This is a genomic window from Methylocaldum sp. MU1018, from assembly GCF_053646775.1.
This window is the reverse complement of sequence record NZ_CM132195.1, coordinates 727,645-841,790: the sequence shown is the minus strand read 5'-3', so window position 1 is coordinate 841,790 and position 114,146 is coordinate 727,645. Positions and strand designations below refer to the sequence as shown.

Annotated in this window: 104 protein-coding genes, 2 tRNA genes and 1 riboswitch (2 of these 107 only partly in view); of the genes, 43 read left to right on the top strand and 63 right to left on the bottom strand. The window is 61.7% G+C overall.

What is annotated here, in order from left to right; translation table 11 throughout:
• A protein-coding gene (locus ACWJKU_RS03930; protein ID WP_454145971.1) for an NUDIX hydrolase crosses the window boundary here: on the bottom strand, positions 1 to 27 show its 5' end (the start). It extends 453 nt beyond the left edge of the window; only the first 27 of its 480 coding nucleotides appear in the window; the start codon lies at positions 25 to 27; the stop codon falls past the left edge of the window.
• Between the two features lie 142 nt (positions 28 to 169).
• On the opposite strand from ACWJKU_RS03930, the gene ACWJKU_RS03925 reads away from it, so the two are divergent.
• The 3 genes from ACWJKU_RS03925 (at position 170) to clpA (ending at position 3,647) form a co-directional block, all read left to right on the top strand.
• Complete coding sequence (locus tag ACWJKU_RS03925) at positions 170 to 922, top strand: elongation factor-1 alpha (RefSeq protein WP_454145969.1); 753 nt, start codon at positions 170 to 172, stop codon at positions 920 to 922.
• 118 nt (positions 923 to 1,040) lie between these two features.
• Positions 1,041 to 1,361 (top strand): ATP-dependent Clp protease adapter ClpS, encoded by a 321-nt coding sequence (gene clpS / locus ACWJKU_RS03920; protein ID WP_077728044.1) that lies wholly within the window; start codon positions 1,041 to 1,043, stop codon positions 1,359 to 1,361.
• A gap of 15 nt (positions 1,362 to 1,376) precedes the next feature.
• The gene (gene clpA, locus ACWJKU_RS03915) at positions 1,377 to 3,647 is read left to right on the top strand and encodes an ATP-dependent Clp protease ATP-binding subunit ClpA (protein WP_454145967.1); all 2,271 of its coding nucleotides are present in this window, start codon (positions 1,377 to 1,379) and stop codon (positions 3,645 to 3,647) included.
• A gap of 3 nt (positions 3,648 to 3,650) precedes the next feature.
• Here clpA and infA read toward each other — a convergent pair whose 3' ends face one another.
• From infA to ACWJKU_RS03895, 4 genes are read right to left on the bottom strand one after another with little or no spacing between them, the layout of a single operon-like run.
• Positions 3,651 to 3,869, bottom strand: a complete 219-nt coding sequence (gene infA, locus ACWJKU_RS03910) for a translation initiation factor IF-1 (RefSeq protein ID WP_026609371.1) — start codon at positions 3,867 to 3,869, stop codon at positions 3,651 to 3,653.
• A 57-nt stretch (positions 3,870 to 3,926) separates the two neighbouring features.
• Positions 3,927 to 4,652, bottom strand: a complete 726-nt coding sequence (locus ACWJKU_RS03905) for an arginyltransferase (RefSeq protein ID WP_454145965.1) — start codon at positions 4,650 to 4,652, stop codon at positions 3,927 to 3,929.
• On the bottom strand, positions 4,649 to 5,356 hold the full coding sequence (aat, locus tag ACWJKU_RS03900; protein WP_454145963.1) for a leucyl/phenylalanyl-tRNA--protein transferase: 708 nt from the start codon (positions 5,354 to 5,356) through the stop codon (positions 4,649 to 4,651). The genes ACWJKU_RS03905 and aat overlap by 4 nt, the downstream gene beginning before the upstream one ends.
• Positions 5,331 to 6,521 carry a GNAT family N-acetyltransferase gene (locus ACWJKU_RS03895; protein WP_454145961.1) on the bottom strand — a complete coding sequence of 397 codons (1,191 nt, stop codon included), beginning with the start codon at positions 6,519 to 6,521 and terminating at the stop codon, positions 5,331 to 5,333. Before ACWJKU_RS03895 ends, aat begins: the two co-directional genes overlap by 26 nt.
• Positions 6,522 to 6,614: 93 nt before the next feature.
• Between ACWJKU_RS03895 and ettA the strand changes: the two genes are divergently transcribed.
• The 3 genes from ettA (at position 6,615) to ACWJKU_RS03880 (ending at position 11,458) form a co-directional block, all read left to right on the top strand.
• Positions 6,615 to 8,282 carry an energy-dependent translational throttle protein EttA gene (ettA, locus tag ACWJKU_RS03890; RefSeq protein ID WP_454145959.1) on the top strand — a complete coding sequence of 556 codons (1,668 nt, stop codon included), beginning with the start codon at positions 6,615 to 6,617 and terminating at the stop codon, positions 8,280 to 8,282.
• Positions 8,283 to 8,809: 527 nt separating this feature from the next.
• On the top strand, positions 8,810 to 10,558 hold the full coding sequence (locus tag ACWJKU_RS03885; protein WP_454145957.1) for a DEAD/DEAH box helicase: 1,749 nt from the start codon (positions 8,810 to 8,812) through the stop codon (positions 10,556 to 10,558).
• A gap of 15 nt (positions 10,559 to 10,573) precedes the next feature.
• Complete coding sequence (locus ACWJKU_RS03880; RefSeq protein ID WP_454145955.1) at positions 10,574 to 11,458, top strand: ATP-binding protein; 885 nt, start codon at positions 10,574 to 10,576, stop codon at positions 11,456 to 11,458.
• A gap of 45 nt (positions 11,459 to 11,503) precedes the next feature.
• Here ACWJKU_RS03880 and ACWJKU_RS03875 read toward each other — a convergent pair whose 3' ends face one another.
• From ACWJKU_RS03875 to queA, 6 genes are all read right to left on the bottom strand, one after another.
• Positions 11,504 to 12,637: a polysaccharide pyruvyl transferase family protein gene (locus tag ACWJKU_RS03875; RefSeq protein ID WP_454145953.1), complete on the bottom strand. Its 1,134-nt coding sequence runs from the start codon at positions 12,635 to 12,637 to the stop codon at positions 11,504 to 11,506.
• Between the two features lie 32 nt (positions 12,638 to 12,669).
• The gene (locus ACWJKU_RS03870; protein ID WP_454145951.1) at positions 12,670 to 14,238 is read right to left on the bottom strand and encodes an FAD-dependent oxidoreductase; all 1,569 of its coding nucleotides are present in this window, start codon (positions 14,236 to 14,238) and stop codon (positions 12,670 to 12,672) included.
• 181 nt (positions 14,239 to 14,419) lie between these two features.
• Complete coding sequence (locus ACWJKU_RS03865; RefSeq protein ID WP_454145949.1) at positions 14,420 to 14,674, bottom strand: YkgJ family cysteine cluster protein; 255 nt, start codon at positions 14,672 to 14,674, stop codon at positions 14,420 to 14,422.
• 4 nt (positions 14,675 to 14,678) lie between these two features.
• A complete protein-coding gene (locus ACWJKU_RS03860) occupies positions 14,679 to 15,101 on the bottom strand; it encodes an HIT domain-containing protein (protein ID WP_454145947.1) in 423 nt (140 codons plus the stop codon).
• A 7-nt stretch (positions 15,102 to 15,108) separates the two neighbouring features.
• On the bottom strand, positions 15,109 to 16,215 hold the full coding sequence (locus tag ACWJKU_RS03855) for a lysylphosphatidylglycerol synthase transmembrane domain-containing protein (RefSeq protein ID WP_454145945.1): 1,107 nt from the start codon (positions 16,213 to 16,215) through the stop codon (positions 15,109 to 15,111).
• Between the two features lie 40 nt (positions 16,216 to 16,255).
• Complete coding sequence (gene queA / locus ACWJKU_RS03850) at positions 16,256 to 17,290, bottom strand: tRNA preQ1(34) S-adenosylmethionine ribosyltransferase-isomerase QueA (protein ID WP_454145943.1); 1,035 nt, start codon at positions 17,288 to 17,290, stop codon at positions 16,256 to 16,258.
• An 82-nt stretch (positions 17,291 to 17,372) separates the two neighbouring features.
• Between queA and ACWJKU_RS03845 the strand changes: the two genes are divergently transcribed.
• Positions 17,373 to 17,459: transfer RNA gene (locus ACWJKU_RS03845), tRNA-Leu, on the top strand.
• A 305-nt stretch (positions 17,460 to 17,764) separates the two neighbouring features.
• Positions 17,765 to 18,142: a YceK/YidQ family lipoprotein gene (locus ACWJKU_RS03840; RefSeq protein WP_454145941.1), complete on the top strand. Its 378-nt coding sequence runs from the start codon at positions 17,765 to 17,767 to the stop codon at positions 18,140 to 18,142.
• Positions 18,143 to 18,555: 413 nt separating this feature from the next.
• Here the strand turns inward: ACWJKU_RS03840 and ACWJKU_RS03835 are convergent, their stop codons facing one another.
• From ACWJKU_RS03835 to ACWJKU_RS03730, 22 genes are all read right to left on the bottom strand, one after another.
• The gene (locus ACWJKU_RS03835; RefSeq protein ID WP_454145939.1) at positions 18,556 to 18,756 is read right to left on the bottom strand and encodes a hypothetical protein; all 201 of its coding nucleotides are present in this window, start codon (positions 18,754 to 18,756) and stop codon (positions 18,556 to 18,558) included.
• A 265-nt stretch (positions 18,757 to 19,021) separates the two neighbouring features.
• Positions 19,022 to 19,729, bottom strand: a complete 708-nt coding sequence (locus tag ACWJKU_RS03830; RefSeq protein WP_454145937.1) for a DUF429 domain-containing protein — start codon at positions 19,727 to 19,729, stop codon at positions 19,022 to 19,024.
• Between the two features lie 65 nt (positions 19,730 to 19,794).
• On the bottom strand, positions 19,795 to 20,541 hold the full coding sequence (locus tag ACWJKU_RS03825) for an adenosylcobinamide-GDP ribazoletransferase (RefSeq protein ID WP_454145935.1): 747 nt from the start codon (positions 20,539 to 20,541) through the stop codon (positions 19,795 to 19,797).
• A complete protein-coding gene (locus tag ACWJKU_RS03820) occupies positions 20,538 to 21,116 on the bottom strand; it encodes a histidine phosphatase family protein (protein WP_454145933.1) in 579 nt (192 codons plus the stop codon). Before ACWJKU_RS03820 ends, ACWJKU_RS03825 begins: the two co-directional genes overlap by 4 nt.
• A 297-nt stretch (positions 21,117 to 21,413) precedes the next feature.
• Positions 21,414 to 22,475, bottom strand: coding sequence for a nicotinate-nucleotide--dimethylbenzimidazole phosphoribosyltransferase (gene cobT / locus ACWJKU_RS03815; protein ID WP_454145931.1), 1,062 nt, complete (start codon positions 22,473 to 22,475; stop codon positions 21,414 to 21,416).
• Positions 22,472 to 22,993 (bottom strand): bifunctional adenosylcobinamide kinase/adenosylcobinamide-phosphate guanylyltransferase, encoded by a 522-nt coding sequence (gene cobU, locus ACWJKU_RS03810; protein ID WP_454145929.1) that lies wholly within the window; start codon positions 22,991 to 22,993, stop codon positions 22,472 to 22,474. Before cobU ends, cobT begins: the two co-directional genes overlap by 4 nt.
• Positions 22,990 to 24,465 carry a cobyric acid synthase gene (locus ACWJKU_RS03805; protein ID WP_454145927.1) on the bottom strand — a complete coding sequence of 492 codons (1,476 nt, stop codon included), beginning with the start codon at positions 24,463 to 24,465 and terminating at the stop codon, positions 22,990 to 22,992. Before ACWJKU_RS03805 ends, cobU begins: the two co-directional genes overlap by 4 nt.
• On the bottom strand, positions 24,462 to 25,454 hold the full coding sequence (cobD, locus tag ACWJKU_RS03800) for a threonine-phosphate decarboxylase CobD (RefSeq protein ID WP_454145925.1): 993 nt from the start codon (positions 25,452 to 25,454) through the stop codon (positions 24,462 to 24,464). The genes ACWJKU_RS03805 and cobD overlap by 4 nt, the downstream gene beginning before the upstream one ends.
• On the bottom strand, positions 25,447 to 26,370 hold the full coding sequence (gene cbiB, locus ACWJKU_RS03795) for an adenosylcobinamide-phosphate synthase CbiB (RefSeq protein ID WP_454145923.1): 924 nt from the start codon (positions 26,368 to 26,370) through the stop codon (positions 25,447 to 25,449). Before cbiB ends, cobD begins: the two co-directional genes overlap by 8 nt.
• A 28-nt stretch (positions 26,371 to 26,398) precedes the next feature.
• The gene (locus tag ACWJKU_RS03790) at positions 26,399 to 27,685 is read right to left on the bottom strand and encodes a cobyrinate a,c-diamide synthase (RefSeq protein WP_454145921.1); all 1,287 of its coding nucleotides are present in this window, start codon (positions 27,683 to 27,685) and stop codon (positions 26,399 to 26,401) included.
• On the bottom strand, positions 27,682 to 28,347 hold the full coding sequence (gene bluB / locus ACWJKU_RS03785; RefSeq protein ID WP_454145919.1) for a 5,6-dimethylbenzimidazole synthase: 666 nt from the start codon (positions 28,345 to 28,347) through the stop codon (positions 27,682 to 27,684). Before bluB ends, ACWJKU_RS03790 begins: the two co-directional genes overlap by 4 nt.
• Positions 28,347 to 28,952 (bottom strand): cob(I)yrinic acid a,c-diamide adenosyltransferase, encoded by a 606-nt coding sequence (cobO, locus tag ACWJKU_RS03780; RefSeq protein ID WP_454145917.1) that lies wholly within the window; start codon positions 28,950 to 28,952, stop codon positions 28,347 to 28,349. The genes bluB and cobO overlap by 1 nt, the downstream gene beginning before the upstream one ends.
• A 12-nt stretch (positions 28,953 to 28,964) precedes the next feature.
• Positions 28,965 to 29,552, bottom strand: coding sequence for a hypothetical protein (locus ACWJKU_RS03775; protein ID WP_454145915.1), 588 nt, complete (start codon positions 29,550 to 29,552; stop codon positions 28,965 to 28,967).
• Between the two features lie 98 nt (positions 29,553 to 29,650).
• On the bottom strand, positions 29,651 to 31,510 hold the full coding sequence (btuB, locus tag ACWJKU_RS03770) for a TonB-dependent vitamin B12 receptor (RefSeq protein WP_454145913.1): 1,860 nt from the start codon (positions 31,508 to 31,510) through the stop codon (positions 29,651 to 29,653).
• A 161-nt stretch (positions 31,511 to 31,671) separates the two neighbouring features.
• Positions 31,672 to 31,897: riboswitch (cobalamin riboswitch) on the bottom strand.
• A gap of 45 nt (positions 31,898 to 31,942) precedes the next feature.
• Complete coding sequence (locus ACWJKU_RS03765; RefSeq protein WP_454145911.1) at positions 31,943 to 32,698, bottom strand: DODA-type extradiol aromatic ring-opening family dioxygenase; 756 nt, start codon at positions 32,696 to 32,698, stop codon at positions 31,943 to 31,945.
• 97 nt (positions 32,699 to 32,795) lie between these two features.
• Positions 32,796 to 33,488: a type 1 glutamine amidotransferase domain-containing protein gene (locus tag ACWJKU_RS03760; protein ID WP_454145909.1), complete on the bottom strand. Its 693-nt coding sequence runs from the start codon at positions 33,486 to 33,488 to the stop codon at positions 32,796 to 32,798.
• Positions 33,489 to 33,490: 2 nt separating this feature from the next.
• The gene (locus tag ACWJKU_RS03755; protein WP_454145907.1) at positions 33,491 to 34,513 is read right to left on the bottom strand and encodes a zinc-dependent alcohol dehydrogenase family protein; all 1,023 of its coding nucleotides are present in this window, start codon (positions 34,511 to 34,513) and stop codon (positions 33,491 to 33,493) included.
• A gap of 389 nt (positions 34,514 to 34,902) precedes the next feature.
• Positions 34,903 to 35,295, bottom strand: coding sequence for a hypothetical protein (locus ACWJKU_RS03750; protein ID WP_454145905.1), 393 nt, complete (start codon positions 35,293 to 35,295; stop codon positions 34,903 to 34,905).
• 692 nt (positions 35,296 to 35,987) lie between these two features.
• Complete coding sequence (locus ACWJKU_RS03745; protein WP_454145903.1) at positions 35,988 to 36,158, bottom strand: rubredoxin; 171 nt, start codon at positions 36,156 to 36,158, stop codon at positions 35,988 to 35,990.
• Between the two features lie 85 nt (positions 36,159 to 36,243).
• Positions 36,244 to 36,492: a WGR domain-containing protein gene (locus ACWJKU_RS03740; protein ID WP_454145901.1), complete on the bottom strand. Its 249-nt coding sequence runs from the start codon at positions 36,490 to 36,492 to the stop codon at positions 36,244 to 36,246.
• Positions 36,493 to 37,280: 788 nt separating this feature from the next.
• Positions 37,281 to 37,553, bottom strand: a complete 273-nt coding sequence (locus tag ACWJKU_RS03735) for a hypothetical protein (RefSeq protein ID WP_454145899.1) — start codon at positions 37,551 to 37,553, stop codon at positions 37,281 to 37,283.
• Between the two features lie 201 nt (positions 37,554 to 37,754).
• Positions 37,755 to 37,830 (bottom strand) — tRNA-Lys (locus ACWJKU_RS03730).
• 18 nt (positions 37,831 to 37,848) lie between these two features.
• On the opposite strand from ACWJKU_RS03730, the gene ACWJKU_RS03725 reads away from it, so the two are divergent.
• Both ACWJKU_RS03725 and ACWJKU_RS03720 read left to right on the top strand, forming a co-directional pair.
• Positions 37,849 to 38,052, top strand: coding sequence for a hypothetical protein (locus ACWJKU_RS03725; RefSeq protein WP_454145897.1), 204 nt, complete (start codon positions 37,849 to 37,851; stop codon positions 38,050 to 38,052).
• 78 nt (positions 38,053 to 38,130) lie between these two features.
• Positions 38,131 to 38,883: a hypothetical protein gene (locus ACWJKU_RS03720; protein WP_454145895.1), complete on the top strand. Its 753-nt coding sequence runs from the start codon at positions 38,131 to 38,133 to the stop codon at positions 38,881 to 38,883.
• Between the two features lie 102 nt (positions 38,884 to 38,985).
• Here the strand turns inward: ACWJKU_RS03720 and ACWJKU_RS03715 are convergent, their stop codons facing one another.
• The 8 genes from ACWJKU_RS03715 to ACWJKU_RS03680 form a co-directional block, all read right to left on the bottom strand.
• On the bottom strand, positions 38,986 to 40,257 hold the full coding sequence (locus ACWJKU_RS03715) for an NAD(P)/FAD-dependent oxidoreductase (protein WP_454145893.1): 1,272 nt from the start codon (positions 40,255 to 40,257) through the stop codon (positions 38,986 to 38,988).
• A gap of 30 nt (positions 40,258 to 40,287) precedes the next feature.
• Entirely contained in the window at positions 40,288 to 40,419 is a 132-nt protein-coding gene (gene cydX, locus ACWJKU_RS03710; protein WP_454145891.1) for a cytochrome bd-I oxidase subunit CydX, read from the bottom strand.
• 9 nt (positions 40,420 to 40,428) lie between these two features.
• Positions 40,429 to 41,565 (bottom strand): cytochrome d ubiquinol oxidase subunit II, encoded by a 1,137-nt coding sequence (gene cydB, locus ACWJKU_RS03705; protein ID WP_454145889.1) that lies wholly within the window; start codon positions 41,563 to 41,565, stop codon positions 40,429 to 40,431.
• Between the two features lie 17 nt (positions 41,566 to 41,582).
• Positions 41,583 to 43,151, bottom strand: coding sequence for a cytochrome ubiquinol oxidase subunit I (locus ACWJKU_RS03700; RefSeq protein ID WP_454148028.1), 1,569 nt, complete (start codon positions 43,149 to 43,151; stop codon positions 41,583 to 41,585).
• Positions 43,151 to 43,354, bottom strand: coding sequence for a cytochrome oxidase putative small subunit CydP (gene cydP, locus ACWJKU_RS03695; protein ID WP_454145887.1), 204 nt, complete (start codon positions 43,352 to 43,354; stop codon positions 43,151 to 43,153). Before cydP ends, ACWJKU_RS03700 begins: the two co-directional genes overlap by 1 nt.
• A gap of 703 nt (positions 43,355 to 44,057) precedes the next feature.
• Entirely contained in the window at positions 44,058 to 44,789 is a 732-nt protein-coding gene (locus tag ACWJKU_RS03690) for a DUF2182 domain-containing protein (RefSeq protein ID WP_454145885.1), read from the bottom strand.
• A 45-nt stretch (positions 44,790 to 44,834) separates the two neighbouring features.
• The gene (locus ACWJKU_RS03685; protein ID WP_454145883.1) at positions 44,835 to 45,443 is read right to left on the bottom strand and encodes a DUF1326 domain-containing protein; all 609 of its coding nucleotides are present in this window, start codon (positions 45,441 to 45,443) and stop codon (positions 44,835 to 44,837) included.
• 54 nt (positions 45,444 to 45,497) lie between these two features.
• A complete protein-coding gene (locus ACWJKU_RS03680) occupies positions 45,498 to 47,102 on the bottom strand; it encodes a sigma 54-interacting transcriptional regulator (RefSeq protein ID WP_454145881.1) in 1,605 nt (534 codons plus the stop codon).
• Positions 47,103 to 47,332: 230 nt separating this feature from the next.
• Between ACWJKU_RS03680 and ACWJKU_RS03675 the strand changes: the two genes are divergently transcribed.
• The 4 genes from ACWJKU_RS03675 to ubiA all read left to right on the top strand — a co-directional run bounded on the left by ACWJKU_RS03675 (position 47,333) and on the right by ubiA (position 50,740).
• Entirely contained in the window at positions 47,333 to 47,983 is a 651-nt protein-coding gene (locus ACWJKU_RS03675; protein WP_454145879.1) for a DUF938 domain-containing protein, read from the top strand.
• A gap of 21 nt (positions 47,984 to 48,004) precedes the next feature.
• Positions 48,005 to 48,736, top strand: coding sequence for an SDR family NAD(P)-dependent oxidoreductase (locus tag ACWJKU_RS03670; RefSeq protein ID WP_454145877.1), 732 nt, complete (start codon positions 48,005 to 48,007; stop codon positions 48,734 to 48,736).
• A 538-nt stretch (positions 48,737 to 49,274) separates the two neighbouring features.
• Complete coding sequence (locus ACWJKU_RS03665; RefSeq protein WP_454145875.1) at positions 49,275 to 49,856, top strand: chorismate--pyruvate lyase family protein; 582 nt, start codon at positions 49,275 to 49,277, stop codon at positions 49,854 to 49,856.
• Entirely contained in the window at positions 49,853 to 50,740 is an 888-nt protein-coding gene (gene ubiA, locus ACWJKU_RS03660) for a 4-hydroxybenzoate octaprenyltransferase (RefSeq protein WP_454145873.1), read from the top strand. The genes ACWJKU_RS03665 and ubiA overlap by 4 nt, the downstream gene beginning before the upstream one ends.
• Positions 50,741 to 50,757: 17 nt before the next feature.
• Here ubiA and ACWJKU_RS03655 read toward each other — a convergent pair whose 3' ends face one another.
• The 7 genes from ACWJKU_RS03655 to ACWJKU_RS03625 form a co-directional block, all read right to left on the bottom strand.
• Positions 50,758 to 51,870 (bottom strand): nucleotidyltransferase domain-containing protein, encoded by a 1,113-nt coding sequence (locus ACWJKU_RS03655; RefSeq protein WP_454145871.1) that lies wholly within the window; start codon positions 51,868 to 51,870, stop codon positions 50,758 to 50,760.
• Positions 51,855 to 52,781: an HprK-related kinase A gene (locus ACWJKU_RS03650; RefSeq protein WP_454145869.1), complete on the bottom strand. Its 927-nt coding sequence runs from the start codon at positions 52,779 to 52,781 to the stop codon at positions 51,855 to 51,857. Before ACWJKU_RS03650 ends, ACWJKU_RS03655 begins: the two co-directional genes overlap by 16 nt.
• Positions 52,778 to 53,065, bottom strand: coding sequence for an HPr-rel-A system PqqD family peptide chaperone (locus ACWJKU_RS03645; protein WP_454145867.1), 288 nt, complete (start codon positions 53,063 to 53,065; stop codon positions 52,778 to 52,780). Before ACWJKU_RS03645 ends, ACWJKU_RS03650 begins: the two co-directional genes overlap by 4 nt.
• A gap of 22 nt (positions 53,066 to 53,087) precedes the next feature.
• Positions 53,088 to 53,999, bottom strand: coding sequence for a hypothetical protein (locus tag ACWJKU_RS03640; RefSeq protein ID WP_454145865.1), 912 nt, complete (start codon positions 53,997 to 53,999; stop codon positions 53,088 to 53,090).
• A 230-nt stretch (positions 54,000 to 54,229) separates the two neighbouring features.
• Complete coding sequence (locus ACWJKU_RS03635) at positions 54,230 to 55,867, bottom strand: electron transfer flavoprotein-ubiquinone oxidoreductase (RefSeq protein WP_454145863.1); 1,638 nt, start codon at positions 55,865 to 55,867, stop codon at positions 54,230 to 54,232.
• The gene (locus ACWJKU_RS03630) at positions 55,864 to 56,817 is read right to left on the bottom strand and encodes an electron transfer flavoprotein subunit alpha/FixB family protein (RefSeq protein WP_454145861.1); all 954 of its coding nucleotides are present in this window, start codon (positions 56,815 to 56,817) and stop codon (positions 55,864 to 55,866) included. Before ACWJKU_RS03630 ends, ACWJKU_RS03635 begins: the two co-directional genes overlap by 4 nt.
• On the bottom strand, positions 56,814 to 57,563 hold the full coding sequence (locus ACWJKU_RS03625) for an electron transfer flavoprotein subunit beta/FixA family protein (protein ID WP_454145859.1): 750 nt from the start codon (positions 57,561 to 57,563) through the stop codon (positions 56,814 to 56,816). Before ACWJKU_RS03625 ends, ACWJKU_RS03630 begins: the two co-directional genes overlap by 4 nt.
• 88 nt (positions 57,564 to 57,651) lie before the next feature.
• Between ACWJKU_RS03625 and rnd the strand changes: the two genes are divergently transcribed.
• From rnd to ACWJKU_RS03595, 6 genes are all read left to right on the top strand, one after another.
• The gene (gene rnd, locus ACWJKU_RS03620; RefSeq protein ID WP_454145857.1) at positions 57,652 to 58,815 is read left to right on the top strand and encodes a ribonuclease D; all 1,164 of its coding nucleotides are present in this window, start codon (positions 57,652 to 57,654) and stop codon (positions 58,813 to 58,815) included.
• Positions 58,808 to 60,391 (top strand): bifunctional aminoglycoside phosphotransferase/ATP-binding protein, encoded by a 1,584-nt coding sequence (locus ACWJKU_RS03615; protein ID WP_454145855.1) that lies wholly within the window; start codon positions 58,808 to 58,810, stop codon positions 60,389 to 60,391. The genes rnd and ACWJKU_RS03615 overlap by 8 nt, the downstream gene beginning before the upstream one ends.
• 166 nt (positions 60,392 to 60,557) lie before the next feature.
• The gene (locus tag ACWJKU_RS03610) at positions 60,558 to 61,139 is read left to right on the top strand and encodes a HupE/UreJ family protein (protein ID WP_454145853.1); all 582 of its coding nucleotides are present in this window, start codon (positions 60,558 to 60,560) and stop codon (positions 61,137 to 61,139) included.
• Between the two features lie 55 nt (positions 61,140 to 61,194).
• Positions 61,195 to 62,448, top strand: coding sequence for a sugar ABC transporter substrate-binding protein (locus ACWJKU_RS03605; RefSeq protein ID WP_454145851.1), 1,254 nt, complete (start codon positions 61,195 to 61,197; stop codon positions 62,446 to 62,448).
• A complete protein-coding gene (locus ACWJKU_RS03600; protein WP_454145849.1) occupies positions 62,445 to 63,329 on the top strand; it encodes a carbohydrate ABC transporter permease in 885 nt (294 codons plus the stop codon). Before ACWJKU_RS03605 ends, ACWJKU_RS03600 begins: the two co-directional genes overlap by 4 nt.
• Before the next feature lie 2 nt (positions 63,330 to 63,331).
• On the top strand, positions 63,332 to 64,165 hold the full coding sequence (locus tag ACWJKU_RS03595; protein ID WP_454145845.1) for a carbohydrate ABC transporter permease: 834 nt from the start codon (positions 63,332 to 63,334) through the stop codon (positions 64,163 to 64,165).
• A 68-nt stretch (positions 64,166 to 64,233) separates the two neighbouring features.
• Here the strand turns inward: ACWJKU_RS03595 and rocD are convergent, their stop codons facing one another.
• Complete coding sequence (gene rocD / locus ACWJKU_RS03590; protein WP_454145843.1) at positions 64,234 to 66,318, bottom strand: ornithine--oxo-acid transaminase; 2,085 nt, start codon at positions 66,316 to 66,318, stop codon at positions 64,234 to 64,236.
• A gap of 149 nt (positions 66,319 to 66,467) precedes the next feature.
• Between rocD and ACWJKU_RS03585 the strand changes: the two genes are divergently transcribed.
• The 5 genes from ACWJKU_RS03585 to ACWJKU_RS03565 all read left to right on the top strand — a co-directional run bounded on the left by ACWJKU_RS03585 (position 66,468) and on the right by ACWJKU_RS03565 (position 73,333).
• Positions 66,468 to 69,362: a proline dehydrogenase family protein gene (locus ACWJKU_RS03585; protein ID WP_454145841.1), complete on the top strand. Its 2,895-nt coding sequence runs from the start codon at positions 66,468 to 66,470 to the stop codon at positions 69,360 to 69,362.
• A gap of 236 nt (positions 69,363 to 69,598) precedes the next feature.
• A complete protein-coding gene (locus ACWJKU_RS03580) occupies positions 69,599 to 70,684 on the top strand; it encodes an inositol-3-phosphate synthase (RefSeq protein WP_454145839.1) in 1,086 nt (361 codons plus the stop codon).
• A 99-nt stretch (positions 70,685 to 70,783) separates the two neighbouring features.
• Complete coding sequence (locus ACWJKU_RS03575; RefSeq protein WP_454145837.1) at positions 70,784 to 71,608, top strand: TIGR04290 family methyltransferase; 825 nt, start codon at positions 70,784 to 70,786, stop codon at positions 71,606 to 71,608.
• A 226-nt stretch (positions 71,609 to 71,834) separates the two neighbouring features.
• Complete coding sequence (locus tag ACWJKU_RS03570; RefSeq protein WP_454145835.1) at positions 71,835 to 72,725, top strand: hypothetical protein; 891 nt, start codon at positions 71,835 to 71,837, stop codon at positions 72,723 to 72,725.
• On the top strand, positions 72,722 to 73,333 hold the full coding sequence (locus tag ACWJKU_RS03565) for a histidine phosphatase family protein (RefSeq protein ID WP_454145833.1): 612 nt from the start codon (positions 72,722 to 72,724) through the stop codon (positions 73,331 to 73,333). Before ACWJKU_RS03570 ends, ACWJKU_RS03565 begins: the two co-directional genes overlap by 4 nt.
• Before the next feature lie 67 nt (positions 73,334 to 73,400).
• Here ACWJKU_RS03565 and ACWJKU_RS03560 read toward each other — a convergent pair whose 3' ends face one another.
• Entirely contained in the window at positions 73,401 to 75,035 is a 1,635-nt protein-coding gene (locus ACWJKU_RS03560) for a hypothetical protein (protein WP_454145831.1), read from the bottom strand.
• Between the two features lie 262 nt (positions 75,036 to 75,297).
• Here ACWJKU_RS03560 and ACWJKU_RS03555 point away from each other — a divergent pair, with 262 nt between their 5' ends.
• Positions 75,298 to 76,371 (top strand): polysaccharide pyruvyl transferase family protein, encoded by a 1,074-nt coding sequence (locus ACWJKU_RS03555; protein ID WP_454145829.1) that lies wholly within the window; start codon positions 75,298 to 75,300, stop codon positions 76,369 to 76,371.
• A gap of 5 nt (positions 76,372 to 76,376) precedes the next feature.
• Entirely contained in the window at positions 76,377 to 77,771 is a 1,395-nt protein-coding gene (locus ACWJKU_RS03550) for a Coenzyme F420 hydrogenase/dehydrogenase, beta subunit C-terminal domain (RefSeq protein ID WP_454145827.1), read from the top strand.
• Positions 77,772 to 78,028: 257 nt separating this feature from the next.
• Here ACWJKU_RS03550 and ACWJKU_RS03545 read toward each other — a convergent pair whose 3' ends face one another.
• Both ACWJKU_RS03545 and ACWJKU_RS03540 read right to left on the bottom strand, forming a co-directional pair.
• Complete coding sequence (locus ACWJKU_RS03545; protein WP_454145825.1) at positions 78,029 to 78,451, bottom strand: hypothetical protein; 423 nt, start codon at positions 78,449 to 78,451, stop codon at positions 78,029 to 78,031.
• A 79-nt stretch (positions 78,452 to 78,530) separates the two neighbouring features.
• On the bottom strand, positions 78,531 to 78,989 hold the full coding sequence (locus ACWJKU_RS03540) for a DUF302 domain-containing protein (RefSeq protein ID WP_454145823.1): 459 nt from the start codon (positions 78,987 to 78,989) through the stop codon (positions 78,531 to 78,533).
• 45 nt (positions 78,990 to 79,034) lie between these two features.
• Here ACWJKU_RS03540 and mobA point away from each other — a divergent pair, with 45 nt between their 5' ends.
• Positions 79,035 to 79,646, top strand: coding sequence for a molybdenum cofactor guanylyltransferase MobA (mobA, locus tag ACWJKU_RS03535; RefSeq protein ID WP_454145821.1), 612 nt, complete (start codon positions 79,035 to 79,037; stop codon positions 79,644 to 79,646).
• A gap of 203 nt (positions 79,647 to 79,849) precedes the next feature.
• Positions 79,850 to 80,593 carry a flagellar brake protein gene (locus ACWJKU_RS03530; RefSeq protein WP_454145819.1) on the top strand — a complete coding sequence of 248 codons (744 nt, stop codon included), beginning with the start codon at positions 79,850 to 79,852 and terminating at the stop codon, positions 80,591 to 80,593.
• 280 nt (positions 80,594 to 80,873) lie between these two features.
• Here the strand turns inward: ACWJKU_RS03530 and ACWJKU_RS03525 are convergent, their stop codons facing one another.
• Positions 80,874 to 85,193: a DEAD/DEAH box helicase gene (locus tag ACWJKU_RS03525; protein WP_454145817.1), complete on the bottom strand. Its 4,320-nt coding sequence runs from the start codon at positions 85,191 to 85,193 to the stop codon at positions 80,874 to 80,876.
• 327 nt (positions 85,194 to 85,520) lie between these two features.
• Here ACWJKU_RS03525 and ACWJKU_RS03520 point away from each other — a divergent pair, with 327 nt between their 5' ends.
• Positions 85,521 to 87,470: a PAS domain-containing sensor histidine kinase gene (locus tag ACWJKU_RS03520; protein ID WP_454145815.1), complete on the top strand. Its 1,950-nt coding sequence runs from the start codon at positions 85,521 to 85,523 to the stop codon at positions 87,468 to 87,470.
• Between the two features lie 54 nt (positions 87,471 to 87,524).
• Here the strand turns inward: ACWJKU_RS03520 and ACWJKU_RS03515 are convergent, their stop codons facing one another.
• The gene (locus ACWJKU_RS03515) at positions 87,525 to 88,847 is read right to left on the bottom strand and encodes an NAD(P)/FAD-dependent oxidoreductase (protein ID WP_454148026.1); all 1,323 of its coding nucleotides are present in this window, start codon (positions 88,845 to 88,847) and stop codon (positions 87,525 to 87,527) included.
• Positions 88,848 to 89,250: 403 nt separating this feature from the next.
• On the opposite strand from ACWJKU_RS03515, the gene ACWJKU_RS03510 reads away from it, so the two are divergent.
• Together ACWJKU_RS03510 and ACWJKU_RS03505 are read left to right on the top strand one after the other, a co-directional pair.
• On the top strand, positions 89,251 to 90,570 hold the full coding sequence (locus tag ACWJKU_RS03510) for a sensor domain-containing diguanylate cyclase (protein ID WP_454145813.1): 1,320 nt from the start codon (positions 89,251 to 89,253) through the stop codon (positions 90,568 to 90,570).
• 61 nt (positions 90,571 to 90,631) lie between these two features.
• A complete protein-coding gene (locus ACWJKU_RS03505; protein WP_454145811.1) occupies positions 90,632 to 92,803 on the top strand; it encodes a RelA/SpoT family protein in 2,172 nt (723 codons plus the stop codon).
• Positions 92,804 to 92,898: 95 nt separating this feature from the next.
• Here the strand turns inward: ACWJKU_RS03505 and gloB are convergent, their stop codons facing one another.
• Positions 92,899 to 93,669, bottom strand: a complete 771-nt coding sequence (gene gloB, locus ACWJKU_RS03500) for a hydroxyacylglutathione hydrolase (protein ID WP_454145809.1) — start codon at positions 93,667 to 93,669, stop codon at positions 92,899 to 92,901.
• A 9-nt stretch (positions 93,670 to 93,678) separates the two neighbouring features.
• Positions 93,679 to 95,277 (bottom strand): MutS-related protein, encoded by a 1,599-nt coding sequence (locus ACWJKU_RS03495; protein ID WP_454145807.1) that lies wholly within the window; start codon positions 95,275 to 95,277, stop codon positions 93,679 to 93,681.
• A gap of 252 nt (positions 95,278 to 95,529) precedes the next feature.
• On the opposite strand from ACWJKU_RS03495, the gene ACWJKU_RS03490 reads away from it, so the two are divergent.
• Both ACWJKU_RS03490 and ACWJKU_RS03485 read left to right on the top strand, forming a co-directional pair.
• The gene (locus tag ACWJKU_RS03490) at positions 95,530 to 99,243 is read left to right on the top strand and encodes an FAD-dependent oxidoreductase (protein ID WP_454145805.1); all 3,714 of its coding nucleotides are present in this window, start codon (positions 95,530 to 95,532) and stop codon (positions 99,241 to 99,243) included.
• 179 nt (positions 99,244 to 99,422) lie between these two features.
• Positions 99,423 to 99,941 carry a hypothetical protein gene (locus ACWJKU_RS03485; protein WP_454145803.1) on the top strand — a complete coding sequence of 173 codons (519 nt, stop codon included), beginning with the start codon at positions 99,423 to 99,425 and terminating at the stop codon, positions 99,939 to 99,941.
• 121 nt (positions 99,942 to 100,062) lie between these two features.
• On the opposite strand, the gene icd is transcribed toward ACWJKU_RS03485, so the two are convergent.
• The 3 genes from icd to ACWJKU_RS03470 all read right to left on the bottom strand — a co-directional run bounded on the left by icd (position 100,063) and on the right by ACWJKU_RS03470 (position 103,521).
• A complete protein-coding gene (gene icd, locus ACWJKU_RS03480; protein ID WP_454145801.1) occupies positions 100,063 to 101,307 on the bottom strand; it encodes an isocitrate dehydrogenase (NADP(+)) in 1,245 nt (414 codons plus the stop codon).
• A gap of 151 nt (positions 101,308 to 101,458) precedes the next feature.
• Positions 101,459 to 103,036 (bottom strand): glutamate--cysteine ligase, encoded by a 1,578-nt coding sequence (gshA, locus tag ACWJKU_RS03475; RefSeq protein WP_454145799.1) that lies wholly within the window; start codon positions 103,034 to 103,036, stop codon positions 101,459 to 101,461.
• A gap of 155 nt (positions 103,037 to 103,191) precedes the next feature.
• A complete protein-coding gene (locus ACWJKU_RS03470; protein WP_454145797.1) occupies positions 103,192 to 103,521 on the bottom strand; it encodes a DUF2782 domain-containing protein in 330 nt (109 codons plus the stop codon).
• Between the two features lie 321 nt (positions 103,522 to 103,842).
• Between ACWJKU_RS03470 and ACWJKU_RS03465 the strand changes: the two genes are divergently transcribed.
• From ACWJKU_RS03465 to pqqE, 7 genes are all read left to right on the top strand, one after another.
• Entirely contained in the window at positions 103,843 to 104,448 is a 606-nt protein-coding gene (locus tag ACWJKU_RS03465; RefSeq protein ID WP_454145795.1) for a TetR/AcrR family transcriptional regulator, read from the top strand.
• Positions 104,449 to 104,557: 109 nt separating this feature from the next.
• Positions 104,558 to 105,307, top strand: coding sequence for a HesA/MoeB/ThiF family protein (locus ACWJKU_RS03460; protein ID WP_454145793.1), 750 nt, complete (start codon positions 104,558 to 104,560; stop codon positions 105,305 to 105,307).
• Positions 105,308 to 105,445: 138 nt separating this feature from the next.
• A complete protein-coding gene (gene pqqA, locus ACWJKU_RS03455; protein WP_077731218.1) occupies positions 105,446 to 105,520 on the top strand; it encodes a pyrroloquinoline quinone precursor peptide PqqA in 75 nt (24 codons plus the stop codon).
• 98 nt (positions 105,521 to 105,618) lie between these two features.
• Positions 105,619 to 106,533, top strand: a complete 915-nt coding sequence (gene pqqB, locus ACWJKU_RS03450; protein ID WP_454145791.1) for a pyrroloquinoline quinone biosynthesis protein PqqB — start codon at positions 105,619 to 105,621, stop codon at positions 106,531 to 106,533.
• Between the two features lie 8 nt (positions 106,534 to 106,541).
• Entirely contained in the window at positions 106,542 to 107,267 is a 726-nt protein-coding gene (gene pqqC, locus ACWJKU_RS03445; protein WP_454145789.1) for a pyrroloquinoline-quinone synthase PqqC, read from the top strand.
• 4 nt (positions 107,268 to 107,271) lie between these two features.
• A complete protein-coding gene (gene pqqD / locus ACWJKU_RS03440; RefSeq protein WP_454145787.1) occupies positions 107,272 to 107,553 on the top strand; it encodes a pyrroloquinoline quinone biosynthesis peptide chaperone PqqD in 282 nt (93 codons plus the stop codon).
• Positions 107,522 to 108,652: a pyrroloquinoline quinone biosynthesis protein PqqE gene (gene pqqE / locus ACWJKU_RS03435; RefSeq protein WP_454145785.1), complete on the top strand. Its 1,131-nt coding sequence runs from the start codon at positions 107,522 to 107,524 to the stop codon at positions 108,650 to 108,652. Before pqqD ends, pqqE begins: the two co-directional genes overlap by 32 nt.
• Before the next feature lie 250 nt (positions 108,653 to 108,902).
• Here pqqE and ACWJKU_RS03430 read toward each other — a convergent pair whose 3' ends face one another.
• The 4 genes from ACWJKU_RS03430 to ACWJKU_RS03415 all read right to left on the bottom strand — a co-directional run bounded on the left by ACWJKU_RS03430 (position 108,903) and on the right by ACWJKU_RS03415 (position 111,960).
• The gene (locus ACWJKU_RS03430) at positions 108,903 to 109,262 is read right to left on the bottom strand and encodes a hypothetical protein (protein WP_454145783.1); all 360 of its coding nucleotides are present in this window, start codon (positions 109,260 to 109,262) and stop codon (positions 108,903 to 108,905) included.
• Positions 109,263 to 109,398: 136 nt separating this feature from the next.
• Entirely contained in the window at positions 109,399 to 109,983 is a 585-nt protein-coding gene (locus tag ACWJKU_RS03425) for a UbiX family flavin prenyltransferase (protein ID WP_454145781.1), read from the bottom strand.
• Entirely contained in the window at positions 109,980 to 110,930 is a 951-nt protein-coding gene (gene pip, locus ACWJKU_RS03420) for a prolyl aminopeptidase (RefSeq protein ID WP_454145779.1), read from the bottom strand. Before pip ends, ACWJKU_RS03425 begins: the two co-directional genes overlap by 4 nt.
• A 139-nt stretch (positions 110,931 to 111,069) precedes the next feature.
• The gene (locus ACWJKU_RS03415) at positions 111,070 to 111,960 is read right to left on the bottom strand and encodes a hypothetical protein (RefSeq protein WP_454145777.1); all 891 of its coding nucleotides are present in this window, start codon (positions 111,958 to 111,960) and stop codon (positions 111,070 to 111,072) included.
• A 547-nt stretch (positions 111,961 to 112,507) separates the two neighbouring features.
• On the opposite strand from ACWJKU_RS03415, the gene ACWJKU_RS03410 reads away from it, so the two are divergent.
• A complete protein-coding gene (locus ACWJKU_RS03410) occupies positions 112,508 to 113,473 on the top strand; it encodes an HpcH/HpaI aldolase/citrate lyase family protein (RefSeq protein ID WP_454145775.1) in 966 nt (321 codons plus the stop codon).
• Positions 113,474 to 113,578: 105 nt separating this feature from the next.
• A protein-coding gene (sucC, locus tag ACWJKU_RS03405) for an ADP-forming succinate--CoA ligase subunit beta (RefSeq protein WP_454145773.1) crosses the window boundary here: on the top strand, positions 113,579 to 114,146 show its beginning. 602 nt of this gene lie beyond the right edge of the window; only the first 568 of its 1,170 coding nucleotides appear in the window; its start codon is at positions 113,579 to 113,581; the stop codon falls past the right edge of the window.

Below are 114,146 nucleotides of genomic sequence, written 5' to 3'. Positions count from 1 at the left end.
GCTGGAATCGGTTTCGGACTGGTGCATGAACTTTTAACCGTATGTAAATTGCTTAGCCGATTCGCGTGTGCTAAAAAAAAGACCGTCTTGAAGAATAGGCGTTACGCGATTTGGTGACGGCGCGCCGACAAAAATCTCTTTAACTCATCTTTTCGGCGGGAGCTGAATCATGCCGTTCAATCTGAGCAGTTTAGGATTGGCAATAAGATTGCTATTTTCCGGCTATTTGACAGTCATAGCAATCGGCTATGGCGTCGCGATGATCCAGATCCTGTTCACCCACGGCATGGCGGACGGCAAATTCGGCCTTTCCATAGAGGATATCGTCTACAGCTATTACGGCAACCGGTCCGGCTCTGTGCTGGAAAGCCAGTTGAACGGCTCCATGAAACCGATGGCTCCCGACGAAGAGCGCTTCAAGATCATTCAGTGGGTGCGCGACGGCGCCGGCCAAAAGGCTTATGAAGCAAACATCAAGCCGATCGTCGAGCAGCGTTGCATAACCTGCCACAACGCGGAAGCGAGCGGATTGCCGGACTTCACCAAGTTCGAGAATCTTCAGAAGCGCGCCGCAGCCGATACCGGCGCGACCTTCTCGTCTTTGACCCGGGTATCGCACATTCACCTGTTCGGCATTTCGTTCATTTTCATGTTCGTCGGACTGATCTTCAGCCTGTCCACGGGAGTTCCCGTGAAATTGAAAGGCGCGGCGATCATCATGCCTTACGCTTTCTTACTGCTTGACATCACATCCTGGTGGCTGACTAAACTGAATCCTCACTTTGCCCTTCTGGTCGTCCTGGGAGGCGCGGGCCTGGCGATGGCGTTCGTGTTCATGTGGGTGGTCTCGATGTACGAGATGTGGATACTTCCCCGAAAGCTGCCTTTCCCGGATCGCCGCAACGCTCTGACTCGATCGTGAAGCCTATGCGGAGTGACCGCGCCGGGAAATCATTTACGACCGGTACGGTCTAATACAACGAATTCCGCAGATGCTATAGTAGCTGTGGTCGAGATATGTTGCAGATCAAGGGCGAGAAATGGCACAACATCCTGATCACAAGCTTACAGACGATGTTGTCGTACAGGAAGCGAAGCCGAAACTTAAACGGCCGCCGCTTTATAAAGTGATTCTGTTGAACGACGATTTCACTCCCATGGATTTCGTCGTTTTAGTCTTAAAAACGTTCTTCGGCATGAGCGAGGAAAAAGCTACCCAGATTATGCTGCACGTTCATACGCGGGGCATCGGCGTTTGCGGCGTCTTCTCCAAGGATGTCGCAGAAACCAAAGTCCAGTTGGTGAACGATTACTCCCGGCAGCACCAGCATCCTCTGCTTTGCACGATGGAGGAAGCCTAAACAGGCTCTGATTCTATGTTGAGCAAAGAACTCGAATATTCATTAAACGTCGCGTTCAGATCGGCCTATGAAAAAAGGCACGAATTCATAACCGTCGAACATCTCTTGCTGGCGATGCTCGACAATTCGATTGCCGTAGAAGTGCTTAGAGCCTGCGGCGCGAACGTCGATCAATTGAGAAAGGATCTGACCGAATTCCTGGATGAAACCACACCGCTCATTCCACCCGGAGTGAAGCGCGAAACCCAGCCGACGCTCGGCTTTCAGCGGGTGCTCCAGCGAGCGGCTTTCCATGTCCAGTCGTCCGGCAAAAAGGAAGTCACCGGCGCCAACATCCTGGTAGCCATTTTCAGCGAGCAGGATTCCCAGGCCGTTTACCTGCTCAACAAGCAGGACGTCACGCGCCTGGATGTCGTCAATTACATCTCTCACGGCATTTCGAAAGTCCGCGAGGATTCGGACGCCGCCCCGAAAAGCAGCACCGCGTCGGACAACGACGAGGGAGAAGGTTCCGCCGCCAATCCTTTGGAAAAGTTCGCTTCCAACCTCAACGAACTGGCAAAACGCGGCAAGATCGACCCGCTGATCGGGCGCAAAGACGAAATCGAGCGCACCATCCAGGTCTTGTGCCGGCGCCGCAAGAACAACCCGTTGCTGGTCGGCGAGGCTGGCGTCGGCAAGACCGCGATTGCCGAGGGCCTGGCCAAAAAGATCGTCGACCGCGAAGTGCCGGAAGTCCTGTCCGAAAGCACGATTTATGCGCTGGACCTCGGCACATTGGTGGCCGGAACCAAATACCGGGGCGATTTCGAGAAGCGTCTCAAAGCACTGCTGGCGCAACTCAAGAAAGAGCCCAACTCGATTCTGTTCATCGACGAAATCCACACCATTATCGGAGCCGGATCGGCTTCCGGCGGCGTGATGGACGCCTCGAACCTGATCAAGCCGGTCTTGGCCTCGGGCGAACTGCGCTGCATAGGCTCCACGACCTATCAGGAATACCGGGGCATTTTCGAAAAAGACAGGGCTTTGGCGCGCCGTTTTCAGAAAATCGACATCCATGAGCCCACGGTGGACGAGACCTATCACATTCTGCGCGGGCTCAAGTCCCGGTTCGAAAAACACCACGACGTGAAATATTCGCTGGCGGCGCTCCGTACGGCGGCGGAATTGTCCGATCGTTATATTACGGATCGCCATCTTCCGGACAAGGCTATCGACGTCATCGACGAGGCCGGAGCCAGCCAGCGGTTATTGCCCGTTTCGCGGCGAAAAAAACTGATCGGCACTTTGGAAATCGAAGACATCGTATCCAAGATCGCGCGGATTCCACCGAAAACGGTCTCCACCAACGATAAAGACAAGCTGAGGGATCTCGAAAAGAATCTGAAAATGCTGGTATTCGGCCAGGACGAGGCCATATCGACGCTGGCTTCCGCGATCAAGCTGTCGCGGGCGGGACTCCGTGAAGTGCAAAAGCCCATCGGCTGCTTCTTGTTCGCCGGTCCCACCGGCGTCGGAAAAACCGAGGTTACCCGCCAACTGGCTAAAGTGCTGGGCGTCGAGCTTATCCGCTTCGACATGTCCGAATACATGGAACGGCATACCGTATCCCGCTTGATCGGCGCCCCACCCGGCTACGTCGGTTTCGATCAGGGCGGCTTGCTGACCGAGGAAGTCAACAAGCATCCGCACGCCGTTTTGCTCCTCGACGAGATCGAGAAAGCCCATACCGACGTGTTCAACCTGCTGCTGCAAGTGATGGATCACGGCACCTTGACCGACAACAACGGGCGCAAGGCCGATTTCCGGAACATCATCCTGATCATGACCACCAATGCCGGAGCATCCGAAGGCGGCCGACCGTCGATCGGTTTTACCCAGCAGGATCACTCCACCGACAGCATGAAAGTCATCGAGCGGATGTTTTCACCCGAGTTCCGCAACCGGCTGGACGCCATTATTCAGTTCAAACCGCTCAACCTCGATACCATCGGCCAAGTCGTCGACAAGTTCATGTTCGAACTGGAGTCGCAGCTGGCGGAAAAGCGGGTTTCGGTGGTTTTGGAACCCGATGCGCGGGAATGGCTGGCCGAGCACGGTTTCGATCCGTCCATGGGAGCAAGGCCCATGGCCCGAGTGATTCAGGAGAACATCAAAAAGATCTTGGCCGAAGAAATCCTATTCGGCAAGCTGAGCGAAGGCGGAATTGTGAGAATCGGCGTGGAAGATGGCCAACTGGCGTTTACCATCGAAAACGTGCACGAAGCACCGGAAGCAGTCTGAGCTCTAGCGCTGCCGAAAGGTGATCCGCCCCTTGGTCAAATCGTACGGCGTCATTTCCACTTTTACGCGGTCGCCCGTCAGAATGCGGATGTAATGTTTACGCATTTTTCCGGAAATGTGCGCCGTAATGATATGACCATTATCCAATTGGACGCGAAAAGTCGTATTAGGCAAAGTTTCGATCACCTTACCTTCCATTTCGATGTGATCTTCTTTCGACATAAACCTCTCTCAAGAAATGGTTGAACCGCGAATGGTGAAAGCGCGAATGATATCATATTAAGCTTCGAGCATGATATTTTCGCCCTTTTCCAGGGGTAACCAATTCTCGCCGATAAAAGCCTGCAAGGGATGAAACGAGTTTTTATAGCTCATCTTCCGGCAGCCGGATATCCAGAATCCGAGATACACCCAGTCCAATCCTCGCCGCCTGGCTTCGTCCACTTGCCACAAGATGGCATATGTGCCCAGGCTGCGCGCCGGCAAATCGGGGTCGAAAAAGGTATAAACCGCCGAGAGGCCGTCGGCCAGGTAATCGACGATGGCTACGGCCAGCAACCGGTCTCCGCACTTGAACTCGTAAAAACCGATCTCCGCCCAATCGCACGCGAGAAAACGGATGTAATCTTCCGCCGAGGACTCCGCCATGTGGCCGTCGGGATGTCGCGCGCCGAGATAACGCATGAACAATCGGTAGTGCGACTCCTCGAACCGGGCCGGTTTCAGCACGACCTCCAAATCGGAATTTTTCTGCCGAATCCGGCGCTGCCCGCGACTCGGCCGAAACTGCGCCGCCGCTATGCGAACCGGGACGCAAGCCAAACAATTCGGGCAGTACGGACGATAAATCATGTCGCCGCTTCGGCGAAAACCCCGGGTCGCGAGCCAGGAATAAACATTGCCGTCCACGGCCTCCCACGGCGACACATAAGCCATCTGCGCGCGGTTTCCGGGCAGATAATCGCAATCGTGCTCGTGACTGACGTAAAGCGGTATCGACTTCATAAAGCTTCGCCCTCTTCCGGCTTCCAGGCTTCATCCGAAACCGGCCGTTCGCAATAGATCCGCAATAGTTCGGCGAACGCCGACCGCGGAATTTCTTCCGCTCCCAGGCTGGCTAAATGCCGGGTATAGACCTGACAATCGATAAGGATATATCCCCAATCCTTCAAACGCTCGCACGCGAAGGCGAATGCGGCTTTGGAAGCGTCGGTCACGTCATGAAACATGGATTCCCCGAAAAACACTCGCCCAACCGAAACGCCGTAAAGTCCGCCCACGAGCACATCGCCCTGCCAGGCTTCGAAGGAATGAGCCAGCCCCAGATTAAAAAGATTGGAGTAAGCCCGCTTCATGTCCTCCGTAATCCACGTTCCGCTCGCATGATCTCGCGGCTCCGCGCAAGCTTCCACGACCCGGTCGAAACACACGTCGAAACTGAATCGAAATTCGCCGCGTTTCAGCCGTTTGCCCAGGCTCCGGGAAATCTTGAGTTTGTCGGGCCATAAAATCAGCCGGGGATCCGGCGACCACCACAGAATCGGCTCGTCTTTGCCGAACCACGGAAAAATGCCGCTCCGATAAGCGTTCACCAACCGCCGCGCAGACAGACAGCCGCCCACCGCCAAAAGTCCGTTCGGTTCGTCCAATGCCTTTTCCACGGGGGGAAACGGCTCGTTTCGGTCAAAAGGATTCAGAACGGTCAGCATGGTCGAAGATTTTGAAAGGCGTGTGTGCGTTTAGTTCCGACATGTAAGCTCGGACGGAGCGGCTTTCCCGCGCCAGGAAGCGCGCGATCAATTCGCCAAATTCCACATGGGCTATCCAGTGGGCGGACCAGGTCTCGGCCGGCAAAAAGCCGCGACTGACCTTGTGTTCGCCCTGGGCGCCGGGCTCGAAGCGGCGCAGCCCCGCGTCGATGCAATATTCGATGCCCTGGTAATAGCAAGCCTCGAAATGAAGAGCGGGCACATCTTCCGCGCACCCCCAGTAACGGCCGTACAACGTATCGGAGCCGACGAGAAAATACGCCGCACCGACGATTCGACCGCGCCGCTCGGCGAGAACCAAAAGAATTTGCTCTCCCATCGTTGCGGCGATCGTTTCGAAAAATTCGAGCGTCAGCGCCGGATAGTTGCCGTGCCTCGCAAAAGTGGAGCGGTAAAGCCGATGCACCGTGCGCCAAAGGTCCGGCTCCGCGCGGTCGCCCCGAATCCGGCGAAGTGCCACGCCGGCATCCGAAACCTGCCGGCGCTCCCGCCTCACTTCCTTGCGCCGCTTGGCGGTAAAACCCGACAAAAAGTCATCGAAGTCCCGGTAACCGCGGTTCTCCCAGTGAAACTGGCAGCCGAGCCGCTTCAGCACGCGCGGCGAGTCCAGCAAGACCCGATCGTTGGCGAACAGCCAATGCAGCGAGGAAACGCCCGCATCGCGCGCCGTTTCGATAGCGAGTTCGATCACCGCCTCGGCGAAACGATCCGAGTACCGATCGGGCGCGATCAGCAGGCGCGGCCCCGCAGCCGGCGTGAACGGCGAAGCCACGACCAGCTTCGGGTAATAGTCCAGTCCGGCCCGCTCGTAGGCGTCCGCCCACGCCCAGTCGAAAACGAACTCGCCGAACGAATTGAATTTGAGATACGTCGGCAGGGCCGCCGCCAGGCGCTGCTCCGCATCTTCGATCAAAACATGGTAGGGAATCCAGCCGACCTGCTTGCCCAGACACCCGCACGCTTCCAGCGCAGACAAAAATTCATGCCGCAGAAAGGGATAGGCACCGCGGGTCAACGCATTCCAGGCATCGGGGGCAATCGCGCCGATATGGCGGACGATGCGCGACCTCAAGCCCGCCGGACTCGTCTCGTCTTGGGCATTCATCTCGTATCTTCAAACGTCAAAAAGGTCGCATGCCGTGATCGATTCGCCGAACCGTGAAATAATAACGTTTTTCTGCCAACGCATTTCTCTCAAATGGCTCAATACATTTTCACGATGAATCGGGTGAGCAAGATCGTGCCGCCCAAACGCGAAATTTTGCGCGACATTTCGCTGTCCTTCTTTCCCGGCGCGAAGATCGGCGTACTCGGGCTGAACGGCTCCGGCAAGTCCACCCTGCTCCGTATCATGGCCGGCGTGGACAAGGAGTTCGACGGCGAGGCCCGCCCGCAGCCGGGCATCAAGATCGGCTACCTGCCGCAGGAGCCTCAACTCGACCCGACTAAGACTGTCCGCGGCAACGTCGAAGAAGGCGTGGCCGAAATCAAGGCGCTGGTCGACCGCTTCAACGAGGTCAGCAATGCGTTCGGCGAGCCCGACGCCGATTTCGACAAACTGCTCGCAGAACAAGCCGAACTCCAGGACAAGATCGACGCCGCCGGCGCCTGGGAACTCGAGCGCAAGCTGGAAATCGCCGCCGACGCCCTGCGCCTGCCGGACTGGGACGCCGACGTCACCAAGCTGTCCGGCGGCGAGCGGCGCCGCGTCGCGCTATGCCGGTTGCTGCTGTCGAATCCCGACATGCTGCTCCTCGACGAGCCCACCAACCACTTGGACGCCGAATCGGTGGCTTGGCTCGAACGCTTCCTCCATGATTTCAAGGGCACGGTGATCGCCGTCACCCACGACCGTTATTTCCTGGACAATGTCGCCGGCTGGATTCTCGAACTGGACCGCGGCCACGGCATCCCCTGGGAAGGCAATTATTCCTCCTGGCTGGAACAGAAGGAAAAACGCCTGGAGATGGAGGAGAAGCAGGAAAGCGCCCGCCAAAAAGCCATGAAGGAAGAGCTGGAATGGGTGCGCGCCAATCCCAAGGGCCGGCAGGCCAAGAGCAAGGCGCGCTTGCAGCGGTTCGAAGAATTGTCGTCCAGCGAATACCAGGCTCGTAACGAGACCCGCGAAATCTATATCCCGCCGGGGCCGCGCCTAGGCGAGCTAGTGGTGGAATTCGAAGGCGTCTCGAAAGGTTTCGGCGAACGTCTTCTCATCGAGAACTTGAGCTTCCGTCTGCCCCAGGGCGGCATCGTGGGCGTGATCGGCCCCAACGGGGTCGGCAAGACCACCCTGTTCCGCATGATGGCCAGCGTCGAAACGCCCGATTCCGGCGGCGTCCGTGTGGGGCCGACGGTTCAGCTCGCCTATGTCGAGCAGTTCCGCGACGCCATGAACGACAAGAAAACCGTCTGGGAGGAAATCTCGGACGGTCTGGACATGGTCACGGTGGGCAAATACCAGACGCCGTCCCGCGCCTACGTGGGCCGCTTCAACTTCAAAGGCTCGGATCAGCAGAAACGCATCGGCGAACTGTCGGGCGGCGAACGCAACCGAGTCCATCTGGCCAAGCTGCTGAAAGCCGGCGGCAACGTGCTGTTGCTCGACGAGCCGACCAACGACCTCGACGTGGAAACCCTGCGGGCCCTCGAAGAAGCGCTGCTGGAATTCCCCGGCTGCGCCGTCGTGATCTCGCACGATCGCTGGTTCCTAGACCGTATCGCCACCCACATGCTCGCCTTCGAGGGCGACAGCAAGGTGGTCTGGTTCGAGGGCAATTACGCCGACTACGAAGCCGACCGCAAACGCCGCCTGGGGGACGAAGCGGAACATCCGCACCGCATCCGATTCAAACCCCTGATGGGTTGATTCGAGACAACGGCACGGCGGCGGCTCGGGCCGCCGCCGCTTTCCGGATATGGGGACGAGTTTCGATCAAGTCCATACCATCTGCGGCGCCGGTGATTTTCGGCAAACCGAAACTCGGCCGCAAAGCGCAACCCTCCGCCGGCAGTATAAGGAGAAATTTTCGCGAGGCGGTTGAAGGTATCGACGTTCAAACCGATTTTTCCCGGCCTCGGCCTTGGCTTTGTCGGAGGCCGAGCCGCCAGGATGGCTTGAGGCTCCGAAAGCGCTCCCTGATCGGTTAGCAGAAAAGAAATCTTGCCGGCGGACGAAATTTGCAGCGCCGGCTCATCCGGACCCGGAGCGACCGGCTCCGCTCCTCGAACTCGATGCTTTTTCCGGAACAACCCGCTTGATCTTGTTGTAATAATTGCCGATAGGAAAACCGCAAAGCTCAACCATCGACGCTCTCCCGGGTCAAACGGCCGGAACGCCGGCTTAAATGGTCCAAAGTCGTACACCGACCTCCTCTCCACTAGCTTTACGAACACATGACATCATCCAATTCAGTAACGTCTTTCGAACAATTAGCCCTTTCCCAGCCCATTCTGCAAGCGCTCCGGGAGATCGGCTACGAAGCCCCGTCGCCCATTCAGGCCGAGAGCATCCCTCACCTGCTGAAAGGACGGGATTTGCTCGGGCAGGCCCAAACCGGCACCGGCAAGACCGCCGCCTTCGCGATTCCCATCCTGACCCGCATCGATCTGTCCCGGCGCACGCCGCAGGCCCTGGTGCTCGCGCCGACCCGCGAGCTCGCCATTCAGGTGGCCGAGGCGTTTCAAACCTATGCCCGCCATCTCGAAGGCTTCCACATTCTGCCCGTTTACGGCGGCCAAGGCATGGGATCGCAACTGCGCCAACTCGCCCGCGGCGTTCACGTCATCGTGGGCACGCCGGGCCGGGTCATGGATCACCTCCGCCGCGGAACCTTGTCTTTGGACAACCTGACCACGCTGGTTCTCGACGAAGCCGACGAGATGCTTCGCATGGGTTTCATCGAGGATGTCGAATGGATCCTGGAACAAACGCCGCCGGCCCGCCAGATCGCGCTGTTTTCGGCCACCATGCCGGCGGTCATCCGCAAAATCGCCGATCGGCATCTCAACAATGCGGCGGAAGTGAAGATCAAGGCCAAGACCGCCACCGTCGAAGCCATCAACCAGCAATACTGGCTGGTTTCGGGCGTACAAAAGCTGGAAGCCCTGACCCGCATCCTCGACGCGGAAGATTTCGACGCCATGATCATCTTCGTCCGCACCAAGACCGAAACGGTGGAATTGGCCGAGAAACTGGAAGCCCGCGGCTATGAAGCCGCCGCCCTGAACGGCGACATGAGCCAGGTGTTGCGCGAGAAAGTCATCGACCGCCTGAAGAAAAACGCCCTGGACATCGTCGTCGCCACCGACGTCGCCGCGCGCGGACTGGATGTGGAGCGCATCACGCACGTGGTGAATTACGACATTCCCTACGACAGCGAGGCCTATATTCACCGCATCGGACGCACCGGGCGCGCCGGGCGCAAAGGCAAGGCCATCCTGTTCGTCGCGCCGCGCGAAAGGCGAATGCTGCGCGCCATCGAGCAAACCACCCGGCAGGCCATCCAGCAAATGCGGCTGCCGACCCTGCAAGACATCGCCGACCGCCGCATCGAGCAGTTCAAGGCGCAACTGGTTCAGACCCTGGACGACCAGGACGTGGGCTTTTACCGGGAACTGGTGGACAAATTGGTCGCCGAGGACATCGGCGACGCCGCCGACATCGCCGCCGCCCTCGCCTATCTCATGCACCGCGAACGTCCGCTGGAAGCGCCCGAGGAACCGGAACCGCCGGCTCCGGAGCCGATTCGCGAACGCCCGCGGGAAAAGCGCGCGGACGGCGAAAAGCTGCGCTACACCATCGACGTCGGCCGGGAACACGGCGTGCAGCCCAAGGACATCGTCGGCGCCATCGCCAACGAAACCGGACTTTCGTCCAAGCTGATCGGCCAGATCAAATTGTTCGATACGTACAGCACGGTGGAACTTCCAGCCGATCTTCCGGACGATTTCTTCAAGCTGCTGAAGAAAACCTGGATCAGAAACCAGCGCCTCAATCTACAGCCGCTCGAAAGCGAAGGCCGGCAGCCGGGCAAAAAACCTCGAAAGCCGGCCAAACCGGGCGGACGCAAGTTCGAAAAGGCAAAAGCGCCGGGTCAAGACAAGCCCGCGGCAAAAAGACGACCGAAAAAAGACCGGACCTAAATCGGCCATTCACCTATGGAACCGCTCGCACAATTGATCGCCAGGGCATCCGAACTGCTCGACCGGCTCGAAAAACGGATGCCTGCCGCGCCGGCGGAGCCCGATTGGACCGGCGCCATCGCCTTCCGCTGGCGCGGCGCCGGCCATCCGGCCCCGTTGCAGCCCATCCGAAATCCCCACCGGCTGGCGCTGGCCGATATCCTCTGCATCGACCGGCAAAAGAACGAGCTGGATCGCAACACCCGGCAATTCATCCGAGGGTTGCCGGCCAACAATGCGCTGCTCTGGGGTTCGAAGGGCACCGGCAAATCCTCGCTCATCAAGGCTCTTCTCAACGAATATGCCGCCGACGGTCTACGGGTCATCGAGGTCGACCGGCAACATTTGATCGAACTGCCGGACATCCTGGAACTGGTTTATCAGCGCCCGGAAAAGTTCATTCTGTTCAGCGACGATCTTTCGTTCGAAGCGGACGACGCCGGCTACAAGGCCCTGAAATCCACGCTGGAGGGCTCGTTCAGCGCGCCGCCGGCGAACGTGTTGATCTACGCCACCTCCAACCGACGCCATCTGCTGCCCGAGTATCACGAGGAAAATTTGCAAGCCCGCCACGTCGAAGGCGAAATCCATCAGGGCGAGGCGGTGGAGGAAAAAATCTCGCTGTCGGAACGGTTCGGTCTATGGCTGTCTTTTTATCCGTTCAACCAGGACCAATATCTGGACATCGTCCGGTACTGGCTGAACAAGCTCCGGACGCCTTCGGACGACTGGGAAACGATACGCGCCGAAGCCCTGCGTTTCGCCCTCCAGCGCGGCTCCCGCAGCGGCCGCGTCGCCTGGCAGTTCGCCAAGGATTGGAGCGGGCGCGCAGGGCTCGCCGCCGCCCCGGACGGCCGGTAACCCCGATCGTTGCGGGCGGACGGCGAAAGCCGGCGCGAAACCGCCTCAGCGTCCGAGCGTCTCTCCGGCTTCCGTCAAATAGCGGACGAGGAGCCGATTCGTCTCGCGCGCGCGGGATTGAAGGGCGGGAAGACGCCGCTTGATCCTGGCGCGAATATCTTCGCGCGTGTCCCAGGAGCGGTCGATCCTGGCGATGAGCTGACCGATACCGACGTCGCCCAGCGGCGGCGTTTCCATCTCCAAATCGTCGAGGAAACCCAGAACCTTGGATGCGTAGGGGAGCGCCACGAAAGGCGTTCCCTGAAGGGCGGCGAAGATCAGAAAATGGAGCCGCATGCCCACCGCGAACTCGAAACGCCCCAGCAGATCGAGGGTTTGCTGAGGCGAATACTTCCGTCTCAGAATCTCCGCGCGCTCCGAATTGTACATGTGCGCGACGACCCCGTGGCTGTGCTGAACGTCGGTCCTTTCCATCGGAACGAAAACGACATCGGCATTCAGCCGATCCACCATGAAATCCGCCGTGTTGGCGAGTAGCGCGTAATAATGTTCCGGATCGATGTCGGGCGCGGCCGGGCCGGGTTCCCTCACCGAAAATCCCACCAAGTGGCGCTCGAATTCGACCCCTTCCGATTTGAGAGCTTCGAGAGGAAGCGGCTGCGGACGTATGAGCAGAGCCGGATCGGCGGTCAGATGAATCTCGCGGTCGATGCCCACGTCTTCGAGCAAGCGATAGCCTTGACGATCTCGCACCGTGATGAGGGCCGCCCGGTTCAAAGCTTCGCGCACGGCGTTGCGCGCGCTCGAATCCGCGAGCGGACCTGCGCTCACCGCGTAGATCGCCACAGGAACCCCGAATTCGTGCGCGAGAAACACTTCCCTCAAATAAGTCTCGGCGTCGCGGTCGTATAGAATGCCGCCCCCGCCGAGGATAAACAGATCGAGCCCCTCGATTTCCCGGCTGACCTCTTTCCGAGTCAAATTGCGGACCGGGATGGCACACTCGACCCTATGCCGAGCCAGCGTATCCTGAGGGTTCCGCGAAAACACCGTGATTTCGGCCGCGACCGACTGGCGCAGTTGAGTCACGATGCCGTCCAGAATGGCCTCGTCGCCCAGATTCATCCCGCCGTAGGACCCTGAAATACCGATACGGAACAATCGATTCTGCTGATCCATTGGCCTCCTCGAAAATCAGTTCGACACAAACCTCAGAGTGGTGTCAGCGACGGCCAGGCGAGAGCGACTCCTTGTCGGCGGAGCAGGGATTGGAAATCCTCCAGCAGCGATTTACGGCTCCTGACCGCCCGCGGCGGAACCTTTCGCTCCAGGCAGAACGCCGCCAGCAGCCCCGCCGCTTCGCCCACGTTCCATTCGACGTGATGCACCCGGTAAGCGCCGTTCGTGATGTGCGTCACGCCCAGGTTCTTGCCGCCCGGCAACAGGTTTTCGACGCGCACCGGCAGCAACGATCCGAGCGGAATCTGAAACGGCCAGCAACCGAGATCCAGATAACCGGCGCCGCTGGTGCGGGGGTGGAGATCGATGCGGTAGCACCCGATGCCGACCGAATCGGGGAAAAGCTCAGGACCGTCCGGTCTGAGCGGATGCGCGATGTGTTGCTCGAGCACGGTGAATTCGGCCCGGATACGCCGGGACTCACGGATGTAAGGCGCCGGCGCGAGTCCATCGACGGTGCCGCCGACCACGTCCCGGCGAAGATGAAGCCCGCGATAGCCGATGCCCCCGTCCGGCCGCGGGGCTTCGGTCTGGAGCCAGTAGAGCAGGCTCAGGCTGAGTTGCCGGGCGGCTTCCAGGTTCCGGACCTGTTCCGCCTCGTCCACGCCGCAGACGGGCCCGAACCAGTAATCGTTTTGCGGCCAGTTGACCACGCTGATGTCGCCATCCGCAAACCCCTTCTCGAAGTTGGCGGCATCGAGGATTCGGCGGAAATTCCACCAGGGCCGTCCGTCCTCCGCCTCGAACAAGAAGCGCGTCAACGGCTCGTGGGTTTCCGGCCGACTCGTGGTCCAGCCGAGCAAGCGTCCCGGCCAGTCGGGCGGTCGATAATCGCGCCACAGCTCGTATTGCCGCGGCTTGTCGATGGTATGGTCTTCGCCCGGAAGATATTCCATGGCGAAGCAAACCGTGATGGCCTGCTGGTCCTTGGGATCGGCCGTCTCGGCCGCGTGAGGCTCCCCGGTTTCGGCGCGGGACTCGGCTCCCAGCACGTGCTCCACGCCGGCCAGGGCGAGCAATTCTCCCTGCGGCGTCGCATCGATGAAATAAGAGGCTTCGATCAGGGTGTCGCGTCCCGATTCAAGCCCTCTGACGACGACGCCGGTCACCCGATCGCCGTGAGTCCAGGCGGCAATTTGGCGATGAGGGTGCATCACGAACATTTTGCCGCTGAGCTGATACGGGGCGATCATCTGATGGAGAACGGCCACCGCGACGCGCGGATCGTGGCACAATCGGCTGACCCAGCCGTTGCCCGGGTTGAGATGCTTCGCCGCCCGCGCCGCCGGGGTGAGCGGCAGATGGGCGCGGTAGTATTCGCGTATGCCTTCCCGTAGCGCCCGATAGCTGGCGGTCGCCCCGAATTCCTCGATCCACGGATGCTCGTCCGGAGGAACGGCCTGATTCGTCAACTGGCCGCCGATCCAGTGCGTTTCCTCGGTCAGAATGACCCGGTATCCCGCTCTTGCCGCGCCCAGGGCGGCCGCGCAGGCTCCGAGCCCTCCTCCGATAATGGCGATATCCGTGCGAAGCACCTCCATGCCCGGCCTCCTTCGTTCACTCCCTGGATATTGACTGCCGCGGCCGGCGCAAGTTCTGGACCGACCGCCGACCGCCGACCGCCGACCGCCGACCGCCGACCGCCGACCGCCGACCGCCGACCGCCGACCGCCGACCGCCGACCGCCGACCGCCGACCGCCGGCCACGGACCACGACTACGACTACGGAAGCGTCGCCTGTTCCAGCCAGGTCAGAAAGGCGATCGCCTCCTCCCGGTCGTCGCCGCACATTTCCCGCGAGGGCTTCAATCCGGCACAACAGGCCGGGCGTCCGCTCTCCCCGAAAATCGCACAGCGCAAATCATCGGTGAGATGAGTGCAGCGCACGCCGGCCGGCTTGCCCTCGGGCATGCCCGGAATCGGACTGGAAACGGAAATGGCGATGCAGCAGGCGCCGCATCCGGTCCGGCATTCCATGAGCTCAGTCGAAATAGAAAAAATCGGGCAAAGACGCGGCCCCGAGCTTCCGCTTGACCTCCGCGACGGCCAGCTCGCCATAAGGCAGCGGATCGTAACGGCCCCAGATCGGTGCCGGCCAGGCCAGATCGCCGCGATAGCGCACCACATGGTGCAGGTGGAGCTGAGGCACCAGATTGCCGATGGCGGCGACGTTCATTTTGTCCGCCCGAAACAGCTCCGCCAGCGTGCGGGCGAGACGGGACGACTCCCGGACAAGCTGAACCTGGTCATCATCCGTCAACTGATGAATTTCGGTGACGCGCTCGCGTTCCGGAACGAGGATGAACCACGGATAGCGGCTCTCGTTCATCAGCAAAAGCCGGCACAGCGGGAACCGGCCCAACTGAATACAATCCTGCGACAAACGCGGGTGCAATTCGAACATAAGAAACTCAATCGATATGGACTCGGGGATGCCGGACGTCGGCGCCATACACGCGCCTGACCCAGCGCGTCATGACCGGAACACCGATGATCAAATAGGGATAATAGCTGATCAGTCGCCATAGAACGGCCAGGGTCAAGGCCGCGCCTGCCGGAACGAAATCCCCGAACAACCAGGAAAAGCCGAGTTCGGCGACTCCGGCGCTGCCGGGCGTCGGCGACAGAACCATGATAATCCACAAAACCGCCTGCCGTCCGATCGCCAACCAATGATCGAACGAACTCATCGGCATCGGCGAAAAGGCGGCCAGGACGCAATTCAAAACCAGGTACCGGCCGATCCACGCCAGCGACGTCGCCAGCCAAACCTGAAACCAGAAGGCTGATTTCTTATCCCGCAAATCGCGCGATGCGGTAAACAGATCGTTGACCATATGCAGGCCGCGCCAGCGCCAGCGCCGGAGCATCGGCAGCATGAACAAGCGGGTGAGCAATCCGTTGATCCAATGCGGGGCCACGAATAACGCCGCGATCAGCAATATCAGATAAACCACCAGCCCGCCCCAGGCCGCCCAGAATCCGGCCATCATGCTGGTTCCCAGCAACTCCGACTTGATGTGGTTCAGCGGCGCGAAAATATCGGCTTGCGGAACGAACAGACTCGCAAAGAACGGAAGCGAGGTATAGAACACCTGATCGAGAAAAACCGTGGTAAAGACGATCGCGGTGCTGCGGCCGATGCTGATTTGTTCCTTGACCAGCATGAAAACCGCCACGGCGGCTCCGCCGACCATGGAAGGCGAAACCGCGGCGAAGAAATCCCAAAGGAGGATTATCTCGAAGCAGGCGCGCCATTCCAGAGCGCGGTCGGTGAGAATCCGCAATTGCCATATGTAGCCGAAATCGCGCAGCGCCATCATGACAAACGCCAAGGCGATCCAGAAGGCCGAACGCGGAGTCCAGGCGATGCGATCCAGCGCCTCGCCGACCGGAAGACCGCTCTTGACCCATTCGCCGTACAGCGTATAGCCGACGATGCTCAATCCCAAAACGACCGGCAATAAAATCCGGCCGGGACTGAACTGTTTAAGAAGGTCGGACGTTTTCGCGACCATTCCCGCTCATGTAAAAAATGGATGATGCCGCTATTTTCGGCTACGAATGCGACTTGCGCGTGACAAACATCGCATCGCCGTAACTGAAAAACCGGTACCGGTGTTCGACGGCATGCCGATAGGCCGCCAAAACTTCGGCATGACCGGCAAAGGCGCACACCAAGGTCAACAGAGTCGACTCCGGAAGGTGAAAGTTGGTGATCATGGCATCGACGCAACGAAACCGGAATCCTGGACGAATGAACAAATTCGTCTCGCCTTTGTAAGGAGCCAGAGAGCCCCCGAGCGATGCCGACTCCAGCGTCCGCACCACGGTCGTTCCGACGGCAATCACCCGCCCGCCGCGCCGCCTGACCTCGTCGACCTTTTCCACCACGGCCGCATCGACCTCGCAACGCTCCGAATGCATCTTGTGTCGGTCCAATTCATCCACCCGCAACGGCTGAAACGTGCCGCTGCCCACATGCAGCGTCACGAAGGCCCGATCGACGCCTTTCGCCGCCAGGCGTTCCAGCATCGCCTCATCGAAATGCAAGCCGGCGGTGGGCGCCGCCACGGCGCCGGGCTGTTGCGCGAACACCGTCTGATAACGCTCCCAGTCGGATACCGAGTCCGGGCGGTCGATATAAGGCGGCAGCGGAATGTGCCCGACGGTGCTCAGAACCTCGTCGATGGTTCGATCGTCGAGGACCGCCAGCAGGAACAAATCGTCTCGCCGTCCCTGAATCAGGCACCGAAAACCGCCGTCCAGCAGAATTTCGGTTCCCGCCTTAGGAGCCTTGCTCGCGCGCACATGAGCCAGGCCGGCGCTCGCCTCGAGCACCCGCTCGATCAGGATCTCCACTCGCCCCCCGGACGCCTTGCGTCCGAACAGGCGCGCCGGCACCACTTTCGTGTCGTTAAAAACCAATAGATCGCCCGGATCGATCAACTCGGACAATGCGATAAACACACGATCTTCGATTTCGCCGCTCGTTCCGTCCAAACACAGCAATCGACTGGCGCTCCGCTCCGCTAAAGGATGTTGGGCGATCAGATCTTCGGGAAGTTCAAAAAAGAAATCACTCTTGCGCATTATCAGATGGTATCAATCGGCGAGTAAGAGCGCAGTATCTGGCTTTTTAAAATAGACTTCTTTATAATTCGTCTGCTTTCGCGCCGAGGTGGCGAAACTGGTAGACGCGCCAGACTCAAAATCTGGTTGGGGAAACTCAGTGTCGGTTCGATTCCGACCCTCGGCACCATTAAATATCAAAGGCTTACGAGAAATCGTCAAGCCTTTTTTGTTGCCTGCGAAGGAGCGAGGGACTCTCGGCCGAAGCGGTCGGCGAACGGGACGAAATTTGACACGAAGGTCTGCTTTGCCCTAGCTTCGTAGATGAAGATACCCGAACTGATGGCGGAACCGGCAAGCCTGATGGATTAGGCCGCAGATCGAGACATCATGCCCGGAGACCGCTTTTACCGTTCCTCCAGCCGCCCCCCCAGAATCGGGTAATTCCGATCCACTCCCGGAAACACAGCCTCCATACAACGGTAAGGAAAAACGATGAAAGCTGACGTTCGAAATTTGGCCATTATTGTTCTCCTGAGCGCCCTCGTCTCCGGCTGCTCGAGCATACGCGCGAGGACCGAAATGCTCGACGACCGGTGGACGGCTTATCCCGGCGTTCAACTGGACGTGAACGAAATGGCCGAGATATTCGGCGGCGAGCGTCAGCAATCGGGGTGGATCAATGGATTGGTGACGTCCATTCTCGTTTTCGACCTGCCTGTTTCGGCCGTCTTCGATACTCTTGTGCTGCCTTACGACTTCTATCGCATCGAAACGCCGGGCGGTTCCGACGCAACCCACGGCCCGTCGAAAGGACCTTTGAGCCCGAAAGCGCGGGAAGACGGAGGAAAACCTGAAAGCGATTTGCCGTAAAACCCGACCGGCATTTTCAGGGAAGCCGGTTGACGGTTCGTCGGGCGCGGCGGAATACGAACGATAAGCCCCGGTTTCGGCCGAACGGGTTCCGCTTCGGAACTCGTGAAATGGATTTGTACGGGCGGAAAGCCGGCCAGGACGATCGAGCCCTGAAGAGCGTACCCAAAAATCGATGGACGGTATCGAGAATTCCGCAGCCTGCGGATCGTGTTCGCAAAGAACGATGTGGCGGATGCGGCGGGGCATCCGATCCGTTTAAAGTTTGTCGCCTTATCTTGCCGGGCGGTGCATCGGCTTGCCGCAAGGCAAATATCTTTGTCTGCCGGCGAAAGGTTTCCCGGCCGGACGAGCGACCCATCCCAGCCGAAAAGACCGGGATTGGGTCGAAGCCGGCGCGGGCCGAAAAAACATCACATCGACTGGCATAACACGTCCTGCTTCTTGCCCAGACTCGGCAGGCTATGACGAACCCACAGCCCAAGCCCTGCCGCCGCCAGCACGACCCAAGGGAATTCCACGATGGCGGCCGCCGCCAGCATCAGGCCGAGCAGGACCAATCCCGCGAGCAGCAGCAGAAACGGAACGATCGCAAACAGCAACAAAATGTGCATAAACGCCTCCATAGTTTGAGTTACGGAAATAATCATAACCAAAACTCGGCGGCTGTGCGGGCTTTATTATCACCGAAACAGGAAATAATCGCTTTCATAATTCATCATAAGGCTTGCCTATGGAAATAATAGCAGCCGGCTTATGTACCCGATTTCGACCGGAGCGAAGCCTACACATCATGGGATGATCCTGGATGACGGCCCGCTGCCGCCGGAATACCGGGCGATGGCAGCGGATACCGCATCCAATCGGAAAACGCACCAACTAAAAGAAGATCGCCATCGGCAATCCTTCCTCATCCCGATCGGGTGATTGCGGGATCGAACGGCCCTCGCCCCGGGCGATGCGACGGGCGGTCCACAGCGCAGCGAACGCATCCGGCACGTCGTCCGCCGCAACCAGCCTGCGCGGGCGTTCGGCAACGATGCGCCGAGGTCTATCCCCGAAATGCCCGGCGAGCAGCGCCAAGCGTTCCAGGCGTCCGGCCGCGCTCTTTTTGGAATGCGGCAGCGGCCTCCCACCGTTCAGCACGGCGAACGTCAGTTCGGGATGCACCTCGTACACACGCGAGACATCGCTCGCATGAGCGCGGAGATGCGCATCGACCTCCGCGACCTTGGGCATGATGGCAAAGGCTTGAACGGACATGCCCCTACCTTCGATGGCCCGGCGCCGGGCGGAAGCTTCCGCGTGCGTGCCGGCGGCGAGCAGCGGACGCAACGGCGCGGTGAAAACAGAGGACGCGCGCCTGGGGCCCAGAAGCCGGCGGGCCGCCAAATCGCATTCGCGGCTACCTTCGGCGCACAGGCCGATGGGAATGTCGATCGCAATGATGCCCGGCGGGGGAATATGCCGGATCACCGCCGCGAAAGACGAATGCATGCTCCACGTCGGGTCGCCGCCTTCAAGCGCCGCGCGGACGACGAACCAGCCTCCCGGGCAACCGTCGACTCCGGCGATCGTGCTCGGCATATGATTCTTCGATCGGCCCGATCGTCTCACGCGAAAAGCCGTCCCGATGCGCGCGGCGACGGCGCCTATCCCTCGGCCAAGGCCAGGCCGACCAGAACCGCGCATTCGGTAAGTTCGATCGTCGCTCCGGCGGTATCTCCGGTGGTTCCGCCGATGCGCCGGACCATCGACAGCCGCAGCCAGCAGAACAATGCTCCGGCCGCGAGAAAAGGCCAAATACCGCGCGTACCGGCAACGATCGAAGCGCCGGCTAAAGTCACGGATAACGCCAGCATGCCGCTCCGGCGCGGCAGATGCTTCGCCAGTTCGGAACCGAGACCGCCGGGCCGCACATAAGGCGTGGTGAGCAATAGCAGCAGCGGTGCGGCGCGGCCCAGCACCGGCGCGAGCGCGAGGGCGCTCCAGTCGTGCCGGGCGACGACGTGCTCCAGCGCGGCGAACTTGAGGAGCAGCACCAGCACCAGCACGACCACGGCGACCGGGCCGCTGCGAGGGTCCTTCATGATGGCGAGGGTGCGATCCCGGTCGCGAAAGCCCCCGGCCCAGGCGTCGGCGCTGTCCGCCAGTCCGTCCAAATGCAAGGCTCCGGTAAAGGCCACCCACGCCGTCAATACGATCGCCGCCGGCAGCCGGCCGCCGACCTCGGCCAGGCTCTGGGCCAGCACCGCGAGCGCCAGCCCCAGTCCCAAGCCGACCAGGGGATAGAAAAGCAGCGAACGGCCTAGCGCCGGACCGTCCGGCGGCACATTCAGGCGCACCGGCAGGCGGGTCAGAAATTGCAGGGCGATGAGCAGGGGCAGAAACCGGTTCACGAACGCGCCTCTTCGCAACGTTCGCCGCTCCCGCAGAGGCTGTGCAGCGAAGCGTGCGGCACGTCGATCTCGAGCAAACGGGCGAGCGGCCAGCGCCGCGCATGGCAGAGCATCACCCGGATCACGCCGCCGTGGGTGACGAGCAACAGACGGCGGCCCCGGTTGCGCGGCATCAGGTGGTCCCGCAGAGCATCGAGCGTCCGCTGCCGGAACGCCTCCAGCCGCTCCGCTTCCGGCGGCGGATGCCGGAAAGGATCACCGAGAAAGCGAGTCAGCGCGCCCGGCGCCGTCGCCATCAGTTCGGCATAGCTGCGCCCTTCCCAAGCGCCGAAATGAATTTCCCTGAGCCGTTCGTCGATTTCCGAAGGAATGCCCAGCTTTACGGCCAGGCTCTCGGCGAACGCGGCGCAGCGCGACAAGGGCGAGGTGACGATCGCATCCCAGGGACCGCCGTTTGCCACGGCGGCATCCATTTGCCGAAAGCCTTGTTCCGTCAGCGGATCGTCCAGGCTGCCGCGGAACCGCGCGCCGCCCACGGTCTCGCCGTGGCGCAGCAGGTCGATGTTAACCCGCATTTCTCATACCCTCCAATCGCAAACGGCCGCTTCGGGAGCGCCGAAGCGACCCTTCCTACTGCGAACGCTGTCCCAATTGCAAACAAAGACCGTAGGATGCGGTGAGGAACGAACCGCATCGTTCGCGAACGATGCGCCTCTTTCGTCGGCACATCCTACAGCCCCGGCACGGCGGCTCGCCGTAGTGCCGGCTACGGCTACGCCGTCACTCGGTCCGTGCGTGCGGCGCGCCACAGCGGCGCCTCGACGCCCTCGCAACGAAGAGGCGTGAGAAATGCAGGTTAACGACATCATCACTCACGGCGGCTTGCCCGCAATTCCCGTCTCATCAAAGGTAGCCATGCCTGCGTGCAGGGCACAGGCCAGCCGCAACAAGGGCACCGCTGCGGCGGCCCCGCTGCCTTCGCCGAGGCGCATCCCCAGATCCAGCAGAGGTTTCCCGTCCAGCGCCGCCAGGATTCGCCCATGCCCCGGTTCCGCCGAGGCGTGGGCGTAGAGAAACCAGCCGGAAGCGCCCGGACACAGCCGTTCCGCCGCCAGCGCCGCCGCCGCGCAGATGAACCCGTCCACCAATACCGGGAGCCCCTGCTGGGCACAAGCGATAAAGGCTCCGGCGAGGCCGGCGATTTCGAAACCGCCGAGCCGACGCAAGGCTTCCTGCGGATCGGCTAAGTACCGGCCATGCAACGCCAGAGCCCGGCGGATGACCTCGATTTTGTGCCGCACGCCCTCCCCACCCAGGCCCGCGCCGGGGCCGGCCAGCGCTTCGGGGGCTTCGCCGAGCAGGGCCGAGGCCAGCGCGGCGGCGGCGGTGGTGTTGCCGATGCCCATCTCGCCGCCGATGAAGATTTGGACTCCGGCCGCGCGGGCCCGCCCGGCGGCGTCGCGGCCCGCGCCGAGCGCCTGCGCCAACTGGCGTTCGGTCATGGCCGGTTCACGGGCGAAATTGGCTGTGCCCGCCCCGAGACAGAGATTCAGTACTCCCGGCAAGCGTCCAATTTCCTCCACCGTACCCAGATTGATCACTTCCAGTTCCGCGCCGAGCACACGGGCCAGCACGCTCACCGCCGCGCCGCCCTGGGCGAACTGGCGCACCATGGCCGCCGTGACCGATTGGGGAAACGCGGACACGCCCTCTTCCGCCACGCCGTGATCTCCGGCAAACAGGACGATGCGTACCCAATCGGCGGAGGGCTTAGGCGTTCCCTGCCAGGCGGCGAGCCGGATTGCCAGCGATTCCAGCCGTCCCAGCGCGCCCGGCGGTTTGATGAGCGTCGCCTGACGCTCGGCAGCCATCCGAGCCGCCTCTTCGTCAGGGCTAGCCACGGGGCCTTTCAGCCAGGTCAGTTCAACAGTCACAATTTCTCCCCTTTCAATACCCACGACAGCCCCGCCACGGTCAGGATCACCCGGTCGCAGGCGCCCGCCAGTTCCTGATGCAACAGGCCGGCCTCGTCGCAATAGCGGCGGCTCAGTTCCCCCGGTGGCAGTACGCCCATGTTGGTTTCGTTGCCGATCAGAATGATGTGCCCAGGAAGACCGGGCAGGATTTCGACCAGGGCGTTCCGCTCGCGTGCGAGTCTCGCCGCGTCGGTCTCGCACAAAAGCTGGGTCAGCCACAGGGTGAGGCAATCGACGATCAGGCAGCGCTTTTCATCCGCGCGGGCGCGCAAGGCGCCGGCCAGGTCCAGCGGCTCTTCGACCAGGTCCCAATCGGCCGGACGGCGGCGTCGATGTTCTTCCGCTCGCCGCCGCATGCCCTCGTCGCCGACCCGCGCGGTGGCGATATAGGTCACGGCCAGGCCGCTGTCCGCGGCGCGCTTTTCGGCCAGCCGGCTTTTTCCGGAGCGCACTCCGCCCAGGATCAGTTCTTTCACGGGAATTCTCCACGCCGGGCCAGGCCCAGCATCCGCTCGATCGTATTCATGTTCAGATGGGCGGCTACGGCATCCGCCAGGCGGTCGATTTCGGCTTCCCGGATCGCCGCGTAATCCGGGGTTTCCGGTTCGGTCAGCCCGGCCCAGCGCAGAATGGCGTCGGTCGCGGCGGCGGACTCGAACAGGCCGTGCAGATAGGTGCCCATGATCTGTCCATCCTCCGAGCATGCGCCGTCGTTTCGGTTTTTCAATCGAGCGAAGGGGTTCTCCAGCGCAGGCCCTTTCGTCACCCCCGCATGGATTTCGTAGCCCGTCACCGGCGCGTTCTCCAGCATCAGCTCGCCGCGCACGTTGCGGAGCCGCTTTTCCGGCTCCAGCACCGTCGCCATCTCCAGCCAGCCGAAACCGGAACAGGTGCCCGCCTCGCTTTCGAGGCCCAGAGGATCGCGGATTTCCCGCCCGAGCATCTGAAAGCCGCCGCAGATGCCCAGCAGCTTGCCGCCGTAACGCAGATGACGCCGAAGATAAGCTTCCCAGCCGTTGGTCCGCAGGAAGGATAGATCGGCGCGCACGCTCTTGGAGCCGGGCAGGATCGCGAGGTCCGCAGGAGGCGGCGTCCCGCCCGGATGCACGAAGCGAAGGTCGACCTGGGGATGCAGGCGCAGAGGATCGAAATCGGTGTGATTGCTGATTCTCGGCGTGACCGGCACGGCCACCCGCAATGCTCCGGCGCTCGGGTTGCTCTGTCGGGATTCGATCGCGTCCTCCGCCTCCAGGTGCAAGCCGTGGAGATAAGGCAGTACGCCCAAAACCGGTTTGCCGGTCTCCCGCTCCAGCCAGTCCAGCCCCGGTTGCAGCAGAGCGATGTCGCCGCGGAAGCGGTTGATGACGAAGCCGGCCACCCGCGCCCGTTCGGTTTCCGACAACAGCGCGAGGGTGCCGGCCAGATGGGCGAACACGCCGCCCCGGTCGATGTCGGCGATCAGGATGACCGGGCAGTCCACCGCTTCCGCGAACCCCATGTTGGCGATATCGCCTTCGCGCAGATTGATTTCCGCCGGCGAGCCCGCGCCTTCCGCGACGATCGCGTCGAACCGGGCCGCGAGCCGCCCGTGGGACTCTAGCACCGCGCGGCGAGCGATGCGTTTGTAAGCGTGGTAGTCGCCGGCATTCAGGTTGCCGATGGCCCGGCCCTGGACGATGACCTGGGCGCCGGTGTCGGTATTGGGCTTCAGGAGCACCGGATTCATGTCGGTGTGAGGCTCCAGTCCCGCCGCCCGAGCCTGCACCGCCTGGGCCCGGCCGATCTCGCCGCCGTCCTCGGTGACGGCGCTGTTCAGCGCCATGTTCTGCGGCTTGAACGGAGCGACCTTCACGCCGCGCCGGGCCAGCAAACGGCACAGAGCGGCGACCAGCGTGCTCTTGCCGGCGTCGGACGTGGTGCCTTGAACCATCAGGGTGCGGGCCGTCATCGGGATTGTTTCCTCGGCAACGCCTGTTCCAACCGCGCCCAGGCCGGCTCGCTCCCCGGCAGCCCGAAGCGCAGCCCCGGCGGATCGTCGAACAGCCGGGCCAGAATGCCCTGCCGGGCCAGCGATTCGTGCCGCTCTGCCGCGTCGGCCGCGGGACACCATTGAAACAGGGCGCAGCCGCCGGAGGGCGCGAGGCCGCCGGCCGTCAATAAGTCCGCCAGCCGCCGGGCGTTTTCGGGCAGCCGCCGGCGCTCGACCGCCTGCCAGCCGCGGTCGGTCAAAGCCTGCCGCGCCACCCAACGCGAGGGTCCGGTCACCGCCCACGGACCGAGCAGATCGGCCAGGCGTTCGAGCAGGTCGGATTCCGCCAGCACGAAGCCCGCCCGCACGCCGGCCAGCCCGAAGAATTTGCCGAGGGAGCGGAGTACGATCAGCCCGGGGCGCGGACAAAATCCGGCGAGACTGAATTCGGGCGTAGAGTCCATGAAAGCTTCGTCCACCACCAGCCAGCCGCCGCGGGCGGCGAGCCGTTCGTGCCAGGCCAGAAGCAATTCCGGCGCGAAACGATCGCCGGTCGGATTGTTGGGATTGATCGCCACCAGCACGTCCCACGATTCGAAGCCGGGACCTTGCGCGAAGGTTTCCGGCGCGACGCCGATCACCTCGTGCCCCGCGCGCCGCCAGGCGTGGGCGTGTTCGGCGTAACCCGGCCGGATCACGCCCACCCGTCCGGGACGAAGCAGCGCCGGCAGCGCCTGGATCGCCGCCTGCGAACCCGCCACCGGCAAGAGGCTGTCGCAGCCGTAATAGGCCGAAGCCGCCGCCTCCAGTCCGTCGTCGTCTTCCGGAAGGCGCGCCCAGACCGCAGGCGGAACGTCGGGCACGGTCCAACCGGCCGGATGGATACCGGTGGACAGATCCAGCCAATCGGCCAGGGGAATACGAAATCGCGCGGCCGCCGCACGCAAACGGCCGCCGTGTTCAAGCACCGAGCCATCCTCCCAAAAAGAATAAGATCAACCACAGCCAGACCCCGCGTCGAACCAGCGCCACGGCGCGCGGAATGTCCGCCGCGCCGGGCGCGGGCCCCTGCCCCAGTCCGGGCCGCGCATGCCACTCGCCGCGGTAACGGGCCGGACCGCCGAGCGCGAGCCGCAGAGCGCCCGCCCCCGCCGCCATGACCGGCCCGGCGTTGGGGCTGTCCCATCCACCCGCCTGGGTGCGCCAGCAGAGCAAGGCCAGCCGGGCGTCGCCCAGGAGCGCGTAGGTCAAAGCAGCCAGCCGCGCCGGTAGATAATTCAACCCGTCGTCCAGCCGCGCCGCCGCCCAGCCGAAGCGGAGAAAGCGTTCGCTCTTGTAGCCCCACATGGCGTCCAGAGTGTTCGCCAGCCGGTACAGCACCGCACCGGGCGCGCCGGCCAGAGCGAACCAGAACAGCGCGCCGAACACCGCGTCGTTGCCGTTCTCCAACACCGATTCGACCGCGGCCCGCGCCACATCCTCGGGTTTCATGTCGCTCGTGTCGCGGCTCACCATATAGCCCACCCGCCGCCGCGCCTCGGCCAGATCGCCGGCCGCGAGAGCCGCCTGCACCGCCTCGGCGTGTTCGCCGAGACTCGCGAACCCCAATGCGGCATACAGCGTCAGCACGCCGAACGCGACGCCAAACACGGGAATCGACGCCAGCCAGGCCGCGAGCGCCGTGGCCGGGATCAGCAGCAGCAGAACCGTGGCGACGCCCGCGAGTTGCGCGCCGGCTCCGTGGCGCTCGCTTCGATGCCGAGGATTCCACCGGGCCTCCAGCGTTCCTGCAACTCGTCCGAAGCCCACGAGAGGATGAAAACGACGAGGTTCGCCCAGCAACCGATCCAGCAGCACGGCAGCCACGATCAAGGTCGCGGTCATGTCCGGCGCTCCGCCAGCGGCTTCGGGTTCATACCGCGAAGAGAGCCGCCGCGGCGGCGGGATTGGATGGAAAGTAAAAATGCAAAAAGGAGGCGGTCAAGCGCCGCTCCCGGTAAACCGCCTCCGGCTGGCCGTGGTTCCGCCCGGCGCGGGTGTGGGCGATGGGCGCGAGATCCGCCTCGGCCCGCGCGTGATGGAAGGTATGTCCGCGCAAGCCGCCTTCGGGCAGTTCCACGCCGTGCAGCCCGAGATTGGCGAGCCGCGGCTGCATCACCGCGCGGCCGGGCAAAAGGCCCGCCATCCTCGCTTGGCGGCCCTGGGCGTCGGCGAGCGTTTCCAGAAGATACAAGAACCCTCCGCATTCGGCGAGGATGGGCTTGCCCGCGGCATGATGGCGGCGCAGCGCGTCCTTCATGCCGCGGTTGACGGCCAGCCGGCCGAGATGCAGTTCGGGATAGCCGCCGGGCAGCCAGACCGCATCGGCTTTCGGCAAATCGGCATCGGCCAGCGGCGAAAAGAAAACCAGGTTCGCGCCCAGGGCGCGCAAAGTGTCGAGATTGGCCGGATAGAGAAAGCAGAAGGCGGCATCCCGCGCCACGGCGATCGTCATGTTCGCCAACCGGGCGCTCGGAACTTCGGACTCGGCCGGCGGAAACTCGACCGGCGGCGGCAATTCAGCCGGCGATGTGCTTTCTAAAGCGTCGGCCACGGCCTCGATGCGGGCGTCGAGATCGGCGATCTCTTCCGCAGGGTGGAGGCCCAGATGGCGCTCCGGCAAGGCGAAATCGGCCTCGCGCGGCAAGGCGCCGCGCCAGACGGCGGGATCGGGCAAGGCGCTGCGGAGCAGTTCCGCGTGTCCCGCGCTGCCCACCCGGTTGGCCAGCACGCCGGCGAACGGCAAGTCCTTGCGATACGCGGAGAGACCGTGGGCGACGGCAGCGAAAGTCTGGGCCATCGCGGAAGCGTCGATCACCGCCAGAACCGGGATGCCGAACAAAACCGCGAGATCGGCGCTGGACGGCGCGCCGTCGTAGAGCCCCATCACGCCTTCGACCAGGATCAGATCGGTATCGCCGGCCGCTTCGTGCAGCAGGCGGCGGCAATGCGATTCGCCGCCCATCCAGAGATCCAGATTGTAAACCGGCGCGCCGCTCGCCTTTTCCAATATCATCGGGTCGAGGAAATCGGGACCGGTCTTGAACACCCGCACCCTTCGTCCCTGCCGGGCGTGCAGCCGGGCCAGGCCCGCCGTGACGGTGGTCTTGCCCTGACCCGAGGCGGGCGCGGCGATCAGCAGAGCGGGACAGCGATTCATGGATTCACCAGATTGACCGGCTGTCCCCAGCCGTTCTCGAACACGGTTTCCTCCGCCGGGCGGCGCGTGTCCCAGCCTGCGGTTTCCAGCAGAGGTTCGGGGTAGAAGGCATCGACCTGACCCAGGCAGAGCACGGCCACCGGGCGGGCGCCCTGCGGCAGATTCAGCAATCGGGCCAGGTCGTCGGGTTCGAACAGCGACACCCAGCCCATCCCCAGCCCTTCCGCGCGGGCGGCAAGCCACAGATTCTGGATGGCGCAGGCGACGGAACACAAATCCATCTCCGGCAGCGTGCGCCGGCCCAGGACGTAACGTTCGCGGCCCTCGGCCAGCGCGGCGACCAGCAGCTCGCCGCATTCCAGGATGCCTTCGAGCTTCAGCCTCCGCACTTCTTCCGCCCGCGAGCCGCAGGCCGCCGCCGTGGCCTCGCACTCGGCGCTGACCAGCGCGTGAATGGCGCGGCGAAGCGCCGGGTCGGTGATGCGTATAAAGCGCCAGGGCTGCATGTAACCCACGGAGGGCGCGAAACGGGCGGCGTCGAGCAGCCGCTGCAGAACCGCGGGATCGATCGCTCCGCGCCGAAAATGGCGCATGTCGCGGCGTTCCCGGATCACCCGGTAAACCGCGGCACGGTCGCCATCAGGATAGCGGTGTTGCGTCATTACAGATCGATGCCCGGCTGCGCCCGCACGCCGGCTGCGTAGGCATGCTTCACGTCGCGCATCTCGGTCACGGTGTCCGCCGCATCGATCAGGCCCTCCGGCGCGCCGCGCCCGGTGACCACCACGTGCTGCATGGGCGGGCGCGCGGCGAGATCCGCGAGTACCGTTCCGGTGTCCAGGTAACCGTATTTCAAGGGATAGGTGAGTTCGTCCAGGACCACGAGTCCATAAGACGAGTCGGTCAGCATGGCGCGGGCCGTTTCCCAGCCTTCGCGGGCGACGGCGGTATCGCGCTCCCGGTCTTGCGTCTCCCAGGTGAAGCCCTCGCCCAGCACCCGCCATTCCACGCCCGGATGCCGGCGGAAAAAGGCTTCTTCCCCGGTATCCGAGCGGCCCTTGATGAACTGACACACGCCCACCCTCATGCCGTGCCCCAAAGCGCGGGCGACCATGCCGAAGGCGGATGAGGACTTGCCCTTGCCGTTGCCGGTGAGCACCAGCAGCAGACCTTTGTCCAGCGTGGCCCGGGCGATGGTGCTATCCACCACCGCCTTCTTGCGCGCCATCCGCCGGCGGTGGCTTTCCTCTCGCGACGAATCCGACATGAGAAACCTGCCTCAGTGCGCCTGACGCCCGTGATCTTCGACGGACCGGCCGGGTCTCGCCAGGCCGAAAGCCACATGAACCAGGATTGCGGCCGCGATGTAGAGCGCTATGCCTTCCAGCGCGTGCGGGAAGTATTTCGCCAGCCGCGCGCCGAATTCGGCGAAATTGGTTTCCACGTAACGCCCGGAGAAGAAATAGAAGCCGCCGCTGGACAGGAGTTCGCTGATTGCGGCGCCGGTCAACAGGGCCAAGGCCAGCGACGGCAGGGTGGAAAACCGGAAATGGTGACGGCGCGCATACCAGCGGCCGGCCAGCCACAATGCGCCATAAGCCGGCAGCAGGAAACCGTAGGCCGGGCTGACGCAGAAATCGCTGACGCCGAGCCAGGTGATGGCCACGTAATCGCTGAGCCCAGCCAGCCCGAGCAGCGCCGGAAACATCCAGGCCGGACGCAGATAGAAGCCGGCCAGGAAAAAGACCGCCCAGGAAGCGTCGGGCAAATGGGTGACGCTCGCGAAATGGTGGCTGCGGGTGGCGGCCATGAGCGCGGCGAGGCCCAGGGCGACAGGCCAGAAGTTCTTCGATGTCGTGTCATTCATATCGTGTCTTCCCATGGTTGATTTGAGTTGGATCGTAAGCTCGATTTCGGCCTACCGCGCCGGCGAAAAGCGTTCATTCGGCCCGTGTCGGAATGGAATCACAGGACATCCGGCGCGTAGCGCAAGGTCAGGAAGAAGTTCAAGTCGTCCTGATTGAAAAAACGGGCAGTCTGATACTGCTTGTTCAACAGATTAGCCACCCGCCCCTCCAGAGACAAGCCCCGATGCAGATCGACGCTGGCGCGCAGATCGACCGTCACGTAACCGGCCAGGGGCTGCGTGTTGGCGACGTCGTCGAAACGCTGGCCCTCGCCATATACCGTGGTTCCGACCCGGGCCGGGCCGACGGCGCGGTCCAGGTCGAACCGGAACATGGACTTCGCCCGGCGCGGCAGCCGCTTGCCGCGGCTGGCTCCTTCGCCCAGGTTTTCGGGATCGAGCAGGCTCAGATTGGCGGCGATGTCGAATCCCATGAGCCGGGTCGAAGCCTGGGCTTCGAGACCGAGTATGCGCGCCCGGTTCAGGTTTTCGGCGAAGCAGTTCGCGAGGCCGCACACGGTGGCGATCATATTGTCGATTTCTGTGTGATAGCCGTTGAGCGCCCAGGCCACGCCCGCGTGCCGGCCGCTCACCCCGACTTCCCAGCTCTCCGAATTTTCCGGATCGAGCACGGGATTGCCGAAACCCGGGAAGTAAAGCTCGTTGAAAGACGGCGCTTTGAAGGCGGTACCCCAAGATCCGGTCAGCCGGATGCCGTTTTCGAAGCCATAGCCCAAGGCGACGTTCCCGGTCGGCTGAACGCCGAACTGCTCATTGTCGTCCACGCGTACCCCCGCTACCGCATCGAATCCGCCCAAGGTCAGTTGGTACTGAGCAAAGCCGGCCTTGTCGTCGCGCGAGTTCACGGCATAGTCGGTGGTGCCGTCGACCCGATCGTTGTAGTAATCCAGCCCCAGGGTGAAAAGGTGCCCTTCCGCGAGAGCGAAATCGTTCTGCCAAGTGACGTTGACCCGCTGCGTGTTGAAGGAACTGCTGAATTGCCGGTCAAAAAAATTGTCCGATTCGTCCAAGGTTCGGCCGGCACGGAGGGTCGTGCTCCAGAATTCGGCCGGCGAATATTTCAGGCTCCCGCCCAGCATCTGCTGCACGAAAGTCGAGCGGTTCTGAAAACTGCCGTCGAACTCGTTGTCCCCTTCCGCGTGCAGTAGGTTGCCCTCGATTTCCAGGCCGTTCGCGAAGCGATAACCGGCGCGGGCGCTGCCGGAGGTATTGCGATAGCCGTCGTGATCGGGTTGCCGGGTGAAACAGCCCCCGCCGCCGAGACTGAAAGGCCGCCCGGCACAAGAATTGAAACCGCGCGTTTCCAAGCGGGAACCGTTGAGGCTGTACCACGCCCGGTCATCGCCCCCGGATACGCCGCCCGCCGCCTTGTACATCGAATGGCTGCCGGCGCCGAAGCTCAAGTAAGGCTTGAATCCCTCCCTGCCCTTGCGGGTGAAGATCTGGATCACGCCGCCGATCGCCTCCGAACCGTACAAACTCGAGCGCGGTCCCCGAACGATTTCGATGCGCTCGATCTGATCGACGGGAATGTCCTGGAAGGCCATCGCTCCGTTGGTGGCCGAACCGGCGCGCACACCGTCGATCAATACCAGCACATGGCCGGATTCGGTTCCGCGCAGGTGTACCGAAGTATTCTTTCCCAGACCGCCGTTATTGGTGACGGACAGCCCCGGCACGCCACGCAGGACATCCTGGACGGACTGCGCCTGCCGGCGCTCGATCTCGTCGCGGTCGATGACGGTGACCGAGGCCAGGGACTCCTCGGCGCTACGCTCGGTCCGAGTAGCGGTGACCGTAATGGTATCGAGTCGAGATGGGTTGGCTTCATCGCCATGAGCCGACGGCAGATAAAGAGACAGTAATGCCGCTTGAAGGCAGCGCGTTTCGGTTTTCATGTTCTTGACTTCCCCCGTGCACACCCGCGCGGGATAGGGTTGCGCAAGGCACGGGAGGAGAAATCGGCGGACGATTGCGTCCGCAAGCGAGACGAACGGGCGGGGCGAAATATCGGAGCGTATTTCGACGCAAGGTGCCTGTCCGGGCGTCGCCCTCCGCGATGCCGACCTGACTCCAGGCCGGTCTCCGGGCTCGCGAGCGGGGTGTCCATCCCTGGAACAGCGCCTTCCCGCGTGTCAAAACGCAGTGGCGTCGTGCTGTTCCTTGACTCGCTTACCGTTGCGGGGGCAGCGCCGGCCTTGTTCCTTCCGAGTCGGGAACGCACCGGCTTCCCGTTTAATCCCGGCAGCACCGCTGGCCGGGACACCTGAAGCGGGGCGAAGCTTAGGCGACGGATCGCGCGGCGTCAACAAAAAGTCCGCGAAAGCTCATCACGCGGCCGCCTCGCCGAATCGGAAGCTCGACGCGGTAACGCCGCCGAACAGGTCTTCCTCGTGATAGACGAGGGCCGCCGGCTCGCCTTCGGCCGCACCGACCGCCACCATCAGCGGAATCAGATGATCTTCCCGCGGATGCGCCTGGCGCGCGGCCGGGGCGCGGCTCCAGTCGAGCAGGCGTCTCGCGCGCTCGGACGGGTCGGCGCCGATCAGCGTATCCTGCAGCCAGTCGTCGAAGGTTTTCGAGACCGCTTTCGCGCCGGGCCCCATCTGCCCCAGGTTGTGGTAACTCAGGCCGCTGCCGATGATCAAGACGCCCTCCTCGCGCAGCGGCGCCAGCGCCCGTCCGGCCGCCAGATGTCCGGCCGGGTCGTAGTCCGACTTCAGCGACAACTGAATCACCGGCACATCGGCGTCCGGATACAGAATGACCAGCGGCACGAACGCACCGTGATCGAAACCTCGCTGCGGGTCGAGACGGACCGGCAGGCCGGCGGCCCGGATCAGCGCCTGCACCCGGCGGGCGAGTTCGGGCGATCCGGGCGCGCGGTACTCGACGTGATAGGTGTGTTCCGGAAAGCCGAAGTAGTCGTAGACCATCGGCGGGGCAGCGCTCGACATCACGGCGAAGTCCCGTTCCGTCCAATGCCCCGAGACGACGAGCACGGCTTCGGGCGTCGCGCCGATCTGGCGCGGCATGTCCTTCAGCGACGCTTCGAGCGCGCGGAAAGTCCGGCGGAAATTGTCCATGTAGGGCCAAGGCCCTCCGCCGTGGGAGATGAAATAAGTGGGCAGCTTCGCGGGTCTCATGCCGGCCTCCGGGCTTATGCCGATGTCGATCTCGGTCTCAGCCGTGCGTCGCCGCCTTGAACTGCCGCAACAGCGCCCTGGCCGCGGCTTCCGACGAGGCCGGGTTCTGCCCGGTGATCAAGTGGCCGTCGATCGCCACATGGGATTTCCAGTTCTCGGCCTTCGAATACTGCCCGCCGCGCTCCCGCAGCATGTCTTCCACCAAAAACGGAACCGCCCCGACAAGCCCGACTTCTTCCTCCTCGGTATTGGCGAATCCGGTAACCGACTTCCCCTGCACGAGCGGCGAGCCGTCCGCGGCCTTGGCGTGGCGCAATGCGGCCGGGCCGTGGCACACGGCGGCTATCGGCTTGCCGGCGGCGTACAGGGCTTCGATCAAGGCGATGGAATCCGAGTCCTCGGCCAGATCCCACAAGGGGCCGTGGCCGCCGGGATAAAACACGGCGTCGTAATCGCCGGCCGATACGATCGACAGCTTGACCGTGTCGGTCAATGCGGCCTTCGCGGCCGGGTCCTGGTCGAAGCGCCGGGTCGCCTCGGTTTGCGCGTCCGGTTGACGGCTTTTGGGGTCCAGCGGCGGCGGCCCGCCCTTGGGCGAAGCCAGGGTGATCTTGGCGCCCGCATCTTCGAAGACGTAGTACGGCGCGGCAAATTCTTCCAGCCAGAATCCGGTTTTCCGGTCAGTATCGCCGAGCCGGCCGTGCGAGGTCAGTACCATCAGGATTTTCATCGTCATCCCTCCTCCCGGTTCAAAGTCAGGGCGATCTTGCCGAAATGGGCTCCCCGCTCCAGGTGGCGGAGAGCCTCGCGCAGTTCGCCGAACGGAAACACGCGGTCCACCACCGGCCGCACCCGGTGGCGCGCGACGGTCTCATTCATCGCCTCGAACATGGCGCGGCTGCCGACGAAAATGCCTTGTACGCACACGTTCTTCATGAGGATCGGGGTGGGGTCGACTTGGCCGCGGCCGGATAGAACGCCGATCAGACTGATGCGCCCGCCCATGCGCACGGCTTGCAGCGATCGGGTCAGGGTGCCGGCGCCGCCGAGTTCGACGACATGGTCGACCCCGATGCCGCCGGCGAGTTCGCGCACACGCCGGCCCCATTCGGGCGTGGTCATATAGTTGACGCCGTCCGAGGCGCCGAGTTCGAGCGCCCGCGCCAGCTTTTCGTCGCGGCTGGAGGTGACGATCACGCGCGCCCCGAGAAGCCTGGCGAACTGGAGCGCGAACAGCGAGACGCCGCCCGTGCCCAGGGTCAGCACCGTATTGCCGGCCTCGACCCGGCCCGAGGCGACCAGCGCATGCCAGGCGGTCACCGCGGCGCACGGCAGCGTCGCGGCTTCTTCATCGGTGAGGTGTTCCGGGACCGGAACGACGCCGTCCGCGTCGAGCACGACATACTCCGCCGCCATGCCGGTTCCGCCGCCGCCCAGCGCGCTTCTGGCCTTTTCTTCCGTCGGCTCGCCGTCCAGCCACTTCGGCATGAAGATTCCCGCCACCCGTTCGCCTCGTTTCACGCGCGTCACGCCTTCGCCGAGGCCGACCACTTCGCCGACGCCGTCGGAAAGCGGCGTCATCGGCAAGCGAAGATTCGGCTGGTAGCTTCCCTTGACCACCATCAAATCGCGGTAATTGAGCGACCATGCCCGCATCTTGAGGAGCACCTGCCCTGCACCGGGCTGCGGCGGCGGCCGCTCGGCGAGGACCAATGAATCGATGCCGAAGCCGCCTTGCAGTTCGTAGATCTTCATGAGTCGTCTCCCGATAGCAATGGTTGAAGCGCCGTTACGATCCGCGGCCACAGGACCGGCCGACCGGATCGCGACTTCCGGCGAACGCCGCCCGCCGTCCTTTCATCCCGCGGCCCCGATAACACGTCTGACCACGATTATGCTCCGGCGTTGGCCGGCTAAAGCGTTTTCGAATCCGGTGTACGGTAGGACACCTCGAAAAACCGTGCACTTCGACCCACTCGGTGCGAACGGTTCCCATCGGATCAATCGGTTCCGTTCGCACCGAGCCTGGCGAAGCCTGAACGAGATAGTTTTTTCGAGGTGCCCGGTATTTCCGGATGGTCGCGATATGGCGCGCCCGAGCATCGCCGGCTTGAGCCGGGTGCCGCGCGCTCCCAGGGAATTCGTCAACACCGCCGGATCAAGGCGATGTCCGGATCGCCTGCAATGGCGTAGTTTTTCTTTTTTTTCTCGTTGGTTTGCGAATCGCCATCCGGCGGCTTCGGATAAGACGGCGGCGTCGCGGGTCGAGGAGATGCCGAGCCCGGATCGGTTCGTCGCGAGGGATTGCGCGGAACCGCTTGGCCTCGCGCCTCCATGAAAAACATCTCCTTCGCGTTGGCCCATAAAGCATCGATCCTGGATTGAAACCCCGGATTCAAATGGTAGACCGCGAATGGCGACAAGATCGCCAAGAACCATGCGCCATAGCGCCCCAGCGAGTTGCGGTTCGTTTTTTGGCGGGCCGATCCGTTCTTTCGTATTTCGTCTCGATACCAGCTTCGATCATAACGTCCCATCTCTTTACTCCCAGAGAAAAAGCACGACCCGCTTTCCTTATCGGCTGTCGGGCAGGTGTCTTTAGATGCCTCCGAGACGCGGCGGAGGCGCCTCCTCCGGCGAGGCGGAATGGGGCTGAACTGGATGCGCCAACGGCGAAGTTGCGGCTATGCGAAAAAGGCGCCGCTTGCGGCGGAAATGCGTCGCTTGATTGTGCGAGCGGATTCCGGGTCTGGACGTCCGCCGCGATCATGTCGCTCGTCGGGGCGAGGTTTTACGCCGACCTCCCTCTGAAGGTCCATTTGGCATCAAGCCGGCGGACTTCGCTGCGAAGTCCGTACAGCCGGTAGTCGACGGGGAATTTTGACGGGCACGGACGGGTTTCCACAAGGCCGATTCAGCCTCTCGTTCAGCCCGCAATCGAACTCGAGGGTCCGGCAACCGCGCCGTCTTCGCTGGAGCATTCAGCCGCTGTGCATGAGTCCGCAGCGGGCCGCCGGGCGAAGCAGACGCCCTCCGCGTCCGAACCGCTTGGCCGATTCCGTCGACGCCTTCGGGCACCTCGAAAAACCGCACACTTCGGCTCGCTCGGTGCGAACGGTTCTAACAAGCTCAGTGCAAACGGCTCTAATCTGACCAACCGATCCCGTTCGTGCCGAGCCTGTCGAAGCACGAACGGGATCGGTTTTTCGAGGTGCCTCTTCGAGGAAAATCACTCCATCAGCTTGAAAAAGCTTTTCGGCGCTCCGCATACCGGACATTCCCAATCCTCGGGAATATCCTCCCAACGGGTACCCGGCGCAATCCCGCTGTCGGGATCGCCGATCGCTTCATCGTAAATGTGCTCGCATTCCAGGCAATGATATTTTTTAAAATCGGACATTGTTGTTCTCGGTTATTGAAAAGACTTATGGAATACCCCGCGATTTGAGCAACCCGGGCAATGCCAAATCATATATGCCCCGGTTTCACACCGCCACCGGCTCATATCCGCGCCGCTTCCTCCGACTCCGGATATCGGTCAGCTTCGCGACGGCGTCCTCGTAGGAATGGCACGGCATGCGCCTGATCTGTCCCATGGGCGACCCGCGGCGCCCCCAGATTCGGGTCAGTACCCAATCGCCCCAAAGGTCCTGCTGCAAGTGAATTTCGTAGTATCGGAGCTCCTTCTCCCAACGCAATCGAACCGACGGCGCTACGGCAGATTCTTCATTCATGGCTGACGAAGACGGAGGTTGAGAATGTTCGATATCGCACTGTGACGTATGACGCCCGAATAAATACTTCGCCCGGAATTCGCCGGCACCGATTGCAAAATAAATCCCGGATTACGAAACGTATGGCCGACCACTTCATTTTCGCGGGCCGGTCCTCGCTTCGCCCGCCGCCAATTCTATCACTCCGCCCGGCCCGATAGTTCGGGTTCAACCCGCATCATTGACCCCCAGCGTAACCATTTCCGGCCATACCCAGGTTTTGGTTCCCGCCGGTATAGTACCGGTATCCATGACGCACGGCGAGATCAATATAATATGAAAAAAGGTTTCTCCATACTTTTTGCCGACACCAGTAATTCTGGCAATACAATGACAGTTATTGAATGTAGCATTAACTATGGCACCCGGTTTCATAATAGGTAATCCCTACTTGGTTTCACAGTCAATTCATGAGATCACTCCAACTCGGCGGAGTTCATCGAAACCACGCCTTGCCCGGCTTCGATCAGGCCAACGAAACGAAGCCGGACATTCCCTAAAATAACAGAAACCGGGGACGTGAATGAAGCTCGCCGCAATGACGGACGAGCCCGCAAATGGAGCGCGGCGGCCTCGAACCGGCGCACCGAAAACTCACGAAAAGCGGCTATCGATCGAATCGCCGCAAAGTCCCTTCGCGACAACGAGACGGCATCGCCCCTTGATGAATGGAAGCCACCCGGTTGCGGCCCAGCGGTAGAAACTTTGATCCGTCCCCGATGCCCAGGCGCCGGCATTCGAGACTCGGTCTATCTCTCCCTAAAAAGCGGCAGATTCGTACAATCCCCGAACTCCGGCCATCGGTCCTCAAACGCGGGGTCATAGACCGGTTCTTCTCCCAGAGCCACCAGCCGACTATCCACGCATCGGATGAAATAATCCTTCGCTGCGCCGGTCTCAGTGTAATTTTTGGCCTCCGCCAAACACTGTGCCTGAACCGGGTCGATCATCCGCTGCCGCGCCGCCGGATCGGACGCACACCCGCCAAGCAGCCCCAACCAAGCTAAAAATACGATACGCATAACGCCTCCAAATCCCTTTAGGCCATGACGACTTTACCCAATCAAAAAAGCCCGGTCAAAGCCGGGCTTTCTCCTTATCTGTCTTGCACTTATCTCAAATCTAAAGCCGAGGCCCCGCGCGGCCTCAAAAATTTTTGGGCAGCATTTTGACGGAAGGCGGAAACGAAAAAGGCCTGCATCTCTGCAAGCCTTTGAATTCTTTGGTGGGCCGTGCTGGATTCGAACCAGCGACCACTGCATTAAAAGTGCAATGCTCTACCGACTGAGCTAACGGCCCAAAGAAGCGGGAATTATAATGATTGATTTCGCGCTGTTCAAGCCCATCGAATCACTCTTTCAATGTGTTTATATGGCGGCGGACGGCAGCGCCGATTCGACCGGCTCAACCTTCAGGGGCATCTTCTTGCCCGCCGCCGCAGCGCGTATGATGCGGCTCACCGCCTCACCGGGCGCGACAATGAGTTATCCTAGTCATCCCATTCGCCAAACCATCGATTGACAGCCGGTCTTCGCCGATTACCGCAGCATCGATGCGGCGGTCTTGAAAGGGCCGCCATTGCCGAAACGGCATCGAGTCATGAAATTCACAAAAAATATTTTCAATACGCTGCTCTTTTTCGTCCTTCTGCTCGCTTTGAGCGGATGCGTTTATCTCCGGCTGCTGGAAGCCAAGAACCAGTTGGCCGATTTCGAGCGAAACTTTCGCATCCAGGTCGCCGATGGCCAGTTTCATCTTCATTTCTTGAATCCGGTGCTGCTGAGCGAGGATTTCCGTTACTTGACCAAACTGCACCCGAGCCGGATCGAAAAATTGCCCGAAGGGTACAGGTGGTATCTGGATTTCCGTCAGACGAATAACCCAGCGCGGACGGACGAAACCATCGTGTTCGGCATGACGTTCAATGGTAAAAACCAGCTCTCCCGCTGGGATTTCTCTCCGGTTTTCCTGGAGATGGCTCCTGCGGCTTTTCTTGAGGCGTCGATACGATCCTTGGGCAAAGGCAAGGTCGATGAAGGTCGCCGGCAATTAAAGGTGAATCCCGAAGACCTGCCTAAAGTCTCGGCCGCGCCGCCGAATCGGAAAAAAATACTCGAGGTTTTGGGGCCTCCCGCCGAAGAATCCGCGAAAGACGGCATGACGCTTTATACCTATCGGTTCAAAGCCGAAACCGTCCCGGTGGGAGAAGAAAACGAGAAGAAGCGAATCGCGGAAGCCAGGCTTTATTTCGACCCGAGCACGGATGAATTGGTAAAAATGTCCAGCCGCTTCGCAGGGCTGAAGATCGCTATCGATTATCGGCGGCTCGTCCGAACGAGCCGCTCGGATTGAAATCGATTTCACAAATTCGCTTTACCGGGGGCATGACGCCCGAAAGCCGCGTCGATCCGTCCCGCCATCAGCGTGTTTCAAGCACCCAAGGCGGGCGGCGGATCAGCTTTTCAGCCGCACGATACCCATCAGTTTCAGGCCCAAGCGTTCGTAGAAGGGTTCGCTGATGCCTTTGCGAATCTTGCGGATGAAATATTTTTCGAATGCGATCTTGGCCAGGTGCACCCAACGGCCCTTGCTGGCCCAGGTGACGTTGCGCGGCGGAATCTGCGGCGTGGCAATGAAGGCCACGCCGGTATCGCCGAGGTCGGCCAGACACAGCGCGTTCCAGGTGCCTTTCTTCGAGGGCTCCTTGCCGTCCAGTTCGTCGCGAATGTTGTGCGCGGCGGCGGTCACCATGGATTCGATCATATAACCGGTCTTGGGCGACCCCGTGGGCACGGGCGTAGGCTCCACCGGCGGAATCGCCACGCAGACGCCTACCGAGTAGATGTTCTTGAAGGTAGGATTGCGCTGATACTCGTCGATCAGCACGAAACCGCGCGGATTGACCAGCCCCTCGATGCCGGCCACGGCATCGACGCCCTTGAAGGCGGGAATCATCATGGCATGCTTGAACGGCAGTTCGTGCTTGTGCTTTTCCTGTCCATTCTCGTCCACCTCGGTCACATGCATCACGCCCTGCTCGATACGGTCGATTCTGGCGTTGGTGATGGCCTTGATGTGATGCTGCCGCAATTCGCCTTCCAAAAGGCCCTTGGTGTCGCCCACGCCGCCCAAGCCGAGATGGCCGATATAGGGTTCGGAAGTGACGAAGACGATCGGCACTTTATCGCGAATCCGCCGTTTGCGGAGGTCCGAATCGGCGATGAAGGCGTATTCGTAGGCCGGCCCGAAGCAGGAGGCGCCCTGCACCGCGCCGACGACGATCGGTCCCGGATCCTTGACGAAATCGTCCCAGAATTCGGCGGCTTCGGCGGCGTGGTCGACATGGCACACGGACCGGGTATGGCCGTCTGGACCGAATCCCGGAATCTCCTCGAAAGCCAGCTTGGGTCCCGTGGCGACGACCAAATAGTCGTAGCCGACGCTGCTGCCGTCGGCCAGCTCGACCTGGTTTCGCTCGGGATGAACGCGGGTCACTTTCTGGTTGATGAAATCGATGCCCTTTTTCTTGAACACCGGCGCCAGTTCGACCTTGATCTCGTCGGGCTTTCGCCACTTCACCGCCACCCAGGGGTTCGACGGGACGAAGTGGAAGGTGGGGCTGTCGGATATGACGCAGACCTCGTCATCTTTCCGGGTCAGTTGTTTCATTTCGAGAGCCATCGGAACGCCGCCGATGCCGGCGCCTAATATAACGATGCGGGCCATGATGAGCCTCCTCCGTTCTGTTTGTCGAATTTATCTTGATGAGCCATGCAACGCGTCGACCTCGCCGGTATCCATATCGCACTCCGCCTCCAGCCACATCGCGTTGATGATGCCGAAAGCGCAGGCGAAGCCGATGCCCAATATCCAAGCGAAATACCACATGGTTTTACCTCAATATAAAGAATGCCGATCTTTCAACACCTTCTCCGGAGTGATGCTTCCCCACAGCACCTTGTACACCCAGCGGGTATAAGCCAGGACGACGGGCAGGAAGATCACCGTGATCCAGAAAGCCAAAGCCAGGGTGAAATGGCTGGAACTGGCGTCCCAGATGGTCAGGCTGTGATTCGGATCGGTCGACGAAATCACCAGATACGGAAACAGCCCGAGGCCGAGCGACAGCAGTATCCCGGCGATGCCCACCGAACTGAACGAAAAGGCTCCCGCGGACGTGTGTTCCAGGGCCGAGCGCCAAGCCAGAAACAACCCTCCGAAACCGAGCGCGGGCGCAACCAGCATCCACGGATGGGACAGGAAACGGCCCAGCCAGCCGGAGGTCATGGTCACGCTCTTGGCGAGCGGGTTGGACGGGGCATCGGCGCCCGGCATGGCGACGATTTCCGGGAGATTCATCCCGAAAGCGACCCATAGGGCCGCCACGGCCACGGCGCCGATCGCCGCCGGGCCCAAGAACCGCACCACCGCCAGAGATCTCAGGTAAAGCACGCCTTCCGTACGCCATTTCAGATAAATCGCGCCGTGAAACAAACTGACGAGCAGGGCGAGCACGCCGCAGAACAGCGCGAAGGGATTGAGCAAATCGAAAAAGCCGCCGTCGTAATACGGCCGGAGATCCGCGTCGAAATGAAACGGCAGCCCCTGAACCAGATTGCCCGCCAAGACGCCCAAGAGGATCGGCGGCACCGCCCCGCCGATGAACAACGCCCAATCCCAGGCATTGCGCCAGGCGGGGTTGTCCAGCTTGCTCCGATAGTCGAACCCCGCCGGCCGGAAGAACAAGGCGAACAGCATCAGCAGCATCGCTACGTACAGCCCCGAAAACAGCGTCGCATAGACCAGCGGCCAGACGGCGAACAAAGCGCCGCCCAAAAGGACCAGCCACACCTGATTGCCTTCCCAGGTGCCGCCGATGGTATTGATGACGGCGCGCCGTTCGAGATCGTTGCGACCGATGAAGGGCAGAAGCGCGCAGATCCCGAAATCGAACCCGGACGTCAGAGCGAAAGCGATGATGACGACCCCGGTAAACAGCCACCAGATGATTCTTAGAGTCTCGTAATCGAACATGGTTTTTCTCCCGATAATTACGACGCTGGCGCCGCCGGCTTCGTCTCGAAGTGATACTTCCCGGTATGCAGGCTGCTCGGCCCGAGGCGGGCGTACTTGATCATCAGGAACATCTCGACGATCAGCAGAACGGTGTAGAAAAACACGAATCCGCCGATGCTGAACCAGAGCTGGTCGGAAGTGACGCTGGAGGCGGACAGATGGGTCGGCAACACGCCGGAAATGGTCCACGGCTGACGGCCGTATTCCGCCACGAACCAGCCGGCTTCCGCGGCGATCCACGGCAGCGGAATGCACCCGATCGCGAGCCTGAGCAGCCATCTCTTTCGGTCGACCACGCGCATCGCGCAGAAATAAAAGGCCATGGCGAACACGAACAGCATGGTGAAACCGGCCGCGACCATCAGGCGGAAGGTCCAGAACAAGGGAGCCACTCGCGGAATGGTGTCGTTGGCGGCCTTTTGAATCAATTCCTCGGAAGCGCTGGACGGATCGGCGGTGTACTTCTTCAGCAGCAGGCCGTAGCCGAGATCGGCGACATGCCGGTCGAACAGCGTTCTTGTAGGCTCGCTCCTGTCTCCCGCCCGCATCTTCTGCAATTGGCCATAGGCGACCATCCCACGCCTGATGCGGTCGAGGCTCTCGGCGCGAAGATCCTTGAGGCCCTTGACGTCCTCGTCGACGGAACGGGTGGCGATGAGCCCCAGCACGTAGGGCACCTTGATGGCGAAACGGGTCTTTTCCGCTTCCTGATCGGGGAAACCGATGATGGTGAAGCTGGCCGGCGGCTCGTGGGTGTCCCATTCCGCCTCGATGGCCGCGAGCTTGATCTTCTGCACCTCGCCCGAGGTGTATCCGCTCTCGTCGCCGAGGACGATCACCGACAGCGCCGAGGCCAGACCGAACGCCGCGGCGATGGAAAACGAGCGGCGCGCGAAACCGGGATCGCGCCCGCGAATCAAGTACCAGGCGCTGATCCCCAGCACGAACATGGAACCGGTGACGTAGCCCGCGGCGACGGTATGCACGAACTTGACCTGAGCTACCGGATTGAAGAACACGTCGGCGAAGGACGTCATCTCCATGCGCAGGGTCTCGTAGTTGAACGCGGACCCGACCGGATATTGCATCCAGCCGTTGGCGATGAGAATCCACAAGGCGGAAAGACTGGTGCCGAAAGCCACCAGCCAGGTCACCGCCAGATGCTGAACCTTGGTCAGCCTGTCCCAGCCGAAGAAGAAAAGGCCGACCAGGGTGGATTCCAGAAAGAAAGCCATCCAGCCTTCGCTGGCCAGGAGCGGGCCGAAGATGTCGCCGACGTAATGGGAGTAATACGCCCAGTTGGTGCCGAACTGGAATTCCAGGGTGATGCCGGTGGTGACGCCCATCGCGAAATTGATGGCGAACAGCTTGCCCCAGAACTTCGTCATGTCCCTGTAGACCTCTTTCCCGGTCATCACGTACACCGATTCCATGATGGCCAGGATGAACGCCAGCCCCAGGGTCAAGGGCACGAACAGGAAGTGATACATGGCCGTGAGGCCGAATTGGAGTCTCGACAGATTGACGATTTCTTCACCGGATATCATTTGATGCTCTCCTGGCGGTCAAGCGGGGCTCGATCTGATGAAAACAGCTCCGCAACGGCGGGTTCGGGCGCGTTCGGATCATGACGGAAAAACGCCAACCATAAGACGCTCAGCAGGACGATCTTGAGAACCAAGGCAGCGGCAATTTCCCACCGGAGACGGTCGCGTCCCTTTGAAAAATCTGGAGTGACGTTGTGCATATCGGGTTTCCGCATGTTTTCGATTCGTGGGCCGAGGCGCTGCGTGCCCGTTCGTTGTCCGCTCTCTCGAAAGAAAAGCCGTCCCTGGCCAGGGGGGGAAACGCCGATCTTCAGGGATAACCCCTAACGATCGCCCATGACGGCGAAGGCTGCGATTTGCCGTCATTTCCGGAGGAATAAGCCGTACGTCACACTTTGCCAATGCATGTACAAGCTCCGTGCCAAGCCGTCGAACCGCGTCCCGACGAGCCGCGGATAGGCCCTACTGCGATTTCGGCGTTTCAAATGAAACCGACATGAAACTCGACGGTATCTTCTGAAACAAAATGAAACTTCAAGGGAGCTCTGATTGAATCTCCAATTCGGAGGAGCGGCCTGGGCAACCGATCGATCCAACAGCCCCTCACTCAATCCTCCCGGAGGGAAAGGGCTTGTTCAGAACTTTCTTAACGGAACTCGGCCCGACGTTTCGGTCGGCAAAGGATCGACAACCGATGACGGCTTATTCGCCGAGCGGAGCGCGCTCTCGCGATTCATGCCGCTGCGCCGCGGTGAAAAGCCTCGGCTTCGGCCGCGGGTCGGGCTGCGGCAAGGCGCGGGAGAAATCTGTTGCCGGCCGAGAAGAGAAGAAGTCAAAAAAACGGAGTTCGGGAAACCCGGGCGAAAACGAAGCTGCATTCGCGGCTTCCGGTCTTCCTTTACATCACAGCCATAACGCACAACCCCAGGCGATCAGCCCGAACCCGATCAGCTTCCGGACGCTTTCTTGCGCGCCGGGAACGTAGCGTTCGGCCAAAATCGCCAGGGTTATCAGCCCCATCCACGACACGTTCATGACCCCGACGGCGAACATCACCAGCATTTCCGCCCAGCAGCAGCCCACGCAATAAAGGCCGTGGCGCAGCCCCAAGCGCAATCCGCCGCGCCAGCCGGGCCGCCCGTGATCGAGAAGAAATCCCACGGGCGTTCGACAGTGGTTGAGACAGGCCGTTTTCCACGGCGTGAATTGATAAAGGCCGCTCGCGATCAGAATGGTTCCGGACACCGCGTAACTGCGGCTGTCCATCATCGGCGTCAGCCAACCGAGACCGTGGAACTGCCACTGGAGCAAAGTGGCGAGGACGCCGAATCCCATCCACAGCGCGAGGTAGCCCGACAGAAACGCCGACAGACGGATTCGCGCCTCCGGCGGCCGCCCCTGGTCGATTCGCACGATCAGCAGCGCCATCGGCGTAACCACCGGCAGCATCATGGCCAGCATCATGATCAGCCACATCGAGGCGGTCAGTCCGAAGTCGGCCGGGGACCAGCGCCAGGTACCGGTCGGCGGCATCCACATCCGGTCCGTGGGCAAACCGTTCATCGCCGCCTGCTGCCGATAAAGCGCCCACCAGGCCGCGACCGTGGCGGCGCCCAGTCCCGCGGCGATCAGCAAGCCCCGGATCGTGCTCCTCGAAATTTTCGCCGAACCGGTCATGGTTTAGGGGTGATACACGAAGGGCGAGAAATACCCGTTGCGCCCGGAAAACTCCCAATCGAAACCGTAATCGCGGTAACGGTACCGCTCCGATTTCGCCACCACCGCAGGATGAGACGGCACCACGCACAGAGGCGGGTTCGCAATCGTGGACTCGCCTCCCGTGAGACCGTCGATGGCGCGGATATTCACTTCGGCGAGGTCGGACATCAAAAGGCGGCGTTCCTTGCCGACAGCTTCGTAGGTCATCGGCACGCGCTTCACGCCGAGCACCTGGCCGATGAAACCGGCCAACAATCTCGGATGACCGCCCGACTGGCCGGAAAAGATACGGACCAGGGCATCCGACTGGGAAGCATCCGCCCGCTCGTCCAGATAAAGCGCCGCCTGCCAGTCGCCCTCCTTCATGTGTCCCGGCGCATAGCACGCCAAAGCGACGTTGAGCCCGTCCAGCGCGATGCCTTCCGAATGCCCCCGGTCGATGTGCCAGGCGACGAACAGCTTGCAATTTCCCTCGCTGGGCGGGTTGAACCACACGCACGGACAGGCGGTTTCGCAGTTGCACGCTTCGAAGTAGCTGCCTTCTACATGCCAGGGATAGGATTCGTTCATGATTCGACTCCGTCGGATAGATTCATCGGATTGGCGTTTTTGGAGAAATTCCGGTCAAAAACCGGGAGATCGGTCCTTGGCCGTCTTGGACCGTTGCGGGCGAAACGGCGACGGATCGATGCCGAATTCGTTCAGCTTCAGATACACCGCCCGCGGCGTCAGTTCCATCCATTCCGCCACCCGATTGACGTCGCCCTGAAAACGCTTCAGCGACTGCTCGAGATATTCGCGTTCCGCGCGGTCCAAAATCTGCTTGCGGATAACCTTCCAGCCGCATTCCGGGAGGGAGGCGCGATGCGGCCCGAGCTCGGCGTCGTCGATGACGACACTCTGCGTGAACAATACTGCCCGTTCCAGCACGTTTTCCAGTTCCCGGACGTTGCCGGGCCACGGATACGCCCGCAACCGCTCCATCAATTCGGCCGTCACGCCCTGAATCGGTTTCCGGTAGCGCGCGGCCAGGCGCTTCAAGATCAGGTCGACCAGGTGCGGGATATCTTCGGGACGTTCGGACAGCGGCGGGATCGCCAGTTTCACGACGTTGATGCGGTAGTACAGATCCTTGCGGAAATGCCCTTCGGCCACCGCTTTCTCCAAATCGCAGTTGGTGGCGGCGATGATCCGGGTGTCGACGCTCAAAGTACGGTGCCCGCCCACCCGCTCCAAGTCGCCCTCCTGCAAGACCCGGAGCAGCTTGGTCTGGACCGCCGGCGTCAGCGAGTCCACCTCGTCCAGAAACAGGGTTCCGCCGTCGGCCCGCTCGAAATAACCGCGGTGAACCTCGACGGCGCCCGTGAATGCCCCTTTCTCGTGGCCGAACAGCGCGCTCTCCACCAAACCTTCGGGAATCGCCCCGCAGTTCACGGCGATGAAGGGCTTTTCGCAACGCTCGCTCATGGCATGAATGGCGCGGGCGATCAATTCCTTGCCGACGCCCGTCTCGCCGCGGATCAGCACCGTGGCCGGCGTGGGCGCCACGATTTCGACCGCTCGCAATACGTTCTGCATGGCCGGCGACTGCGCCACGATGGCCGGTCGCTCGACGCCGGGGAGCGCGGGGCAGCGGCCGTTCATCTGGCACCATATCCGGTGCATACGCTCCTCGATACGCGCCTGTAGGTCGCTTCCGGATTTTTGATCCGGCGCGGACTCCCGCTGTTCCCGGTATTCGAGCCCCGGCAATCCCGAGGCGGTCTCGGGATTCAGATAAACCCCCACGGTACAGTCCTGGTGGCCGAGCGCGATGCGCCGTTCCAGCACGACCTTGGCGTAGCCGAAATTACGCGCCGCGATGGCGCCGAAAACGCCGGACGTCATTCGGCACAATTCCGGCGAGTTCTTCACACCCTCGCCGAACGGGCAACAACTGCTGGTCACCCGAATGCACTCCGCATCGCTGGAAACCAAAGAAAAACGGCCGCCGATCTTGTTCTTGAGTCCGACGATCAAATCCGCATAGCGCTCTCGATCCAGAGTCTGGTCGATGCCGTATTCGGCCCGGAACGCCTCCTCGAAAAACCGGCCGGCGCTGCGGGCGATCCGCTCGATGATCTGCTCCGCCTGCGCCGCGCCCGCCTCCGCGCACAGTTCCATCAGTTCGATGACGAAGGTTTGAAGAAATCCGATCGGGGTCAACTGGGAAAAATTCGGTTGATTCATGAAGGTGCCAGGCTGAGCCGGTTTCTCTAAGATCAGGAAATAGATTTTCCCTTAGTGAAATCGGATTTCATGAACATTACAAGGAGATAATCATAAATGATTGTTTTTGAATGAAAACAAATCAAATAACATTGGCACGTAAACTGCCTTGATAGAGACGTCCGACTTTCGGACGCTCTTGCAATTCTATGACGACACAACAAGAACGACATTCCACGAGGAGTATCTTTATGTCTCAAGAAAGGCCGCCGCTCGACCCGCATCCGTTGAGCCCGTACGTCTCCTGGGCGGGGCACCGCAACCGCGATCCGATCCTGGAAGTTTTCAAGCAGGCATTTCCGACGGCGCCTGGCAACGTGCTGGAGTTCGCCAGCGGCAGCGGCATGCACATCAACTATTTCGCGCCGCATTTCCCGCACCTGACGTTCCACCCGACCGATCTGAACGAACACGCGCTGGAAAACATCATGCGCGTCACCTGGGAAAACGGGGTGCAAAACGTCGCGCGGCCGAACCTGCTCGATCTGGCGCGCGAAGAAACCTGGCCCCGCCCGGACGAGCGGCGCTTCGACGTGATTTTCGTCATCAACATCTTTCAGGTGGCTCCGATCTCCGTCGCCGACGGGATGATGAAATGCGCCTCGCGACTGCTTCGCGAGGATGGCTTCCTGTTCATCTACGGACCTTTCAAGGACCACGGCCGATACATCACCGAATCGAACCGGGAGTTCGATCAGATGATCCATTCAGCCGGAGTTTCCGAATGGGGCTTGAAGGACATCGCCGATCTGGAACGAGCGGCGGACGCCTGCGCCCTGCAGTTGAGCGAGAAGATCGATATGCCGGCCAACAATTTCGGCCTGATCTTCGCCCGAGCTTGACGAACAGAGCGAGTACCCGACATGAACGATCGTAAAGCCGTCGTCGTCGGAGTGGGGCCGTCCAAGGGCCTGGGCGCCGCTCTCGCCCGCCGTTTCGCGCGCGAGGGGCTCAAGGTTTATCTGGCCGGTCGCACCGCCGAAAAACTGGAGCGGATCGCCGCGGAAATCCGAACGGCCGGCGGCCGGGCGGTTCCCGTGACGACCGATGCCACCGTCGAAGGGGACGTCATATCGCTGTTCGAGAGCGTTTCGAGCGATCCCGGCCCGCTGGACGTCGTCGCCTGCAACGTGGACAGCCATCGCCAGGCTGCGCTGCTCGACACCAGCGGCGACATGTTCAGACAGCTTTGGCTGCAGAACGCCTATGCCGGCTTTCTGGTAGGACGGGAGGCCGCACGGCTGATGGCCGATCAGGGGCACGGAACCTTGTTCTTCACGGGTGCCAGCGCCTCGCTGCGCGCCCGCCCGTCATTCACGGCTTTCGCCGCGGCCAAAAGCGCGCTGCGGGCACTGGCCCAGGGCATGGCCCGGGAATTCGGACCGCAGGGCATCCACGTGGTCCATGTCGTCATCGACGGCGTCATCGACGGCGAGCGCGCTCGCAACGCTTTTCCCGAATTCGTCGCGCAAAAAGGCGCCGACGGCCTGCTCGATCTCGACGCGATCGCCGACACCTACTGGCTGTTGCACGGTCAGCAACGCAGTGCCTGGACGCACGAATTGGACCTGCGCCCGTTCAAGGAACCGTTTTGATTTCGCCCGATTGTTCGGCTCCAAGGTCGGACAAGGAGCCGACCGGACCGAGGTGACGGGATTGTGTCCGTCGCCTCGGGACATGCGGTTTTCCGAATCCGGCGGCCTTTAGGACGATTTCATTCGCATGTCAGGACTGATTGAAAAACGGCTTTGGTGCGGAGCGGGCTTTAGAACGTTTTCAATACGGACGCAGGAGCGATGTAGGGGCGACTTCGGTCGCCCCCACGACATACGACACATACATTCCACACGGAACGCCGCCGACGCGAAATGTAAACGCCATAGCCCGCGATAGTCGCTCGTTCGCGGGCCAAAGCCCGCTTCCACAGGCCATAAACCCACCCGACAACCGCTCTATACGGCCGCGAAGACCGACGTCTTCTCTGTACGCGCTCCGGTAGCCCCTCCCGAACGGCCCGCCCGAGTCCGCGCCGGACACGCGAGGATGCCAATCTTCTGCCGATAAACCTGTCCGCCGATCAGGAAAACGCATGTCCTCTGTTAGAATTCGCCGGTTATTCTCGAGACCAACAACTTGACGACACGCAGTCATCTTTTCAGCCGGGCGCCGGGCTGGTTCCAACTCGGCAGCAGTCAGCGCAGCCGGATTCCCGAGGGGCTCCATTCGTGGCTTTTCGAGCCCGGCTCGCTGACCCGCCGGATTCGCGGCCTTTGCGGCGACCGGTTTCGAGTCCGGGTGCTGCGGCAAGACTGGCTGCGCCCGTTTGCCGACGAATCGCGGATCCTGAGATTGCCGCGCTCGCGGGTCGCCTTGGTGCGCGAGGTGCTGCTCCAATGCGGCGATCAACCCCTGGTTCTGGCGCGCAGCGTCATACCGCCGGACACGCTGCGCGGCGCTCGACGCCATTTGGCTTGTCTGGGCAACCGCCCGCTGGGAGAAATCCTTTTCTCCGATCCCGGACTAAAGCGATTGGGGCTGCAACTGGCCGCCGTCGAAAAGGAGAGATGGCAACCGGAACTTTCCGCTGCCTTCGATATCGCCCGATCATCCGACCGGATCTGGGGCCGGCGTTCCCTGTATGCCATCGCTCACGGAAACCTGTTGGTAGCCGAGTTCTTTCTGCCCATCGTGCTGAAGCAAGAGGCAAATCTATGATCAACTCATCGACTTTCCGGATCTCCAGCAGACGCCTCGAGCTTTACTGGCGGCTGATGCGCCTGGATAAGCCCATCGGCATCTTCCTGCTGCTTTGGCCGGCCTTATGGGCCCTCTGGATAGCCGGAAACGGCCGGCCCGACGGACTGGTGAGCTTCGTCATCGTCACCGGCGTGGTGCTGATGCGGGCGGCGGGCTGCGTAATCAACGATTACGCCGACCGCGACTTCGATCCCCACGTAAAACGCACCAAATTGCGTCCGATCGCCGCCGGATTGGTGACGCCCGGGGAGGCGCTGCGGTTGTTCGTCGCGCTATGCCTTGTAGCGTTCGCCCTGGTGCTGCTCACTAATCCGCTGACCATCGCGCTATCGGTTCCCGGCGCGTTTCTCGCCGCGACCTACCCTTTCATGAAACGCTACACCTATCTGCCGCAAGCCTATCTGGGGCTCGCCTTCGGCTGGGCGGTGCCGATGGCTTTCGCGGCCCAGACCGGCGGCATTCCCTGGGTAGGCTGGGAGCTTTATTTCGCCACCATCCTGTGGGCGCTGGTTTACGACACCATGTACGCCATGGTGGATCGGGACGACGATCTCAAAATCGGCGTGAAATCCACCGCCATACTGTTCGGCGACATGGACCGGGTGCTGATCGCGATGCTCCAGGTCTTCGTGCTGCTGATGCTTTATTCGGCGGGAAGACAATCCGGGCTGGGGACGCTTTATTTTCTGGGACTCCTGACCGCCGCCGGACTGGCCGCTTACCAGCAGTATCTGATCCGGGAACGCCATCCCGCCAACTGCTTCAAAGCGTTTCTGAACAATCACTGGTTCGGGGCGGCGGTGTTTGCCGGACTGGCCGCGGATTACGCCGCGCGCCTCTGAAAGGCCCGCCGGGAAAACTAACGGGCTTGCCCGGCGACCCGGTTTCGCCCGGACCGTTCAACCGCCAGCGCCTTACGAGCGAGGTGGTAAACGAGCAAAGGCAAGGGCATGCGTAGCCAGTGGCCGCGCACGTAGAGCATCCACCGGGCAAGGCCGGTAAAACGGTCGGCGGCCGTAGCATGTTTCGGCTGAAGCGCCCTTGAAAACAAGGCATCCATCAGACCGAGCAGCGGCCGCGACGGCGATCCCGCCGCCGTCGCGGCCCGAACCCGGGACGGAATCCGCGTCCCGAGCATCTTCTCCGCGTAGCGCAAGGCGTAAAACAAGGGCCGGACGAGACCGACCTCGGCGGCTCGCGCCACCAGACGATTCCAGAAGCCGCCGTCGGCGGCCGAGAAGTGGCTGATCAGGCTGTCGATATCGGCGAGATCTCTCAATCCCGCATCCAATTCGCCTTCAAGAAAAAGGTGGGTCGCGCTGTGCAGCACCATGTCTTCGGGCGCGAGCACGAACAGCCTGTCATGCCCCGGCAACGGCACCGCCGCGGCGAGCATTTTTTGAGAATCGGCCCGAATCCTGGAGGTGTCCGGCGTGATGGCGTGATGCACGTCGACGACAGTGCCGCGCCGCAGATGGCGCAGCGGAGGAATTTCGTGCATCCAGCGGCGATAGTAGCGCTGATCGTAAACATCGTAATGCGTGGTCGCCCAACCGTGCAGGATGAGCGCCGCTTCGGCATCGGGCAATCGCTCGCGCGGCACCAGGATGTCGATGTCCCCGAAGATACGGCCCCGAGCCGCCGGCAGACCGGCCATCGCGTAAGCCGCCCCTTTGAGCAGAACGATCGGAATCCGGGTTTTGCTCAATGCCTTTCGGATTTGCTCGACTTCGGTGGCCACGGCCAGGTTTTGCCGGCTCGCAACCAGGCGCGCGGCCATCAAATGCCTGCTGGGAGCGTCCGGGACGCTTTCGAGCAAGCCGCGCTCTTCGAGTTGGGCGGCCAGCCTGGCAAGCACTTTGGCCGCGCGGCATTGGCGGACGATGACGTCCCACTCGCCGAGCGAGCAGGCCGCCAAAGACTCGACTTGCATCAGCGCCTTGGCGGCGCAGGCATTCACGGCGCCCGGCATATCGGATGCGTGTTCAGGTCGGCGAATATCGAGAGGGCGTCATCCAGCCTGCTGTAAGCAAACTCATAGCATTCCGCCCGGTCGACGATATCGGTCAAAATTTCGAAACCGCCTTCTCCAAGCACGGTGTAATTGAATGCATTTTCGGCCAGCCGGACCAAGGCCCGGGCTTTCGGGTAGGGATTCAACCCGGCCGGCGCGCCGGCTTGAAAGCGCGGAAAGACGATCCAGGCGGGGCGAGCCGTTTCCCGTGAGCGCCGCACGCTGTCGGCGGGCGCTTTCACGTGGGATACCGTGCCCTTGTGAGTATCCCGCACCACAGGTCCGATGACGGCTGCCGGATCGTAACGGCGAATGATGTCGATCGATTCATTTTTCAGACTGATCGGGCGAGGTATCGGCGTCAGCGAGCGATCCTGGGGGTTGATCAGCGCCAGTTCGTCCGACAGCAAGCGCCAGCCCCGACTCACCAAAGCGGCGCACAAAGTGCTTTTTCCGGAGCCCGGTGGAGCCGCGAGAATGGCCGCGCAACCGTCCTTTTCCACAACCGCGGCATGAATCATCAAAAACTGGTGGCAATGATTGGCGATACACCAGTTGAGCCCCCATTCGAACATCGGATAAGCCTGCGCATAAGGCAACGGCTTGAACGGAAAGATGCCGTCCAACTGAAAGTTGACCTGCGGCCGAAACCAGCGGCGAACCGATGCCGGGCGCGCGATCGAAACGTGAAAATCCGCAAACCCGCCATGACGGGAAACGGGATAATCTCCGTACAAGAGCCGCACGCCCGCCGCCACCGACGGGATCGCGCACCTCAGGCGAACGACCAAAGGACCGACGGCGAATGCCAGTCCGCCGTCGGCGAGGGCTTTGGCAAACGCCGTTTCCGGAATGGCTGAAACGGTCAAGCGGGTTCGATCGTCATGAGGCCGAGGCGCTGGAATTCCAGCGCCGCCTGCTCCACTGCCTTTAGGAATGACTCGTCCGTCGAACGGGCCTCGTCATCCGCGAACCGCTGCGCGAAATCCGTCAGACGGATTCCCGCAGGAAACTCGGCCGCGGCTACGAGAATCGCGCGTCCGAAGCCGGAGAGCACATGGGTGTCTCCGGTAGCCGTATCGAACACGACCGATTCTCCCGGCCATGCCGGCGAAAAGCGCAGCCCCTGTTTGGAAACGCGGATAAGGCGCATGGCAAACGATTTCGGACGGTCCTTAGAAACAGCCGGAAGCGACGTCGTCATCACCCTGAGATTTGGAATCGAACGTGCTCTGGAGGTAACAAACGATATCGCCGGCCGACCACCCGCTGCCCGGAGTCCCATGAATTCCGTTGGGGAAATACTCGCCCCCCATCGACGCGGCTTCCCACATATCGTTCAGGATCGCATCCGTCAGGGGATAATCGTCCGCAAAAGCATATATATTGAGATGGGCCGCGACGAGGTGCCGCGCAAGCTGGATGACCTCCATGCTTACTCCGGAACTGCCGGCGATTTCGGCTGGAAAAGCCAGAAGCTCCCACATCGAAAGTCCATAGGTGCGCGGCTTTATGAGCTGGGCATCCGTCAGACCCGACGCACCCGACAATTGATACAACTCGGGAAGAGGCAGAATTTGAGCCCCTCCGGGAAACGCCGCGCCGAACTCCGGACCGTAGTGCAACATCGATCTCCGCTCCGCCTGGAATTCGCGATAGTTCCCCGGCCCGCCCCTGGTCTCTTCCTCCCATCTCGTGGTCGTCTCGGATTGCTCGCCCGATTTGTTTTTTCCGCCTCCATTGCCTCCCTTTTGCTCGCCGATCTCGGTGGTCGCGACGTACACGGCGGGCACTTCGGTAAGATGAGGGCTGCTCCAGCTCTTGAGATGCTGGCACGCTTTCCAGTAGCCGGGCGAACGCCCCGCACTGGGAATAGGGTCCCCGGCGGCCTGCGGGCTGGCATTTCCCGAGAATATCCTGGAGGGCGTCATGAAGGCATTGGCCAGCGGCGAATAGCCTGAAAAACTCATCAATACCGGCACCGCAAGCCCGGCCCTGGTCACGTTGCGCCGCGCTCGATCGACGTCGTTCTTTTGATTCGAAGATTCGAAATCCGTTTGGTCGTTTTCAAACTCATCGTTATTCATGCCCATCCCCCAAAACCAGTTTATATTCCGATATATACGCCGCTATATACGCCGCTATTCCTGACGATTCGTCCTACATGATTTTCCCAGCCCTTCGAGTCGAATTTTCGCAAAACCGTTGCCAAAAACTACCAATGCTAAATTTTAGCCCATGTCGACGCACATTCAGTGAAAGTGAAGATGAAGGCAGAGAGTCCAACCGTGACGCTCTTGCCGAATTCCGGCACGGTTTACATATTCGCGTAACGGGGCCCGTCCCCGCCCTCGGGCGGCACCCAGGTGATGTTTTGCGCCGGGTCCTTGATGTCGCACACCTTGCAGTGAACGCAGTTCTGCGCATTGATCTGGAATCGGGCCGGCTGTCCCGGCGCCGCCACGATTTCATAAACCGCCGCCGGACAATAACGCTGCGCCGGCTCGTCGTACAGCGGCAGGTTCCGTGAGATCGGTATGGACGGATCGGCCAGAATCAGATGGCACGGCTGATCTTCTTCATGATTGGTGTTGGAGAGATAGACCGAGGACAGCTTGTCGAAGCTCAACACGCCGTCGGGCTTGGGATAATCGATCTTACGGCGGTCCGCGGCCCGTTCCAGCGAGGCGTGATCCGGAACGCGATTGTGCAGGGTAAACGGCAGCTTGCCGCGGAAGATATTCTGATCGATCCAAATGAACGCGCTTCCCGCGAGCGTTCCGAATTTCGCCAACGCGGGACCGAAGTTCCGGCCCCGGAACAATTCCTGATCGACCCACGACCGGCGATAACGGTGGTCCAAATCCGGCATTCCGCCCGTTTCCAGCGCCTCGAACACCGCTTCCGCCGCCAGCATGCCGGTTTTCATGGCGGTATGATTGCCCTTGATCTTCACCGGATTGAGAAAACCGGCCTCGCAGCCCGCCATCACACCGCCCGGAAAAGAGAGCCTCGGCACCGACTGCCATCCGCCCTTGTTCACCGCGCGCGCGCCGTAGCCGATCCGGGTTCCGCCTTCGAGGAACCGGCGCACCGCCGGATGACGCTTCCAGCGCTGCATTTCGCTGAAAGGATTCAGATAGGGATTCCGGTAATTCAGAGCGACGATCAGACCGAGCGAAACCAGTCCGTTTTCATCATGGTAAACGAAGCCGCCGCCTTCGGTTTCGTCGTCCAAAGGCCAGCCCAGCGTATGGACCACATGCCCCGGCCGGTGACGCGACGGATCGATGCGCCAGATTTCCTTGATGCCGATGCCGTAATGCGGCGGATCGACGTCTCGCCGCAATTCGAAGCGCTCCATCAGCCGCTTGCCCAAATGCCCGCGGCAGCCTTCGGCGAAAATGGTGTAGGGCGCGCGCAGGTCCACGCCGAGCTGATAGTTCGGCTTCTTCGAGCCGTCCCGGGCGACGCCCATGTCGCCCGTGACCACGCCGGCTACCGAGCCTTTGTCGTCATAAAGCACATCGGCCGCGGCGAATCCGGTGAATATCTCCGCTCCGAGGGCTTCGGCCTTTTCCGCCAGCCATCGGCACAAGCGGCCCAGGCTGATCACGTAATTGCCTTCGTTCCGCATCGGTTTCGGTATCAGAAAGCCGGGCACTCTGAACGACCGATTTTCGCCGAGGAGGTAATGCAGTTCGTCCTGTTCGACTGGCACGGTGACGGGCGCGCCCTGCTCTTTCCAGTCCGGGAACAATTCGTTCAGAGCGGTCGGCTCGAACACGGCGCCGGAAATGATGTGGGCGCCGACCTCGGCACCCTTCTCGACGACGCAGACCCGGAGCGATTTTCCGGCCTCATGGGCCAACTGCATCAGACGACAGGCGGCGGACAGTCCCGCGGGGCCGGCTCCGACGACGACGACGTCGAACTCCAGGCTTTCCCGAGTCACGATACGCCCTTGGGCAGAGCCTCGAGCAAGGCCGGTAGCACTTCGAACAGATCGCCCGCCAGACCGATATCCGCCACTTCGAAGATGGGGGCATCCGGATCCTTGTTGACCGCGACGATGGTCCCCGCATCCTTGATTCCCGCGAGATGCTGTATCGCGCCCGAAATACCGAAGGCGAGATAAAGTTCGGGCGCGATGATCTTGCCGGTCTGCCCCACCTGCAAGTCGTTCGGAACGAATCCGGCATCCACCGCCGCGCGGGAAGCGCCGACCGCCGCGCCCAGCCGGTCCGCCAGGGCGTAGATCAGATCGAAATTCTCTTTGCTTCCCAAGCCCCGTCCTCCGGATACCACCACGCGGGCCGACTGAAGATCCGGCCGCCCGCCGCCCGACGAGCGTTCGACCCGGAGAAAGCGCGTATGGCCGGGACAATCGAAATCGAGGCTGATTTTTTCGACGGGCGCCGAACCGGTTTCCGGAACCGCCTTGAACGAAGCCGTACGCACGGTCGCGACGACGATGCCCGGCGGCGTTTCGATCGTTTCCAGCGCATTCCCGGCATAGATCGGCCGCTCGAAGACATTCCGGTCGATCACCCGCATGATGTCGCTCACTTGAGGCACGCCGAGCAGCGCCGCCGCGCGCGGCAAAACATCCTTGCCGAAGGTGGTCGCCGGCGCCAGCACATGGGTATAGTCCTTGGCCAGAGCGGAAATTTGCGGCGCCAGAACCGCCGCCACGGGGTTCCGGTTGGCGGCATGTTCGACCAGCAACACACGGGTCACGCCATTCAGCCGAGCCGCGGCTTGCGCGGGCTTGTTCTCTGCCTCGGCGAACACCGCCACATCGATCGTCTCCGGACCGAGATCGAGCGCGCAGGCGACCGTTCTCGAAGTCGAAAGATTCAAGGTTTCGCCGTCGTGCTCGGCAATCACCAATACCTTGCTCATGACAACAGCCCTCGCTCGCGCAGCGCCGCCGCCAGATCTTCTACCGAAGCCACTTTCCGGCCGGCCTGGCGCTTCGGCGGCGGCGCGACTTTGAGCAGCCTGGCTTCCGGTACGAACTCGACGCCCAGGTCCTCCGGCGTGACCGTTTCGATCGGCAGGCGGCGCGCCTTCACGATGTCCGGCAACTTGGGATAACGGGGAACGTTGAGGCGAAGATCGGCGGAAATCACCGCGGGAAGGTCGACGGACAAGAATTCGAGTCCGGCGTCGACCTCGCGGGATACGGTGGCGGTCTTGTCGTTCAACTCGATTTTGGAAGCGAAGGTCGCTTGGGGCCAGCCGAGCAGCGCCGCCAGCATCTGCGGGGTTTGGTTGCAGTCGTCGTCGATGGCCTGCTTGCCCATGAGGATCAAATCGGGATTTTCGCGCCGGGCGAGCCCGGCCAGCGCGCGTGCGGCATTGATGGGTTGAGGCGCCGCATCCAGCGGTATGTGGATCGCCCGGTCCGCACCCAGCGCCAGGGCGCTCCGGAGCTGCTCCTGCACCGCTTGCGGCCCGAGCGCAACCGCCACGATCTCGGTCCCCTTGCCGCTTTCTTTAAGGCGGATCGTCTCTTCCAGGGCGATCTCGTCGAACGGGTTCATGCTCATCTTCACCCCGTCCAGCATGACGCCCGAGCCGTCCGGCTTCACCTGGATACGCACGTTGTAATCCACCACGCGCTTCACACTCACCAATACCTTCATGCGTCCACCTCGAATCGTCGGCGGGAGCGTATTCTTCGTCCCTAGGCCATATAATAGCTTTACGACCCGAAAAAGCACCCTCTTTGACATGACGCCTCTTTCCCGAATCAGCTATATCGACTCGCTCAGCGAACTCCAGGAGTTCTGCGGAGCCGTCAAGAACGCCCCGTGGCTCGCCGTGGACACCGAGTTTCTGCGCGAAAAAACCTACTTTCCCAAATTCTGCCTGCTCCAGATCGCGTCGGCCGACAAGGTCGCCTGCATCGACCCGCTCGCGCTCGAATCCTTGCAGCCGGTAGCGGATTTACTGTTCGATCCGGCCATTACCAAGGTTTTCCACGCCGGAAGGCAGGACCTGGAAATCTTTTTTCATTTATGGGGAAAGCTGCCTGCGCCGATCTTCGACACCCAGATCGCGGCTCCCCTGATCGGCTTGCCCGAACAAATCAGCTATGCCGGATTGATCTCGGAACTGCTCGGCGTGAGCTTGGGCAAAGGACATACGCGCACCGACTGGTCTCTCAGGCCCCTGGCCGAGGCGCAGTTGCGCTATGCGGCCGACGACGTCGTCCATCTCGGGACCGCTTACCTCAAGCTGCGCCGGCAACTCGAAGCCTTGGGGCGCCTGGACTGGCCCGAAAGCGATTTTGCCGCCCTGCTCGATCCTAAGCTGTACGAGAATGCATCCGATCAGGCCTGGCAGCGCATCGGCGGGCATTATCAGTTACAACCGCCCCAGCTCGCCGTGTTGCAGGCGCTGGCGTCCTGGCGCGAGGATAATGCGCGCCAGCAGGACATTCCGCGCAGTTGGCTGGTCAAGGACGAGGTTTTGTTCGACCTCGCGCGCCTTCAGCCGACGAATGCCGAAAAGTTCAAACTGATCCGGGGACTGGAGGAGCGGACGCTCAAGCGTTACGGTAATCATTTGTGCCGGATCATCGAAGAGGCGAAACATCGTCCGCCGCCGGCGGTTTCTCTCAGGCCGCGCCAGGCCAAAAAGACGCCCGAACAGGAAGCGCTGCTCGACGTATTGACCGCGGTGGTGCGTCTTCGGGCCGCCCAGCACACCCTGAACCCGGCTGTACTCGCAGGCCGCAAGGACCTGGAACAACTGATGGATGACCCGGAGCAATCGAAACTGCTTCAGGGCTGGCGCAAGGCGATGGCCGGAGCGGAACTGGAGGCGCTCCTTCAGGGCGAACGACAACTCAGAGTGATCAACGGCCGTTTACGGATGGAACCGCATGGATGACGCCCGCTATCCCGAACTAATCTTGGCGCTGAGGAACCCCGCCGCCTACGATCATCCCACGGAAGCCATCGAAATCCGGGAGACCCACATCTCCTGGGTTTTGCTGACGGGTCCTTACGCCTACAAAATCAAAAAGCCGGTGGATTTCGGCTTCCTCGACTTCACCACCCTGGACAAGCGCCGCCGGTTTTGCGAAGAGGAACTCCGCCTCAACCGCCGGCTCGCCCCGGACTTGTATCTGGCCGTCGTCCCCATCGCCGGAGATTCCCGAAACCCCCGAATCGGCGGCAGCGGCACCCCCATCGAATTCGCCATCAAGATGCGCCGCTTCGACGAAGCGGCACTGTTCGATCGTCTATGCCAGGACAATCGCCTGTCGGCCGTACACATGGACAAGCTGGCCGAGACGCTGGCCCGATTCCACGCAAGCGTAGACCGCGGCACCATCGAAGATGCCCACGGACTCCCGGAACACATCTACGACGCCGCCGAACAGAATTTCACCCACATCGAGCCCTTGCAGGACGATCCGGTCGACGTCGCCAAGCTGGAAGCCGTGCGCGCCTGGACGTCCGAGGCGTATTCGCGCTGCCGGGAGACCATGCTCGCCCGAAAAGCCGCCGGCTTCGTTCGCGAATGCCACGGCGATCTCCACCTCGGGAACATCGTGCTCATCGGCGACGAGCCCACGCCGTTCGACTGCATCGAATTCAACGAAGACTTGCGCTGGATCGATGTGTTGAGCGAGCTGGCCTTCCTGGTCATGGACCTCGAAGTCAAAGGCAAGCGGAACTTGGCTTTCCGGGTTCTCAACCGCTACCTGGAAGTTACCGGAGACTACCGGGGCCTCTCTTTGTTCAACTATTACCGCGTCTATCGCGCCATGGTTCGGGCCAAGATCGCCCAACTGACCCGAGACTCTACCGCCGATACCGCGAAACGGCAGGAATTATTGACCCTGTATCGGCACTATCTCGATTACGCATCCGGCCTCATCCGGCCCCCAAAACCGGCATTGCTCATCACTCACGGTTTCTCGGGCAGCGGCAAGTCCCACATCGCGGGCCAAATCGCCGAACGCCTCCCGGCCATACGCCTGCGCTCCGATTTGGAACGAAAACGCCTGGCCGGCTTCGCCGAACACGCCAACACCGCATCGACCCTCGACGCCGGCATCTACACCGCGGACATGACACGCAGAACCTACGGCTATCTGCTCGATACCGCCGAGGGGATCTTAAAATCCGGCCTCTCCGTCATCGTCGACGCCACGTTTCTGAAGCACGACCAACGGAAAAGCCAAGGAATGCTGGCCGAGCGGCTCGGCGCGTCATTCCTGATCCTCGACTGCCGGGCGCCGATCGCCACACTGAAAAGCCGCATCGAATCCCGCGCCCTGCTCGGCCGCGATCCTTCGGAGGCCGATTTGTCGGTACTCGACCGTCAACTCGCGGCGCATGACGACTTAACCGAAGAAGAGCAGCGGGACACACTGAGGATTGATACCGAAGGAACGGTTTCTATCGACCGACTTGTCAAGAAGATCGGCCTGAGTACGGGCCTACTGCCCGATTAGGATGTTCTTGAAGCCGGAGTAGCCGGGATGGAGCTTTGCGGAATCCGGGACGATGGTGCCTTGAGTCTCCCGGATTCCACGGCGTTCCATCCGGGCTACTTGCTACTTGCTGAGCTTGGGCTTTGAATCAGCCTGCGAAAATTTGTTTCACAGCAGGAGAAAACCAATGAAGCCATCAATATTGCTTGTTTTGTCGTTCGTGTTTTCCAGCTTGGCTTTAGCGCATACCGGTGTTGGAGAAACGGCAGGGTTCATGCACGGATTTCGTCATCCAATCGGCGGAACCGACCACCTGCTTGCGATGGCGGCTGTCGGCCTATGGGCGGCACAAATTGGTGGGCGTGCATTGTGGGTCGTCCCCTGCATATTTGTTGGTGTAATGATCCTGGGTGGTGTTCTCGGCTTCTCTGGCGCGCCCATTCCTTTTATTGAAGAAGGGATATCGGTTTCTGTTCTGATACTCGGCGTCCTGATTGCAGGCGCATTTCGATTTTCACTCCTACACAGCGCCCTGATTGTCGGTTTTTTTGCCGTATTTCATGGTCATGCCCATGGTGCCGAGATGCCTGCCACAATCGGCGCCGGTTCATATACTGTCGGTTTTGCTTTGGCTACCGCAATGCTTCATACCGCAGGCATGGGATTAGGAATACTCATGCAGAAAACAAATCTACACATAGTCACTCGTTTTGCCGGCGGCGCTGTTGCGCTCGGTGGAATCTATTTGGCAATTTCATTGCCTGCATAGTTCGTGGAACACAAACACTGCTGCCCATGCCCCGACACCTGCCGGAAAACACTGCGTGCGCCCAATCGGTTTGTTGCTGATCCTCGTGCTGCTCGGCGCCTGCGGTCGAAACGCGGAAACGACCGTCCTCGAATTCTGGGCCATGGGACAGGAAGGCGAGGCGGTTCAGTCTTTGATGCCGGAATTCGAACGGCGCCACCCGGATATCCGCGTCAAGGTACAGCAAATTCCCTGGAGCGCGGCCCACGAGAAGCTGCTGACCGCCTACGCGGGCGATGCGATGCCCGATGTCTTTCAGTTGGGCAATACCTGGATTCCCGAATTCGTCGTATTGAAGGCCGTCGACAGTCTCGACGGGCGGCTGACCTCTCCGCAACGCGGAGATTATTTCGAGGGCATTCTCGAAACCAACGAGATCGACGGGCAGCTTTACGGCCTACCCTGGTACGTCGATACCCGCCTGCTGTTCTACCGTACGGACATTCTGGCCAAGGCCGGTTTTTCCGCGCCGCCCGGGACGTGGAACGAATGGCTCGCGGCGATGGCGGCAGTCAAAGCGCTGCCCGGCGGAGAGCGCTACGCCGTGCTCTTGCCCATGAACGAATGGCAAGTCCCGGTGATCCTCGGCCTGCAACTCGGGGCGGAACTGCTCCGCGATGAGGCCCGGTTCGGCAATTTTCGGAGCGATGCCTTTCGCCAGGCCTTTCGTTTTTATCTCGACATCTTCCGCCGGGGTTACGCGCCCGCCGTATCGGAGGCTCAGGTCGCCAATCTTTACCAGGAATTCGCCAATGGCTATTTCGTAATGTACGTCACCGGCCCATGGAATATCGGCGAGTTCGAGCGCCGGCTTCCGAAAGCCTTGCAAGACCGGTGGACCACCGCGCCCATGCCGGCTCCCGACGGGAATTATCCCGGCGTTTCGCTGGCGGGCGGCGCCAGTCTCGCGATCGCGCGAAGCTCCGGCCACAAAGATCAAGCCTGGAAGCTGATCGAATTTCTCTCCGAGCCCGAACGACAGCTCGCGTTTTACCGTCTGACCGGCGATCTCCCTCCCCGCCGTTCCGCCTGGAAATGCCCCGATCTGGCGACGTCCGCTCGTGCGCGGTCGTTCAAGACGCAGTTGGAACGAGTCGCGTCCACGCCGAAAATACCGGAGTGGGAGCGCATCGCCGGCAAAATCGTCCATTACGCGGAAAAAGCGGTGCGCGGCGAATTGACCGAGGAGCAGGCCTTGGCGGCCCTGGACGAGGACGTGAACCGGATTCTCGAAAAGCGCCGCTGGCTGTTGCGGAAACGGGCACCATGAAAATCGCTTTTCCGCAGACTAACCCTGCGTTCTGGTTCCTTGCGCCGGCCTTGATCCTGATCCTCGTTTTCTTTTTCCTGCCGGTCGCGGCGTCGCTGCTGCTCAGCTTCACCGATTTCGACATTTACGCCCTCGGCGACCTCGAACGGCTGCGCTTCGTGGCGTTCGACAACTACCTTCGCCTGGTCCGCGATCCATTGTTCTGGACCGCGCTCAAGAACACCCTGTATTTCGTGCTCGTCGGCGGTCCTTTGTCGGTGGCGGTATCGCTCGGGGCGGCGCTTCTGGTGAATCACCGCCTGGTCCGATTCAAGGGGCTGTTCCGCTCGCTGCTGTTCCTGCCGGTCGTCACCACCCTGGTGGCGATAGCCGTGGTCTGGCGCTATCTCTACCATCCCCGCTACGGCTTCTTGAATTATCTTCTAGGTCTGCTCGGACTCGGGCCCATCGATTGGCTGGGCGATCCCGACTGGGCCATGCCGGCGATCATCCTGATGGCGATCTGGAAGAACTTCGGCTTCAACATGATCATCTTCATCGCCGGGCTGCAAAGCATTCCCGCCCGCCTGTACGAGGCCGCGGTCATCGACGGCGCGAACGCCTGGCGCCAATTCCGCCACGTCACCCTGCCCATGCTGGGGCCAACCTTCGTCTTCGTCACCGTCATCACGATGATCGGCTATTTCCAGCTTTTCGCCGAACCTTACGTGATGACCCAGGGCGGCCCTGCGAACAGCACCCTGAGCGTGGCCCTTTTGATGTTCCAGGAAGGCTTTCGCTGGTGGAATCTCGGCTATGCGGCGGCGGTGGCGTTCACGTTGTTTCTCATCATTCTGACGGGAACTCTGTTGCAGCTGAGATTGAGGCGACGGGAAATCTGACAGTGGCCGTATTTTCCGAAAAACCGATCAAGACGCTGCTGCTTCACCTCGCGCTGGTCACGGCCGTGATCGTGACTCTGTTCCCGCTGGCCTGGATGGTTGCCGTGTCCTTTATGTCCTCGGCCGAGGCGAACCGGTTTCCGCCACCGCTCCTGCCGGAATCGCCGACGCTGGAACATTACCGGACGCTGTTCTCCCGCCTGAATCTCGCCGCTTATCTCCTGAACAGCACGCTGGTCGCCACGCTGGTGACGGCGCTGTCCCTGCTGCTCAATTCCCTGGCCGGCTACGCCTTCGCCAAGCTCAGGTTCAAGGGACGCGACCGCCTGTTCCGTCTGCTTCTGGCGTCCATGGTGATTCCGGCGCAGGTCGCCATGCTGCCCTTGTTTCTGATGCTGAAGGAGATGGGACTGGTGAACACTTACGGCGGCGTGATCGTTCCGGGCATGGCGAGCATTTTCGGCATCTTTCTGATCCGGCAATACGCGCTGTCGATTCCGGACAGCCTGCTGGATGCCGCCCGCATCGATGGCGCCGGCGAATTCCGGATTTACCGCACGCTGGTTCTGCCGCTGTGCAAGCCGATCCTGATCACCCTGGCCATTTTCACCTTCATGGGCGCCTGGAACGACTTCATGTGGCCCCTCATTATCCTGACCGACAACGATCTCTATACCCTCCCGGTCGCCCTTGCCAATCTTCTCGGCGAGCACGTGCAAGACGCCGAGCTGATGATGGCCGGCGCGGTGCTTACGGTGCTGCCGGTGATCCTCCTATTTCTCGTTCTGCAGAAGTACTACATCGAAGGGCTGGTCTTGGGTAGCGTGAAGGAATAGCCGGCCGTCGATCCGGAGCCGCGGCGGTCGAAAAAATACGCGATGTCCGGCTCCATGCCGGCCAGTCTTTATCCTCGTTCCAGCCCGCGCAAGACGAGCACTATCTTTTCCGCCGCCCAATCGATCGCCTTGCGCTCGATGACGAGCGGCGGCGCGAAGCGGATGACGGTCTGGTGAGTCTCGCGGGTCAGAATGCCGTTGGCCATCAGTCTCATGCAAAAATCGCGGCCGGATATCGCCGGAACCAGTTCCAGGCCGATGAACAAGCCTTTGCCGCGAACCTCGCGAATCAGAGGACTCTTCAACTCCCGCAGCCGGTCGAGAAAATAGGCGCCCAGCTCGGCCGAGCGCTCGACCAGCCCTTCCTCGACGATCACATTGAGCGCCTCCAGTCCGACCGCCGCGGCCAGCGGATTGCCGCCGAAGGTGCTGCCGTGATGGCCCGGTCCGAAAACGCCCATCACCTCGCGCCCCGCCAGAAATGCCGACACCGGCAGCAGACCGCCGCCCAGCGCCTTGCCGAGAATCAGGCCGTCGGGTTTGACGCTCTCGTGCTCGGAGGCCAGGAATTTTCCGGTTCGCCCCAGCCCGGTCTGAACCTCGTCGCACAGCAGCAAGACATTCCGCTCCCGGCAAATCCGGGCGCATTCGGCGAGATACCCCGGCGGCGGGACGACGATGCCGCCCTCGCCCTGGATCGGCTCGACCAGAAACGCCGCCGTGTTCTCGGTGATCGCGTCGGCCAGGGCCGCGGCATCGCCGTACGGAATCAGTTTCAAACCCGGCGGAAACGGTCCGAAGCCTTCGCGGTAGCCGGGTTCCGACGACAGACCGACGATCGCCAGGGTGCGTCCGTGGAAATTGCCTCGACAGGCGATGATCTCGGCGCCGTCCGGGGCCACGCCCTTGACCCGATACGCCCACTTGCGGGCGGCTTTCAGCGCGGTTTCCACCCCTTCGGCGCCGGTGTTCATCGGCAGCGCCATGTCTTGTCCGGTCAGTTCGCAAAGCCGTTTCAGGAAAGGCGCGAGCCGGTCGCTGTGGAAGGCCCGCGAGGTGATCGTCAGCCGCTTGGCCTGTCCGGTCAAGGTTCGGATCAGGCGCGGATGGGCATGGCCGTGACTTGCGGCGGAATAGGCGCCCATCATGTCCAGATAGCTTTTCCCCTCGACATCCCAAAGATGAACGCCCTCGCCGCGGGTCAAGACCACCGGCAGAGGGTCGTAATTGTGCGCGCCGTAGCGTTCGGTGACGTTCAGAATGTCCTGCGTTCGAACGGTTCGTTCGGGGGTCGCGGCGGCCAGCAACAGCTCGCCGGCCAGATAGGCCGTGGCGCGGTTCCTGTCGCGGGGCGGATCGAATTCGACGATCTCGATGCCGAGGAAATCCGGGTTGCCCCGGAGTAGGGCCAAGGCGCTTATCATGTCTTCGCCGGAAATGCCGCCCGCCACCGGTACGGTCACCCCCGGCGCATCTTTCGGATCGATCGCGTCGAGATCGAGGGTGACGCCGAAACCGGCCGTTCCGGATCGGACCGTAGCCAGCGCTTCAGCCATGACTTCGTTCAGGCCGCGCCGCATGACTTCGTCGAGATAAAAGATGCGGACGCCCAGCCACTCCAGCAGGGCTCGCTCGGGCGGCTCGAAGCTGTGGACGCCGATGAGGCAGACATGCCTGGGAGACAGCTTCGGGCCGAAGCCGCCGACGTTCACCAGGGACGGTTCGCCGAAACCGAGCAGGCAGGCGAGCGGCATGCCGTGCAGCGCGCCGCTGGGACTGGTTTCCGGTATGTGGCTGTCCATGTGGGCGTCGATCCAGATCAGCCCCAACGGGCCTCGCTCGGCCAGGGCCGCCGCCGCGCCGGACCAGGTGCCCACGGCGCAGGAGTGGTCGTCGCCCAATACGGTGAAGAATTCGCCGGCTCTCACGGCGCTCTCGGTTTCCCCTGCCAGGCGCCGGCAGAGATCCGCCACCCTGGGCACCTGGTCCGGCATCCGCTGCGGATGGAGAATCGTCTGCCAGGCGGCCGGAACGCCGCGATCCTGCAGCCTCCGGTCCAGCCCCAAGCCGCGCAGGATTTCCGGCCCGGTCTCGGCATCCCGATCGAAGGCCGCTCCGATCAGCCGTATCGGCTGCAAAGCTTTGTCGTTCATGAGAGATGATCCGGAAAGCATTGGAATGGCCTCCAATCTATCACATTCATCGCCCGCCGCTTCCCCTTAGAGACGGTTTGCTGCACTCTGTTCATTGACGGCAGGCGCGGCTGCCGATCGAATTCTTTGGGCCATTCCGAGGTAAGGTCATGAGCGATACGGCTTTCGAGCGAACGGTGCGCGAAATCGGCGAAAATCTTTATCGTCTGGCCGGAGAATCGCCGCCCTCCCTGTTCGACCCGCGTGGCCTGAGAGGGCGCGTTCTGATGCGGGCCATGCGCGACGAGCATCTGCGCGCCGCCCTCTTCCAATTCGTCGACGTGTTGCCGGTGCTGGAAACCGATCAGGAGCTCGCCCGCCACTTCCGGAACTATCTGGCGCCTCATGCCGGCCGGTTGCAGGGACTCTGGGGCCGGTTGTTCAAGCTGGGCGGCCATTCCTTCAGCGGTTTCGCGTTGCGCCGCGCGGTATCGCGCCTCGCCCGCCAGTTCGTCGCGGAAGAGCAGAGCGATCGCCTGAACCGGGCGCTGGACGCCGTTTCCCGGATACCGGCGGCGGTCACGGTCGACGCCGTCGGCGAAGCGGCCCTGAGCGAACGGGAATGCGACGTCTATCTGGGCCGATACCTGTCGCTGCTCGATCTGCTGGCGGCGAACGGCCCGCCGATCGGAAACCCGCCCATCCACATCTCGGTCAAGCTTTCGGCCCTGACCGCCCATTTCGATCCCCTGGACTACGCCGGCGTGCGGCGCCGCGTGTTCGATCGGCTGCAGCCTTTGCTGGCGCGGCTCCGCGAACTCCGGGCCGGCATGACCGTGGACATGGAACATTACGAACTCAAATCCCTGACCCTGCGCCTGTTCCGCGACCTGGTGGAAAGCGAGGGACACGACGGCTGGCATCCCGGCATCGCCCTGCAGGCTTATCTCCTGGAAACGGCCGACGATCTTCGCGAGCTGATCGACTGGGCGAAGCGGGAAAAACGCCGGATTTCCGTGCGTCTGGTCAAAGGCGCGTACTGGGACACGGAAGTGGCTCTTGCGGAGCAGCGCAATTGGCCGGTGCCGGTGTTTCTCGACAAGCCGGCCACCGACGCCCAGTTCGAATCGCTGGTCGATCTCTTGTTCCGGCATGCGGATACGATCTATCCCGCCGTGGGCAGCCACAATCTTCGGAGCATCGCCTACGCCATCGCCTCGGCGTCCCGGCAAGGCCTTTCCAAGGCCGACTGGGAAGTCCAGATGCTGTACGGCATGGCCGAACCCCTGCGCCACGCCGTGACCGCATCGGACGTCGCGCTTCGGATTTATCTCCCCACGGGAGAGCTGATACCGGGCATCGCTTATTTGATCCGCCGCCTAATGGAAAACACCGCCAATACCTCCATCCTGCGGCAGACCTATGTCGAAGGCGCCGATTTGGACGATCTGTTGGCCAAGCCGGAACGGTCCGAACCCCGAACGGAGACGCCGCCTCCCGCTTTCGTCAACGCTCCCTTGAAAGATTTCAGCCACGAGCGAGTTCGCGAAGATTTTCGCCGGTCGCTGGCGGCGATGCGCAGCAGGCTGGGCGCGACCTACCCCTTGGACATCGCCGGCGTTCCGCCGCACGGCGCGGGGCTGGAAGCGTCGCGAAATCCGGCCCGGCCGTCCGAGATTTTGGGCCAAGTGGCGGTCGCCGACGTCGACCACGCCGAGCGCGCGGTGCGCAACGCCAATCGCGCATTCCCCGGCTGGCGCGACATGCCGGTGTCGGCTCGGGCCGCGCTGTGCCGGCGGGCAGCGGACATCATGGACGCTCGCCGCGGCGAACTGGCCGCCTGGGAGGTTCTGGAAACCGGAAAGAATTGGCGCGAAGCCGACGCGGACGTGGCGGAAGCCGTCGACTACTTGCGCTATTACCCCTATCGGATGGAGCAACTGGCCGGATGGCGGCCCACCCGCTGCTTTCCCGGCGAGCCGAACCATCTTCGCTACGAACCGCGCGGCGTCGCCGTGGTGATTCCGCCCTGGAATTTCCCTCTGGCGATTCTGACCGGCATGACCGCGGCGGCGCTGGTGGCCGGCAATACCGCCGTCGTCAAGCCGGCGACGCCGGCCAACCTCGTCGCCCACGGCTTCAAGTCCATCCTCGACGAGGCCGGCTTTCCGCCCGGCGTGTGCCAACTCTTGCCCGGGAACGGCGCCACGGTCGGGCGGTATCTGGTCCAGCATCGGGACGTTCATGTCATCGCATTTACCGGCTCCAAGACGGTGGGCCTGGAGATCCTTCGGGAGGCCCACACGCTCGCGCCCGAGCAGCGGCATATCAAGCAGGTGGTCTGCGAAATGGGCGGCAAGAACGCGATCATCGTCGACGAGGACGCGGATCTCGACGAAGCGGTCGCCCAGACGCTGTATTCCGCGTTCGGCTATCAGGGCCAGAAATGCTCGGCCTGTTCGCGGTTCATCGCCGTGGGCCGGGTTCACGACCGCCTGGTGAAGCGGCTGACCGAAGCCCTCGACAGCTACGACTACGGTCCGCCGGAAGATCCGGCCTATCTGTTCGGGCCGATGATCACGCGCGATGCGCAGCAGAAGGCCCGAAGCTATATCGACATCGGCCGGAACGAGGGTCGGCTGCATTACCTCGGGCGGGTGCCCGCGGACGGCTTCTATTGTCCGCCTGCCCTATTCACCGGCATCGAGCCCCGTCACCGTTTGGCGCGGGAGGAAATCTTCGGCCCCGTGCTCGCGGTGATGCGCGCCCCTACGTTCGAAGCCGCGCTCACGCTGGCGCTGGAATCGGATTACGCGCTCACCGGCGGGGTCTTCTCGCGCCTGCCGGAACATCTCGATCTCGCGCGGGAACGGTATCGCGTCGGCAATCTGTATCTGAACCGCCGCACCACCGGCGCCCGGGTCGGCGTACAGCCCTTCGGCGGCACCCGGCTTTCCGGAACCGGCATACAGGCCGGCGGCCCCGATTATCTCAAGCAGTTCCTGTGGACGCGCGTCGTGAGCGAGAACACGCTGAGGCACGGTTTCGTGCCGAGCCTCGAATAGGTCGGGAATTCGGTCCCGATGAAGCTTGTAGGGCGGGTTAGCGAAGCGTAACCCGCCGCACGCCGCGAACTTCTTGCCAAAAATCACCTCGAAAAAGATATTCGAACCGGGATCTACTTTCCTCCGGCGCTCCCGGCAGGCAATGGATGCTGCGCCTATTTTGGAGAGGAAACCGCGGCCGTGACCGGGCATTCGCTGGCCGCTCCCGGTCTGCCGGACATGCTCAAGGAGAGAGTATGCATCGCAAGAAGGTACGAACCGCCGTCGTCGGCGTGGGCAACTGCGCATCCTCGCTGGTCCAGGGTATCGAGTTCTACCGCCAGGCGAAGGACGGCGATGCCGTCCCCGGCCTGATGCACGTCAACCTCGGCGGGTATCACATTTCCGATATCGAGTTTTCCGCCGCCTTCGACGTCAATGTGAGCAAGGTCGGCAAAGACCTGTCCGAAGCCATTTTCGCAGAGCCGAACAACACTTACCGGTTCTGCGAAGTCCCCGAAATCGGCGTCGAAGTCCGCCGCGGCGTCACGCTCGACGGCCTGGGCAAGTATCTCAGGGAAATCATCGAGGAATCGCCCGAGCCGCCAGCGGATATCGCCCGGGTTCTCCGCGACACCGAAACCGACGTGCTCGTCTCCTATCTGCCCGTCGGCGCTCGAAAGGCTACCGAATTCTATGCCGAGCAGGCCCTCGAAGCGGGCTGCGGCATGGTCAACTGCATTCCCGTCTTCATCGCGTCCGACGCGCGCTGGCGAAAGCGCTTCGAGGAAAGAAACCTCCCCCTCATCGGCGACGACGTCAAATCGCAGGTGGGCGCTACCATCGTCCATCGGGTGCTGGCGAATCTTTTCCGCGAGCGCGGCGTCCGGCTGGACCGCACCTATCAGCTCAATTTCGGCGGCAACACCGATTTTCTGAACATGCTCGAACGGGAACGGCTGGAATCCAAGAAGCTCTCCAAGACCCGCGCCGTGACCAGCCAGCTCGACCATGCCCTGTCCGACGCCGAGGCGCACGTCGGCCCCAGCGACTACGTGCCCTGGCTGACCGACCGCAAGTTCTGCTACATCCGGTTGGAAGGCACGACCTTCGGCAACGTGCCGCTGCACGGCGAACTCAAGCTGGAAGTGTGGGATTCGCCCAATTCGGCCGGCGTGGTCATCGACGCGGTGCGCTGCGTCAAGCTGGCGCTCGATCGCGGCATCGGCGGCGCGCTGATCGGACCGGCCGCCTGGTTCATGAAGTCGCCGCCCGAGCAGTTCACCGATGCCGAGGCCCGCGTCCGTACCGAGGCCTTCATACGTGGCGAGGCACCTCGTTGACGAGCAACGAGCCGTAGGATGCGGTGACAACGGAACCGCATCGTTCGCGATTGATGCGGTCCGGAAACTTACCGCATCCTACATGACGTTACCGATCCGATGAGCGAGAAACCGTCCATGGACGCCCGCCACAAATCGAGCCAGCTATCCGGCACCGTCGGGACCCGCGAGCGCATCGAGCGGCGCGTCCGCGAGCTGGGCGAATGGTTCCACAATCTCGACCTGGGCGGCGTACGCACGGCCCCGAATCATTTCCTCGGCGACTATCCCGCCGTCAAATGGCGGCAGTTCGCCGACGCCCTGCCCGCCGATCTGAGCGGCCGGTCGGTGCTCGACATCGGCTGCAACGCCGGTTTCTACGCCATCGAGATGAAAAAGCGCGGCGCCGAGCGGGTCGTCGGCATCGACTCCGACGAGGCTTATCTGGCCCAGGCCCGCTTCGCGGCCGAGGTCAAAGGGCTGGACATCGAATTTCGCCGTCTGTCCGTGTACAACGTCGCCGCTCTCGGCGAAACCTTCGATCTGGTGATGTTCATGGGCGTGTTCTATCACCTGCGCCACCCTTTGCTGGCAATGGATCTGATTCACGAACACGTCGCCCGTGACCTGTTGCTGTTCCAATCCATGCAGCGTGGCAGCCCGGAGATCGAGGCGGTGGGACGGGACTACGGCCTCGAGGAACGGACCGTGTTCGAACGGCCCGGTTTTCCCAGGATGCATTTCATCGAGCACCGCTATTCCGGCGATCCCACCAACTGGTGGATTCCGAACCGCGCCTGCACCGAGGCGATGCTGCGCAGCGCCGGCTTCGAGATTCTCGCCCGTCCCGAGGAGGAGGTTTACGTCTGCCGAAGGACAGAGCTGAGCATGGGAGACTGGGATCATCGGGCGGTCTATCCCAGCCGCGGCGCTACCGACTCGTAGCCCGTATGAAACGCAGTGGAATACGGGAATCCCGCGGCTCCGATCATCCCGGATTTCGTTGCACTTCATCCGGGCTACGTCGCTCGGTCGTAGGCCGGCAAGCCTTTGCCCCTCTCCCCTCGCTCGGGGAGAGGGTGGCCGCAGGCCGGGAGAGGGGGCAAAGGCTTGCCGACTAACTTCCATAAACCGGGGTGAAAAACACTGTAACGGTCTTTGCGGAGGAAACATGATCGAAGCGGTAATGCTTTGGAACGAACCCAACAACAAATCCCACTGGGACTTCGAGATCGACCGGGACTGGCGTCTTTTCGCCGACATGGTGAATCTCGCGGCCGACGCCCTGCGCGCCGAGCATCCGAATCTTCCCATCGTCCTCGGCGGCATTTCCCCCATCGACCCTTTGTTCATGGAACGGATGAAGGGTTACGACGTCATCCGGCGCATGGACGCGGTCGCGGTCCACGGTTTTCCGCTGGATTGGAACCACTGGCAGATTCACGAGTGGCCCGACAAGCTGAACGAGATTCGCGGCGTCGTCGACGACAAGCCGATCTGGATTTCCGAAGTCGGCGTCTCCAGCTTCGGCGCCGAGGAAGTGCAGGAATTCGGCCTTGAGCGAAGTGCGGAACTCCTGCTCGGGCAGGCACCCCGGATTCATTGGTACAGTCTCTACGATCTGCCCAGGGCCTGGCCCGCCACGACCCGCCACCGCGAGGCCGAAGGTTCGGCCTATTACCGCCATTTCTACATGGGTCTGCTGCGGGAAGACGGCACGCCCAAACCGGCTTTCCGGCATTTCTACGAATACGCGCCGGACATGGGGCTGTGCCAGTGGTTTCATTTCGAGGATCACCGCCTCGACGACGCGGTGCGGATCATGAAAGACTTGGGCGTCACTTATCTCCGCACCGGCCTGAGCTGGGCCGATCGCTTCCGGCCCGACGCACTCGATTGGTTCGATAGGCAGATGCGGGCGCTCGAACCCTTCCGGGTCACCGTGACCTACTGCTTCACCCCCGAGCACCGCGGCATCGATCCCCACCACACCAGTCCGCCGCAGCGCGTGGAGGAGTTCGCCGAGTTCTGCGTCGAGATGACCCGACGCTACGCGCGATGACGACGTTTCTGCTGATCCGCCACGGCGCGCATCTTTTGGGCGGCGACGTCATCGCCGGCCGGACGCTGGGCGTGCACCTCAGCAATCTCGGGCGGGACCAGGCCAATGACATGGCGGAACGGGTCGCCCGTCTTTCCGTTTCCGCGCTCTACTCCAGCCCCGCCGAACGCACGCTGGAAACCGCCCGCCATCTGTCCGAACGGCTCGATCTGCCGGTTCGCGTGCTCGAAAGCCTCAACGAAATCGACTTCGGCGACTGGACCGGCAAAAAACTCGAAGAACTCCGCCGCTCGGACGTTTTCGGCCGATGGAACGCCTTCCGCAGCGGCACGCGCGTTCCCAAGGGCGAAGCCATGATCGAGACGCAGACCCGCATCGTCTCCGAAATGCTCCGGCTGCGCGAAAAGCACCCGGACGACTGCATCGCCCTGGTGAGCCACGGCGACGTGATCAAGGCCGCCCTCGCCTATTTTCTGGGCGTGCCCTTGGACCTATTCAGCCGCATCGAGATCGGACTGGCCTCGGTCAGTATCGTCGCCCTGTTCGATCACGGCCCCTGGGTGCTTTGCGTCAACAATACGGGCAGCGAATTGCCCATGCCTTACTAAACCAAGAACTTACCCCGGTAGGCTCTTGACTCAGGACAGGCCCGTCGAAGGACTCAGGGTGAACGGCCTACCGGGATAGGCTGAGAATTCGAACCAGTTGCGCCTTATACGAGTCTCCGGCGCGATGAAGCCGCCGCCGTTCGTTCGGATCGCTCGCCCCGGCGCAGATCGCGCACTGCCCCAAGCGAAACGCCGCATAGGCCGCGCGGTAAAAGGCCAGCGTCTCCAAAGCCGGCGGCTCTCCGCCCGCGTCGACGAACGCATTCAACAAGGGGCGGGCCGTTTCGTCATCGAGCCGCCATTCGACCATCGCCCCCGCCAGATCCCAAACCAGGGGCTGACGCCCCACCGCCGTGTGGTCCGCCGAATGCCCGGCGCAATCGACCTTGATCAGCCTGCCGTCGGTCCGGCGTATCCATTCCTCGGGCCCCAGCCGTCCGTCGCCGTAGGCGGGCCGAAGGCGCAGGGGAATCGACCGCTTCCAACGCAGGGTGCGCTCCGCCGCGGCCTCGCCCAGGCTTTCCCGCGTATTCCGGTACAACATCTCGCGCAGGCGCTCCAGCGCTGTGTGTTGTTCGGAAATCGAGAGCGCCGAATCAGCCGCATCGAGGATGTAGCGCCCGACGTGGTCCAAAACCGCCACGTCACGGCATTGCGGCGACAGCGGTTTTCCGTCGATCCAGGGCCTGGCGGCGAAACCGTGGGCGGAATCCAACGGCGCCTCCGTCCAGCCTCGTTTCGCCAGCCGTGCCATGCGATCGCGCGCCGCGTCGGCTCCGCCGGTCAGGCCCTCGAACTTCCACAGCACGGACGAACCGTCACGCCGCACCATCCTGTACTTGGTGCGTTCGAATGCCGGGAACGTCGCCGGCCATTCGTCCTCGCCGGCATAGACGGTACGCCGCCACATCCCGCCGCTCAGATCGTCCACCCGAACGACCGGGCCGCTGCGATACGCCAGTTCGTCTACCAGCGGCCGGCCGTTCCGGGTCATCTCGTCCAGACCGACGACATAGCGCGGCGTGTCGGCCCACCATTGCCGCACGTCCTCGTTTCCGGCACCTCCGGGTCCGTGGTCGTGTCCCGGAAAAAAGAAGACTTTGGATCGGTCGATGCCGGCTTCGACCAGCGCTTGCGCCGCGGCCGCCATCGACGAACCGGACAGTCCCGGACCTTCGTCCACCACCAGCCCGAAAACCGCTCCCCGAACCGCCTCGCTCGGGCACTCCGCACGCCGGGCATAGGGATGTCCCGTAGGCCGTACCGTGAGCCGCCGCACGCGCCACCCCGCCTCGGCCAGCACCCGCGCCACCACCGCCGAAAGACCCGTGCCTATGCTGCGGATGCCGACCACCGCCGCGCGCTTCGAACCCGAACTCGCGTGATCGCGAAGCCACCGTCTCGCGGCTTCGGCATATTGCTCCGGGTAGAGTGCGTAGAACGCGAATCCTTCCGGAACCTTGACGCGCACCGTCAGATCCGGCGGCAGTTCAATCTCGGCGAGCGCTTTTTGAAATGGCCCGAGATCGGCGTGACCGAGAAACGCAGCGGCGGCGAGATCGGTGACACTCATGATGCGTTCTACGAGCGCGCCGTTTTCCAGCCGGTCGGCCAGGGCCTGTTCCAGTTGCCCGGCTTCGATCAGCAGCCTGCGGCGGGCGTCCGGTCCTTCGCCCGCCGCGTACTGTAGCGCCGTATCCACGTGCCCATCCATTGCGTCGGGAAAGGCTTCCCGACCGGCTCGGCGGCCAAGATCCGCAGGTCGGTACTCCTTTGCCGACGAATCCGCTCGATCCGGCGCAGAACCGCTCGCACGCTCGGCCCGCCGCCGAATCCGGCCGAGCGTGGCGGCGACAGGCTCTTCGTAGCTTGGATCACCGTAGACGATCATATTTTTTGGACCGTGGCGCACCTCCCTTTTCGTACGCCATCTAATCGTTAGGGAGGGAACATACGGAAACGCGATGGAACATCGGCCGCCAAGGACGGGAATTCTGACCTTTCACCGCTGCATCAATTACGGCAGCTACTGGCAGGCGCGCTGTCTGGCGGAGGCGCTGCGCTCGCGCGGGCACGAGGCCGTCATCCTGGATCACGATGCCTGGCGGATCAGGCTCCGCGAATGGGCGTGCGCGCTCCGGCCGGTCCTGCCGACCGCGGTTCCGGTTTCGGACTATCCGCTCTACGGCCTGAAGCTACTCAAGTTCGTGCGGGCCGTTTCCGCCTTGCCGCGTTCGCCGCGCTTCGATCCCGAAAGTGCGGATACCGCCGAGCGCTTCGACCGGGTGATCGTCGGCAGCGACGAGGTCTGGAATTTAACCCATCCGTGGTACGGCGGGTGTCCATTCTTCTTCGGAGTAGGCGTCCGCGCGCGGCGCCTGGTCTCGTACGCCGCCAGTTTCGGCAATTACGACGGATCGAAGGGACTCGAACCGGTTTGGGCGGACCGGTTGCGCCGGTTCGAGACCATTTCGGTTCGCGACGACAACTCCCGCGCCATTATCCGAAACGCGCTCGGCTTCGAACCGGAACTGGTGCTCGATCCCTGTCTTCAGTTCATGGCGAGACCGGACGGCGTCTGGCGCGGGCCGGACCGGCCTTTCGTGGCGGTTTACGGGCACAATTTTTCCGAGGCATTCGCTCGGGAAATCCGGCGCTGGGCCGGGTCGCGCGGCTATCCGCTGGTCAGCCTGGGCTACCGGAACGACTGGGCCGATCGCCAATGGATCACGGCCGGGCCGCACGATTTCGCCCATGCCATGACCCGTGCCGACGCGGTGGCGACCAACTTCTTCCACGGCTGTATCTTCGCCCTGCGCCATGCCAAGCCTTTCGTCTGCGAAAGGTCCCTCTATCGGTCCACCAAGATCGAAAACCTGATGTCGATGATCGGCGGAGAGAAGCGCCTGTTATCGGAAGACGCGACGGCAAGCGATTACGGCGCCGCTTTAAGCGAACCTTTGGATTCCGAGATACTCGACCGGATCGACTATTTCCGCCGAAGGTCGGTCGACTATCTCGATCGCGCGCTGGGCTGATCGCCATGCCGTCCGCGCTCGATCAGCCGATTTTCGCTCCACAGGATATCGTACGTTCCGGGCTGTGCGTCGGCTGCGGCGCTTGCGCGGCTAGAGCGAACGATCCAGGCGTACGGATGGAGCTGGATCGTTACGGACACTACAAGCCAAGCGGTTCTCCCGAATGGCTGCGCCGCCGATCCGCGGAATTCGCGCGAACCTGCCCGTTTTCGCCGTCCGCGGGAAACGAAGACGAACTGGCCGAGGCGCTGTTTCCCGAAGCCGGCCGGCACGATGCCGCCGTGGGCCGTTTTCGCGCCGCTTACGTCGGCTACGTTGCGGAGAAGGATTTCCGCGAACGAGGAAGCTCGGGCGGCATGGTCAGTTGGGTGTTGGCCGAATTGCTGCGCACCGGGCGGATCGACGGTGCGGCGCACGTCGCCGCGGCCGCGGACCCGCAGCGCGAGGGCCGGTTCTTCCGTTACCGGATCTCGCGCACCGAGGACGAAATCCTGGCCGGCGCGAAGTCGCGCTATTACCCGGTGGAATTATCGGATGTGCTCGGAATCGTCCTCTCTAATCCGGGCCGCTACGCCGTGGTCGGAGTTCCCTGTTTCATCAAGGCGCTGCAACTCCTTCGCCGCGAGGACCCGGCGTTGCGGGAGCGCTTCCGCTTCACCTTGGGGCTTTTCTGCGGCCACATGAAAAGCGCGCGATTCGTGGAAAGCCTCGCCTGGCAGATGGGCGTCGCGGAAAGCGATATTCAAAGTGTGGAATTTCGCCTCAAGGACCCCGATCGTCCGGCGAACTGGTACACGGCTCAATTGGCGCTCGGGAGCGGGCGGGTGGTGCAGAAGGATTGGTGGCATCTGGCGGACGGCGACTGGGGCGCCGGTTTCTTTCAGAACCCGGCCTGCAATTTCTGCGACGACGTGGTCGCGGAAACCGCCGATATCGCCTTCGGCGACGCCTGGGTGGAACCTCATTCGTCCGACGGGCGCGGCACCAATGTGGTCATCGTCCGCTCGCCGGAAATGGAAAGGCTGGTGAATGCCGGCATCGCGCGAGGCCGGCTGCGCCTGAAGCCGGTCGACGCCCGATTCGTCGAACGAACCCAGGCCGCGGGTTTCCGCCAGCGCCGGGAAGGGCTCGCCTATCGGCTGTGCTGGCGGCGTTCCGGGATCGGGCCGCGCAAGCGCGTACAACCGGATTCCCGAGGCCTGTCCACACGGCGCAAACTGATTTACCGATCGCGCGGCCTGATCACGGTCTGGAGCCATCGGGTATTCCGGCTCGCCCGCTCTATCCGGCGGCCGGAACTCTACGTCCGCTGGGCCCGCCTGGCTTCGACGATCTATCACGCCCTAGCCTATTCCCGGGGCAGGCTCGGCGCGATGATCGACCGATGGGGGCAACATTAAGGACGTTCCGAATAAGTAGATTCCGTTCATGCCCTTCGACTCGGCTCAGGAGAGCGTTCGACAGGCCTGTCCTGAGCCGGGTCGAAGGGCTCACCGCGAACGGCATCGATACGTTACCGTTCGTCCCGAGCCTGTCGAAGGACTTCACCAGAGCTTCTCTAATGAACCGCGTCCCGTAGAATCCTTTCCCGATACGGAGGACTACTCGGACGCAGGTGCGGTGAGCGAAGCGAACCTTATCGCTCGCGAGAGTGCCTTTATTTCTTCGCGTTTCCATCCGCACGGGCCGGAAAGCACGCTTCCTTGGCGTATTTCATCGCGTCCTTGTACTTGTCGCGCAGCTTTGCGGATTGCGGCGGATCGCGGAATTCCGCGCCGCGGTCGCCGCCCATGCCGAAGGCGTAGGTGAAGGTCTGCGCCTGGGTGAATTCGTCGTAGCTCATCTTGCTGGCGATCTTGTCGGCGCTACAGGTGCAGTGATAAAGGTTGTTGTAGTTCTGGCCACCATTCTCCTGCATGCACTGCAAGACGTATTCGACTCTGGCCAGGGTGGGAAAATCGTTGGTCTCCTTTGCCGACGTCTCCGGCTCGGGAGGCGTGGAGGCGCAGCCCGACGCCAGAATCAGCGCGGCAATCGCCGCGGTCCAACGGAGATTCGAGGAAAAAACGGGGATTTTCATGTTCGGTCGTTCTCGTAAAGCCTGTCTCGAAATCGCCACATGATAGTGCAGCGCAAGCGGGCGGCGCAATTTATGAGGCTCAGTCTTCGACCGCAAAGTCCACGATTTGTTTGAGTTTTTCGTTCATTTGCCGGGCGAACTCGTTCATTTTCGAATTGGCCGAACGGGTCGGCAGCAAATGGGTGATCACGACGACCTTGCCGTTCTCGGAACGTACCGCCACGTTGCAGGGCATGTAAATGACCGATTCCGGCGAAATTTCCAGCATCTCGCGGGCCAGCGTGAGATTGCAGAACTGAATGGTGTCGTAATCCGGAAAACGGATGTTTTCGCGCTCCCGGATCACGCTGCCGATCCTGTTGTGGCCGGTGATGCGGAAATTCCGTTCGGTAATGGCGAGTTCCAGTTCGGCCAGAACGTCTTGATAGGGTTTGGCGGTCTCGGCTCGATAATAGAGCGGCTCGGGACCTTTTTGGGCGGCGCACCCTGGCAGGATAATCAGCAGCAGTGCGACAATCGAACCTGGAAACAGACGCATACGCTAAACGGTAAGGTGTCGAAACTCGATTTTTAGCTTATCACCATGATTTTAGAGCGGGCAAAAATAACCGGCGTGGTTCTGGCCGGCGGGCGGGCCCGGCGAATGGGCGGCGAAGACAAGGGACTGATTCGCTTCAAGGGCAGGCCGCTGGCGAGCTATGCCCTAGACGCCCTGGATTCGGTCGCCGCGCACATTCTGATTAACGCCAATCGGAACCGGGAGGCATACGCGCGTTTCGGCCACCCGGTAGTGCCCGATCGGACCGACGCCTTCGACGGGCCTCTGGCCGGATTGCTCAGCGCCATGCGCGCGGCGGAAACGCCTTATGTTTTGACCGTGCCCTGCGATTCGCCGCTGGTGACGGGGCGGCTTCTGGAACGGCTGTGCCGGGTGATGGCGGAGACCGGGGCCGAGCTCTGCGCCGCCCACGACGGCGAACGCCTGCACCCGGTTTTCCTGTTGGCGGAACGGCGCCTGGCGGACAGCCTGGAGCGCTACCTGGCGAGCAGCCAACGGAAGGTCGGCCTTTGGCTCGAGCAGCACACGCTCGCTCTGGCCGATTTCAGCGACCATCCCGAGTTGTTCGCCAACATCAACACGCCGGAAGAACTGGCGGCGCTGGAGCGCACGGTAACTGCCGGCGTATCGTCCTGATTGATCTTCAACACCGGCGCGGCAGGCCGGCGCGACCATGCACGCCCGCGCCGAGGGACGGCGCTTCCCGGTCCTCGACGGCGGCGAAAGCATCGTTTTCGACGCGCCTCCGGCGAAACGGCGGACGATTCCGGTTCCGCGTTTCGGCGCATTCCCCTGCTAAGCTTTAGTCCCGACACGGCCCTTCAATTCCATAGCGACCCATGCAAGCCGATTCCATCGAAAACCAAGGCGGATACCTTCTGAAAGACCGGAGCGAGATCATCGAAAAGCTCAGACTGATGCAGGCGAAAAAATGTCTTTTGAGCGCTCAGCCGGACGGAAAAGGCTCGAGTTTCGTAACCGTGGTCGTACAAGTGATGCCGGAAAAGGAACTGGTGGTCGTGGATTCGAGCGGGAGCGCCGACGTCGACCGGCAATTGCTGGGGGCCCAGCGGACCGTGTTTGCGGGACAAGTCGCCGGTGTCCGCAGCCGGTTTACCCTGACCGGGCTCGTCGGAGCGACCTTGAGCGGACAGACGGTGCTCGCGGCCCCGATCCCGGACGCCTTGTACTGGCGGCAGCAGCGGACGTTTTACCGGGTGGCGATTCCTCTCGCCATGCCGGCCAAATGCGTGCTCAGGCTGGACGACGAGCCGGCGGAGTTCGGCATCGCCGACATCAGTCTTTCAGGGCTGGCTCTGACCGACAAAACCCACCGGCTCGGCGATGCGTTCGCCATAGGCCATATTCTCGAAGGATGCAGGCTGATCCTGCCCGGCCACGGCGAGGTCACGCTGGGCCTCGAGATATGCAACAAAGTCGCGACGGCCAGGGTCCGTCCGCCGGCCGGTCAGCGGGTGGGCTGTCTTTTCCTCGGCGCCGGCCGGAACTTCGAAGTCATGCTCCAGAAATTCATCTACGAGGTCGAACTGCAGAAGAAACGCCAGGGCGGTCTGTCCCGTTGAGAGCTCCGAGGGATTTGGCCGTTTCCGGCTTTTGAAATCGATCGTGGGATGGGTAGAGCGAAAGGGACAAACCGGCAGGGCGAGGCGTAACGCGACGAGCGGGCAGGCCACCGCGAATGATGCGGCTCGCTGCGCTCACCACATCCTACGACCGATAGCTTGTAGGGTGCGGTGAGGGACGAACCGCACCGGTCGCGTCCGCGAATAATGCCTGTCCTGAGCCGAGTCGAAGGGCTCAGGGCGGACGGCCTATTGAGATAGGTTCTTAATCAGAGCTTCCTTACGATGCCGAACCGAGATAAGCCCTGAGCTGCGGCGGGATGGTCCGTTGCGTCAGCCTATTCTTGAATTCCCACTCCCGGTGCTTCTCCACCGAAACCAGGAACTGCGTTTCCTTGCCGACGTGCAGGGCGGTCGGGATACCGCCCCGGAACAGCACGCGATTGCCGGGGAGCGCGGGGATTTTGGCGCCGGGCGTGACGATGCCGACGAGATTCAGCGGATCGACGGCGCTGAGCGTGACCAGGGTTTCCGTATCCTGCTCCTTGCGCACCGCGCGCAGGGTCTCCACCGCCTCGGGCAAAGCGAACTGCTCGCCGAAATGTCCGGCCACGAAGCGTCCGCCGCGTATCTCGCCGCGGGCTTCCAGACGCCGGTATATACGAAGGACGTCCTGCCAGGGCCGCGCAACGGTCTCGCGCGCCAACAACGCCCGGAACACGACGCCATAACGCTTGAGCAGCATCCCGGCGACATGCTCGGCGGCTTCCTGATCGGCCGACTCGGACGGGCTTTCGTCGCTCCGCGGCGGAGGTTGAACCAGCGTCCAGCGTCCGGCTTCCGCCATTCCGAAGGAAAGCCCCCGATAGCGCTGCTTTTTCTGTTCCGGGATCAGCAGGGCGCGCAGTCCCATGAAACTGTCCGAGGCGACCCGCCCGCGCGCCACCAGTTCCGCCAGCGTGTTTTCCAGTTGCGTCGGCAGGAGGCCCGCCCACTGTGCCAGTTCCTCGAAGAAGAGCGCTCCGCGGGTGCTCAAAATTTCAGCGACCCGCTGTGCGGCGGGTGACAAGTCGGTCGACTCGCACGCGGCGGCGAACTGTCGCCAGTAGGAGAGATGACGCCGGCCGACGAGCGCCAGGGGCGAGGATTTTACGGGGCCTTGCCCGCCTTTGGCGGCGGACAGCCGGGTCCAGACGATCTTGCCCGAAAGGCACAGGGCGTCGAGCCAGGCCGGGTCGTAATCGGCGATCCGTGCCGGCAGCAGATCGCCTTCCCAGGCGACCGCGGCCGCATCGAAACCTTCCAGTTGGGCCAGGATTGCCGCGAGCGCCTGCGCGCCCTGCATGCGGCTCTCGGGATGCACGTGCTGCCAGCGAAACAGGAAGCGCATGAAATCGGCGCCGGAAACCGGTTCGATTTCTTGCCGCAAACGGTTGATGGTGTAGCGATGGATGCGCGCCAGCAAGCGTCTCTCGCACCATTCCTCGGCACGGCTTCCCGGTGTGTACGATCCGCGCAGGACGAAGCCTTCGGTTTGCAGCGCCAAGAGAGCGTATTCGATGCGGCTTACGGGGAGGCCCAAGGCTTCGGCCAGCGCCGCCGCGGTGACCGGGCCGGTGCAGTCGATGCGCCCGCGGACGATTTCTTTCAGCGCGTCTTCCGGTATCCAGCCTTGCTCCCGATAGTCCGGCGGCAGTTGCGGGGCATAAGCGATGCGAGCGGAGGAGGAGCCGTCGGCTTGCGCATACACTGCCCGGAATTGTGGCAAGCGCTCGGCCGCGATCCAGAGCATGTTGCCGGTCGGGCCGACCAATTCCGCCACGCGGCCCTGGCGTTTCAATTCGCGAAAGAATCCTTCCCAACCGACCTCCGCTTCGGATTGCCGGAGAAAGCCCAGCATCTGCAAGGCATCGTGCAGCTCGTCGGCGTTGGCGGCTTCGGGCCAGGCTTCCTGCCGCACCCGATCGATGGCCGCCTGGTCGAGACGGCCGAGGTCAGCGGCTTCCGAAGGATCGAGCCAGCGGCGGCTGGCCACCGCGCGGGTCCTTCGCTCTTCCAGAGGTGCGCCGTCGAGGAAGCTGTAAACCTTGGAGTTGACGATTTCGGCAGCGAGCGGCGAGGGCTCGGTCAGATCGCGGCCCACCACGCGGATCGTGCCGCTTTCGATCCCGCCGATCACCTCGATCAGCCGGTCGATGTCCATCGCTTCGGTCAGGCAATCGTGCACGGTCTGGTTGACCAGCGGATGATCGGGCACATCCCGGTCGCCGACGATGTTCTCGAAGCATGCGAGCTGGTCGGGAAACACCGCAGTGACGAGGTCTTCCGCCTGCATGCGGAGAAGATAGGGAGGCGTCTTGCGGCCGCCCTGAAAGCGCTTGAGCGCCAGCGAACAGACCGCGTTCCAGCGCCAGCGCACGTTGAACATGGGCGCCGCGAGCAGCGCCTGCACCAATATTTCGCGCACGGTGTTGATGCTCAGGAAACGGGTGACGTCTTCCAACGGGAAGCTTTGCGAAGTGCCTAAGGAGAGGATGATGGCGTTCTCGGTGGCGGCGGCTTGCAGCTCGAAGTTGAAGGTGCGGCAGAAGCGCTTGCGCAAGGCGAGTCCCCAGCCGCGATTGACCCGGCTGCCGTAGGGCGCGTGAATGATGAACTGCATGCCGCCCGATTCGTCGAAAAAGCGTTCGAACACCAGGGTGTCCAAGGTGGGCAGCGTGCTAAGGGCCAGCTTGGCGGCGGCCAGATAGTTGACGGCCTGCATCGCGGCCGGCGGCGATATGCCGATTTCGTTTTCGAGATGCGCGCGGGCGGCGGGAAGATTCAGATTCTGATTACAAGCGTTTTCCTCCAAGCGTCCCTCGATTTCCCGCCGGAGCCGCGACACCGCGTACGACAGCTCGTGCGTCCGCCCCGGCGCTTCGCCGAACCAGAACGGGATACTGGGCGGCTGATGACGGGCGTCCTCGACGCGCAGGGTGCCGGCTTCGATCCGCAGAACCCGCCAGCTCGCGTTGCCGAGCTGGAAAACGTCGCCGGCCAGGCTCTCGATGGCGAAATCCTCGTCGACGGTGCCGATGAATTCCCCGGAAGGTTCCAGGATCACGCGGTACTCGGCATTGTCCGGAATCGCCCCGCCGCAGGTCACGGCGGTGAGCCTCGCGCCGCGACGGGCGCGCAGGCGCTTGTGGATGCCGTCCCGGTGCAAATAGGCGCCGCGCGGCCCGCGCCGGGTACTGAAGCCTTCCGCCAGCATCTTGACGACCTCGTCGAACTCCTTTCGGCTCAGATCCCGGTAGGGATAAGCGCGGCACACGGTGCGGTAAAGCGCGTCCTCGGACCAATCTTCGGCGGCCACCATCGCCACGATCTGCTGGGCCAGGACGTCCACTGGTTTATGCGGCATGACCAAACGATCCAGTTCGCCCCGCCGCACCGCGTCGATCAGGGCAATGCACTCGATGAGATCGTCCCGGCTGGCCGGGAACAGCCGGCCCTTGGGCAAGCCGCCGGCGAAATGTCCGGAACGGCCGACTCGTTGCAGAAACGTGGCGACCGAGCCGGTGGTTCCCAGTTGGCAAACGAGATCCACGTCGCCCACGTCGATGCCGAGTTCCAGGGACGCCGTGGCGACCAAAGCTTTCAGTTTCCCCGTTTTCAGCCGGTGTTCGGCGGACAGGCGCTGGTCCCGCGACAGGCTGCCGTGGTGCGAGGTGACGTGCTCCTCGCCCAGCCGTTCGCTCAGGGCGCGGGCCACCCGTTCCGCCAGCCGGCGCGTGTTGACGAAGATCAGCGTGGTTTTGTGCGCCTCGATCAGCGCGGTCATGCGGTCGTAGATTTCCTTGGCCGCCTGCTGGGACAGCACGGCTTCGAGCGGCGAATCGGGCAATTCGATGGCAAGGTCGAGCCGGCGCCGGTGTCCGGTATCGATGATGCGGCAATCGGCCCCGCCGGTCAGAAACTCGGCCACCGCCTCGATCGGGTTCTGAGTGGCGGACAGGCCGATGCGGGTGAGCCGGTGCTCGACCAGGCGATCCAGCCGTTCCAGCGACAAGGCCAGGTGCGACCCGCGCTTGCTGCCCGCCATCGCATGGATTTCGTCGACGATCACCGTGCGCACGGTTTTCAGCATGCGCCGGCCGCCCTCGCTGGTCAGCAGGATATAAACCGACTCGGGCGTAGTCACCAGTATATGGGGAGGATGCTTGTTCATGGCCGCCCGCGTCAGCGCCGGGGTGTCGCCGGTTCGGACCTGCGAGCGGATCGCCACGTCGGTCGAGCCGAGTTCGAACAGTTTGGCGTTGATGCCGTCCAGCGGCGCTTCGAGGTTCTTGTGAATGTCGTTGCTCAGGGCCTTGAGCGGCGAGACGTAGAGCACGCGGGTTTCTTCCGGCAAGCCGAAGACTTCGCCTTCCCGAACCAGGTCGTCGATGGCGGCGAGAAATGCCGCCAGGGTCTTGCCGGAGCCAGTGGGCGCGGCGATCAGCGTATGCCGGCCGGACTTGATGGCGTCCCAGGCCTCGGTTTGGCAGTCGGTGGGCGCGGGAAAAGCATCCCGGAACCAGGCCGAGACGGCGGGGTGGAAGCGGTCGAGAATCATGGGGGCTACGTTATCCCAAAGCGGGCGGCAATCTCAATCGAACCGACGGTCGCGCCGGCCCCGGCGGAAGTGCTTTGCAAAACCGGCGGCACCGGAAGTCTTTGATATTGTCTCAGTTCAGTTATGACTCTTGGCTAAGGTATCGTATTTCCCGCAACGGGGCACCTCGAAAAACCGTGCACTTCGACCCGCTCGGTGCGAACGGTTCCCATCGGATCGATCGGTTCCGTTCGTGCCGAGCGGGTCGAAGCCTGAACGGGTTGGGTTTTTCGAGGTGCCCAACGGCGGATTTCATCCTCGGCAATTCAAATCAACAGGCATACTTCTTTGCGCAGATATCCCATCAAGCGAATTTTGAGCGGCGGCTATGTGGTAGCGGCGTTGGCGACGGGAACGATATTGATCGTTCAGTATTTCCTGCTGCCGCTTTTCATGGGATCGCCGCCTTTGCACCTTTTTTTGCTCGGCGTGGCGCTGGCCGCCTGGTACGGCGGCTACAAAGCGGGTTTTTTCGCCGCCGCGTTGAGCACATTGGGGGGCATCTACTGTTTGATCGAACCTTTCTATTCGTGGCAGATCGCGGAGCGCAAAGAAGGGTGGCGCGCGCTGCTGCTGTTGAGCGTGGGATGCGTGCTCAGCCTGATGGTTGCACTCCTGCGCAAGAGGGAAAAACAGGCTTTGGCGGAATTGCTGACGCAAAAAAAACGCCTCGAAGTCGAAGTGGTCGAGCGCCAGCGGGCCGAAAAGGCGCTGAGCGCGGCGCACGACGAGGTCGTGAACGAGCGGAACCGGCTCGAAGCCATCATGGAAGCCCTGCCCGTAGGCATGGCCATTCTGGATGCCCAGGGCGGCAGAATCGGAGCCAACCGCGCTTTCGACCAAGTATGGGGCGGCCCGTGTCCGCCGGTACGTTCGGTCGACGATTACGCCGTTTATGAGGCGTGGTGGACGGGATCCGGCCAGCCGGTCCGGCCGAACGACTGGGCCGCGGCGCGGGCCTTGCGCGGAGGCGAACCGGTCGTCGGGCAGTTGATGGAGATACGGCGCTTTGACGGCGCCCGGGCTTTCGTCCACAACAGCGCCGCTCCCATCTTCGACGCTGCCGGCCGCATCGCCGGCAGCGTGGTGGCGATCATGGACATCAGCGAAAGCGTCGAGAAAGACCGGGCGCTCCGGGAGAGCGAGGAGCGCTACCGCCTGGCGATCGAGGCAGCCCAGTTGGGAACGTGGGACTGGGACCTCGCCAGCGCAAAAGTCGTGTGGAATCCTCGCCATGCCATGATCTTCGGCTACCGGCCCGAGTTTACCTTGGTGGACTATCAGGCATTTGCGGAACGGGTGCATCCCGAGGATTTGCCGCGCGTCGAGGCCGCCGTGGCCGAGGCGCGGGAGCGCCACTCCCGTTACGATGTCGATCACCGCGTCGTGTGGCCCGACGGCTCGGTCCGGTGGATTTCGGCCATGGGCGATTTTCACTACGACGTCCACGGAACCGCGGTGCGCATGATCGGGGTGATGATGGACATTACCGACCGCAAACGGGCGGAGGAAGCGCTCCGCGAGGCCGACCGGCAAAAGAACGAATTCATCGCCATGCTCGGCCACGAGCTCCGGAATCCGCTGGCGCCGATCCGGAATGCGGTTCATCTGATGCGCAAGCTGGATACTCCCGATCCCAAGCTCCATTGGGCCCGGGATGTGGTGGACCGGCAAGTCGACCACCTGGCGCGCCTGGTGAACGATTTATTGGATGTCTCGCGGATCGTCCAAGGCAAGCTCACGCTGCGAATGACCCTGGTCGACCTGGTGACGGTGATCCGCCAGGCCGTGGAAACCAGCCTGCCGCTGATCGAGTCCAGACATCACACGCTGTCGGTCGCGGTACCGGAAGGGCCGATATATCTCGAAGGGGATCACGTGCGCCTGGTTCAGGTCGTCTCGAATCTTCTCGACAATGCCGCCAAGTACACGCCGAAAGGCGGCCGCATCTGGCTGACCGCGGCCGCCGGCGGCGGGGAAGCGGTCATTTCCGTCCGCGACACGGGCGAAGGCATCTCCAGCGCGTTGTTGCCCTATCTTTTCGACGCTTTCATCCAGGCCGCCCGCACGCTCGACCGGGCTCAGGGCGGCCTCGGATTGGGCTTGATGATCGTCCAGAAAATCGCCGAGATGCATGGGGGCCATGCCGAAGCCAAAAGCGAGGGACTCGGCAAAGGCAGCGAATTCGTGATCCGATTGCCGCTTTGCGAGCAGGTGTGCGTGGTGCCTGGGTTATAGGTTGTAGGATGCGGTTCACTTCGTTCACCACATCCTACGTCCTATAGACGAGGCTCAATGCAGCTTGATCCTCGGCCGCAGTCTGCGCCGGAAGAATCCCGAGACCATCAGCATGCCGGTCCGGAACGGTCCGAACAGCGCCAACTGGTGCATCTTGTAGAGCGAGAGGTAAACCAGGCGGGCGATCAGGCCCTCGATCATCACGCTGCCCATGAGGTTGCCCATCAGGTTGCCGACGGTGCTGTATTTGCCGAGCGACACCAGCGAGCCGTAGTCCTTGTAGCGGTAGGCGAGCATCGGTTTGCCCTCCAGTTTTCGCCGGATGTTCTTCAGGACCAGGGTGGCCTGCTGATGCGCGGACTGGGCGCGGGGCGGGACGGTGGAATTCTTTTCCGGCCACGGACAGGCGGCACAGTCGCCGATGGCGAAGATGTCGTCGTCGGCGGTGGTTTGCAGAGTGGGGCGCACCACCACCTGATTGATCCTGTTGGTTTCGAGGTCCGCGATGGTCTTGAGGAAATCCGGCGCTTTGACGCCGGCCGCCCAGACTTTCATCGCCGCCGGGATGAAGCGGCCGCTTTGGGTCTTCATGCCGTCATTGGCGACTTCCACCACGCGCTCGCCGAGATGAACCTGCACGCCGAGTTTTTCCAACTGTTTGAGCGTGGACGTAGACAGGCGCTCGGGCAGTTCCGGGAGCAGCCGGTCGGCCGCTTCGATGATGTGGATCTGGATGTCGGACGGTTTCACGTTGTCGAGCCCGTAGGCGCTCAAGAGCCGTGTCGCCTGGTGAAGCTGGGCGGACAGCTCGATCCCGGTGGCGCCGCCGCCGACGATGGCGACGTCCAATTGCCCGGTTTGCTTCACGCCGCCCGTCGAGTGGGCGTGAAAATACGCTTCCAACAGCCGGTTCTGGAACTGTTCGGCCTGGTCGGTGGTATCGAGGAAGAGGCAGTGCTGCGCCGCGCCGGGAATGCCGAAATCGTTGCAGATGCTGCCCACCGCGATGACCAGGATGTCGTAGGGATGCGTGCGGGGCGGCATGATCTCTTCGCCCGCTTCGCTCACCATAGCCGCCAGGCGCACCTGCTTGCCGGCGCGATCGAGGCCGTCCATGCGCCCCAATACGTAGCGGAAGCCGTTGCTGCTGGCGTGAGCGAGATATTCCAGTTCGTCGTCGTGCGAATCCAGGGTGCCGGCGGCCACTTCGTGCAGCAGCGGTTTCCAGATGTGGGTGCGGCTGCAATCGATCAGCGTGATCTCGGCCTCGTTTCGGCCAAGCCGCCTGCCGAGCTGCGTGACCAATTCGAGACCGCCAGCGCCGCCGCCGACGACCACGATCCTGGGTCGGTTTTGATGGGTTCGAGATTGGCTCATGGTTTCCCCCTTCTTGTTGTAATGCGTATCGCCAATGTCCTTGCGCCCCGTTCTTTCCGGCTCGATCTGCCGGGCCGTCCGAAACGGCCGGTGCGATGGAGCCGCCGCGGTCAGGGGCGAACGATGGGAAATCGAGCGGCTGAGCGCGTTCGCGCAGCCGTCGCCGGGCGCGTGGGCCGAGGGCCGCGAGATGTCCGGCTGCTGCGGATTCCCGGCAGATTCTGACACAGTCCGCGGTTCGGTGTCTTTAATCCCGCGCCGGGCGGAGTAGCGGTGGATGTTCGACTTGGCCCTTGCTAATATCGGATCGATTGAAAGATCGGCTGCCGGGCGGTTGAAAACTCGATATCGGTCTGCCTGTCTAACGGACGTTTACCAGATGCATGCCCCACAGGATTCCGCGTTGAATTCCGAATTTCCAAATCCCATTCCCGATTGGCACGATCAAATTCCGATTCCGCTTGTGACAGTCCGCCTGGCCGATAAAAAACTGCTATTTCTCAATCGCTCGGCCCGGGAGCTTTTCGGGGGCGCGGCCGAATCCGGAAGCGATGCGTCGGTGCTGTTCGACGACCCGAAAACGCTGCGGCAATTGCTTGAATCGGTGGATTTCAACCGCAGGATGAGCCGCTCGGAAGCCTTTCTCAGGAACGGCTCGCATTCGCGCCATCGGTATGCGATCGAGGCCAGCGCGGCCGAGATGGGCGGCGAGCGCATCGCCGTGTTGTCCCTGATCGACACGGCCGCATGCGATCCTGGCCCAAAAGAGGCCGAGTTCCGCGCCAACGTCGCTTTGTGGCGCGGGGTATTCGATCAGGCCGCCGTCGGGATCGCCCTGCTGGACAAGGATTTACGGTTCATCGAAGCGAATCGGCGCTGGCTGGACATGTTCGGATACAGCGCCAAGGAAATGAGTGCGTTGTCTCCGAACGACCTCACCCCCGCGGAAGAGCGCTTCGAATCGTGCGAACGGTTCGGCGCGCTTTTGGGCAGCGAAGCCGATCAATACCGGGGCGAACGGCGTCTGGTTCGCAAGGACGGCAGCCTGTTCTGGGGCGACTTGTCGGTCAGCCTGTTGCGGGACGAGAAAGATGCCGCGTCCGTCATTTTGACTTTCCTGATCGATATCACCGACCGCAAGCTGACCGAGGACAAATTGCAGGCCAGCAACGAGCGGCTCGCGGCGCAACTGGCCGAAAACCGGATATTGCAGGAAAAACTGAGAGATTTGGCCGTGCGCGATCCGCTGACGGGGCTGTTCAACCGGCGCTACATGGAAGAAACCCTGGGGCGCGAATTGTCCCGCTCGGCCCGGGAAGATCGGCCCCTCAGCCTGGTGATGATCGACATCGATCATTTCAAGCAGCTCAACGATACTTACGGCCATCCGGCGGGCGATCTGATGCTGAAGGCATTGGCCGCGCTGCTGCTGCGTCATCTGCGCAACGAGGACATCGTCTGCCGTTTCGGTGGCGAGGAATTCGTGGCGATTCTGCCCGGCGCTCCGCTGATGACGGCGGCGCAGCGCGCCGAATCCTGGCGTTTGGCGCTGCAAGAATTGTGCATCGATTATGAAGGCCAGACATTGACCTGCACGCTCTCGATGGGGATCGCGGAATATCCTCGCCACGGCGCGACCGGCGAGGATCTTCTGTTTCAGGCCGACAGCGCGATGTACATGGCCAAGCGCGCGGGAGGCAATCGGGTGATGGTCTGGGGCTGATTTCTGCCCGGCGCGACTTTTGCTTATATTTTTCGGCTCCGTGTGTTGATTCCGAAGTTTCATGAAGCACTCCCTATATCGCTCGGATATTTCTTCCCGTTCCACGAATGACCTACAGTCGCGGCTGACGGCCGGCGCCAGCGCAGCCGAGCGCGACAGAATCGCCGATGCCCTGGGCCTTGCCGTCACCGCGCGGGATCGGGACCCGGCGGCGAGGCCGCGCGGCATCGACGTTGCGGACATTCTCCACGGGATCAGGGCCGACGCGCTTACGCTGCAAGTCGCGCTGCTGAGCGATCCGTATTTGCGCGACACGCTCAAGGAAGCCGACATCAAGGCCCGATTCGGGGATACCGTCGCCGATTTGGTGCAAAAGGTCCATTGGCTCAACACCTTCGGCGACTACCGCCCGACCGAAATCAAAGAGCCCGTCCAGGCGGAACTCTTGCGCCGCATGCTCCTGTCGGTGGTCAACGACGTGCGCGCGGTGCTGGTCAAGCTCGCCTACCGTTTGCAGCGGTTACGGCTGCTCAAGCATCAGGATGACGACTTGCGCGAGAAGATCGCCATGGAAACCCTGGACGTATTCGCGCCGCTGGCGAACCGGCTGGGCCTGGGCCAGCTCAAGTGGGAGCTGGAGGATCTCGCCTTCCGCTATCTCAATCCCGACAAATACCGCGATCTCGCCAGCCGGCTGGCGATCAACCGCGCCAGCCGGGAAGCTTTCGTCGACCGGTTCATCGACATGCTGCGGCAGGAATTGGATTCGAACCATATCCGAGCCAAGGTTTACGGCCGTCCCAAGCACATTTACAGCATCTATCGGAAGACGGAGCGCAAGCAACTGGACCTGGAGGAGCTGTACGATCTGCATGCCGTGCGCGTCATCGTCGACGACGTCGCCGCCTGCTACGCGGTGCTGGGCCTGGTGCACGGCCGCTGGCTGCACGTTCCCAAGGAGTTCGACGACTACATCGCCAATCCCAAGGAAAACGGCTATCAGTCGCTGCACACCGTGGTGATCGGGCCCGAAGGCCGGCCGGTCGAAGTCCAGATTCGCACCCAGGCCATGCACGATTTCGCCGAGTACGGCGTGGCCGCCCACTGGCGCTACAAGGAAGGCGGCAAACAGGATGCGGCTCTGGACCGCAGCATCAACGCCCTGCGGCGCCTGTTGGAAAACCGGGACGACGATCAGGCGATGCTGGAGGATTTCCGCGCCGAACTGTTCGAGGATCAGATTTTCGTGCTGACGCCGAAAGGACAGGTCGTGCGGCTGAGCAAAGGGGCGACGCCGCTGGATTTCGCCTATCACATCCACACCGAGGTGGGGCACCGTTGCCGCGGGGCGAAGGTGAACGGCCGTATCGTGCCCTTGACCTATTCGCTCCGGTCGGGCGAAAAGGTGGAGATTCTCACCACCAAGCACGGCGGCCCGAGCCTCGGGTGGCTCGATCCCCATTTGGGTTACATCAAGACGGGCCATGCGCGCAGCAAGATTCGCCAATGGTTCAAGCAGCAGGATCACGAGAAGCATCTTCGCGCCGGGAAATCCATTCTGGACCGGGAACGGCAGAAGCTGGGCCTCAGGGACGCGGATCCGGACGAGCTGGCGCGGCATTTTCATCTGCCGCGCGGTGACGATCTGCTGCTGGCCGTCGGCCGCGCCGACATTGCGCCGGCCCAGTTGGCCAATGCACTGAAGCTTCCCGAATGGCAGCCGAAGGCTCCGCCGGCTCCTCCGGCGAAAAAGCCCTTGCCGGCGCCGGCGGGCAAGGCGTCGGAAGAGGTAACCATCCAGGGCGTCCGCAACCTGCTGACCTATTTCGCCCATTGCTGCGAGCCCAAGCCGGGCGACAGCATCATCGGTTATGTCACCGTGGGCAAGGGCGTCGCCATCCATCGCCAGGATTGCGACAACATCATTCAACTGCCGCCTCACAAGCAAAGCCGTTTGATCGACGTGGCCTGGGGCGTCGAGCCGGAAGCGTTTCCGGTGGAGTTCGAAGTCAAGGCGCTGGACCGAAAGGGACTACTCAAGGACATCACCCACATCCTGGCGCACGAGCATATCAACATCGTGCGCACCCACTGCGAAACCAACGGGGACGATCAATCCGTGGTCATGCGGATCACGGCGGAGGTCGCCGATCCGGGACAGCTCAGTTCGGTGCTGGACAAGATCGGCCAGGTACACAACGTATTCAGCGCGAAGCGCCGGCAGCACGGGTAAAGGGTCGTGATTTCTTTCGGCGTTTTTCGCTTTTGCAAGCGAACGCTGCATCAGATCGGAAAATGCTCCATCCGACCTCATCGGACGCCGCGGCTTCAAACTCGAAACAGATCCTTGCGCCTGCGCGTCTCCGCAAACACGTCCACTGGATCGGCGCTCATCATTCCCAAGTTGCTCCGAATTTCCTCGCTTTCGGGGCGCAGGAACGGATTGGTCGCCAATTCCTCCTTCAGCGTCGAAGGCACGGTGGGTTTGTTCTGCCGGCGCAGTTCCCCGACTTGTGCCATTCGCTCTTTCAGCGCCGTATTCTCAGGCTCGACCGTCAAAGCGAATCGGCCGTTCGACTGGGTGTATTCGTGAGCGCAATAAACCCGGGTCCCGGGAGGCAAGACGCGCAACTTTTCAAGCGATCGCCACATCTCTTCCGGCGTGCCTTCGAACAGCCGTCCGCAGCCCAGGGCGAACAGCGTATCGCCGCAAAATAGCGCCTCGGCGTCGGGGAGCCAGAATGCGATGTGCGCCCGCGTGTGCCCCGGAACGTCGAGGACGCGAACCTCGGAACGCCCCAGCTTGAAGGTCGCCGTCTCGCCCACGGCGATATCGATGCCCGGAATGCGCTCCCGATCCCGCTCCGAACCGACGATCCGGCAACCCGTCCGCCGCTTCAGCCCCAGATTGCCGCCGACATGGTCCCCATGATGATGGGTGTTCAGGACATGAGTCAGCTCCCATCCGTTTGCGGCGAGCGCCTGCAGAACCGGATCGGCCTCGGCCGGATCGACCGCCGCCGTCTCGCCGGTCTGTCGATCATGGAGCAGATAAGCGTAATTGTCGTCGAGTACGGGGATTTGAAGGATTTCCAGCATGGCGTTTCCTTATCTGCCGCCCGACAGATACCGAGCGATGTCCTCTTTCGAAAACCCGATCTTCCGCGCCACCCGGTCGGCATGGCTGACCCGCGAAACGCCTTCGACCACCCGGTAGGTCGGCTGCTCGTTCTTGAACTCGACCTGTCGCGCCAGCCCGATGCCCTTTTGCTGAAAGGCATCGACCAGTTCGTGGTTGTGGGTGATCAAAATCGTGTTGCTGCCTTTCTGATAGAACCCGTCCAGGATGTTCATGGAAATCTCGATCTTTTCCTCGTGGGTCGTGCCTTCCGAGAGCTCGTCCATGATCACCAGGCTTTTCGGCGTCGTCGCCAGGAAAATGTCCTTGGTGCGCTTGAGTTCGGTGCCGAAGCGCCCTTCCCCGTCGGCCAGATGGCTGATCTCGGGAACCTGGTAGAAGATGCGGTCGGCGACGGTCAGTTCCGCTTCCCGGGCCGGCGCGTAACAGCCGATCTGCGCAAGCAACTGGCTCTGCGCCAGGGTTTTGCAGAACGCCGTCTTGCCGCCGCTGTTCGGCCCGGTGATGAAGGTGAGCCGCGTATCCTTCAGGGCGATGTCGTTGGGCACGTAGTCGGGGTTGTCCTTGCTCAGCACCGGATTCCGCACCCCCTGGAGCACCAGTGCATGGCGCTCGGCTTCGACGATCTTGGGCAAGACCACGGGGTGGCGGAAGGATTCCTTGAGACGGATGAAGCTCAACAGTTCGTCCAGCTTGCCCAGCGAATCCAGCGCGTTTTGCACGTCCTCGGAGCGCTTGAAGATGTCGCGCAGCGGATAGATGCAGCCGTCGCGGTCGAAGCCGCCGACGATGGGGATATAAACGAAGCTGATGGGCAGCAGGAACAGCCAGAATACCGGCGCGATCGACATCGCCATATCGAGCAGCAGCGGCACGAATTCGAGGGCCAGCACCAGGAGCACGGCCGCGATCGTCAGGCCAACCGGCTTGAACAGCGAAGGCCGAAAGCGGATCGCCGGCATATACCACGGCTTCTCCGCCTTGGTCCGGACGTCTTTCTCGGTTCGGTATACCGGTCCTTTCATCAGCGCATAGGCGCGCGAATCGGCGAAATTCCGCAAGTCGTCGATCAATATCCCTAAATACTCGCTGTTGGGTTTCGGCAGCCGGTTTGCCGCTTCCACCATATCGAGCATGAACCGCGTACCTTTTTTGTAGGTCTCATAGCCGTAGCCCTCGATTTCCAGCTTGTGCGCCGGCGAACTCATCAGCCCCATGAAGGTGCCGAACAACAAGCCGTAAAAATCATCTTCCAGCGATTTTGCCTGTGCGATCAGGGCTTCCAATGACTCCCGGAGAGTCTTGTCGGATTCGATCTCGCGAACCGCATCCTGCTTGGCCCGGGCGAAATCCGCCGATGCCGGCGGCTGCGCCAGCGACCGGTAGAGGGTCGCCTGGCCGGCGATCGTAGCGGCGTGATTGACGCTGTCGAACAGCTTGTCGACTTCGATCGCCTGGAACGTCGAAGCATCGATGACGCCTTCCGCGGTCGCGCCCGGCGCGGCGGAACGCACGACCGGCGGTTCCCTGGAATCGGATCGGAGAAGAGTCTGATATAAGGAATTCATAGTGCTGAGGACCTTGCAATGGTGGTTCGGCGCCCTAACCTACACCTTAGAGGCAAGGGCTTCAACCGGAGCGGGCCTGGGCGAAATGGCCCGATAGCGTTCATCTTCGACCGAATATCCTGAGGTATCGCGAGCGGCGCCAAGATCGACTCGACCACCGATTCAGCATAAAATTCGACCCATTTTTCAAGAAAATCCGTCCGCCGTTCGGCGGAACAAAAAATTTCATCAACCCACGCGATCTCGACACTCATGACCGACCACTCCGTTCGCTCCGATGCGGGCCGCAGCGCCGCATCCGCTTTGACCCTGGGCCTATCCGGCTTCAGTTATGCCGATTTGTACGAACCCGAACGGCTCAAGGACTTGTCGGACGTCTTCGACGCAACAGTCCGAAGCCACGATCCGGCGCTGTTCGCCGAATTCGAGCGGTATCGCGCCTGCCGGGGAGAAGGCATGGCGCCCGATCGGGTTTCGGATGTATTGGTCAAGATGGCGCCGTATGTCGGCACTTTCGTGGCGCGACTCTTCGGCGTGTCGTCCGAACGGGACGCGGAAATGCAGACGATCCGCGAGGAATTCGACAGCATTTTCGCGTACCGCAACGAGATCGTCGGCAAGGTGGCGGGACTGTTCAAGAACCAGCCGGCGGAAAGCTGGGATATCGGCGATATCCGCGCGCGCTTCGACGCTCTGCTCCGGGTTGCCGAGCCGGCGCTGATCGAAACCGACCGGGAAAAGGCCGTTGCCGCCCTGGGCGCGCGCTTGCACCGCTGGCATCAGGATGTGTCGGCAAGCAAAGCCGGCATCGCCGAATTGCGCCGCGCGCTCGCCACCGATCCCGATGCCGAGGCGCGCTTCGCGCATCTATTGGGCGAAAGCGACGAAGGTTTGGTCGAGGCGCTGCTGGATCTGATCCGGCGCTGGACTTACGCCGCCCAACGGATTCCCGAACTCAAAGCCCAGGTCCGGGACTGGGCCAGTTTCAAATTCCCGGCCAAAACCGACTTCAACCACCTGGTCCATCACGAAACCCGCCCGGCGAACGGCTACGCCGTATGGGCGGCTCCCGAGGAGCACCACCGGCGGCGCGAAGGGTTCGGCCTCACCGACCCGCGTTTTCCCGAACGCCGTGTATTGTACGAGGTCGACCACTGCATCTACTGCCACGACCGGGATACCGACTCGTGCTCCAAGGGCATGCGCAACAAGAAGGACGGCACCTACAAGGCCAACCCGCTGGGCGTGACCATCACCGGCTGCCCGCTGGAGGAAAAGATTTCCGAGATGCACGTCGTCAAGCGGCAAGGCGACAATATCGGCGCGCTGGCGCTGATCACCATCGACAACCCGCTCTGCCCCGGCACCGGCCATCGCATCTGCAACGACTGCATGAAGGGCTGCATCTATCAGAAAACCGAGCCGGTCAACATTCCGCAGATCGAGACCAACGTCCTCACCGACGTGCTGTTCATGCCCTGGGGTTTCGAGATTTACAGCCTTTTGACCCGCTGGAATCCGCTCAACGTCAAGCGGCCGTACGCGCTTCCCTACAACGGCAAAAACGTGCTGGTGGCCGGCATGGGCCCCGCCGGTTACACGCTGGCCCACTATTTGATCAACGAGGGTTTCGGCGTCGCCGGCATCGACGGCCTCAAGATCGAACCTCTGCCCAAGGACATCGTCGGCGACGAGACCCGTCCGCCCCGCCCCATCCACGATTTCCGCGAGTTGTACGAGGATCTCGACAAGCGCATCATGCTGGGTTTCGGCGGCGTGGCCGAATACGGCATCACGGTGCGCTGGGACAAGAATTTCCTGAAAGTCATTTATCTGAACCTGTTGCGGCGGCACACCTTCCGCTGCTACGGCGGCGTCCGCTTCGGCGGCACCCTCACGATCAACGAGGCCTGGGATCTGGGCTTCGATCACATCGCCATCGCTTCCGGCGCCGGCAAACCCACCCTCATCGACATCAAGAACAATCTGATCCGCGGCATCCGCAAAGCGTCGGACTTCCTGATGGCGCTGCAATTGACCGGCGCCGCCAAGGATTCGTCGCTGGCCAACCTGCAAGTGCGGCTTCCGGCCGGCGTGATCGGCGGCGGCTTGACCGCCATCGACACCGCCACCGAGCTTCTGGCCTACTATCCGGTACAGGTCGAAAAAATCCTGCACCGCTACGAAAAGCTGTGCGCCGCCTTGGGCGAAGAAGCCGTGCGCGCCCGCTACGACGAGGAAGAGTTACTGATCCTCGACGAGTTTCTGACCCATGCCGAGGCGGTGCAAGCGGAACGCCGAAGAGCGCAGGCCGCCGGAGAAAAACCCGACTTCCTGCCGCTGCTGAATGCCTGGGGCGGGGTCACGCTGTTCTACCGCAAGGGCATCGAGGACTCGCCCGCCTACCGGCAGAATCACGAGGAAATCAAGGAAGCGATGGACGAAGGCATTCTGCTGGCCGAGGGCATGAACCCGCTCGAGGCGCTGGAGGACAAATACGGACATCTCCGCGTGGTGCGCTTCGAGAAGCTCGAGGAACAAGACGGCCAGTGGCAGAAAGCCGGCACTCTCGAAGTGCCGCTGCGCAGCCTGTTCATCGCCGCCGGCACCTCGCCCAACACCATCTACGAATCCGAGCATCCGGATACCTTCGAGATGGATCGGAAGTTCTATCAGCGCTACGAACCGAACTGGTTGAGCGAAATTCCGGAGCTGGAGCCGGTCAACGACACGGCCATCCCCAAAATCGGCAAACCGGCACCGTTCACCTCGTACCGCCGCCACGGAAAGTTCATCACGTTCTACGGCGACAACCATCCGGTTTATGCCGGCAACGTCGTGAAGGCCATGGCCAGCGCCAAGAACGGATATCCCTACATCGTCAAGCTGTACGAAAAGGAACTCGCCGGCCTCGACCCGAGCCAGCAGGCCCAGCGTCTTGCGAACTTGCGGGCATTCCAGCGCAAGCTCGACGACATGCTGCTGGCGCGGATCGTGGAAATCAATCGGGTCACACCGACCATCGTCGAAGTGATCGTCAGGGCTCCCCTGGCCGCGAAGCACTTCTGCCCGGGCCAGTTCTACCGCGTTCAGAATTTCGAAGCCCTCGCGCCCGTGGTGGACGACACCGTGCTGGTCGCCGAAGGTCTGGCGCTGACCGGCGCCTGGGTCGACAAGGAACAGGGGCTCATATCCCTGATCGCACTGGAGATGGGTTCGTCGTCCAGGCTCTGCGCCATGTGGAAACCGGGCGATCCGATCGTGGTGATGGGCGTCACCGGCGCCCCTACCGAGATTCACGCCGGGCAAACGGCGCTTCTCGCCGGCGGCGGCCTGGGCAATGCGGTGCTGTTCTCCATCGGCAAGGCATTGCGCGCAGCGGGCAGCCACGTCATCTATTTCGCCGGCTACCGCAAGCGCGAAGACGTGTTCAAGATTCGGGACATCGAAGCGGCGTCCGACGTGGTCGTGTGGTCGGTCGACAATCTCCCCGGCGCCGAGCCCATACCGCCGCTGCGTCCGCAGGACAAAACCTTCGTCGGCAACATCGTCGAAGCGATGCTGGCTTATGCCAAAGGCGAACTGGGCCCGACGCCGATCCACATGGACGACGTCGATCACATGGTCGTCATCGGCTCCGACCGCATGATGGCGGCGGTCAAAGCGGCCCGCTACGGCGCCCTCCAGCCGTATCTGAAACCCCATCACTCCGCCATCGGCTCCATCAACTCGCCGATGCAGTGCATGATGAAAGGCGTCTGCGCCCAATGCCTGTGCAAACACGTCGACCCGGACAGCGGCAAAGCGTATTTCGTGTACTCCTGCTACAACCAGGATCAAGACCTCGACCGGGTGGATTTCCCCAATCTGTACGCGCGCCTGCGCCAGAACTCGGTACAGGAAAAGCTGTCGACGATGTGGCTGGACTACCTGCTCACAAAAACCGGCGACCGGCGGACCGGCTAGAGCGTTTTCGATACGGACGCAGAGGCGACTTCGGTCGCCCCTGCGACATACGACGCACGCGTTCCGCATGGAATGCCGTTGACGCGAAATGAAGATGCTCTAGTTAAATTTTCGGCGACGAAAGCATGACAACATCGCGAAACTCTTTTACCATTGGCCTCCGTTGACGACATGGACGAGTGGCCACGGCCATTCCTCGAGCGGCGCCATCGCGGGAAACCCGCGGCTCGGAAGCGCTGCTTGCCGGTGACGTCGTATGTGTCAACGCCATCAGCAATCATGACATTTGTTTGGTTATTCCAGAGATAACCAGAGGAGAACGTAAGAGAATGAAAATGAATAAAATTGCAAAAGTATTGGGCGCTTTGCTGTTGACCGGCGCGTTCGGCGTGTCGGGTAGCGCCGTTGCCGCCGAAAATGCTGCAGGCGTTGCCGAGCACTTCGCGCTCACCATCAAAACCGTCAAGGAAGCTCAACAAGCAGCGCAAGCCGGCGATAAAGACGGCTGTTTGACCAACATCAAGGCGTCGGTCCAGCACTACAAGGAAATCACGGGCGACGCAGCCGGCAAGCCGTTGCAGGATGCCATGAAAAAGGTGAAACAAGCCAAGGGCGAATGCGAAAGCGGCAACACCGCCAAGGCCGCCGAAATTCTGACCGAAGTCGTTCCCGCCTTGGAAAGCATCCAGAAGAAATAAAAGGTTGCGAGGTGTCGCGCCCGGCGCGGCGCCTTACCGACCTTCGGTCCTCCGCCTGTCAACGCTTCAGTGCTCCAGGCGGAGCATCTTCGAAAAGCCTCGATTCGAATCCTCTCGCCGGTCAGCCGATGGCCTGTATCAAGGCATCCGCGAATTCACGAGTCCCGACTTCCCTCGCCCCGTCCATCTGCCGCGCAAAATCGTAAGTGACGATTTTACTGCCGACGACGGCGCCGTAGGCGACTTCCACCGCTTTCGCGGCTTCCCGCCATCCCAGGTATTCGAGGAGCATCGATCCGCTGAAGAGTAACGATCCGGGGTTGGCCTTGTTCAGGCCCGCATATTTGGGCGCAGAGCCGTGAGTCGCCTCGAACACCGCGATGAAATCGCCGATATTGCCTCCCGGCGCGATGCCTACACCACCCACTTCGGCGGCAACCGCATCCGAAAGATAGTCGCCGTTCAAATTGGGCGTGGCGACGACATCGAACTCTTCGGGACGAAGCAGCATCTGCTGAAACATGATATCGGCGATACGATCCTTGATGAGGATCTTGCCGTCCGGCTGTCTGCCGCCCTGAATACCGCTCGATTCCGCTTCGGTGATGGTTCGGTCGGCGAACTCCGTACGGGCGAGTTCGTAACCCCAGTTGCGAAACGCCCCTTCGGTATATTTCATGATATTGCCCTTGTGCACCAGGGTGACGCTCTTCCGCCCGTGCTCCAGGGCATAGCGGATGGCCTTGCGGATCAGGCGCTTGCTCCCGAATTCGCTCACCGGCTTGATCCCCAGGGCGCTGCCCGCCCGGAACTCCGCGCAGAGTTCTTCCTTCAGGAAACGTTCGAGTTTAAGGGCCTCCGGCGATCCCGCCGGATATTCGATGCCGGCGTAAACGTCCTCGGTGTTTTCGCGAAAGATCACCACGTCCACCGCTTCCGGACGACGCAGCGGGGACGGCACTCCCGGAAAATGGCGCACCGGGCGAACGCAAGCGTAAAGATCGAGGATTTGCCTAAGGGAAACATTGATGGACCGCATGCCCCCGCCCACCGGCGTCGTCAAAGGGCCCTTGATGGATACCACGAGTTCTTTGAGCGCATTCACCGTCTCGTCGGGAAAAGCGGTGCCGTAGAGCGCGCTCGCTTTTTCTCCGAGATAGAGTTCGCACCAATGGATTTTGCGCGATCCGCCGTAGGCTTTGGCGACCGCGGCATCCCAGACCCTGAGGGCGGCTCGCATGATGTCCGGACCGATGCCGTCGCCTTCGACATAGCCGACGATAGGTTGATCGGGAACATGAAGCCGGCCGTCCCGAACGCTGATCTTTTCGCCCCTGTCGGGGAGTCGAATGTGCTGGCAATCCATGACAGCCTCCACGAGAAAGCTTTGGGGAAGATTTCGCCGGCGTCCGGATCCGGGGCGGTCTAGAGCGGTTCGGCGGAGTATGGCAAGGTCGCGCCGTTTCTAAATCGAAAACACGCTGACGGCGGTCGGACGGACTCCGATCTTGAGCTTATCATGCCTGGGCAAAATAGCGTTGCAAAAATTCGTCGAAAGAGAGCGTGTCGGCGGCCTCTATCCGCCGCTGCTCTTCGAGCGACTCCTCCGCCTGGCGGCGGAAGAATTCCGTTCGCTCGGCCGATAGCGAGCGGTCGCGAAATCTCCTCGCGTGTTCGTTCGACAGCCGCAGCGCATACTCCTCGAACGATTCGCCATTGGCTCTCATTTCGGTCAGCATGCGGGCGGACGGCGTACGCTCCGGATCGGCCAACATGGCGGCTTGCTTTTCCAGGCTCCGGGTATAGGGTTTGAGCGGGTCCGCCGCATCGAGAATTTCCGCGATGCCGCGCATGGCGTCGAGTATTTCCGCGGCCCAATCCCGCAACGAAACCTCGCCGCCCTTGCGCCGAAGCTTGTATCCGGGCGTACGGCCGCAACAAGCAACCGCCATGCCGTTCCGGCTGATTTCCGCTTTCTCCGCGGCGTCGAGAGGAGGACTTTCCTGCAACAAGCAGAAAAGCAGAAAGGTTTCCAGGAAACGCAGTTGATCGAGATTCGCTCCCGGGGGATTGAAACAATCCAGGTCCAGCGACCTGAGTTCCAGATAGCGCACTCCGCGCCGCTTGAGGGCGAGAGTCGGCTTTTCGCCGGATTCGGCGATTTGTTTGGGACGAATGACGCTGTAATACTCGTTTTCGATTTGCAGAATGTTGCTGTTCAGTTGGCGGTAGTCTCCGTCCACCTTGACGCCGATCTTCTCGTAAAGCGGATAGGGCGTCGTTATGGCCTCGCCGAGACTCGCCACGTAATCATCGAGGTTATCGAAAGAAACCTCGAGCCGGGCCTGGCTGTCGTTCTTGTACCCGATATCGCTCATGCGCAACGAGGTCGCATAAGGGCGAAAAAGCGTTTGGGCGTCGAATTCCGAGAACCCGGACGCAAGTTGCTCGCGCCCGCTGAAAAACGATTTGCAGAATGCCGGGGAAGCGCCGAATAAATAGATCGTCATCCACCCGTAGCGATGGACGTTGCGGACCATGCCGAAGTAATTGCCGGCAATAAAGCCGGACAGCGATTCCGCCCCGCCTTCCAGCTCCCGCAAAACCGGCCACAAGGCTTCGTTGACGGAATAATTGAAATGAACGCCGGCGATGACCTGCATCATGCGTCCGTAGCGATAGGCGAGTCCGCGCCGGTAGATATGCTTCATCCGGCCGATGTTGGAGGTTCCGTATTCGGCGATGGGAATGCATGCGTCGCCGGTCACGCCGCGCGGCATGGAGGTTGCGAGCAAAATCTCGTCGCCCAGATTGCGGTACACGAAAGTGTGGACGTCTTCGAGAAATCGCAGCGCTTCCGCGGGATCGGCGCAGGGCGGCGTGATCAGCTCGATCAGCGCCTCGGAATAATCCGTGGTGATATAGGGGTGCGTCAGCGCCGATCCTGCGCCGACCGGATGAGGCGTATGCGCGATCGCCCCGTCGGACGCGAGCCGGAGGCTTTCCTTTTCCAGCCCTTTAAGGCCATTCCTCAGCAAATGTTGTTGGCCAGCATGAATAAGCTGGTTAAGCCGGTAGTCTATGCTTTGGCTCAAGCGCGATGGTCCTTGGTGTTGTTCTTGAAGGGCGGGATAACTCGCGTGATCGCAGAACGGCAGTCCGGATTCGACGGAAAATCACCCGAATCCGGCACCATTCTATCAGAGAAGGCGATTTAGCCTGTAGAGAGGACGGTCATCTCGACCGGATCTCACCAGCTGAAAAGCACCCATTGAGGAATCCGCATATCGTCTTCCAGATCGCTGCGCCGCACATCCAAATTACCGTCGCCGTCGGTATCCAATAGATAATAAGTCGGTCCGAGGCGCGGCTTGATCTTCACCATGTAAAGCCGATTGTTGATCCGATATTCTTCGACGATGTCTTTGCCCCGCCGGATAATCGTCACATCCGGCTCCAGGGGCTCGCCGCTCTCAACCTGCGGCGGAATGTCCGGCGGTTCGGGAACCGGCGCGGGCTCATCCCGCGCGTGAGCGGAGAGCGCGCCGAGCAAAAGCAATAGGGGAATAATCCGATACATGGTGAATCCTGCCGAAAGCACTGGGTTTCAAGGTTTGCCCATGATATTACATATGGAACCGGGAAGCCCGCTCCAAGGTTGTGCGCCTTACGGACGATCGAATCGCGGAAAGCCCGATGATCTCGGGATTTTCGAAACCGGATGAGCCGCAGTTCATGTTTCATGGAAGGATTCGGCCTACCGAATGTTCGCGATGAAAGCCATCGGCTCTCTTGCGCTCCGCATCGAGCCGGACTCGCGCGGATTTCGAGCAACCGCCCTTACCCTATAGTGACCGGCGCCAGCCTGTTAAATTCCCCGGAGCGGGCAACGATACCCCACATGGCCAGACGAAGTGATCATAGCCGCGACGAGATTCGCGAAATGGCTCTAAGAGCGACGGAAACCATCGTCGAGCGGGAAGGCCCAACGGGCCTCAGCACGCGCAAGATCGCGAACGAGATCGGCTACACCGCAGGCAGCCTCTATTTGATTTTCGAAAATCTGGAAGACCTGATCGTCCAGGTGAACGCCCGGACTTTGACCGAATTAGCCCTCGAACTCGATCGGGCTACGGTTCGAAAAAGCGATCCCAAGGCTGTTCTGGCGGAACTAGGCCTTGCCTATCTTCGTTTTGCCGCCTCGCACCCAGGGCGATGGAATCTAATTTTCGGGCGCGGGGCGCCTGCGGCAAACGCTTCGCCAGACTGGTACCGCGGTCGCGTTCTCGTTCTGTTCGATCGCGTTGAAAAAATACTCGCCGCGCTCGCTCCGACGCGGAAACCGGCGGATGTCGCGCTGGCCGCGCGCGCGCTTTGGGGAGGCGTGCACGGCGTCTGCACCTTGGCGCTCACCGACAAATTAGGCAACACCGGTCTTTCGGATGCCGAAAAACTCGCGGTTTCTCTGATCGAGAACTTTTTATCGGGCTGGATGCGGTCTTCTTAAACCTTGTCGCACCGGCGCGATTCGCCGATCTTGAACTTCGCCTCATGCGGCGAATCCTGTTTACCGGTAAACTGATCCATCTTTCCGAACAGCCCCGTAGTATCAGACGATGGACGACAATCAGCTTTTGCGTTACAGCCGACAGATCCTACTGCCTCAAATCGACGTCGAGGGCCAGGAAAAATTGTTGAACTCACGAGCCTTGATCGTCGGTCTCGGCGGGCTCGGCTCGCCTGCGGCCATGTATCTGGCCGCCGCCGGCGTCGGCCACCTGGCGCTGAACGACTACGATGTCGTGGAAATATCCAATCTTCAACGACAAATCGTGCACGACACGGAGAATATCGGGGAACCGAAGGCGACTTCGGCACGCAAGGCGCTCGAGCGATTGAATCCCGACGTGCGGATCAGCGAAATCGTGGCGCGACTGGAAGGCGCGAACCTGGAGCGCGAAGTCGCTCAGGCCGACGTCGTACTCGATTGCTCGGACAACTTCACGACTCGTTTTGCGGTCAACGCCGCTTGCGTAAAAACCCGAACCCCGCTGGTTTCCGGAGCGGTCATCCGTTTCGACGGACAACTCGCGGTATTCACGCCGGGCGGCGTGGACGACCCCTGCTACAACTGCCTGTACGCCGATCACGGCGAATTTGCGGAAAGCTGCGCGCAAAACGGCGTTCTGGCGCCTCTCCCCGGAATCATCGGCAGCTTGCAGGCTTTGGAGGCCATAAAGCTCCTGACCGGCATCGGCAATACCCTGCGGGGACGGCTGCTATTGCTCGATGCGCTAGGCCTGGAATGGAATCGGATGATCTTGAAAAGAAACCCGAAATGCCCGACTTGCGGCGTGCCGGCCTGAGCCGTCGGCTGCTTATTCCATCCCGATGACGGGAATATCTCCCGTTGCTTTCCAAAAATCGGATACGTATACTTTGATTCGAGCTTTTAAAGCCGTTTCCAATTAGAGCAATAAATCAGTTTTTGGAGGTAATCCGAAATGAGATGGGAAAAACCAAGCTACAAAGACCTGCGCTTCGGCTTCGAAGTCACGATGTACATCTACAACCGCTAATCAGCCGGTTGAATCCCTGAACGGGGCTCCATAGCAGAGCCCCGTTTTTCATTTCAGAGCTTGCCTGCAAAAGCTCTTTTACCGATTTAAAGATCGAAATGAAAGTTCGAGTGTTGGGCGCCGGCGCCGGCGGCGGATTCCCGCAATGGAACTGTAACTGCCATAATTGCTCCGGGCTCCGCCGAGGCGAAGTCAATGCCAGGTCGCGGACTCAATCGTCGATCGCCGTCAGCAGCGACGACGAGAATTGGGTGCTTTTCAATGCTTCGCCCGATATCCGCGCCCAACTGGAAGCCTTTCCGTCCGCCCACCCCAAGCACGGCATCCGTGACAGCGGCATCAAGGCCATCGTTCTGATCGACAGCCAGATCGATCACACGACGGGACTATTGATGCTGCGCGAATCCACCCGGCCGTTGGACATTTACTGCAGCGCGATGGTGAAACAGGATCTGTCGACCGGGTTCCCGGTGTTCAAAATGCTGGAGCACTACTGCGGCGTCAACCACCATGACATCCCCCTGGACGGCAGCGGTTTCACGATTCCCGGAATCGACGACCTGAAGTTCCGCACGCATTCACTGAAAAGCAAGGCGCCGCCTTATTCGCCCCATCGCCACGACCCTCACGAAGGCGACAATATCGGCGTCATCGTCGAGCAAATGTCTTCGGGCAAGAAACTTTACTACGCGCCGGGACTCGGAGAAATCGAACCTCACGTTTTTACGGCCATGCAGCAGGCCGATTGCCTGCTGGTCGACGGCACGTTCTGGCAAGAAGACGAAATGGGCCGCGCCGGAATCTGCGACAAACGTGCCCGCGATATGGGGCATCTGCCTCAATCGGGCCCGGACGGCATGATCGAAACCCTGCGCAATGCGCCCAAGGCACGGAAAATTTTGATTCATATCAACAACACCAATCCGATTTTGGACGAAGATTCGCCGGAGCGAAAAACGCTCGACGAGGCGGCCATCGAAGTTGCCTACGATGGCATGGAAATCGACTTGTGAGAAATGCCATGAGCGAACAGACACCTTGGAGCCGAGAGGAATTCGAAGCCAGACTGCGCGCGAAGGAAGCGTATTACCACATCAACCATCCCTACCATGTGCTGATGGCCGACGGCAAGCTCGGCAAGGAGCAAATTCAGGGCTGGGTAGCGAACCGCTTTTACTACCAAATCAAGATTCCGGTCAAAGACTCGGCGATCCTGGCGAATTGCCCCGACCGCGAAACCCGGCGCCAATGGATTCAGCGCATACACGACCATGACGGCTGGGGCGACGATGCGGGCGGCATCGAAGCTTGGACGCGACTCGGTATCGCCGTGGGCATTCCCTGCGACGAACTGTGGTCGCTGAAGCATGTGCTGCCGGGCGTGCGCTTCGCCGTGGACGCCTATGTCAATTTCGCCCGACAGGCCTCCTGGCAGGAAGCCGCCTGCTCGTCGCTGACCGAACTATTCGCGCCGACCATCCACAAGCAACGCTTGTCGGGCTGGCCCGATCTTTATCCGTGGATCGATCAGGAGGGCCTGGCCTATTTCCGGAAGCGGGTGACCCAGGCCGGCCGCGACGTGGAACATGGACTTGCCATCACCCTCGACTACTTCAAAACCCGCGAGCAGCAGGATCGCGCCCTGGAGATTCTCCAGTTCAAGCTGGACATTCTGTGGACCATGCTCGATGCGATGTATCTGGCTTACATCGAAAACAAACCGCCCTATTTCAACATCAAGGCTTAAATTCATGGCCTTAGACCCGCAAAACCTTTTTGCCCTCTCGCCCCTGCACCGGCTGCAATGGGAAGAGGCCCAGCAGCGTTATGTCATCCTTTATCCCGAGGGCCTGGTCGAGTTGAACACGCCTGCCGCCGAAATTCTCAAGCTTTGCGACGGGACGCGCGATTTGGACGGAATCGTTTCGGAGCTTGAGACGAAATTCGAAACCACGGGTCTAAGGGACGACATTTCCGAACTCCTGCAATCTGCCTTAGATAATGGTTGGATCAGACAAATCTCCCGTCAGTAGCCCGCGCTGGCTGCTGGCCGAACTGACGTATACCTGTCCGCTCCAGTGCCCGTATTGCTCCAATCCCATCGATTTCGCGAAACACAAGGACGAACTCGGTACCGACGATTGGCTGCGGGTGCTTTCCGAGGCCCGCGCGATGGGCGCAGTGCAACTCGGTCTGTCGGGCGGCGAACCGCTGGTGCGTCCGGACTTGCCGATTCTGGTCCGGCACGCCCGAGAGCTGGGTTATTACGTCAACCTGATTACCTCCGGTTATAACCTCGACGAAGCCAAAATCGCCGAACTGAAGGACGCCGGCCTGGATCATATTCAAGTCAGCATCCAGACGCCCGAAAAGACGCTGAACGACTATCTGGCCGGCACCGAATCCTTCGAGCACAAGAAGGAAGTCGCCCGACTGGTCAAGAAGCACGGCTATCCGATGGTGCTGTGTGTCGTGATTCACCGCCAGAATATCCATTTGATGCGCGAAATTCTCGACATGGCCGTCGAGTTGGAGGCCGATTATCTGGAATTGGCCAATACCCAGTATTATGGCTGGGCGCATCTCAATCGCGATCAGTTGCTGCCGACCCGCGAGCAGTTCCAGGAGGCCGAGGCCATCGCCCAGAACTACAAGGAAAAGCTCAAAGGGAAGATGAAGATTTATTACGTAGTGCCGGACTACTACGAAGATCGGCCGAAAGCCTGCATGAACGGCTGGGGCACCACGTTCCTGACCATCGCCCCGGACGGCCTTGCCCTGCCCTGCCACGAGGCCCGATCCCTGCCGGGGCTCGATTGCCCCAATGTGCGCGACATGAGCGTGCGCGACATCTGGCTCCATTCAGACGCCTTCAACAAATTCCGCGGATACGATTGGATGAAGGAGCCTTGTCGGTCTTGCCCGGAAAAGACCCGGGACTTCGGCGGCTGCCGCTGCCAGGCCTATCTTTTCACCGGCGACATGACCGCCGCCGACCCGGTGTGCAGCAAATCACCGCATCGGAATACGGTATTCGAAGCGATCACCGACGCGCGCTCGGCATTCGAAAGCGGCGAAGCGAAACCGCTGGTGTTTCGCAATGCCAAAAACTCCAAGGCTTTGAGCCGCTAGAGCGTTTTCAATCCGGATGGTAGGGGCGACTTCGGTCGCCTCCCCCACGACATACGACACCAGCGTTCCGCACGGAATGCCGTTAACGCGAGATGAAAATACTCTAATTCCGGGTGCCGCCGAAAGCCGCTCCCGATAACCTCCCGGAACCCTTCGACAATCCGGAACGAACGGCCTCTTGGGGCAGACTCTTGATCTCGGCAAAGTTCCGCACGCTTTCGAATCCGCCTGTACGGGCAAGCCGGAAACCTTACGGGTTTTCCGTCGCCAACTGGCGATGATATTCGGCCATTTTCCGGCTTTCTTGGGCAGCCATTTCAAAATCCCGGATCATGGCCTCGGCGCGCGCTTTCAAGTCCAGAATCCGCTTGCCGTACTTGTGAGGGTTCGCTTGATACTGAATCAGCATCTCGCGCTCTTCGTCCGCATCGGCCTGCATGGTTCGGGCAACTTCTTCATAATGTTTCGCAAGGAGTTCGTGCGCCTCTCGCGTATCCGCAGTTTGCACCGCGCGAGCCCAGTTCTGCGGCCGCGGAACGTCTCGCGCGGTGCAGCCGGACAAGACAAAAAGCGTCGCCGGAATAACGATGAGGGATGGGGTTATCCGCATGATCCATCTCGCTGCCGATCGGGACTTACCAAGAAAGGGCGAGCATTCGCATATCAAGGATTCGACAGCCCATAAAACGAATCCGTAACGGCATCGTCCGCGAATTTCTCGACGCCGCGTATTGTTTCGCATCTTTTTATTGGTTTTTCAATCCACTCCACGGCTCATACAAGCCCTCCGCCTCGATTCCGAACAATCCCAGGATACGGCCGACCGTCTCGTCGATGAGTTCCGCCAGCGTTTTTGCCGTGCCATAGAAGGCCGGCAACGGCGGAAAGATGATGCCGCCCATTTCCGTCACGGCCGCCATATTGCGGATATGCGCCAAATTCAAGGGCGTTTCCCGCGGCACCACCACCAACCGGCGGCGCTCTTTGAGCGTCACATCGGCCGCGCGGGAGATCAGGTTGTCGGAAAACCCGTGCGCCACGGAAGCCAGTGTTTTCATCGAGCACGGGGCAATGATCATGCCGTGGGTCATGAACGCGCCGCTGGCGATGCTGGCCCCGATATCGTTGACATCGTGCGCCACGTCGGCAAACGCGCACACCTCGCTTCGCTTCATGCCCAGTTCGTGCCGGATATTGAGTACGCCCGCCGAGGAAACGACCAGATGGGTCTCCCAGCCGCCGATCCCGCGCAGCACCTGAAGCAAACGCAGCCCGTAGACGGCGCCGGTCGCGCCGGTCATGGCGATGATCAGTCGCCTGCTTCCGCTCATGAATCGAACCGCCCGGCCATCTCGTCCGCCGCCGCAACCAGAGCGTCGGTCATGTCCTCGCCGGCGGCGATATGTCCGGCATTCGGCAAAATGCGCAATTCGGAATTCGACAGACGTTTGTGCAAACTGAAGGAAGACTCCGCGGGACAAACCAGATCGCGACGGCCGTGAATCAGAATCGCCGGCAAATGCCGGATTCCGTCACAACCTTCCAGGACGGCATTCTCCGGGATGAAATACCGGTTCACGGCATAATGAAGCTCGATCCGGGCCTGATTGACCACTTCCAACGACACATGCTCGTCCAACCCGGACGAGTCGAACTCGTCGCCCAGAACGACCTGGCCGCTCCACAACGCCCAACTCCTTGCCGCGCGCCGCCGAGCCAGTTCATCGTCGCCGCTCAGACACGCATACAAATAAGACAGCGGATCATGTCGTTCGGACTCCGGAACGCTCTGCATGAATTGCTCCCATCGCTCCGGGTAAATACGGTTCGCGCCCGCGCCGACGAACCATTCGAGATCGCGCTGCCGGGCCAGAAACGTTGCCCTCAGCACCAATCCCGCGGCGGCGGCCGGATGGCGTTGCGCATACAAGAGCGCCAGAGTCGCGCCCCAGGACCCGCCGAAGAGCAGCCAGCGATCGATTCGAAGTGCGTGCCGGATATATTCCAGATCGCCGATCAAATCGGCCGTGGTATTGCCGAGAAGCCCGCCGCAAGGAATCGATCGCCCTGCGCCGCGCTGATCGATGAGAATAATGCGGTACTTTTCGGGATCGAAAAAGGAGCGATGATAAGCCCTGCAACCGGAGCCGGGGCCGCCGTGCAAAAACATGACGGATATTCCGGAGGGATTCCCGCATTCTTCCACATAGATCTGATGCCGATCCCGATTAAACCGATGGATCGCGTAGGGCTCGATGCCGGGATAAAGGGTTTTCATTCAAAACGGTATTAAAGGGTCTGTCTGTAGTTCTATTTAGACCGGGGGATCGAGATATGTACCGCGCCGTTGATGACGCCCCTGAAGAGCAATAAAAAAAGGGGGATTTGCATCCCCCTTTCCACGGTTTGCGGCGATTTTAGAAGCCGAAACCGAGATAAGCGCCGGCGGTCAGGCCGTCGGTGTCTACGCCCTTGAGTGCGCCGCTTTTGCTGCTGGATTTCAGGTCGTCGCCGGTGAAGTGGTAACGGAAATCGAGACCCGCCCACAAATCGCCCCAGATCCGATATTCCGCACCCGTGCCGATCATCAGGCCCGGATTCAATACCGTGATGCCGCTGGACGGCGGGCTGATGATGTGGAGGCCGAGACCGAACGGAATGATCCACGGCCGGAAGTTGCCCATATTGTTGAACTTGATTTTCGGCGCGGCCGTCAGAGTGAGCTGGGTGATCTTGTTCTTGATTTCATCGCCGGTAACCACGTTAACCAAGGTATTGGTACCGGTGCCGAAATTCTTGTATTCGAACATGACCTCGCCGTCGACCGAGACCATATCGGTCAGGCCCCAGAAATCGTCGCTCAGGCGATGGTCGAAACCGGCGCCGACATACCAACCGTCGTTATCATTAGACTCAGTATTATTCAGCAACGTCTCCCGGAGCGATGGGTTTCCACCTTTGTAACCGCGGCCATGCTCCATCTTGGCATAACCGCCGCGGAAGAACAGCAGGTCGTGATGCTCTTTCTCGTGCGCTTCCGCTTCGGCAAGCTGCTTATCGACCTTCTGCTGCTGCGCATCCATCCTTTCGGCGCTAGCCTTGGAGTCGGAGCGCGCCTTGGCCAGTTCCGCGCGCAACGCCCGCATCTCGTCTTCCATCATCTGGAGACGTCTTTCGATATCGGCCTGGGCAGACGATCCTCCCTTCAAGGTGTACTTCTCGGCCAAGGCCTGTTGCGGCGCCAGGCCGGCAACCGCGACAGCCGCGGTCACCACGGCCGCCATACCAGTCGTTTTTTTAAAAATCATCGTTCCTTCCCCCTCATCAAGTTTAAACTAAACCCGTTGTATGCCAGCAACAAAAAGTTGCAAGTCGGCGCGATCCTAACAAAAAAATGTCCATGCAACAATTAGTCTATTTCATTATTTTTGCCAATTGCGCCGATTTGTGCTGTTGCTTTTTTCCGGGCTAGCGGAAACACGCATCCTTGCGGTTATAATGGCGAGTTCGGCTGCAACAGACAGTTCGTAGGGCCCGCCATTCAGGCTACCGCTGAGCGATTCGGCAAAAAATACGAGGACTATTGCCTATTAAGGAAGCTCTGAACAAGTTGATTCCGTTCATGGATCGACAAACTCGTCACGAACGGCATCGATACGTTACCGTTCGTCCCGAGCCTGTCGAAGGACTTGATCAGAGTTCCTTGAGATCAGACCGGCGCCTAGCCCTTTCTTGCTTCTTGCCCGCGGCCAACCCATTCAAAGGGAATTCAAGATATTGCCTGCTTCAATCAGGATGTGGCGGACATTCGCTCTAACACAATATTTACTGGTTTAAAAATACTAGAGACACGACATGGCCGTAAAAAATCGATTACACCGTAGCGAGCTGGCCGTTCCCGGCAGCAACAAGCGAATGTTGGAAAAAGCGCCCGATTCCGGCGCCGACGTGGTCTTTCTCGATTTGGAAGATGCCGTCGCTCCGGACGATAAAGAGCAGGCACGGACCAACATCATCGAAGCGCTGAATACCTACGACTGGTCGAAATGCGCCGTTTCCATCCGCATCAACGGGCTCGACACCCATTACGCCTATCGCGATCTGGTGGAAGTGGTCGAGGCTTGCGGCGATAAACTCGACACCATCCTGATCCCCAAAGTCGGCAGCGCCGCCGACGTGTATTTCGTCGCCACCATGCTGTCCCAGATCGAGGCTTATAAAGGTTTCAAGCCGATCAACATTCACGTCCTGATCGAAACCGCCTTGGGCATGGCAAACGTGGAAGAAATCGCGAAGAGCTGCCCCGAGCGCATGGAGGCCATGGTGTTCGGCGTGGCCGACTATGCCGCCTCGGTGCGCGCCCGCACCACGCAGATCGGCGGCGCCAACCCCGAGTACGGCATGTTGACCGATCCCGACGAAAACGGCCAGCGCTATTTCCATTGGGGCGATCAGTGGCATTTCGGCATTTCCCGCATGGTGGCCGCCTGCCGGGCCTACGGGCTGCGCCCGATCGACGGCCCGTTCGGCGATTTCGGCGATCCCGAAGGCTATCGGGTTGCCGCGCGCCGCGCCGCCGCCTTGGGCTGCGAGGGCAAATGGGCCATTCATCCGTCCCAAGTCGCCCTGGCGAACGAAGTCTTCACCCCTACCGAAAAGGAAGTGGGGCGCGCCCGGCGGATTCTGGCGGAAATGGAAAAAGCGGCTAAGGAAGGCAAGGGCGCCGTATCTCTGGACGGCCGCCTGATCGACGCCGCGTCCATCCGCATGGCCGAAAATGTCGTGAGACAGGTCGAACAAATCGAGGCCCGAAAATCATAAGGAATTTCCCCAGGTCGGGTTGGCGAAGCGCGGCCCGACGTTCCCATTGTCGGGCTCCCGCCGCATGGCCTGGCCCGATCTACATTGAAGAGAGGAAAGCAAGCAGTGAACATCCATGAATATCAAGCGAAGGAACTGCTGAAATCATACGGCGTGCCGGTTCCGGTCGGCGGCGTCGCCTATTCCGACCACCAGGCGGCCCAGGTGGCCGAGGAAATCGGCGGCAGCAAGTGGATCGTCAAAGCGCAGATTCACGCCGGCGGACGCGGCAAGGCGGGCGGCGTAAAAGTCGCCGAGTCCATCGACGAGGTGCAGAAAACCGCCGACGCCATGATCGGCACCCACCTGATCACTCACCAAACCGGCCCCGAAGGTTCCATCGTCCAGCGCGTCTGGATCGAACAGGCCAGCGACATCCGAAAGGAACTCTATCTGGGTTTCGTGATCGACCGCGGCGCGCAGCGCATCATCATCATCGCCTCCGGCGAAGGCGGCATGGATATCGAGGAGGTCGCCAAGGAGACGCCCGAAAAAATCGTCAGGGAAGTCATCGACCCGGCCATCGGACTTCTGGACTTTCAGTGCCGCAAGGTGGCCACCGCCATCGGGCTCAAGGGCAAGCTGATGCCGCAGGCGGTCAAGCTGATAAAGGCCGTCTACCGCTGCATGCGCG

Bases quoted from the DNA above. Each gene is read 5' to 3' on its own strand.
- ACWJKU_RS03925 (WP_454145969.1), top strand. From the start codon at position 170: ATGCCGTTCAATCTGAGCAGTTTAGGATTGGCAATAAGATTGCTATTT.
- clpS (WP_077728044.1), top strand. From the start codon at position 1,041: ATGGCACAACATCCTGATCACAAGCTTACAGACGATGTTGTCGTACAG.
- clpA (WP_454145967.1), top strand. From the start codon at position 1,377: ATGTTGAGCAAAGAACTCGAATATTCATTAAACGTCGCGTTCAGATCG.
- infA (WP_026609371.1), bottom strand. From the start codon at position 3,869: ATGTCGAAAGAAGATCACATCGAAATGGAAGGTAAGGTGATCGAAACT.
- ACWJKU_RS03905 (WP_454145965.1), bottom strand. From the start codon at position 4,652: ATGAAGTCGATACCGCTTTACGTCAGTCACGAGCACGATTGCGATTAT.
- aat (WP_454145963.1), bottom strand. From the start codon at position 5,356: ATGCTGACCGTTCTGAATCCTTTTGACCGAAACGAGCCGTTTCCCCCC.
- ACWJKU_RS03895 (WP_454145961.1), bottom strand. From the start codon at position 6,521: ATGAATGCCCAAGACGAGACGAGTCCGGCGGGCTTGAGGTCGCGCATC.
- ettA (WP_454145959.1), top strand. From the start codon at position 6,615: ATGGCTCAATACATTTTCACGATGAATCGGGTGAGCAAGATCGTGCCG.
- ACWJKU_RS03885 (WP_454145957.1), top strand. From the start codon at position 8,810: ATGACATCATCCAATTCAGTAACGTCTTTCGAACAATTAGCCCTTTCC.
- ACWJKU_RS03880 (WP_454145955.1), top strand. From the start codon at position 10,574: ATGGAACCGCTCGCACAATTGATCGCCAGGGCATCCGAACTGCTCGAC.
- ACWJKU_RS03875 (WP_454145953.1), bottom strand. From the start codon at position 12,637: ATGGATCAGCAGAATCGATTGTTCCGTATCGGTATTTCAGGGTCCTAC.
- ACWJKU_RS03870 (WP_454145951.1), bottom strand. From the start codon at position 14,238: ATGGAGGTGCTTCGCACGGATATCGCCATTATCGGAGGAGGGCTCGGA.
- ACWJKU_RS03865 (WP_454145949.1), bottom strand. From the start codon at position 14,674: ATGGAATGCCGGACCGGATGCGGCGCCTGCTGCATCGCCATTTCCGTT.
- ACWJKU_RS03860 (WP_454145947.1), bottom strand. From the start codon at position 15,101: ATGTTCGAATTGCACCCGCGTTTGTCGCAGGATTGTATTCAGTTGGGC.
- ACWJKU_RS03855 (WP_454145945.1), bottom strand. From the start codon at position 16,215: ATGGTCGCGAAAACGTCCGACCTTCTTAAACAGTTCAGTCCCGGCCGG.
- queA (WP_454145943.1), bottom strand. From the start codon at position 17,290: ATGCGCAAGAGTGATTTCTTTTTTGAACTTCCCGAAGATCTGATCGCC.
- ACWJKU_RS03840 (WP_454145941.1), top strand. From the start codon at position 17,765: ATGAAAGCTGACGTTCGAAATTTGGCCATTATTGTTCTCCTGAGCGCC.
- ACWJKU_RS03835 (WP_454145939.1), bottom strand. From the start codon at position 18,756: ATGCACATTTTGTTGCTGTTTGCGATCGTTCCGTTTCTGCTGCTGCTC.
- ACWJKU_RS03830 (WP_454145937.1), bottom strand. From the start codon at position 19,729: ATGCCGAGCACGATCGCCGGAGTCGACGGTTGCCCGGGAGGCTGGTTC.
- ACWJKU_RS03820 (WP_454145933.1), bottom strand. From the start codon at position 21,116: ATGCGGGTTAACATCGACCTGCTGCGCCACGGCGAGACCGTGGGCGGC.
- ACWJKU_RS03805 (WP_454145927.1), bottom strand. From the start codon at position 24,465: ATGACGGCCCGCACCCTGATGGTTCAAGGCACCACGTCCGACGCCGGC.
- cbiB (WP_454145923.1), bottom strand. From the start codon at position 26,370: ATGACCGCGACCTTGATCGTGGCTGCCGTGCTGCTGGATCGGTTGCTG.
- ACWJKU_RS03790 (WP_454145921.1), bottom strand. From the start codon at position 27,685: ATGAATCGCTGTCCCGCTCTGCTGATCGCCGCGCCCGCCTCGGGTCAG.
- bluB (WP_454145919.1), bottom strand. From the start codon at position 28,347: ATGACGCAACACCGCTATCCTGATGGCGACCGTGCCGCGGTTTACCGG.
- cobO (WP_454145917.1), bottom strand. From the start codon at position 28,952: ATGTCGGATTCGTCGCGAGAGGAAAGCCACCGCCGGCGGATGGCGCGC.
- ACWJKU_RS03775 (WP_454145915.1), bottom strand. From the start codon at position 29,552: ATGAATGACACGACATCGAAGAACTTCTGGCCTGTCGCCCTGGGCCTC.
- btuB (WP_454145913.1), bottom strand. From the start codon at position 31,510: ATGAAAACCGAAACGCGCTGCCTTCAAGCGGCATTACTGTCTCTTTAT.
- ACWJKU_RS03765 (WP_454145911.1), bottom strand. From the start codon at position 32,698: ATGGACAATTTCCGCCGGACTTTCCGCGCGCTCGAAGCGTCGCTGAAG.
- ACWJKU_RS03760 (WP_454145909.1), bottom strand. From the start codon at position 33,488: ATGAAAATCCTGATGGTACTGACCTCGCACGGCCGGCTCGGCGATACT.
- ACWJKU_RS03755 (WP_454145907.1), bottom strand. From the start codon at position 34,513: ATGAAGATCTACGAACTGCAAGGCGGCTTCGGCATCGATTCATTGGTC.
- ACWJKU_RS03750 (WP_454145905.1), bottom strand. From the start codon at position 35,295: ATGGGACGTTATGATCGAAGCTGGTATCGAGACGAAATACGAAAGAAC.
- ACWJKU_RS03745 (WP_454145903.1), bottom strand. From the start codon at position 36,158: ATGTCCGATTTTAAAAAATATCATTGCCTGGAATGCGAGCACATTTAC.
- ACWJKU_RS03740 (WP_454145901.1), bottom strand. From the start codon at position 36,492: ATGAATGAAGAATCTGCCGTAGCGCCGTCGGTTCGATTGCGTTGGGAG.
- ACWJKU_RS03735 (WP_454145899.1), bottom strand. From the start codon at position 37,553: ATGCGTATCGTATTTTTAGCTTGGTTGGGGCTGCTTGGCGGGTGTGCG.
- ACWJKU_RS03725 (WP_454145897.1), top strand. From the start codon at position 37,849: ATGATTGATTTCGCGCTGTTCAAGCCCATCGAATCACTCTTTCAATGT.
- ACWJKU_RS03720 (WP_454145895.1), top strand. From the start codon at position 38,131: ATGAAATTCACAAAAAATATTTTCAATACGCTGCTCTTTTTCGTCCTT.
- ACWJKU_RS03715 (WP_454145893.1), bottom strand. From the start codon at position 40,257: ATGGCCCGCATCGTTATATTAGGCGCCGGCATCGGCGGCGTTCCGATG.
- cydX (WP_454145891.1), bottom strand. From the start codon at position 40,419: ATGTGGTATTTCGCTTGGATATTGGGCATCGGCTTCGCCTGCGCTTTC.
- cydB (WP_454145889.1), bottom strand. From the start codon at position 41,565: ATGTTCGATTACGAGACTCTAAGAATCATCTGGTGGCTGTTTACCGGG.
- cydP (WP_454145887.1), bottom strand. From the start codon at position 43,354: ATGCACAACGTCACTCCAGATTTTTCAAAGGGACGCGACCGTCTCCGG.
- ACWJKU_RS03685 (WP_454145883.1), bottom strand. From the start codon at position 45,443: ATGAACGAATCCTATCCCTGGCATGTAGAAGGCAGCTACTTCGAAGCG.
- ACWJKU_RS03680 (WP_454145881.1), bottom strand. From the start codon at position 47,102: ATGAATCAACCGAATTTTTCCCAGTTGACCCCGATCGGATTTCTTCAA.
- ACWJKU_RS03675 (WP_454145879.1), top strand. From the start codon at position 47,333: ATGTCTCAAGAAAGGCCGCCGCTCGACCCGCATCCGTTGAGCCCGTAC.
- ACWJKU_RS03670 (WP_454145877.1), top strand. From the start codon at position 48,005: ATGAACGATCGTAAAGCCGTCGTCGTCGGAGTGGGGCCGTCCAAGGGC.
- ubiA (WP_454145873.1), top strand. From the start codon at position 49,853: ATGATCAACTCATCGACTTTCCGGATCTCCAGCAGACGCCTCGAGCTT.
- ACWJKU_RS03655 (WP_454145871.1), bottom strand. From the start codon at position 51,870: ATGCCGGGCGCCGTGAATGCCTGCGCCGCCAAGGCGCTGATGCAAGTC.
- ACWJKU_RS03645 (WP_454145867.1), bottom strand. From the start codon at position 53,065: ATGCGCCTTATCCGCGTTTCCAAACAGGGGCTGCGCTTTTCGCCGGCA.
- ACWJKU_RS03640 (WP_454145865.1), bottom strand. From the start codon at position 53,999: ATGAATAACGATGAGTTTGAAAACGACCAAACGGATTTCGAATCTTCG.
- ACWJKU_RS03630 (WP_454145861.1), bottom strand. From the start codon at position 56,817: ATGAGCAAGGTATTGGTGATTGCCGAGCACGACGGCGAAACCTTGAAT.
- ACWJKU_RS03625 (WP_454145859.1), bottom strand. From the start codon at position 57,563: ATGAAGGTATTGGTGAGTGTGAAGCGCGTGGTGGATTACAACGTGCGT.
- rnd (WP_454145857.1), top strand. From the start codon at position 57,652: ATGACGCCTCTTTCCCGAATCAGCTATATCGACTCGCTCAGCGAACTC.
- ACWJKU_RS03615 (WP_454145855.1), top strand. From the start codon at position 58,808: ATGGATGACGCCCGCTATCCCGAACTAATCTTGGCGCTGAGGAACCCC.
- ACWJKU_RS03610 (WP_454145853.1), top strand. From the start codon at position 60,558: ATGAAGCCATCAATATTGCTTGTTTTGTCGTTCGTGTTTTCCAGCTTG.
- ACWJKU_RS03600 (WP_454145849.1), top strand. From the start codon at position 62,445: ATGAAAATCGCTTTTCCGCAGACTAACCCTGCGTTCTGGTTCCTTGCG.
- rocD (WP_454145843.1), bottom strand. From the start codon at position 66,318: ATGAACGACAAAGCTTTGCAGCCGATACGGCTGATCGGAGCGGCCTTC.
- ACWJKU_RS03585 (WP_454145841.1), top strand. From the start codon at position 66,468: ATGAGCGATACGGCTTTCGAGCGAACGGTGCGCGAAATCGGCGAAAAT.
- ACWJKU_RS03580 (WP_454145839.1), top strand. From the start codon at position 69,599: ATGCATCGCAAGAAGGTACGAACCGCCGTCGTCGGCGTGGGCAACTGC.
- ACWJKU_RS03575 (WP_454145837.1), top strand. From the start codon at position 70,784: ATGAGCGAGAAACCGTCCATGGACGCCCGCCACAAATCGAGCCAGCTA.
- ACWJKU_RS03570 (WP_454145835.1), top strand. From the start codon at position 71,835: ATGATCGAAGCGGTAATGCTTTGGAACGAACCCAACAACAAATCCCAC.
- ACWJKU_RS03565 (WP_454145833.1), top strand. From the start codon at position 72,722: ATGACGACGTTTCTGCTGATCCGCCACGGCGCGCATCTTTTGGGCGGC.
- ACWJKU_RS03555 (WP_454145829.1), top strand. From the start codon at position 75,298: ATGGAACATCGGCCGCCAAGGACGGGAATTCTGACCTTTCACCGCTGC.
- ACWJKU_RS03550 (WP_454145827.1), top strand. From the start codon at position 76,377: ATGCCGTCCGCGCTCGATCAGCCGATTTTCGCTCCACAGGATATCGTA.
- ACWJKU_RS03545 (WP_454145825.1), bottom strand. From the start codon at position 78,451: ATGAAAATCCCCGTTTTTTCCTCGAATCTCCGTTGGACCGCGGCGATT.
- ACWJKU_RS03540 (WP_454145823.1), bottom strand. From the start codon at position 78,989: ATGCGTCTGTTTCCAGGTTCGATTGTCGCACTGCTGCTGATTATCCTG.
- mobA (WP_454145821.1), top strand. From the start codon at position 79,035: ATGATTTTAGAGCGGGCAAAAATAACCGGCGTGGTTCTGGCCGGCGGG.
- ACWJKU_RS03530 (WP_454145819.1), top strand. From the start codon at position 79,850: ATGCAAGCCGATTCCATCGAAAACCAAGGCGGATACCTTCTGAAAGAC.
- ACWJKU_RS03525 (WP_454145817.1), bottom strand. From the start codon at position 85,193: ATGATTCTCGACCGCTTCCACCCCGCCGTCTCGGCCTGGTTCCGGGAT.
- ACWJKU_RS03515 (WP_454148026.1), bottom strand. From the start codon at position 88,847: ATGAGCCAATCTCGAACCCATCAAAACCGACCCAGGATCGTGGTCGTC.
- ACWJKU_RS03505 (WP_454145811.1), top strand. From the start codon at position 90,632: ATGAAGCACTCCCTATATCGCTCGGATATTTCTTCCCGTTCCACGAAT.
- gloB (WP_454145809.1), bottom strand. From the start codon at position 93,669: ATGCTGGAAATCCTTCAAATCCCCGTACTCGACGACAATTACGCTTAT.
- ACWJKU_RS03495 (WP_454145807.1), bottom strand. From the start codon at position 95,277: ATGAATTCCTTATATCAGACTCTTCTCCGATCCGATTCCAGGGAACCG.
- ACWJKU_RS03490 (WP_454145805.1), top strand. From the start codon at position 95,530: ATGACCGACCACTCCGTTCGCTCCGATGCGGGCCGCAGCGCCGCATCC.
- icd (WP_454145801.1), bottom strand. From the start codon at position 101,307: ATGGATTGCCAGCACATTCGACTCCCCGACAGGGGCGAAAAGATCAGC.
- ACWJKU_RS03470 (WP_454145797.1), bottom strand. From the start codon at position 103,521: ATGTATCGGATTATTCCCCTATTGCTTTTGCTCGGCGCGCTCTCCGCT.
- ACWJKU_RS03465 (WP_454145795.1), top strand. From the start codon at position 103,843: ATGGCCAGACGAAGTGATCATAGCCGCGACGAGATTCGCGAAATGGCT.
- ACWJKU_RS03460 (WP_454145793.1), top strand. From the start codon at position 104,558: ATGGACGACAATCAGCTTTTGCGTTACAGCCGACAGATCCTACTGCCT.
- pqqB (WP_454145791.1), top strand. From the start codon at position 105,619: ATGAAAGTTCGAGTGTTGGGCGCCGGCGCCGGCGGCGGATTCCCGCAA.
- pqqC (WP_454145789.1), top strand. From the start codon at position 106,542: ATGAGCGAACAGACACCTTGGAGCCGAGAGGAATTCGAAGCCAGACTG.
- pqqD (WP_454145787.1), top strand. From the start codon at position 107,272: ATGGCCTTAGACCCGCAAAACCTTTTTGCCCTCTCGCCCCTGCACCGG.
- pqqE (WP_454145785.1), top strand. From the start codon at position 107,522: ATGGTTGGATCAGACAAATCTCCCGTCAGTAGCCCGCGCTGGCTGCTG.
- ACWJKU_RS03430 (WP_454145783.1), bottom strand. From the start codon at position 109,262: ATGCGGATAACCCCATCCCTCATCGTTATTCCGGCGACGCTTTTTGTC.
- ACWJKU_RS03425 (WP_454145781.1), bottom strand. From the start codon at position 109,983: ATGAGCGGAAGCAGGCGACTGATCATCGCCATGACCGGCGCGACCGGC.
- pip (WP_454145779.1), bottom strand. From the start codon at position 110,930: ATGAAAACCCTTTATCCCGGCATCGAGCCCTACGCGATCCATCGGTTT.
- ACWJKU_RS03415 (WP_454145777.1), bottom strand. From the start codon at position 111,960: ATGATTTTTAAAAAAACGACTGGTATGGCGGCCGTGGTGACCGCGGCT.
- ACWJKU_RS03410 (WP_454145775.1), top strand. From the start codon at position 112,508: ATGGCCGTAAAAAATCGATTACACCGTAGCGAGCTGGCCGTTCCCGGC.